The sequence below is a fragment of the Butyrivibrio sp. AE3009 genome, assembly GCF_000420845.1.
Taxonomy (GTDB): domain Bacteria; phylum Bacillota; class Clostridia; order Lachnospirales; family Lachnospiraceae; genus Butyrivibrio.
Genome location: NZ_ATVS01000003.1, coordinates 1 through 115,343 on the forward strand (window position 1 = coordinate 1; position 115,343 = coordinate 115,343).

Sequence of the window (115,343 nt, forward strand, 5' to 3'; positions counted from 1 at the left end):
CTCAATACATTAGTGGCTTACGTATACCTAAAATTGCATTCTATATACCATTCTAGATTTCTCAATGTTTAACGAATTAGTTAGCATGCTCAATATATTATCGGTTATGTATAACTATAACTGCATGCTAACTATTCGTTAAACATGTGTTTTGCGAATAGTTGGATTATACAGCACTATGAAACCAAAATACCTTAACCGCCTCGCTATCCTCATTTCTTTTAATAGCATGTACCGTTCCGGCAGGCGCTATCATTGCAAGCCCAGGATATACATCAAATTCCTTATCATCAAATCTGGCCTTTCCCATTCCTTCCAGCACAAGAAAACCTTCCTGATCCGCGTGAACACCACCTTTTCCATATTCTGTACTTTCATAAAAGGTAAATCCTGCCTTACAGCCGGCGACGCAGCCGTTTTCTGCAGTTAACACATCGCAGCTGTGTCTTTTATCTCTTTTCATCTCATCAATAATCTTATTAGAATCTGCGTAAAACTCCATGGAGTAAACATCCTTTCTCATATGCCAATAAAAACAGGGTGAAACCTTATCTTAGTCTCACCCTGAGTAATATTATATCACGTTCATTTAGCTTTTGATCCTACAATTGAATTTATCAGTGAATCCATCGACGTATCTGAGTAGCTATTTCCGTTTATATCTGCAAAGAAGTTAATCTTGCCATTATTATCTACCTTGATGCCAAAGTTTGCAATGTCATCAGTCTCGTCTGTGTTTTCACCGATTTTCTGACTCATATCGGAGATAGACTTCATAGCATCATCTATCTGCCCCATAAGCTTATCTTTGGCTTTCTTATCCTTTGGATCATCTGATGCAAGAAGCTTCATTTCATCCTCTGATAAGATAATACTGTACTCGAGATCACCACCAATCTGTGAAAGGTCATCATCCGGTCCTGCCACAAATACATCGGCATTATCATATTTCTTCTGAAGCATGTCTGCAACTTTTCCAAACATCTCAGCTTCAGGAGAAAACTCAAGCTTTGCGCTCTCTCCGAACAATTTATCGGTCGCGGAAGCTTTTTCCTTTGTCGTACTACTCTTTTGTGACTGGCTGCGTGATTTGGCACCGGAAACAGGGCCGTTTCTTGAATTGGCTTCAGACGGTCTGAACAACTGGTTGATGTTGCCACCTATGTTATTAGCCATAGCGTTCCTCCTTGAAAACTATAAGCAGAATCCTTTCTGCATAAACCGGTTAACTTGCAATGTGGGGCATAATGTAACAGACTACCCCTAATTAATCTAGTTTTAGTTGAGGCCATTGTAACATCGATAGGTCAAAAATATTATTAAATAAGAATTAAATAATATCCAAAATGAAAAAAACTTCCACACTATTAAAATAGAATTAGGAAGTTTTTTTCATAAGGCAATTATAAAATTATTTTTTTCTCAACTGTTCAAAATCTTCAATGTACTGAATTATGAACTTAACGGTACCTTCTACACCAAGAATGCTGGAATTGATAGATAAATCGTAGCTATCTGCTCTGCCCCATTTCTTGGAAGAATAATAGTTATAATAGCTCTGACGCTGTTTGTCTTTCTTGTTCATCATATCTCTGGCTTTATCATCGGAATTAATATCGTCAAAGCGCTCTTTTATTCTCTTTATCTTGAACTCTTCATCTGCGTGAATGAAAATGTTCAGCACATTATCATAATCACCAAGAGCATAATCAGCGCATCTACCAACTATTACGCAGGGACCTTCATCAGCAATCTTCTTGATAGTATCGAACTGAGCCAGGAAAACCTTATGGCTGATAGGCATATCAACGAAGCTCGATGAATTATATCCAAATGAATAAGTATCCATAACAAGATTATATAAAAAAGAATTAGTGGGCCTCTCATCGTGATTCTGGATCATTTCCTCACAGAATCCGCTCTCCTTGGCAGCTCGTGATAAGAGCTCTTTATCATAGCATTTAATACCAAAATGCTCGGCCACCATTTCCCCAATTTCTCTTCCGCCGGAACCAAATTGACGACCAATTGTTATAATAGTATTCATATTTGCAGTCCCCTTTACACAAATATTTTATAGTTTTATTTTATACTATTTCAAAATATCTAGCAAATGCGAAAAATACTGAGGTAACGGTGCATCCGTCTCAATGTACTCTCCGGTTGTCGGATGAATAAATCCAAGTGTCTTGGCATGAAGACACTGCCCTTCTAGCTTAAATTTGCTCTTTCTTCCGGATGCATATACATCATCTCCCAAAAGAGGATGCCCGATATGGGCCATATGAACGCGAATCTGATGAGTTCTGCCGGTTTTGAGCTTACATTCTATATATGTAAATCCATCCTCATAAAAGCGCTTTAGAACGCGATATCCGGTATAGGCTTCTTTCCCTCCGTTTTTTACTACTGCCATTTTCTTCCTGTCAGCAGGGCTTCTTCCTATAGGCTCATCCACGAAACCTTCGTCTTCCTCAATAATTCCATAGCATATAGCATGATATACTCTGTTAATACTATGCTCCTTGAGCTGATTGGCAATTATCTGATGAGCTTTGTCATTCTTACAAATAATAACAGAGCCTGTGGTGTCCTTATCAATTCTGTGAACAATTCCCGGTCTCATAACACCGTTTATACCGGACAGATTTTCCTTGCAATGATACATAATGGCATTTACCAGAGTATCACTGTAATGACCGGCTGCGGGATGAACTACCATGTTTTTGGGCTTATTTACCACAATAACATCATTATCTTCATATAGAATGTCCAGCGGAATATCCTGAGGCAGAATCTCCGGAATCTGCAAGGGCGGAATCTCCATTACAATATGGTCGGATTCGCTGACATTGAAGCTGGCCTTCACATTCTTATCGTTGCAAAAGACCTTCTTGTCATCAATAAGCTTTTTGATATAAGAACGCGAAAGAGAATCAATAAGCTCACTGATAAGCTTATCGATTCTCATACCTTCATATTCATCAGTCACATAAAAATCAAATACTTCTTTGTTATGATCCATTATTTGAATTCCCTGAATTTATTCTGTTGTCTGAAGCTCAAAAAACTGAAGTCGCTCTCTTTGTAATAAAAAAGGAAAAGGATTACAAAGAAAAAGGTTGAAACAGTAACGTAAATATCAGCTACATTGAAAATAGGAAAATTGATAAGGACAAAATAAATAAAATCAACTACATAATCCTGCTTTACCCTGTCGATCATATTTCCCGCTGCGCCGCTGGCTATCATGGCCAGCAGTATATGCAAAATATTGTACTTCTTGTCATCAGGAATCCTGAAAAGAACGTATCCGATAATAAGAAGTATCAGCGTTGCAACCAAAACGAAAAATACCTTCTGATTCTGAAGCATTCCAAATGCTGCGCCGCTGTTTTTTAAGAAATTCAGTTCCAACACACCGTTAATGATTTTGATCGGTGGCTTATCCTGCAGATGCATTACAGCCAGATGCTTGGTAAACTGATCAAGAAAAGTCAATAAAACTATAAGAAGAACATCCACAACAAGAAATATCTTCTTTTTCTTAGACATTGTATTCATAAAAAACCTCTGTAAATTATTTAATCATTTGTTTCAACATAGATGATCTCATTAAGAGCAGCTCTCATCTCTTCGTCCGTGACATCCATGGAAACCACTGCCTTACCTATTGCCTTTAGAAGAATAAATCTGACTTTATCGGAATCAGACTTTTTGTCAGACTTGGTAAGACGTATAACTTCTTCCGGGTCAATATCTTCAATGGAAATCGGAAGGTTAAACGGAACAAACATATCCCTTATCTCATAATACTCTTCCATAGAGATCATCTCTTTTTTCCAGGAGATATAAGCAGCTGCGATAGCTCCAAGAGCTACACATTCACCATGGAAAAGTGTAAAATTCTTGGCTTTTTCTATTGCATGCCCGAGAGTATGTCCAAAATTAAGGAGCATTCTCTCCCCTTTTTCTGTGGGATCCTTTTCAACTACCGCCTTCTTGACCAGGCAGCTTCTCTCAATCATTTCAAGAAGTGTGTCATCTTCCTTGTCATTGATCTCATAGATGTTATCAAGAAGCCATTCATAGAATTTCTGGTCTTTGATAAGACCATGTTTCATGACTTCGGCAAAACCTGAAGCATACTGCCTTCCATCAAGTGATTTAAGTGTTGAAATGTTAATGTAAACAAGGCTTGGCATATGAAAAGCTCCAACCATGTTCTTGTAGCCTTCATAATCAACTCCGGTCTTGCCTCCGATACTTGAATCAGTCTGGCTAAGAAGTGTTGTCGGAATCTGAACAAAGGCTATTCCGCGAAGATAAGTAGCTGCGGCAAATCCCGCCATATCTCCGACTACTCCTCCGCCCAGTGCAACAATCAGGTCATGTCTGTCAAAATGATTCTCTATAAGGATCTTGTAAATCTTGTTGATATTTTCAAGGTTCTTATTTTCTTCTCCGGCACTAATTGCATGAATGATAACTTTGTCACTGATCTTTGAAAGCTTAGCTGCGATATCATCTGCATATAACGGCTCGACATTAGTATCTGTTATGATTGCAATCTTGCGCCCTTTCTTACCAATCTGTTCAACTGCAGCTGCAAGACCATCAAAACTGTTGTCAATAATAATGTCATAGCAAGGCTTGTTCTCGTAATTAACTGTAAGTGTTCTGCTCATTATGTTCGTTTACTTCCTTGTCAAATATGATAATACAAAAAGGCTGTTGACTATCAATCTAATGTCAACAGCCTTAAAATATACTATTAGTCGATCTGCTGCGGACCATCTGATATTCCGCCGCCAAGGGCTCCCAGCATTGTCTGGAAATCACCTGAAATATCAACACTTGCAGGTGTGATAATAAATATATATCTTGAAATTTTCTGAAGATTACCGGATATAGCAAAGCATGAACCGGATGTGAAATCAATAATCCTCTGTGCTATATCTACATCTAAGCCTTCAAGATTAAGTACAACCGTCCTGTTAGCAAGAAGTGTCTCTGTGATCTCCCTTGCATCCTCAACAGATGTAGGTTTGATAACAACAACTTCCATACCGGCTGTGCTGACTTTCTTGGATCTTGCAGGCACAACCTTAGGCGCTGTCTTTTTCTTCTCTTCTGTTACTTCGATACTGGGATCATCTTTTCCGATAGGAGCCTGATTGTTGATAGCTTCTATTTTAGAACCTGGATCATAATAGTCGTCGTCGTAATATTCGCCGTCATCCCCATTAAGCTGAATTGCTTTTAAAAACTTATCCATTACGCTCATATCTATTTACTCCTCAATTAAATTTCCCAACAAAAACCCATATAATATTAACGTAGTTTTACACAATCTGTCAACTTTTAATCACTCAGAAGCTTCATTGGAAGATTCTGAATTGCCTTCTTCTGACGTTTCTGTGATTTCTTCCTCTGAAGATATTTCATCCGAGGCTTCAGAAGTGGCATCGCCGCTAACTGAATCAGCGTCGGTAACATCATCGTCATTCCCGGAACCACTATACCTGGATGTACCATTCTCATCAACTGCTGAAGCATCCAGAACTATATAGTCATATACGTTAAGGCCATACATGGTATTGGATCTTACAATAGAATACTCTTCGTTACTGTAAAGAATCCTTATCTGTCGGAAATCGGCATAGCCCTTATTTATATTGTACACGCCAACAAGAGTATCCGTTTTGCTTACCGTAAACCTGTCATTAGAATCAGTCTTGATCAGCCTGTCTCCTGATCTTAGCTGAGATGTGTCGACATAGTATTCCGTTTCAGTTTCATTATAAATAGTGAGATTCACAAATTCAGAGGTTTCATTGCCCTGCTCGTCATATTTACTGCGTAGAACTCCTGAAGTGTTATCGTTATTCTTGATAACATAATCTTTGGGCAAAAGATAGAAAGTCTTATTCACGATAGATGAATTAGGAATTTTTAGTCCCTTCTGATCCTCTGTTATAAGTTCAATGCTAAGATACCTGTCTCTGCAAAAAGTTATCATCGAATTGGTAAAAGTAAATGCTACGAAGGTATTGCCGTTTTCATCCGTATAGCTCGATACTTTCCCCCAGGATTCATCCTGATTCTTGATAAATCTGATCTTAACATATTCAAGATCAAGAAGTTCCTGAACCTTTTTCTCGTCATTTTCGTTAATGACTACCGACCACTCCTCGCTGGTACAGAGCTTGAAAACAGGGTCTCCCGGCTTAACCAGGGCGTTATTAATAAGCTGCTTCTTCTCATAACCTTCCTGATCAAAATCTTCTGCCTTGAGGTCATGAAGGCTCTTTTGTTCGTAGCCGTCAATAGAATAGATTACAATTCCGGTATCCGGTGAATATTTGTATCCTATGGAATTGAGTGCGGATCCCGTGTTATTGAGGGACTGGATATTCTGTAAAATATTGTTATTGGCAAGTTTCTGTACAGTTCCGTTGAGACTTATCTTGAAATCGTATACTGTATAAAAAGAATGCTCATCAAAAGTCGAATGGAAGCTTACTATCTGAGATCTTAGTTCAGACATGTCTGAATCAGACAGCGCAGCTTCTTCTGTTCCCTGAGACTTAAGATAATCAAGAAGTTTGCCGGATTCATCAACTGTATAAATCAGATTGCCGACCGCAACTCTTCCGCCCTCAGAGGCAAAATAGTTAACATTTCCGGCGCTGTCGCTTTCAATGATCTTCTCATTTCGAAGAGCTATCGCCTCGTAAATATTATTACTTGAAAGTGAGCCTTCCTTAACTTCGTAGCCGATTATATGATCCTTTCTCAAATAAGTCACAACACTTATGACCACATAGATGGCTATTACGGCAAAAAAGATCATACCGATGTTGAGATTATTTAAGTTGCCGGGATATTTGGTAATCTTGCGGCTTTTATTCTGTGCCATTCCCCAATCCTTTTTTCTTTCACAGGGCATGTGCCCCTTACTCCTCATAAGATAAGCCGCGGTAATTCCGCGGCTTATCAGAATAATCATATTAAAAATAACTTATCAAAGGGATACAACTACCTTTGATCTTACAGCCTCAGGAAGTTCTGATTCATCCATAGAAACGCTGAGCACGAAGTCAATCTTGAACTTCTCGCTAATCTTTTCAAGCTTTTCAATTGTTTCTGTCATGTCAGTATCTTCAAGACATGCAATCTTAAGGAAACTATCGAAATACATCTGCTGGAGATCATGGTCCTGAGAAATAATACCACTTACGAATCCGATGAACTCATCGGGTGTTGAAATCATAAAATCAGAAACTACTATAAGACGGATCTTGTTGTTTAACTCATACATGTGCTTAGTGTTCTTATCCAAGAAAGCAATACTGCCGAGTACGTTCTTAACCTCGGTATTAACCCTGTCCAATAAGCATTTGGTCTTTCCTTTTCCCTTTTTCCCAACTATTAACTGAACCATTGGCATACCCTCCATCAAGTAAAGATTTAATTGATGTATTAATTATAAGTTATGCAGGGTCAAAACACAACCTAAAATGAAGAATTATTAAATTAAAACAAACGTTATTAAATTTATGTAAAATGGCTCGAATTATCAGTATTCATGCTACTTTGTGATAACTGATAAGAGCTTGGTCATGTCAGAATAAAGGGTTCCGCTGTCACTATCCTTCATGATAACGGAAATATAAGGATTGCCACTGGTATCTCTTGCAAGGAGTATCAAACAATGGCCTGCAGCCTGAGTTGTACCGGTCTTTCCACCGATAACGGTAACGCCTGTAGGTGCGGAGCTCTTGCCGGCAAGATAAGCATTGGTAGTGCCGATGGATACCTCTTTGACTCCACCTGCCGAATCCAGATATGTGGTATTGTATTCAGTCATATTTATTATTTCACTGAAGGTATCATACTGCATGGCAGCATTGAACATCAGATACATGTCATAAGCAGTGACGTAATGCTCATCAGCGGTAAGACCATGCGGATTGGCAAAATGAGAATTGGTGGCACCAAGCTTCTTAGCCTCAGTATTCATTAGTTCCACAAATTCATCCACTGAACCTGAAATATTTGAAGCAATAAGATTAGCTACGTCATTTGCTGAATAGATAAGCAGGATCCTAAGAGCCTGATCAAGAGTCATTCTGTCTCCCTGCTTAAGGCCGATCTTCTGCGCTCCGCTCTCTGTTACTCCAACATCGCTGCCTGCAACAAGAACCTGATCCGGGCTTCCGTATTTGAGCGCGCAATAAGCCGTCATTACCTTGGTAAGACTGGCTGGCATCACTCTTTCATTTACATTAAGTGCATATAGGGTTTCTTTGTTTTTTAAGTCAAAAAGACCGGCACTGAGGCCCTCATCGATAGAAATTCCGGCTTCAGTAATATCAGAATTAACAACACAAATCTCTGAGGCATATGTAGGATAAAACATGTTTTGCCTATTGCCTGCCTCAGATGAATCAAGTGTGTATTTAGATGAATAAGAGAATCCGGCACAACCGGATACAGAAACGCTAACAGCAAGGCTCAGTATAACAGCTGTCAGCTTATTTATACATTTCACGCCACTCAAGGTCTCCTCTGTCAAGTGATTTAATAAGCAGTTCTGCGGACGCAAGATTGGTTGCTACAGGTATATTGTGCATATCACAAAGAGTCATGACATTATTGATATCCGGTTCATGAGATTTGACCGTAAGAGGATCTCTAAGAAAGATCACAAGGTCAATTTCATTATGTTCAATTGCTGCACCGAGCTGCTGTGAGCCGCCCAAATGTCCTGCGAGATATTTATGAATTGAAAGGTTGGTTACTTCCTCTATCAGTCTTCCGGTAGTTCCTGTAGCAAAAAGATCATTTTTACTAAGAATACCTCTGTACGCAATGCAGAAGTTTTGCATAAGTCTCTTTTTTGCGTCATGTGCTATAAGTGCGATGTTCATTAACTTACACCCTCCCCAGGTTATATTTGTTACTTTGGAGTCTTACATTTAAAACAAAGCCGATTCCCATGTAGACAGAAAGAAGCGATGTCAGACCATAACTTACAAACGGAAGCGGAATACCGGTGTTGGGAATAACTCCCGTTGCAACACCAATATTGATGAACCCCTGAAATCCGACCCAGGCTCCTACACCGGCAGCAATTACCTCACCGGCTCTGTCTTTGGCTTTTAGTGATATCAAAAAGCATTTAACTGAGATACAAAGAATCAGGAGAATAACAATAAAAGCTCCAATAAATCCCAATTCTTCGCCTATAACAGTAAAAATAAAGTCTGTCTGAGATTCTGAGATGAATCCTCCATTTAGAACGGAACTGATCTCATTGGTATTGTAACCTTTGCCGTAGAGCTGCCCGGAACCTATGGCCATCATTGAATTAATAGTCTGATAAGCCTCGGAATTGGCATAGTCCTCGGGATGAAGCCACGCAAGAATACGCCTCTGCTGATAAGGTTCAAGGATACTGCTCTCACCCTGTACAGCATTATAAATTACAAATAAAACTGTTGGTATGGATACAGTGAGTACCGCCGCAACTATCTTCCAATTGATTCCGGCAACAAACATGATGCAGCTAAAGATTGTCATTACCATGATACAGGTAGAAAGATCCGGCTGACTTGCAATCAGGCCCAATGGCACCGCCAAGAGAATAAGGCAGATTAAAACAAAACCCAAATGCTTAACTTTATCTTTATATTTCATAATAAACTGCGCAAAAAATAAAATCAATAAAATTTTGGCTGTCTCTGAAGGCTGGAAGGTGATTCCCAAAATATTAATCCATCTCTGGGCACCGTTTGTGGTACTTCCCAGCGGAGATTTAACCAATGCCAAAAGTGCCACATTTACAATATAAAAGGGAATATACAATTTAATCAAAAAAGAATAATCCAATAAGGAAATGAATACCATCAGGAATATTCCTGCGGCAAGTCCGGCTATCTGCTTGGTCACAAAGGAAGGCTGAGCCGAACTAATGGCAAACAACCCTATTATCGTGAGCGCTATGGACATCGCAGCCAGTGCGAAATCATAATTGATTATTTTGTACTTCTTTATCATAAAAAAATTTCCTTTTTAATCAGCATTAATAGCGCCATCCTGCAAGGTCTGTGCTGTTCCGGAAATGATCTCATCCTCATCCATAAGGTCAAAATAATAAACCAGCGCATCCTTGGTAATCTGAGCCGCATAAGCGGATGTATAACCATTAGCTATTCTGGTAGCAATGGCAATCTCAGGCTTTTCATAAGGAGCATAGCATACAAACAGGGAATGGTTAGGCCTGTTGGCTGATTCCTGGGCTGTACCGGTCTTACCTGCAACATTTACGCCAAGATTGGTGTAATAAGGCTTATCCTGAACCACCTGTCGCATTCCAAGATGAATCGCATTCCAGTAGGAATCAGGCATATCGATGGTGCTTCTTATCTCTGCAGAATTCTCTTCGAGAAGGTTACCGTTGGAATCCGTTGTCTTATCTACCAATGTGAGATTGTAGCAGGTTCCGCTGTTAGCTACAGTTGTAACATATCTTGCAAGACCTACTGTTGTATAGGCCTGATTACCCTGACCAATCGCTGTTCTTACAGAGTCCTGATTGGATATCTGAGGTTCTGATTCAGCTATCTCAATACCTGATTTTTCAGTAAGTCCGTAGAGGTCAACGTATTTCGCAATCTTTTCAAGACCGACATCTGATTTGTAGGAATCTCCCGAAATACCAAGTCTGTAACCAACTTCGTAGAAGAATACGTTACAGGAATTCCTGATTCCACCGGTCACATTAAGTCCTCCGTGGGCTCTGGGATAAACCCAGCATTTTGGCGGATGATCAAGCTTATCAAAAATACCGTTGCAGTATATGATTGAGTCGGTTGTTATAACTCCTTCGTTAAGGCCGGCTGTTGATGATATCATCTTGAAAGTAGAACCCGGAGCAGTCTTTTGCTGCGTAGCATAATTATACAGCGGATTGGACTTATCACTTCGAAGCTTAGCATAGTAGGCCGCATCAACACCGTTGGCCATCATGTTGTTGTCATATCCGGGATAAGAAACAAGCGCAAGCACATCACCGGTATTAACATCCGTAATAACCATGGATCCGGTACAAGGGTCCAAAGCCAGCTGCGCAGGAGTGATATCCAGCTTCTGAATTCTGTTGATCATAAAGCTGTATGCACTCTCACCGCTTCTTTGCCATAAAGAAAGCTCGTCTTCATCAAGAGTAACAGCTTCCTGTTCAAGAAGTACATCACATACCTGTGTTCCGCTAATATATCCGTCAAGAAGAAGGTATTTGTACATTCTTGTCTGGAAATCATAATCTGTTTCAAGAACCTTAGAGGTATACGTAACGATCTGATTAAAAATCTGTTCAGAATCCGCATACTGATTGTCAATTTCCAGTTTGGAAACATCGATCCAGTTCATCGCAATGGCATATTTCAGGTACTCTGCAAGTGAAATAGTCTCATCTGTAGTCCAGGCAATGTACATGGAATCTTCTCTATCCACCTTGGATGTGTCCAAAATACCATTGGAATAAAGCATGGCAGCAATATGACTCATATACCACTGGTATTCCTTGGATAACTGATCATAAGGAGTTTTCTTCTCATTGAGCTCAGTCTTTATCTGCTCAAGAACATTTTCATTTTTCTCAACAAAGGCTGCATATACTGCCTGCTCATTTTCCTTGGCATCCTTAGCGGATAGATGATTGATGTTAATTACATCATTGTCAAACATAGCAAAATAGACATCGTAAATCGGTATTACGATGTTACTGGAGCTGGAGGCTGAAGTATAAGTATAAGTTTTGACATTCTGTATCTTTGAAACAAGAATACCGGCAAGGGACTGCTCAATAATGTTATAGCAAGCCTCAGTAAGATCCTTATCAATTGTAAGGTATACATCATTACCGGCAACAGAATCCACATAGTTACTGGTCTCAATTACCTGACCTGTATTATCTACATATACGGTTTCTGAACCTTTTTTGCCCTGAAGAACACTCTCCATGGCCTGTTCGATACCGGACTTTCCAACAGTATCGTTAATTCCGTAAGAAGGGTTAGTCAAAACAAGCTCGGCAAGTTCATCTTCAGATACCTTGCCTGTATAACCCAGTACCTGTGAAAAATATACTGAGTCAACATACTTTCTTGCAGTGCTCTCATTGATTGAGACACCGGTAAGGCTCTCGGAATTCTCCATAACATCAGCCACTGTTTTGTCACTGACATCAGAAGCTACTATAGTATCAATGTATTTCTGATACGAATTTGCCGCCATGTTAAATCTGACATTCAGTATCTTAAGTGCCCTGTCAGGCGTATAGCCAAGTCTTGGGGTAAAAGTAGAGTTGTCATCTTCCACTTCGTTTGAACCTATTCCATAGGTCTTGCACAGATCATCAACAACCTCTGTTGCTGACTTTGTTTTTTCCTCGTATTTGAGGTCATTAACGGAAGCATGACCGTAAACATCCGCAAGAAAACGAAGAAGTGAATTGCCCTCAACTGTAAATTCGTAATTACCGCTATCGTTGATAATAATATTGAAATCCTGATCGACACTGTCGCCGTTCTTTTCAATTATTTCAATAAGCTTATCAAGCGTAGCGTTGATCTTCTTGTTCTTACCGGAGCCGGATTTATAAACATCTTCAATAGTGACAGAATTGGCCAGCTCGTTGTAAGCAAGAAGATTGCCGTTTCTGTCATAGATATTGCCTCTGGCTGCAGGAATGCTTTTTTCCTTCTTGATTCGCAGTTTAAATGAATCAAGATAATACTCACCATTAATTATCTGCAGCGAAAAAAGTCTATAGATCATGATCGATGCAAGAAGGATCAATACTCCACAGACCATCACAGCTCTGGACGTTATGAATTTAATCAGATTCTCTTTAAATTCATCAAACAAATTTCTTTGCTTCCTTTTCTTCCTTCTCATCTATATCGTTGTTTATCCGCAGAATCAAAGGATAGTATAATATCGCAACAATGGCCGTGTAGACCATTTCAGGAATAATCACATTCATCATATAGTAACCAAGATTGAACTTTGTTCTGAACAAAAACATGAGAACATAGCAGACAAATCCAAAAACAAAATCCGAGATTGTTATGATGACAATGGGAATCGCAATATTCTGAGTATAGAATATCTCATGGAATTTACCTACCACGAACCCTATATACATATAGATCAGAGCAAAGAAGCCTATATATGTGCCAAAAAACACATCAACCAAAAGGCCACAGAAAAAACCGCAGATCAGGCCTTGTCTGTCACCTTTGATAAAGGCTGTGGCTGACGTAAGGATCATCAAAAGATTAGGTGCTATATCACCGAAATCCAGAACTCTGAATACCGTTGTCTGCACTATAAATGAAAGAATTATTAAGATGAAGTTCGTTAATACTCTTCTGATATTCATCTGGTACCTTTACTGATTGGTGTCTTTCTTTTGTTCCAAAATAACAAGAACAACATTCATATGCTCAAAATCAACTGCAGGTGTCAGTGTTCCTGACTTGGTAAGATTGTTGGAGTCATCATCAAGCGTGGAAATATAACCTATAAGGATTCCGGGAAGATACTTATCACTGATATTGGAAGTAACAATCTTATCTCCCACTTTAACCTTATCTGCTTCGTCAACAAGCTTGGAAAAATTTATAAGTCCCTGGCTGTATAATTCCAGGTCACCGGATACAATCAGATTATCCGAGGAAGACAGAACCATACCTGAAACAGAAGAATTATCTGCGATTATAGACTGTACTTTGGCCCAATCAGGTCCTACATCCATTACTCTTCCCACAAGACCTGCGCCGGCAATAACATTCATATCAACGGCAATGCCATCGTCGCTTCCCTTATCAATCACAAAGGAGTAATACCAGTTACCGGCATCCTTGGCGATTATTCTGGCTCCGGTCTTCTTGTAGTTCTCATATTGAGCATCAAGAGCATAGAGTTCGCGAAGTTCAGTGAGCTCATACTTTTCCTGTTCAAGATTGGTATTGGCTATAGTTAGTTCATCAATCTGTTCCTTTAGCTGTTCATTCTCAGAAAGAAGCTGAGTAATTGATGAGAGCCTGTCTCCTGACTGTTTGAGAAATGTGCCAACGGTGGTTATACCCTTCTGAAAGGGCACAATAAAAATACCTGTAAACGAATTCAAAGGTCCGGTAAACAGGCTTGTATTAAAGGTTATGACAATCATTCCCGTACATACTATTGTTAAAATAAAGAGGAGATATTTACTTGGCAGAGTAAATTTGTCTCCTCTTCTCTTGATAATGGGACTCATTATTTATCCTCTTCAATTCCATATGCAAGAGCTTTGTACTGATCTTCTCTTATGATCTTGGCAAGTCCAAGGGCACCTGAGCCGATTGGATTCTCAGCGATATTAACATTAAGACCTACGCCGTTTGAAAGTCTCTGTGCAAGATGACATACCTGAGAAGCACCACCTGTAAGGTAAAGTCCGTGCTTGAAAATATCAGCAGCAAGCTCCGGAGGAGTCTTCTCAAGTGCAGCTTTGATGTTATCAAGGATAACATCGAAGTTCTCGATAAGTGCCTGATTAAGAAGATCTGTAGGAATCTTACGCTCAACAGGAAGACCTGTTACAATATCTCTTCCGTAAACAACAGCTTCCTTACCCTCTTTCTCAAGTTCCTTAAGAGAAATCTTAACATTTTCGGAGGTCTTCTCACCGATAAGAAGTCCAAATTCCTTACGAATCACGTTTCTGATGGACTCATCAAACTTCTTGCCACCGACCTTTATAAGCTTACTTACAACAATACCTCTAAGAGAAAGAATAGAGATCTCAGTTGTATCATAGCCTACATTAACAACAAGAACACCCTGTGAATTCATAACGTCAATATTCATTCCAAGGCCATCTGCAAGAGGCTTCTTAACCATCATGATCTTTTTGGCTTTGATTCCTGCATCATTGATAAGATCATGGAAAGCTCTTCTCTCTACCTCTGTTACGTCCTTGGGAACAGTGATATATACTTCGCAGGGCTTAACATTACCTTTCATCTGATCTGTAAGGAAAAGCTTAACCAGAGTCTCCATATGCTCAATATCAGCAATAACTCCGCTGTTAAGCGGATAAGAGATCTTGATCTTATCGGGAGCCTTCTCATACATCTCATATGCAGAATTGCCATAAGCAAAAACATTTGTCTTGTTCTCGATGGCGATCATATTCTTCTCAACTGTGAGGTTATCCTCATCTCTGTTGTAAATCTTAATATTACTTGTTCCAAGATCGATTCCGAAAATATTAGCCAAAACTTCCTCCTTAATTCCACATGAGCCCCTTCTCGGCTATGCTCGTGTAGGTATTATCTCCGATTATTATGTGATCGATCAGGTTAATATCCAGCATACTCCCTGATTCTCTGATTTTATTGGTTATTACTATATCCGCCCTGCTGGGGGTGGGATCGCCGCCGGGATGATTATGCAAAAGAAGCACGTTGGAAGCACTGCATTTGAGTGCCTTCAAAAACACCTCCCTGGGCGATAAAGCAGATGAATTGACAGTACCTATGGATAATACCGACTCATCAATAAGCCTCAATCTGTTGTTGAGACATAGAAGAATTACTTTCTCACTATCCTCATGTCTCATTTTCTCCATGTAAAAAGTCGCAACCTGTGAAGAAGAACTGCAATCCAGAGAATTTCTGGTTATACTGCAGGCCATGCGCTTGGAAAGCTCCGCAATACACTTAAGTTTAACAGCCTTAACCTCGCCAACTCCGTGTACCTTCTTGAGTTCATCAACTGACAGGGAAAAAAGACTGTTCAGTCCGCCTTCCCGTCCTGTACCCATATTCAAAATCTTTCCTGCAATATCAACAGGTGACGCATCCTTCGTTCCGGTTCTGATTATGATAGCGAGAAGCTCAACGTCTGTCAGACTCTCCGGACCGAATTTCAAAAATCTTTCATAAGGAAGCATATCTCTGTAGACACTTCCCTCTGCCAGCATCGTATTAAACGAATTAAGCATCTAAGTCCCTCTGTACGTTTCCGGACGATCACAAAAAGACTCATTAAATATATTATCACAAAATCAAAGGTATGGTATAAAAACCTTTATAAACTTATGCTTTTAAATCAGCAGGATTCACAAGCCCGGAATTTACAAGGCTCTGCAGCGTCTTGAGAATACCAAGTTTGGCGTGGGGCCAGGTAAGTCCTCCCTGGAAAAATACTGAATAAGGAGGCTTGATCGGACCGTCAGCCGAAAGCTCAATTGATGAACCGGAGACAAACGCGCCTGCAGCCATAATAACCTGAGCATCATATCCGGGCATATCCCAAGGCTCAGGAGCAACAAAGGAATCAACCGGCGCAGCTGCCTGTACACCCTCACAGAAGGCAATTACTCCTTCAGGTTTACCAAAGGTCACAGCCTGAATTATGTCAAAACGATCCTCGGTTGCATTAGGATGAACCGAAAATCCCAGCTTTTCATATATATTAGCAGCAAAAATAGCTCCTTTTAACGCGGAAGCTGTTACAGTCGGTGCTAAAAAGAATCCCTGATAGAACTGAGGAAGAATTCCAAGCGATGCACCAACCTCTTTGCCAAGTCCGGGTGAAGTAAGCCTGAATGCAGCATTCTCAACGCATTCCTTCTTGCCTGCAATATATCCGCCGATGGGAGCGAGTCCGCCGCCGGGGTTCTTGATAAGAGATCCCACAACCATGTCTGCTCCGAGATCGGTAGGTTCTATCGTCTCAACGAACTCTCCGTAGCAGTTGTCTACCATGCAGTAAACATCTTTCTTTACAGACTTGATAAATGAGATAAGTTCTCCGATTCTCTCAACGGAAAGTGTGGGTCTGGTCTGATATCCCTTTGAACGCTGAATTGTCACAAGCTTAATATTGTCATGTTCAAGCAGAGCTTTTTTAATATTATCAAAATCAAAACCGCCATCAGCTAAGAGGTCCACCTGACAATATTCAATTCCGTATTCCTTAAGAGAACCCTTGGAATCTCTGATTCCGATAACCTCTTCAAGGGTATCGTAGGGCTTACCTACAGGTGAAAAAAGCATATCACCCGGGCGAAGATTACTCATAAGCGCAAGAGCAAGTGCATGGGTTCCACAGGTAATCTGAGGTCTCACAAGAGCATCCTCTGTATGGAAAACCGATGCATATACAGCTTCCAGCTTCTCTCTTCCTATATCATTGTAGCCATAACCTGTAGTACCAAGAAGGCAGGCCTCAGATACCTTGTTATCCTGCATGGCCTTTAAGACCTTAAGCTGATTATACTCTGCGTTTTCATCGATTTTCTTAAAACGCGGAGCAAGTCCTTCCAAAATTTTCTCTCCAAATTCAAATACTTCCTTGGATATACCAAGTGCTTCATAAATATTACTGTTCATAAATCCTCAAAATCTCTTTCAAAACTTTATCGTCGTCTCTGTCAAACAAGGATTTGTCGATCCAGATGGAATCATCCCTGTTTCTATACCAGGTAAGCTGTCTCTTGGCAAAATGCCTGGTATTTCTCTTGATCAGATATATTGCCCTATCAAGATCATATTCTCCTTCAAGATATCCTATCATTTCCCTGTAGCCAAGGCCCTGCATGGAAGTTGCAGTCTTTGGAATATTCATCTCAAGGAGTTTTCTTACCTCTTCTTCAAGTCCCTCTTCTATCATCTGATCAACTCTTTTGTCTATGCGTGAGTATAACGTATTTCTATCATCTGTCAATACAAAGCATTTAAAGTCATAGGGAGAGGTTCTCTCATGCTGTTCGCTGTTATGCCGGGATATAGGTTTGCCCGTCTTCTTATAATACTCAAGGGCTCTTATCACTCGTTTGGAATTGTTCTCATGAATTGCTTCTGCAGATTCAGGATCAACAGCCCTTAGTTCTTCATGAAGAACATGAACTCCCTCAGTCCTTGCTCTTTCCTCCAGTTCTTTTCTGTAGGAATCATCTTCATCGGTCTCGGTAAAATCAATATCGTAGATAACCGCCTGGATATAGAATCCTGTTCCGCCAACGATTATCGGTATCTTCCCCCTTGAAGAAATATCTTCGATAGCTTCTTTGACCATTTTCTGGAAAAGAAAAACATTAAAATCCTCTTTTGGATCAAGAAAATCAATAAGATGATGGGGCACCCCAGCCATTTTCTCAGGTGTTATCTTATCGGTTCCGATGTTCATGTATTTATATACCTGCATAGAATCAGCGGAGATTATCTCTCCGCCAATTTCTTTTGCAAGATTTATTGATAATTTGGTCTTTCCCACCGCAGTGGGACCTGTGATAATGATAAGTTTCTGCATTATTCAACAACTCTCTTAAACTTCTTGTCAATCTCATACTTACTCATAGAAATAATGGTAGGTCTTCCATGAGGACAGTTATAGGGATTGTCAAGGGTCAACAGTTCATCAAGAAGTGCTTCCATCTCCTGCCTTGTCATTCTTGTGTTTCCTTTGACGGAAGCTTTGCAGGCCATGCTTGCAATCTTATAATTTATAACATCAGGAGTTCTGTCAAGTCCGGTCTCGTGAGACAGTTCATCCAGAATCTCAGTAAACATCACTTTTTCGCTCTCACAGCCAAAAAGATCGATGGGAATAGCTCTCATAGCATATTCATGGCCGCCGAAATTCTCAATGTTAAAGCCAAGTTTCTCAAAATACTGTCTGTAGGATAAAAACATCTCTTCCTCAGCTGAAGTCAGAGTAACGATAACCGGAGGATTAACCATCTGAGAAAGAATATCGCCTGACTTGTAGCGTTTTATAAGTCTCTCGTAATTAACCTTCTCGTGTGCAGCATGCTGATCCACAAGAAACATCTTATCTTTAAATCCGATTATCCAGTAAGTTCCGAATATCTGACCAAGAATCTCATATTCCTTGACGTTATCCTTGGTAAGAACCTTTTCATCAAAAAGATTGAGCTGCATTGGCTTTTCAACAACAATAGCCTCTTCCTGTTTGATGATTGGTGATGGATGCTCGCTTCTTTCTGCCTTTCTTCCGTCAGAATCTCCGAATATTCTGGTCCAAAGTGCAGATTTGGAAGGATCCTGTATTCTGATTGGCTCTTCCTTAACGCCTGTGGCATAAACAGGCTTTTCTTCCATTACACGATTTTCTTCAAAGCGAAGCTTTTCAAAAGGCTCCGGAGCACGTTGCGGTGCTTGTTCAGGTGAAGCCTTAGGCTTGTTTGGTGCCTCGCTGTCATCGAAGAAAACATCATCCTTCGGATCAACTTTTACAGGGGTTATGACAACCGCTGTGCTGTCATTGTCCTGCTTCTTCTCAGCCTGAGCTTCCTTTTGCTTTTGCGCTTTAGCTTCTTTAAGATCATCTCCAAGAAGTGCATCGGGGATCATTTCCTTTCTGCTAAGCACCTCTTCTACACTTGTCTTAATGAAATCATATAGCGCAGTCTGATTATTGAAGCGAACCTCAAGCTTGGCAGGATGAACGTTAACATCCACCATCTCAGGATCCATGCGAAGGTGAAGGACCGCAAAAGGGAACTTGTGCATCATAAGATACTGCTTGTACCCCTCTTCAAGTGCCTTTGAAATAATCTTATCCTTAACGTATCTGCCGTTCACAAAGAAGATCTCGAAGTTACGATTGGAACGGTTGATGGAGGGCTCTCCAAGATACCCTTCAAGAGTCATTCCGTTCTTCTCTGCTTTTATTGGCACAAGGCTTACGGAAATATCTCTTCCGTAGATCCTGTAAATAAGCTCCTTAAGGTCTCCATTACCTGAAGTAGAGAATTTATCCTCTCTGTTATTGATGTAATGGAAAGATACCGTAGGATTATCAAGAGCAAGATGCTCCATCACATCGCCGATATAGCTTCCTTCGGTCTGAGGCGTCTTAAGGAATTTCTTTCTTGCCGGTGTGTTATAAAAAAGATTCCTGATAATAAGGCTTGTACCGTCGGGAGCACCTATTTCCTCAAATCCCGCTTCTTCACCGCCATTGATGGAATATCTGGTACCTGTTATATCATCGGCAGTCTTGGTGATCATATCAACCTGAGCCACGGAAGAAATGCTGGAAAGAGCCTCTCCTCTAAAGCCAAGGGTATGAATATTAAAAAGATCATCTATATCCTTGAGCTTACTTGTGGCGTGTCTTTTGAAGGCCTTTCTTATCTGACTCTTCTCAATGCCGCAGCCGTTGTCGGTAACCCTTATCATGTCGATTCCGCCGCCCTTGATCTCAACGGTTATAGCGCTGGCGCCGGAATCTACAGCATTCTCCACAAGCTCTTTAACAACGCTTGCAGGTCTTTCCACTACTTCTCCGGCAGCAATCTGATCTATGGTATTTTTATCAAGCTCGTTTATAAAGGCCATTAGCTTTTCCACCTGTTTTTAAGATCGCTCTGAAGCTTATAGAGCGTGTTAAGTGCATCCATCGGTGTCAACGTGGTAATATCAATTTCCTTTAATCTCTTAAGAACATCCTCATCGGTAACTGTATCGAACAATGACATCTGGTCTATATCCACATCATCGTAATGAGTAACCTTGGTTTTCTTAAGATCCTTGCTATCCTTGGCAATACTCTGTACTTTCTCGGTAATATCATTGTCGGTGAGCTCTGACACGATTTCTTTTGCCCTATCAATAACCATATCGGGAACTCCGGCGAGTTTGGCTACCTGAATACCGTAGCTCTTGTCGGCGCCGCCCTTAATGATCTTACGTAAAAAGACGATGTCGTCTCCATTTTCCTTGACGGCAATACAGTAATTGTTGACGTTGTCCATTTTGCCTTCAAGTTCTGTAAGCTCATGGTAGTGAGTTGCAAAAAGTGTCTTAGCGCCAAGTATCTTCCTGTTACTGATATGTTCAGTTACAGCCCATGCTATTGCAAGTCCGTCGTAGGTCGAAGTGCCTCGTCCGATCTCATCGAGAATAAGAAGTGAGTTGGGAGTTGCATTCCTTAAGATATTAGCAACCTCATTCATCTCTACCATGAAAGTGGACTGTCCGCTTCCAAGATCATCCGAAGCTCCTACTCTGGTGAAAATCCTGTCTACTACACAGATATCGGCCTTTGAAGCAGGGACAAAGCTTCCTATCTGAGCCATCAGTACGATAAGCGCAACCTGTCTCATATAGGTGGACTTACCGGCCATGTTGGGACCTGTGATTATTGAAATACAATGCTTTTTATTATCAAGGAACGTATCATTGGAGATAAACATATCCGAGGTATCAAGCATCTTCTCTACTACAGGATGTCTGCCGCCTTTTATGTTAATTGCTCCCTTATCATTCATGGAAGGCTTAACATAATGGTTCTTCTCAGCCACGTGTGCAAGTGAAGAATATACATCAAGAAGAGCTATAGCCTTGGCTGTTGCCTGTATCCTATCGATCTCAAGAGCAATTGAATCTCTGATCTTGCAGAACATCTCGTATTCCAGGTTATTGAGCTTGTCCTGGGCATTGAGAATAGTGTCCTCCAGCTCCTTAAGAGCAGTTGTGGTATATCTCTCGCAGTTGGTAAGAGTCTGTTTTCTTATGAAGTAATCAGGCACCTGATCCTTGAAGGAATTGGTAACCTCGAAGGAATAGCCGAATACGTTACTGTATTTGATCCTTAGGTTCTTGATGCCAGTTTTTTCCTTCTCTTCATTCTCCATCTCAGCGAGCCAGGACTTGCCTTTGGTTCCGGCTTCTCTGAAATGATCGATATCTTTATCAAAGCCTTCCTTGATGATTCCGCTCTCCTTGATGGTAAGTGGCGGCTCCTCAACAATGGCCTGATCTATCAGCTGGTAAATGTCGGTCAAAGGATCAAGCTGATCCATAAGAGCATGAAGTTCCTTATCATCCTGTACATCCAAAAGAGAAGTTATAATTGCAGGAATCATTTTGATGGAATTCCTGAATGCAAGAAGGTCTCTGGGATTAGCTGTTTTGAAGATGATCTTGGACATAAGTCTCTCAAGATCATAGATTGGGCCCAGATACTCTCTGATCTCCTCCCTTGTAACTACGTTCTTAAAAAGAGCCTCAACCGCGCTCTGTCTCTGAACTATAAGCTCCTTATCAATAAGCGGCTGCTCTATGAAGGACCTTAAGGTTCTTGCGCCCATAGCGGTTTTGGTCTTATCAAGTACCCACAAAAGAGTTCCCCTCTTTTGCTTATCCCTCATGGTCTCTACAAGCTCAAGGTTTCTTCTGGTGGAAGAATCAAGAAGCATGTACTTGCTGGTAAGATACGGATAGACATGAGTTATATTGGAAATATCCGATTTCTGCATATCCGTAAGATACTGAAGAAGCGCACCGGCAGCGACAATGCCGTTAGGGAAATCGTCCACTCCAAGACCTATCAGAGAAGAAACCTTGAAATGCTTAAGCAAAAGCCTCTTACAGTTTTCTTCATCGAAATATCTGGCTTCCAAAGGATTGACAAAGATCTGCTGTCTCTCCTTGAGTTCGTTTATATCAATTCCGCTTAAGGTAAAAGCATCATTGCAAATGATCTCGCTGGGACAATACTTGCCAATCTCATCAGATACTGCTCTGAGATTGTCTACCTCTGTGAGATAGTAATCTCCGGTTGTCACGTCGGCAATTGAGATTCCGATCCTGTCTGATGCATAGAGGATACACATAAGATAATTATTCTTGGTCTCCTCCAGTGACTGCATATTCAGGTTGGTTCCGGGAGTTACTATCCTTGTTACTTCCCTTTTGACGATACCCTTGGCAAGCTTGGGATCCTCCGTCTGCTCGCAAATTGCAACCTTGTAGCCACGAGACACCAGCTTGGTAAGGTAAGAATCCACTGCATGATACGGAACACCGCACATCGGTGCTCTCTCTTCAAGTCCGCAGGCCTTACCTGTAAGCGTCAGCTCCAGCTCCTTGGATGCAACAACTGCGTCATCAAAAAACAACTCGTAAAAATCGCCCAATCTGTAAAACAGTATGCAGTCGCCGTTCTCCTGCTTAGTTCTAAGGTAGTGCTGCATCATCGGCGAAACTTTTTCTATATCAACATCCTTAAACGTAGTAAGATTTTCCACGTTTATATATCCCCTGTTCTCTAAACTTTTTTATACCATTTTGCCCATGTAATAGAAACCATGGCACTCATCCAGCGAAACCTTAACCAGGCTTCCGATAAGCTGTTCATCTCCCGGAAAATGTACAAGAGTGTTGTTAGACATTCTTCCTGTCAAAAGAGATGAATCGTGCTCGTTTACTCCCTCCACAAGCACCTCTTCTATTCTGCCCTGAAGCTTTTCTGCCTGCTTCCTGGCATTTTCCTGAACCACCAGAAGAAGTCTGTCAAAGTTCTCCTTAACCAGCTCTTCCGGAACCTGATCCGGGAATCCGGCAGCAGGTGTTCCTGTTCTCTTTGAATAAATAAAGGTAAAGGCATTGTCAAAATGTGCCTTGTTAACAACATCTATGGTGTCATCCACATCTTCTCTGGTCTCACCGGGGAAGCCAACAATAATGTCTGTGGTGATGGCAACCTCAGGAAGCTTTGTTCTTATCTTGTCAACAAGAGCAAGATAGCTGTCCTTGGTGTACTTCCTGTTCATTCTGCGAAGTATTTCGGTGTTACCGGACTGAAGTGGCAGATGTATATGTCTTGCAATCTTGGGATTGTTCTTAATAGTCTCAATAAGCTCGTCCGAGAAGTCCTTTGGATGAGGTGTCATGAATCTTACTCTCTCAAGTCCCTCTACCTTACAAACCTCCTCTATCAGCTGAGCAAAGGAAATCTTATCGGGATTGCCATCCTCAAAATCAAGTCCATAGGAATTGACATTCTGTCCAAGAAGCATTACTTCCTTAACGCCGTCAGCAGCAAGTTTCTCACATTCTCTGATAATATCCTTTGGAGATCTTGACCTCTCTCTGCCTCTTACGTAGGGTACGATACAGTAGGTGCAGAAATTATTACAGCCAAACATAATATTTACGCCTGATTTGAAAGGATACTTTCTGAATACGGGAAGATCCTCAACAATCTTGTCTGTATCCTTCCAGATATCAATTATCATTCTGTCGGATTCGAGGCAAGTACATAAGAGCTCTGCAAACTTGTAGATATTATGTGTTCCGAAAATAAGATCAACAAATCTATAGCTCTTTTTAATCTTATCTACAGCTGTCTGCTCCTGCATCATGCATCCGCAGAGCGCTATCTTCATATAAGGATTTTTTTTCTTGAAATTACTGCACTGCCCAAGACGTCCGTATACTCTCTGATCTGCATTATCTCTGACAGTACAGGTGTTATAGATTACAAACTCACTATCTTCTGAGTCAGACTCCTCATAGCCGACAAGTTTAAGAATTGCAAGGAGCTTCTCGGAATCCCTTGCATTCATCTGACAGCCAAAGGTTACTACGCAGGCTCTGGGTGTCCTCCCAAGCTCCTTCTTCATATCTTCTACATAGCCTTTAGCCTTTTCAATGAATTCAAGCTGTCTTAAGCTCTCAGCATCGGTTACTTCTTCTTTTGAACTGTTTAAAATGTTAATTTCTTTACTCATTACCTGATAAAACTCTTTCTAATCAAAAACTATAAATCAATATTTCTCACCATATGCTTCAACGATTCCAAGAAGGATATCAACGACCTTTTTCATCTCCTGAACTGAAGCATATTCGTATTTGCCGTGGTAGTTGTAGCCACCGGTGCATAGGTTGGGACAAGGAAGTCCTTTATAGGAAAGGGCTGCGCCGTCTGTACCACCTCTTATCGGAACATCAATAAATGCAATATCAAGCTCAGCCATAACTTTCCTGACATTGTCAATAAGGTGCTGATGGGGCTTGATCAGCTCAACCATGTTGTAATACTGGTCTCTTAAGCTGACATTAACTGTGCCTTCACCGTATTTCTTATTAAGGAAATCAGCTGCAGCCTTGAAGATCTCTTTTTTCTCTTCAAAAAGGGCTCTGTCGTGGTCGCGAATTATGTAAGATGCGGTTGCACTCTCAGTTCCACCATTAACTTCAGTCAGATGGAAGAAGCCTTCTCTCTTTTCGGTATACATAGGATTCTGGAATACAGGCAAAAGAGAATGGAACTCATAGCAAAGAAGCGCTGCGTTCACCATTTTGTTCTTGGCATCACCGGGATGAACGCTTCTGCCGTTAACGGTTATAACGCCTTCAGCGGCATTGAAGTTCTCATATTCGAATTCGCCCAGCTTGCCGCCGTCTACGGTATAAGCAAATTTAGCACCAAATCTGTCTATATCAAAGTGTGCTGTTCCTTCACCAATCTCCTCATCGGGAGTAAAGGCAATCTTGATATCCCCATGAAGAATATCAGGGTTCTGAATCAGAAACTCAGCCATTGTCATGATCTCGGAAACACCAGCCTTGTCATCTGCGCCAAGAAGAGTGGTTCCGTCTGTAACTATAAGATCCTCGCCGATATGGCTTAACATCTCCGGGAAATCCTTAGGAGAAAGGATGACTTTGCCATCATCGCTAAGTGTAATATCCTTACCGTCGTAGCTTTCTACGATACGAGGCTTAACATCTTTGCCACTGACCTCATCAGAAGTATCCATATGTGCAATGAAACCAATGGCAGGTCTGTCCTTACCGTCATTCATGTTTGAAGGAATAGATGCATAAACATAGCAATGCTCTTCATCATAAAATACATCGGAAGCTCCAATTGCTGTAAGCTCATCCTTAAGAAGCCTTGCAAGGTCATGCTGCTTCATTGTCGAAGGCGATGTACCGGTAGTAGCATCAGATTGTGTATCAATTTTTACATATCTTAAAAATTTTTCGATTACATCAATGTTGTTTTTTCTCATTTTTCTTTTTCTTAACTTCCTTTTTCTTTTTAAAATCAGGGTCATTTTCGCTTATGTAAATGCGAACGCTTCTCTCAGGCAATGTATCCTTCTCAACTTCTGAAGTATCGGTCTTAATCTTGCCTGCAGGAATACTCGTTTCCTGGTCACCTGCTGTATCCGATATTTTTTTCCACCTGAGTCCCTCAGGGAGCTTGGGAAGCGCAAAATCAGCCTTCATCCAGTGCATGTTATAGCAAATATAGATGAACGGCTTGTTCTTATCTGTCTCATCATAGAGGCCACAGTAGAGCATTCCCAAAATATGACTGTAGCCTGACAGATCCGGTCTCCATGCATCGTTACCATGGCATGAAAGATCAGGATAGCCGCAGGATAAATGATCCATGAGTCTGAAAGGAGTTTTGTTATGAAGCACTCTGTGAGAAAATCTCAGTTCTACAAGGAAACGAACATATTCTAAAATATCCCTGTTTTTCTCAAGAGCTCTCCAGTCAACCCATCCGGTCTCGTTATCCTGGCAGTAGGGGTTATTATTTCCTGCCTGAGAATTGCCAAATTCATCTCCACTGAAGATCATCGGCGTACCCTGTGCCATAAACAACATAGTCAGAATATTCTTAATCTGTTTCTTTCTAAGCTCTAGAATTGCGTGTTTTCTTGTTCTTCCTTCAATACCGCAGTTCCAGCTCAGGTTATTGTCAGTGCCATCTTTGTTATTCTCACCATTTTCCTCATTGTGCTTGTGTTCATAGGAGACAAGATCGAATAATCTGAAGCCCTCGTAATTGCAGATATAATTAATAACTCCATGTTCCTGAGAATTGGCAGTCATAGCCTTCAGGAAATCGGCAGCAGAATTATCATCGCTTTTTAAAAAACGTCTCGATGCATAAAGGAATCCATTATTATAGTCTGATAAAAGTCTGTATTTGGGTTTGGAGGATCCATAAATCTGTCCATAGTCAAACCACTCGTGCCAGATCTTAACATCATCAAACAATGGCTCACCGGTAATCAGCGAAAGTGGTAATCGGGCTCCCTTAAGATGGAAACCGTCAACATGATAATTGCATCTCCAGAATCTCAAGGCATCAAGAATCATGCTGTCGCTTTCGTTTTCTTCAAAAAAGAATTGCAGGACCACCTCAATATTATTATCATGCAAAGTTTTTACAAAATGCTTGAATTCATTTTCGGCATCGGAAGGATTCTCGCAGTAAGAAGCTCTGGGGGCAAAATAGTAACCCTTTTTATAACCCCAAAAGTTTATTTTGGGCTTAATAGTATCCTTGTCTACTATATGTCCATCCTTGGAATAAATACCGCTTGCAAGCTCTTTTAGCGAGTTTTCAATGCAGTTCATCTCATAAACGGGCATTAGCTCAAGAGTTGTAACTCCAAGAGATTTAAGATAAGGCAGTTTCTCCAGAATACCTGAAAATGTTCCTCTTTTTGATGACGGAACTCCACTGGAAGAACTCTGGGTAAAGCCTCTTACATTCATAAGATAAACAAAACTGTCTTCATAAGGTATCTGAGGGGACTTTTCACTGCCCCAGTCAAATTCATTTCGGGATGCACGGTCTTTGCTTTTATTATCGAGCTTGGCCCTGATATGACTGTTTTTCACATCCTTACCATAGACTTCAAGTCCAAGAACATGTCTGGCATAGGGATCACAAAAGATATTACTTCCATCAAAGAAATTGTAGGAATCATATTCATCTATGTTTTCGATTCCAAAAATCCTTGCGGAATATATTCTGCCTCGTTTTACATCCTTGTTAAGCGTTATTGACAGAACGTCTTTTTGGGACGCAGAATATAACGTAACACCACACTGCTTGCCTTCTTCAAAAACAGCCCGGACAACCAGTGACTTGTCGTAGTCTATATAACAGCCCAAAGGATAGGGCTTTTCCTTGATTATTGTAGTTTTCCCCAGCATTTCTTCTCCTGAATCCTTATAAATACATACGTCTTTTTATTCTATCACATAATTCCTTTATATGCTAACTTAAAAGAATATGGTATTATAAAGCTATCAAATAATCTTAACCCTGTATAGGAGGCGTATTTAATGGAATTTTCCAAGATTGCAACAGAAATGAACACCAGAATCGAAAACGACGAGCAGATGACCGTAGATGTCGAGCTTGATAATGGAGAAACCGTTACCTGCGCCATCATCATCGTTCTCACCGTTAATTCCAAGGATTATATAGTTCTTCTTCCTCTTGATAAGAACGGCCAGAACAATGATGGAAACGTATGGTTCTATGAGTTTATCTACCACGGCGAAGATGACGAGCCTGAGCTTGGTTATATAGCTGATGATAAGGAGTATGAGGAAGTAGCTGAAGCATTCAACCTCTACCTCGATGACGTAGAGTTCGATGAGATCATTGAGCTTCCCGAAGAGGGACTTGACGGAGAAGAATGATTCTCTTTTTTCTCCCAGAGATGCCTTATTGGCCTTAAGAATCTTGAGGGAAGCATTGGATTATCCTCTGTTCCCGCAATATATGACATTATGAGCGCTGATTTTGCCCTGGTCATTCCGACATAGAGCATTCGGCGCTCTTCTTCTATCTGCTGTTTTGTCTCTGCTCCTCTTGAAGGGATAATACCTTCGTTTAGGTCAGGAAGCCACACCACATCAAATTCAAGTCCCTTTGCGCCATGCATTGTAAGAAGTTTAACACAGTTCCCGTTATTAATATTTTTCTTTTGCTTTGCACTGTTATTTCTGGAATTCTCAAGTTCCAGTGCAAGGGCCTTTAGAAACTCTTCGCTGTATTCATAGCTTTTTGCCTTATCAAGGAGTTTGTCCAGCGCTTCCGAAGATGAAGGATACAGTTTTTCAACACCAATATCACGCCTTATGTATCTCACAGCCAGTGAAGGTCTCAGATGTGCAACCATATTTATCTGAACAAAAAGTCGCTTGATATCCTTCTGTTTAGCTGTATTCCCCATATAGTAATCAAGAATCTTTTTCTCACTGATGGTATCACTGTCACATGCATCCCTGGAAATAAACCTCATGGGCTTATTCATGATTTTTAGGAAATCGCTCCTCTTATGCCCGTTGCAGGCAAAAGAAATATAGGAAAGTACAAGCCCCACCGCCTCATCTTCTATATATGTCTTACATACAGAATCAAGGTTAGTCGCTATTCCATAATCCTTAAGATTCGCAGCCAGCAGCATTGCTTCCTGATTAGTTCTGTAAATGACGGCAACTCTTGACAGTTCAACTTCTCCGCTACCAAGATATGTCGCAATTGCCTTATATTGTGCAGCTTTGTCCTTGAACCTTCTTGTTATTACATACCCGTCCCCATTATCCGTTCCTGCGGTAATATCCTTCTTAAACCTGATGCTATTATCATTAATAAGGAGACATGCATTTTCTATAATCTTTCTGCCACAGCGATAATTCTGTTTGAGAATAATTCTCACCGGACTATATTCCCTGAAGCTTTCCTCAAAGGAAAGCATGATCCCGGGATCAGACCCTCTAAAGCCATAGATCGACTGGTCATCATCTCCCACAGCAAATACATTACCGCAAAGCTTTGATAAAAGCCTCAATATTTTAAATTGAATGGAATTTATATCCTGATACTCATCTACCAGATAAAAAGAGAATCTCTTCTGCCAATAATCCAGGACTTCCCTGTCACTTTGAAGGAGTTCCAGACATCTGCAGATCATATCGTCAAAATCAATTTTGCCAAATTCCAGAAGTCTCTTATTATACAGATCGAATATATCAGAAAATGCGTCTTTGCAGATATTAAGCGCATTGGCGTTTGCAGGGTCAATTCCTGTGTTCTTTACTCTGGAAATATCGGTAATAATGTCCTTTATATCTTCATCTGATATGTTTTTAATATCAATCTTGTTCCGGACAAGAATATCCTTTATGCCGGGTTCTCCCAGAATATCTCTGATTAGCCTGTTTTTAAAGTTCTCATCAGCAATACTGAATTTTTCTTTGTTGGATTTGTTTTGACGAATTATCTGATAAAAAACAGAATGAAACGTTCCGAAGTTTACTTCAGGATAAGAGCTATCCGTCAGTTTGTAGAATCTTTGCTGCATTTCAAGGGCAGCAGCCTTTGTGAAGGTAATGACGAGAATCTTGGCAGGGTCTTCTTTTTTTACCTCTATAAGATATTTAAGCCTCTGCACAATTACAAAGGTTTTGCCACTCCCGGGGCCCGCGATAACTATCGCAGGTCCCTTGTGATGCATGATAGCATCCATCTGAGCAGCATTACCCATTACGCCATTACGTGATGGGTTATTATTTTTCAAGCAATTCAATTCCTTTTTTGATTCTGTTTATTGTCTCTTCTTTGCCAAGAACCTCCATAGCCTCGGTTGCTCCGCAGGGAGTCATCTCCTTGCCGGTTACGGCGATTCTTACAGGCCAGAGTACATAGCCGTTCTTATAGCCCTTCTCCTTGATATATCCGGAAAGAAGCTCGTAAAGTGAATCGTTGGTGTAATCCTCATGGGCCTCAAGTATAGGAAGAACCTCCTTAAGAACCTCAAGGGAAGTCTCCTCGTTCGTCTTCATCTTCTTATGAGCATAGATAGCTGTGTCATAGGAAGGAAGCTCGTTGAAGAAATCTACCATTCCCTCAATATCAGGGAAAATCTCGATTCTGGTCTTAACCATAGCGGCGATCTTCTTAAGATCAAGATTCTTGTTGGTAACAGCCTTCTCAAGGTAAGGCTTAGCAAGCTCGAAGAACTTGTCCTCATCCATTGCCTTAAGATACTCACCGTTCATCCACTTAAGCTTGGTAAAATCAAATACCGCAGGGGACTTGCTGATACGATGGTAGTCAAACTTCCTGATAAGATCATCAAGGCTCATGATCTCGTTATTATCCTCAGGAGACCAGCCAAGAAGAGCTACAAAGTTAACTACTGCCTCTGTCAAAAAGCCCTGCTCGATAAGATCCTCGAAGGATGAATGTCCGCTTCTCTTAGAGAGCTTGTGGTGATCCTCATCTGTGATAAGAGGACAATGGATGTACTTAGGTACCTCCCAGCCGAATGCCTCATAGAGTCTGTTGTACTTAGGTGATGAAGAAATATACTCATTACCACGAACAACGTGTGTGATCTCCATAAGATGATCGTCAACTACATTGGCAAAATTGTATGTAGGGAAGCCGTCAGACTTGATAAGGATCATGTCATCAAGTTCCTTGTTCTCTACTGTAACATCTCCGTATAACTCATCGTGGAAGGTTGTTGTGCCCTCTGTGGGGTTGTTCTGTCTGATAACAAAAGGCTTGCCCTCTGCAAGGTTCTTCTCAACCTCTTCCTTAGACAGATGGAGACAGTGCTTGTCATAGAAGCTAATCTCCTTCTTGCCACCGTTACCGTCATCAACCTCCTGAACAAGAGTAGCAAGTCTCTCCTGATCGCAGAAACAGTAATATGCCTCACCCTTATCGATGAGCTTCTTGGCATATTCCATGTAGATTCCGGCCTTCTGTCTCTCACTCTGAACATAGGGGCCATAGCCCTTGTCCTTATCGGGACCTTCATCGTGAATAAGACCTGTTTTCTCAAGAGTTCTGTATATGATCTCAGTAGCACCCTCTACATAACGTTCCTGGTCTGTATCCTCGATTCTAAGAAGGAAGTCACCACCTTCGTGCTTGGCGATAAGGAACTCATAGAGTGCTGTTCTTAAATTTCCTACGTGCATACGGCCTGTTGGGCTCGGCGCATATCTGGTACGAATCTTAACCATAATTACTCCAATCTTAAATAAAACTATTTATTAAACCGAATTCTTATTCTAGCACAATAGATTATTTTTTCAATGTATTTATTAGTATAATTATTTGGTACCTGTAGAGCCGAAGCCGCCTCGGTCAGCGCCTTCGAGATGCTGGCATTCCTCAAAAATGATCTTGGGCTGATTCTCCATTATTCTGAACTGGCAGATGCGGTCATTGAAGCTAATATGTGTATCTCTCATTGCAATTACAGGTACAAACCACTGATCATTGTCGCCGCAATATGAGTGGTCGATAACTCCCATGTGATTAGCCTGAATAATGCCGAAGTTCTTGAATGTAGAGCTTCTTGGTACAACATGAGCTTCATAGCCTTCCGGAATCTCCATAGCTACTCCCAGAGGAATCAGTTTGAACTCTCCCTGCTTCAGATCAACGTCTACTGCACTCCTAAGGTCAATCCAGTCTGACTTACCGTCAATATAGGTAAGCTTCTCCAGTTTCTCGTCAAAATATTTGATCTTAATACTTTTTTCCATACCTTAATTCCCCTTACTGAATTCCTAGTACTTTATAATCTTTATCCTCCACAGCCTTGGTAAGAACTGTGTTATCAACATCTCCTGAAAGTGTAACAACCGCTGTACCTTTCTCATGGCTTACTACAGCTTCAGACACTCCCTCAAGAGCTTCAAGAGCCTTTTTAACGTTGGCCTCACAGTGTCCGCACATCATTCCTTCAATAGTGATTGTTTTAGTCATAGCAATATTTTTCCTTTCGTTAATTGTGATATCCGCTACCGGATCCTTGATTGCTTTATCCTTTGAATTGTCATGTATATCAAAAAGATTAAGTCTCAGGGCATTGGTTACTACAAAAAAGCTTGATAAACTCATCGCCGCTGCAGCGAACATTGGGCTCAGTGCCCAACCGAACAGGCTTATATAAGCTCCTGCCGCAAGTGGAATACCAATGACATTGTAAAAGAATGCCCAGAACAGATTCTCATGTATGTTCTTGAGAGTCTTTCTGGAAAGCCTTATTGCAGAAGCGACATCCATCAGGCTGTTCCTGACGAGCACGATATCTGCAGCATCAATGGCAACATCAGTTCCTGCTCCTATGGCAATTCCGGTATCTGCTCTTGTAAGAGCTGGGGCATCGTTGATTCCGTCTCCTACCATTGCTACTTTGCCATATTCCTGAAGAGATCTGATAACACTCTCTTTCTGCCCCGGAAGAATACCTGCAACAATATCATCTACACCTGCCTGTTCTCCGATTGCTCTTGCCGTTCCTTCGTTATCGCCGGTGAGCATTATCACACGTATTCCAAGACCCTTAAGCTCCTTAATGGCAGCAGCCGAATCTTCTTTAATTGTATCGGATACAGCTATTATTCCAAGAAGCCTCTTGTCTATTGCATAGAATACAGGAGTCTTGCCTGTGGAAGCAAGTCCTTCAGCCTTTTCTTTGAGTTCAGAATGAACATAAGCATGCTTTTCAATAAACTCAAGATTGCCTCCGTAAATCTTGTGGCCATTATAAACAGCTGTAAGTCCATTACCCGGAAGAGCCTCAAAATCAGTTATTTCCATAAGCTCATCTTCGTCATCCTCAAAGGGATGAAGTTCCTTGATATAGGAATTGATTGCCTTGGCAATAGGGTGTTCGCTTCTTGATTCAAGGATTCCGGCTATTTTGACAAGCTCATCCTCAAGATTGTTCAAAAGAGAATAACCACTGCTTGTCAGTGCTTCGGCAGGGAAAATATCTGTAACAATAGGCTCACCCTTAGTAATGGTTCCGGTCTTATCTATTGCGACTATCTTGGTCTTACCTGCATTTTCAAGTGCTGTAGCGGTCTTGAACATTATTCCGTTTCGGGCACCTTTACCATTTCCAACCATAATTGCAACGGGAGTTGCAAGTCCAAGTGCGCAAGGGCAGCTGATAACCAGAACCGCAATGGCTCTTGAGAGGGCAAAACCGAACTCTTTTCCCACCAGCAGCCAGATAAACAATGTAAAAAGCGCAACTATTATAACCGCAGGGACAAATACTGCAGAAACCTTATCCGCAACCTTTGCAATTGGAGCCTTAGTGGCCGCCGCATCACTGACCATCTGAATTATCTGTGAAAGAGTCGTATCCTTGCCAACTCTGGTGGCTCTACACTTGATATAGCCTGATTGATTGATGGTAGCGGCGGACACTTCATCGCCGAGAGCCTTGTCCACGGGAATGCTCTCACCGGTCAGGGCAGATTCATTGATCGCACTGTTACCCTCGATTACCCATCCATCAACCGGAACAGATTCTCCGGGTTTAACAACAAATATATCGCCCTGTTTAACCTCAGTTATTGGAACTTCCTTCTCTTCTCCTTCGCTGTCAACGATAGTCGCTGTCTGAGGTGCCAGCTTCATAAGACTCTTTATGGCGTCTGTTGTCCTTCCTTTACTGATCGCTTCCAGCATTTTGCCCACAGTGATCAGTGTCAGGATCATAGCTGCGCCTTCAAAATAGAACTCATTCATAAGTTCCATTGCTCCGCTCATATCGCCCTTTAACTGATATCCGGCCATTTTGATAAGAGCTGCGGTACTGTAAATAAAGGATGCTCCGCTACCAAGGGCTACCAGCGTATCCATATTTGGAGCTGCATGAATAGCGCCTTTAAAGCCGCTTATAAAGAACTTTCTGTTGATGAACATAACTATGAGGGCAAGAATCATTTGTATGATACCCATAGCCACATGATTTCCGTCCAAAAATGAAGGAAGCGGCAGTCCCAGCATCATATGCCCCATTGAAAAGTACATTAGAACCAGTAGAAATCCAACAGACAGAATGAGACGTCTTTTCAATACCGGAGTTTCCTTGTCTGCGAGAATATCTTCCTCGTCTGTAATACTACCTGCAAAAACAGATGCGCCGTAACCTGAATCTTCCACAGCCTTGATGATATCCTCTTTTTTGGCATTTCCTTCAACTCCCATGGAATTGGTAAGGAGACTTACACTGCAGGTTGTCACTCCGGGAACGGCGCTTACGGCCTTCTCTACCCTTGCCTGACATGCTGCACAACTCATCCCGGTGATACTATATTTTTCCATTAAGATTACCTCTATCATTTATTACACAAATAAATCGTATGCAACTTAAATATAATAATCCATCGTTAATTATTTTACAATACCAAATTAAAAAGAATTACTGTAGAATTAGAAAGAAGCCCTTTTTCTTATAATTATAACCTATGAGGTATACAAATGACTAAATTATTATTACATGACAACTGGAAATTCAGACGAACCGATGAGAGCAAATTCTATGATGCTACTGTTCCGGGCTCTGTTTTTCAGAATCTGATTGACAATGGACTCATGGAGGATCCTTATTATCGTGATAATGAGGATAAGGCCCGTGAGCTTATGAAGTATGATTACGAATACGTAACTGACTTTACTTCTGACATCTATGGAAGTTCAGAGAATTTTTCTCAGATTTTCCTTAGATTCGTGATGATTGATACCGTAGCAGATATCTATCTCAATGACGCCCTTCTCGGAAACGTCATGAACATGCACAGAACCTATGAGTTTCCTGTAAAGGAACTCTTAAAAGAAAAAAATACTCTCAAAGTAGTTTTCCATTCTCCCGTGAATTATATTAAAGAGCAGTTCAAAAAGGATCCCCTGCTTGGAACCGAGGACTGCACCAGAGGCTTTCCACATCTTCGAAAAGCACACTATATGTTTGGTTGGGACTGGGGTCCAAGGCTTGCTGACTGCGGCCTTCAGAGGGGTGTTTATCTTGACTGCGTGGAAAAAGCAAGACTATCCGACGTTTACATAAGACAATACCACTCAGCAGTGGATAACCCGCTTAATAATATCGTAACTCTGAAATTATCTGCCTGTGAAGAGATTTTCACCGGCAATACCGAAGAAAAAAGCACAATAAAATATACCGTCACAGCTCCTGATGGCACAATTCTTGTAAAGGACATTCCTTTGAGTGAATCTTATGACATTACATCTCCGCTTCTGTGGTGGCCCAACGGATATGGCGAGCAGCCCCTTTACACTGTGGAGGTTACCCTGTCTGATGATTCCACCGGAAAAGTGCTTGATTCAGTAACTAAGCGCATTGGTCTTCGTACAATGGAGATATCTACAGATAAGGATCAATACGGCAGTGAATTTGCCCACAAGGTAAATGGCGTCAAGATCTTTGCCATGGGAGCTGACTATATTCCTCAGGACAACATTTTATCCAGAGTCAACAAGGAGCGAACAAGAACTCTTCTTAAGCACTGCGCAGATTCACATTTTAACTGTATAAGAGTCTGGGGAGGCGGCTATTATCCCGAGGATGATTTCTTTGATATATGTGATGAGCTGGGCCTTGTGGTATGGCAGGACCTTATGTTTGCCTGCGCAGTATACAGACTTACTGAAGAATTTGAAAACAATATCACCGAAGAAATAATTCAGAACGTTAAAAGGATCCGAAATCACGCATCCTTAGGTCTATGGTGCGGCAATAACGAGATGGAGCTCTTTGTTGGACAGGAACACTGGGGAGCTAAAAATACGCTTAAATCCGATTATGTGAAGATGTATGAGTATCTTTTCCCGAAACTCTTGAAGGACCTTGATCCTGAGACCTTCTATTGGTGTGCATCTCCTTCTTCAGGCGGCGGCTTTGATGACCCCAATGATGAAAATCGTGGTGATGCCCATTACTGGGAGGTATGGCACGGCAATCAGCCTTTTACAGCCTACAGGCAGTTCCATTTCCGTTATCTTTCAGAATTTGGATTCCAGTCCTTCCCTTCACTTAAGACCATTGAGACTTTTACAAAGCCCAAGGACAGGAACATTTTCTCATATGTAATGGAGAAGCATCAGCGTAACAATGCGGCTAACGGCAAAATAATGAACTACATGAGTCAGACCTATCTCTATCCCGAAAGTATTGGCGATGTAGTATATTATTCGCAGCTCCTTCAGGCAGAAGCCATCAAATACGGCGTTGAGCACTTCAGAAGAAACAGGGGACGCTGCATGGGTACTGTCTATTGGCAGCTGAATGATTGCTGGCCTGTGGCTTCCTGGGCCTCCATTGACTACTATGGCAGATGGAAGGCGCTTCAGTACTACGCAAAGAGATTTTTTGCCCCTCTTCTTATTTCCTGTGAGGAAAGAGGCTTCCTTGATCAGTGCGTAAGCGTTAACGATGAGATAGATGAGCTTGTTAAGTCGATTAAACTCTACGTAAGTAATGAGACAATGGAGGATCGTGACGTTATAGCTATCTGGCAGCTTAGGGACAATACTTCCAAGATTATCCGAAATGAAAGCGCACTCCTTACAGTTGAGGCTCTGAAGTCAGAATTTGTCTGTGAGAAAAACTTCGAAGACATCGATATTCACAAGAATTATGTAAGCTATGCACTTATGGATAACGATACAGAGGAAATCCTTTCTGAGGGAACCGTCCTCTTCTGTCCTCCTAAACACTTTGAATTTGTTGACCCGGAGCTTACCTTTGAAGTAAACGGTGATGAGATAACTGTTAATTCGGCATCCTATGCTAAGAGCGTCGAGATCATGAATGACAATGATGACCTGCTACTCTCCGATAACTATTTTGACCTTAACGGCGAATCCAAAACCGTTAAGATCCTTGGAGGCAAGGCTGAAAACATCAAAGTTCGCAGCGTTTATCGCAAATTTTGACTGATTTTGGATAATATGTGATAAGCACAATACAAGTCATAATACTATTATGTTAAAAGGGTAAGATGAATTCTTACCCTTTTATTTTTGGGAAATAACTTGGAGGTATAGTAATTATGAAAAAGAAAATACTCATGGGGGTAATGATAATGGCAACATTAATGACAGGTTGTTCAAGCTCTTCGCCTGCTGCGCTAGTTGATAACGAAGGAGCATCCACCACAACACAGGAAGTAGTAGATACAAGTTCCGAGGCTGTTTCAGAAGCTATAGCAGAGGCGAGTGAAGAAACAGTTCCAGACGGGATCCAAGAGGCAATCAACCAGGAGACCTCATATACGGAAGAAGCCACAGAGGCCGCATCTACAGACGCATCTGTTGATGGCACTACAGAAGAAAGAGAAGCCACTGCTGAAATCGGAGAAATGGTTCATCCCAAATACACTGCCCTTCGTACAGATGAAGGCGGCGTTATCGAACGAATCACCTATCCTGCACACGATTATGCCGGAGATGGACACGAGATCACCAAAGAAGCCAATGTTTACCTTCCTTACGGTTACAGCGAAGACAAAAAATACAACGTTCTCTATCTCATGCATGGTATAGGAGGCAATGAGGATGAATGGGGAATGAACAAGAACACCTCAAGGGTCAAAGCTATCATGGATAATCTTGCTTACTACGGCGATATCGAAGGCTTCATTATAGTTACTCCCAACGGAAGAGCCTGCGATCTTGAGAGCACTGAAGGTAACGGCGTTGATGCCTTCTACCTGTTTGGCCAGGAGCTTCGTAACGATCTGATTCCCTATATTGAATCACATTACAGCACTTACGCGGATTATGATGAGAATGGCTATGACATGACTGCCAGCAGGGAACATCGCGCAATGGCCGGCTTATCCATGGGTGGTATGCAGACCATCAATATCGGTATCGGAGAATGTATAGATCTCTTTGCATATTTTGGTGCTTTCTCCGCTGCTCCCACAAGTAATCCCGCTTCAAAGACCGCCGGAATTCTCAAGGATAATCAGTATCCGATCAAATACTTCTACAATATCTGCGGACTTCAGGACAGAATTGCTTACCAGGCAGCTTCAGCTGCTGCAAAGACTCTCCCCGCTGTCTGTGATCAATTTGTTGATGGCGAGAATTATATGTGGCAGGAATTGGCAGGTCAGCATGATTTCAGGATCTGGTACCTTGGATTCTACAATTTCGCTCAGCTTGCATTTAAATAAGCAAAGAACAGCTTGCAGCCATAATTTAGACTGCAAGCTGTTTTTTTGGATTATTTTTCCATAAGTATTTTTTCTATTTCATCCCAGTCCAGATTCTTAAGAAGCTTTTCAAGCTTTTCAAAGAATTCATTATCTTCATCCGGAAGCTTATAGAGCCTAATATCCTCAAGAATCATCTCAACCGCATCATAATCCATTTTGGGAGCAAAATCTTTTAAGGCTTCATAGGCTCCTTCCAGTTCTTCCCGGGATATCAGCGGCTTCTTCTCGACTTTTTTCTTCTCAGGAACTGTCTTAAGCTTTTCTTTGTATTCCCTATACATCTCAAGAAGCTCAGCTATATGATCGTCAAAGAACTGAATATCATCTCCTCTGCCTGCCTTCTCCAGCTGTTCCGCAAGATAAGACAAATGAGTTGCGCCGATAATCCTCGCTGTACTCTTTAGCGCATGAACCTTTATGGTACAGAACTCATAATCGCCATTTTTATAAGAATTTTCAATCTCCGCAGCTTTATCATCTATTCCAAGTTCGAAGGAATGGAGGAATTTAAGGTAAGCATCCAGGTTGCCGCAATATTTTATGCCATCATTAAGCTTGATTCCATCAATGTTTCGAAGAGCCTCAACAACTTCCTTGTTTTCCTCATCATCCTGCTGATCAAAAGCCTCTTCTCCGGGATGTTCATAGTCATCAAAATTCTTGAGTAGTCCCACCGGCAGATATTTGAGGATAGTTTCCTCAAGAGTTTTTCCTTCTACAGGTTTGGATAAATAGTCATCGAAACCAGCTTCTTTGTAGAAAGAAGCTCCTCCGTTCATTACGTTGGCTGTAAGGGCTATTACAGGAATCTTGATATTTTTTTCCCGTATCTTCTTAAGTGTCTCGATTCCGTCCATTCCGGGCATCATATGATCCAGAATAATCAAGTTATAGGCACTGTTCTCCAGCTTGCAGAGGCATTCTTTACCGCTCTGGACCAGGGTGAGCTTAAGTCCCGTCTTTTTAAGAAGTCCTTCAATAACTTTCAGGTTCATATCGTTGTCATCTACAACCAGAACTCTTCCTTCAGGCGCAAAGAATGCAGGATAATACTCTTCCCTTTCCTTGTTGACACAGTCCTTTATTGTTCCTATTGGAGTATTGTCAACTATCGCCTGTTCAAGAACGAAGTAAAATCTTGATCCTTCTCCGATCTCACTTTCAACTAAGAGCTCACCACCAAGCAGGTGACAGAACTGATGTGAAATGTGAAGACCAAGGCCTGTGCCCTGAATGGATGAATTTCGGTCTTCATCAAGCCTCTCAAAGGCTTCAAATATCTTATCAAGCTTATCTTTTTCTATTCCGACTCCGGTATCTTCTACGGAATAATATACCTTACATTTATTCTCTCCCCTGTCGACAAGAGATACAGTCAGTTTGATTTTGCCGGAGTTGGTGTATTTTATGGCATTTGATAGCAGATTGATCAGCACATGCTTTATCTTACTGCCATCACCTTTGAGCTCTGAAGGAATCTGTGGATCAATGTCCGTTTCAAATAACAGATCCTTTTCCTTGGTTCTTACACCAAACATCTTGATTATTGATAAGAGGAAGTCACGGGTATCGTAGTTCTCCTCCAGCAGTGTCATCTTACCTGATTCTATCTTGGACACATCAAGTACATCATTTATAAGGCCAAGCAGATGCAAGGATGCATTTTTGATATCATGGGCATATCCGATAACAGACTCGGAATATTTGACAGGAACACCTTCTGTATCTTCTCTGAGAATCATTTCATCCATTCCGAGGATCGTATTAATAGGCGTTCTGATTTCATGGGACATGTTTGCAAGGAATCTGGATTTGGCAGTATTAGCTCTGTCAGCTTCTTCCTTGGCTGCCACAACCATTTCATAATGCTTGTCGATGATTCTGTGATATCCTGAAGCCATCCACAGACCATAAGCTATAGCCAGTATCAAAAAGCTTGAAGAGATCAAACTGATCCTTAATAAGAATTCTCTGGAATACTCAAGAATTCCAAGCATACTGATATCCACTCCGGCATAAGCTACACAGTTGCCATGGTAGTCATAAACAGGCTCATAGGCCGTAAGAACATAGCTGTCCTTGTTCTCAATAACACTAACACTTTCACCTCTGACCAGCTGATCCATTTTATCCTTCAGAACATCATCCACAGGCAAATACTCACCTGTCTTGCCGGCAGACATGAAAGAAGGATCCGTATCAAATACAATATAGCACCCATCTTCCTCAATACGATAAACAAAAACATATACGGCATTTGGGGTATTATCCATTATCGCCTGCATTGTATCAAAGGCGTCTTTGTAATCTCGAGGTGCACTGCTAAGATCAAAGTTGCCGTTTATATAGCGATCTACCTCTTCGGCCGGAACCGCCCTGGCTACAAGTTTAGCAGCACCAATGGCTACATTTTTAATATTCTCCCTTGATCTGATGGTATATAAGGACACACTTATCCATGATATTGCGACTGTAAGCACAAGAGCTATAAGGGCAAGAAGCCATAAGAGCCTTGATCTTACTTTTTTCCTGCTGGACATATCCCAAATGTCAGTTTCCAGATCAAGTCCCATATGATTACGCCAGATCTCGTTAGACAGATTCTTGGGAATAAGTTTGAAAATCAGAACCGCGATCATAAGAGAAAAGAATTTGTCGATAAAGCTGAAGATATTACTGGCAATCAGAAATGGTACAAGCCCTTCCATTCCAATAATCTTAGAGAAATAGTCTGTCATAGATTCAACAGTTGGATGAACAGGATAACCTGTAAGTGCCCATTCAATAAACACCCCAACTGTTCCCGTGGTAACCGACAATACGAGATAATAATGTAGTTTACCTACTTTTGCCTTATCCCTTCGTCTGTAATAGAACATAGAGGTGATAATAGCAACAAGAACATTGACTATTGCAAAATATAGTGAATAATCATCGAAAGCACCGGTTACCAGATTGGAGATCAGCGCCGTAAGAATACTATAGAACAATCCGCATTCGCGAGCAACGACAATGGTACCTATGGTATTTAAATAAAGCGGAAGATTGTAGCTGTAGTTAAGCTCCATGCCGGCGACATTAATAAACACACCCATCAGAGCTATCAAAAGACATTCAACCGTAATCTTATTTAATTTGAATTTCTTCTCTCCCCTATCCCCCATAAAAGCTTCCTTGTCATCACGTTATTAAGTATATCTTTTTTTAGTATAACACAAATGGCGGGAACTGTGTTAATGTTCCCGCCACACTGCTTGCAGTTAATCATGACTGATTCTGTTTCTCTACAATCTTTTCTCCGCAATATATCTCACGAAGCTTGGGCTTATCGATCTTACCTGTTGCATTCCTTATTACATTTGCAAAAATGATCTTCTTGGGTCTCTTGTATCTTGGTAGGTCAACGCAGAAGTGCTCAACTTCCTCTTCTGTAAGCGTCATGCCCTCTTTAACCTGTATAATGGCTGCTGCTATTTCTCCAAGACGCGCATCCTGAAGTCCGATAACAGCGGCATCGTGAATCTTGTCATTCTTGGCAAGGAAACTCTCAATCTGAACAGGATACAGATTCTCACCGCCTGAAATGATAACATCCTTTTTACGGTCAACAAGGAAAATGAAGCCTTCCTCATCCTGTCTTGCCATATCACCGGTAAAGAGCCATCCATCCTTAAGGATCTCTGCTGTTGCCTCAGGGTTCTTGTAATATTCAACCATGACGCCCGGTCCCTTGACACAGAGCTCTCCGATCTCACCCTGCTTAACGATATTACCATCTTCATCAACGATTTTGGTCTTCCAACCATATCCCGGAACGCCGATAGCACCGACTTTGCGTACATTCTCCATTCCGAGGTGAACACAACCGGGGCCTGTGGATTCTGACAAACCGTAGTTGGTGTCATATTTGTGATGAGGGAAGTACTCAAGCCATCTTCTTATAAGGCTCGGCGGAATAGGCTGAGCTCCGATGTGCATAAGGCGCCACTGGCTTAAATGATAATCCTCAAGCTTAAGCTTGCCACTATCCAAAGCAGCAAGTATGTCCTGTGCCCACGGAACCAGGAGCCATACTATAGTGCACTCTTCCTCAGAAACGGCTCTGAATATGGACTCGGGTGAATTGCCCTTAAGAAGGACTGCTCTGCTACCTGTGTACAGTGAACCGAACCAGTGCATCTTGGCTCCGGTGTGATACAGCGGCGGTATGCAGAGGAAATTGTCCTCATGTGTTGTCTCATGGTGCATAGCCTCCATCTTGGCTGACTGCATAAGAGCTGTATGAATGTGTAAAATAGCCTTAGGGAAGCCTGTTGTTCCTGATGAGAAATAAATAGCGGCTTCATCCTTGTCCTCAATAAGAACTCTTGGAGCTACAGATGAGCTGTTGGAAACCTGTCTGTAATAGTCATCTGCGTAAGAAGGACACTGATCTCCAACAAAGAAAATAAGAGTTTCCTTCTTGATCTTCTCAGCTATATCCTCGATTCGACCAATGAACTCAGGTCCGTAGAATAAAACGTCGGAATCGGAAGCCTTAAGACAATAATCAATTTCCTCAGCCGTAAATCTGAAGTTAAGCGGAACTGCAATGGCTCCGGACTTAAGAATTCCGAAATAGATAGGAAGCCATTCAAGGCAATTCATAAGAAGGATCGCACATTTCTGTCCCTTCTTGATTCCTCTTTCAATAAGCATATTGGCTACTCGATTGGCCTTCTCATCGAAAACCGACCAGGTAATCTGTCTTCTGTAATAAGCTGTGGAAGTTGGCTGTATCAGCTCATATTCCTTCCAGGTAACCCTCTGCTCTTCACGGATTTCAGGATTGATCTCCACAAGAGCAACTTCATCCCCATACAATTTGCTATTACGCTCAAGTAAGTCTGTAATTGGCATTTGTTGTTAACCTCCTTTAGCACACAAAAGTGCTAAAGTAAAGTATACTAGCTTTTGTAAAAAAGGTCAAACGGTCAATTGTAAAAGCACTTGATTTTATGCACTTTTTACATTATTCTAAATAGTAGCCGCTTTATCGCTTTAAATCATCATAAAGCTGATCCCTACGGCTATATATATTGGTAGGAGGTTATTGATGGAAAACAATTCAAACAAGCAGCTCATGCTTGGAAACAAGGCTGTTGCCCGCGGTCTCTACGAAGCCGGTGTATGCTTTATTTCCAGTTATCCCGGAACCCCAAGTACAGAAGTTACCGAAGAAGCTGCCAAATATGATGAAATCTACTGTGAATGGGCACCTAATGAAAAGGTTGCCATGGAATCTGCTTTTGGTGCATCTCTTGCTGGCAGAAGAGCTTTTTGCGCACAGAAACACGTTGGTCTCAACGTTGCCGCAGATCCTCTTTACACAATGTCTTATACAGGAGTTAACGCAGGACTTGTAATCGTTGTCGCTGATGATGCCGGCATGCATTCTTCACAGAATGAGCAGGATTCCCGTCACCACGCAATCGCTGCCAAGGTTCCTATGCTTGAGCCTTCAGATTCCGCAGAAGCTCTTGAATTTGCCAAGCTCGCCTATGAAATATCCGAGCAGTTTGACACTCCCGTACTTCTTAAAATGTGCACCAGAGTAGCACATTCCCAGTCTCTCGTATCTTGCGGAGATCGCACCGTTCCCGACAAGCCCTACGAGAAGAATATTGCCAAATATGTTATGATGCCCGGCAATGCCAAGAAGCGTCATCCTATCGTTGAGCAGAGAACTCTTGATCTTATAGCTTATGCAGAGACCTCTCCCGTCAACCGTGTAGAAATGGGAGACACTAAGCTCGGTATCATCACTTCTTCTACTTCATATCAGTATGTTAAGGAAGTATTCGGAGACACTGTTTCCGTTCTTAAGCTGGGTATGGTCAATCCTCTTCCCGAGAAGCTTATTAAGGATTTTGCATCCAAGGTTGATGATCTTGTAGTTGTTGAAGAGCTTGATCCAATTATCGAGAATCACGTTAAGGCTCTTGGCCTTAAGGTATCCGGCAAGGACAAACTGCCCCTTGTTGATGAGTTCTCTCAGTCTCTTCTTGCCAAGGCTTTTGACAAAGAAGTGCCTGACTGCTTTGCTATTGATGAGCAGATTCCCGGACGTCCTCCAGTAATGTGCGCAGGCTGCCCTCACAGAGGACTGTTCTATACTCTCAAGAAAAATAACTGCACTGTACTTGGAGATATCGGATGTTATACACTTGGCGCCGTTCCTCCCCTTGGTGCAATTGAAATGACTCTCTGCATGGGTGCATCCATCGGAGCACTTCACGGTTTCAACAAAGTACGCGGAGCTGAGAGTGAGAAAAAGACCGTTGCTGTCATCGGGGATTCAACCTTCATGCACTCAGGTATGACAGGTCTTGCCAACATAGCCTATAACCAGTCCAATTCAACTGTAGTTATAGTTGATAATTCAATCACCGGCATGACAGGTCATCAGCAGAATCCTACCACCGGCTACAATATCAAGGGCGACCCTGCCGGCAAGATCGATCTGGAGGCTCTTTGCAAAGCTATGGGCTTTGAAAGAGTTCGAGTTGTTGATCCTTATAATCTCAAGCAGTGTGATGAAGTTCTTAAAGAAGAACTTGCCGTTGAGGCACCTTCAGTTATCATCTCAAGACGCCCCTGCGCACTTCTTAAATACGTCAAGCACAATCCGCCTCTCAAGGTCAATACAGATAAATGTGTTGGCTGCAAGAGCTGTATGAGAATCGGTTGTCCCGCTATTTCCATGAAAAATGGCAAAGCAACCATCGACACAACTCTTTGCGTTGGCTGCAACGTCTGCTCACAGATGTGCGGCGTAGGTGCCTTTGAAGCACCCGGAAAGGAGGCCTGAAGATGGAGACTAAGAATATTATGATCGTAGGTGTCGGCGGACAGGGTTCACTTCTTGCAAGTAAGCTTCTCGGACACCTTCTCATGTCCCAGGGCTATGACGTAAAAGTCTCAGAGGTCCACGGAATGTCCCAGAGAGGTGGCAGCGTTGTTACCTATGTAAGATACGGCGACAAGGTGTACTCCCCTGTTATAGACAAGGGCGAAGCCGATTACATTGTTTCCTTCGAGATTCTCGAAGCTGCAAGATGGCTTCCATTCCTTAAAAAGGATGGACAGATTGTTACAAATACTCAGCAGATTGATCCTATGTCTGTCATTACCGGCGCCGCTGAGTATCCCGAGGACCTTGTATCCAAATTAAAAGCAACAGGCGCAAAGGTTGATGCTCTTGACTGCCTCTCACTGGCAGAAGAAGCCGGCTCAGCCAAGGCTGTTAATATCGTCCTTCTCGGAAGACTCTCTCACTACTTCGATCTTCCCGAGGAAGAATGGATGAAGTCACTTGAAGCCAATGTTCCTACCAAATTCCTTGAGATGAACAAGAAGGCTTTTGAACTCGGCAAACAGGCTAAAGGCTGATTATAAGGTCAACGCCAGGAGGATTAGCGGTAATGGAAAAGTATTTTCAAAAAGAAATAGAATGTGCCCCACTTGAAGAAATAAGGAAAATCCAGAATGAGAAGCTCATCAAGCAGGTTAATCATGTATGGAACGACGTTCCTTATTATCGCAAAAAAATGGAAGAAAAAGGCGTCACACCCGATGACATCAAGTCAATTGATGACCTTCATAAGCTTCCGTTTTTGTCAAAAAAAGATTTACGAGATGCTTATCCCTATGGACTTATGGGTGTACCCAAAAAGGATTGCGTAAGAATCCATTCTACTTCCGGTACAACCGGAAAGCGAGTTATAGCGTTTTATAACCAGCATGATATCGACCTCTGGGATGAATGCTGTGCCCGTGCCATCGTGGCAGCAGGTGGCTCAGAAGATGATGTATGCCAGATTGCCTACGGCTTTGGACTCTTTACAGGTGGTGCAGGCCTTAACGGTGGTTCCCACAAGGTAGGCTGTCTTACAGTTCCGATCAGCTCAGGTAATACCGACAGACAGATCATGTTCATCAATGATCTGCAGGCTACAATCCTTTGCTGTACTCCCAGCTATGCCGCTTATCTTTCCGAAAGATACAAAGAGGAAGGCTACGGTCCCGATGATATACCACTTAAGGCCGGCATATTCGGTGCAGAAGCCTGGAGTGAAGAAATGCGTTCTGAAATAGAGTCCACGCTTGGAATCAAGGCCTATGACATCTACGGGCTTACAGAACTCTCCGGCCCCGGCGTTGCTTTCGAATGCTCAGCGCAGCAGGGAATGCATATTAACGAGGATCACTTTATAGCAGAGATCATCGATCCCGAAACCGAGGAAGTACTTCCTGAAGGCTCAACCGGTGAGCTTGTCTTCACAGCTATTGACAAAGAAGCATTTCCTATGATTCGCTATCGCACAAGAGATATCTGCAGACTTAGCAGAGAAAAATGCTCCTGCGGCCGTACTCATATCAGAATGGCCAAGCCCATGGGCAGATCCGATGATATGCTTATTGTCAGAGGTGTTAATGTATTCCCAAGCCAGATTGAAACGGTTCTTCTTAACAACGGTTATCCTGCCAACTACCAGATTGTTGTTGACAGAGAGAACAACACCGATTCCCTGGATGTTCAGGTCGAGATGACTCCTGAGATGTTCACCGACAACCTTGGTGAAGTTGAGGAGCGCCAGAAGAAACTTGTTGAGGACATGAAGTCCATGCTCGGAATCAAGGTCAAGATCTCTCTTATGGCTCCCAAATCCATCGCAAGAAGCGAAGGCAAGGCTGTCAGAGTTATTGATAAGAGAAAGATCTGACGTGTATAATATTATTGACAGTTAATCCAACATATAATCGGAGGTAGCTATGAGCATAAAACAGATCTCTGTATTTCTTGAAAACAAACCAGGAACACTTAAGAAGCTTACCAGCGTTATGGCCCAGAACAATATCGACATGCGTGCCACCTCTCTTGCTGAAACCAAGGATTTCGGAATTGCCCGTATCATTGTAGATGATGCTCTTGATGTGGTTAATGTCTTAAAGGACAATGATTTTGTTGCAAGCCTCACTCCTGTCCTTGCGGTAGAAATTCCCGATGAAGCAGGTGGACTGGACAAGCTCCTTGATGTATTTGCCCAGGCAGAAGTTAATATCGAGTATATGTATGCTTTCCCCAGCAGAGGAGCTGCAGGCAATGCTTACATGATCTTCCGTGTTGCTGATACCAAGGCCGCTGAAGCCAAGCTTACCGGCAAAGGCCTTAAGATTCTTACACAGGAAGACATCGCAAATATCTAATATAAAACAAAACACCGCATTCTGATGAATTCACATCAAAATGCGGTGTATTTATTTAGAATCCCATAGCAGCCAATTCTCCGGCCACATTAAGATAAAAATCTGTTATATCAGCTACTCCTTCACCCTGCTTGCGGGTAAATCTCATACGCCTCATATCTACTTCATCACAATGGGAAATACCTCGACGGGAGTTACTCTTAACCTCGCCTTTATAGTTCCCCCACTTTACAGAATCCGGAGTAAGAAGTCCATCATTTGGTCCCTCGAGTAGCCATACCACAAGGCTTGGGAACCATAAAAACATATCTCCAAAAGGTGATTTCATGACAAATGCATAACTTTGATAATAGGTATTCGGATCATCAGGATTGGCTTCGTTGAATTTTTCCGCTTCTTCTGTGGTAAACAGCTTAAAGACACTATAAGAATCAGGCTTATTATCGCCTAATATTTTGAATACAATGTCAGTGCATTTTCCTGCAAACTTTACAAGAAAAGCCGGTAGTCTTAGAAGTTTATCAACTGTGGCAGAACCGTGATGTGGTGAATTAATAGTTGTTACAGATGCGATTTTGTCGCCCAGATTATATTGAGATATCGCGCACCTGATATCGAGACCTCCCTTGGAATGAGCAATTACATTGAGCTTCTCTGCTCCGGTCTCTTCTAATATCTTTTGGACCCTATAAGAAAGGTATTCTGCATTGGTTTCAACTGATGCATTGCTATCCTGGTTGCCATAAAACACTTTACAACCGGCTTTTTCAAGCATTCCCGGAATTCTTCCCCAATAATTAAGATATTTGCGATCTCTGAATCCCATACCATGGACCATAAGAATCGGATACTTCAGATTAATCTCATCCATACTCATACCTCCGATAAAACTCGTCTTATAGTCCATAGTATAACTTTTCGAAGCTGATCTTACATTCATCACATAAGTGAATTAGCATAGGAAAATCAGTATTTTTCTACAAAATATAGAGTAATCGTCCTGTTATAGGTTCAACAATGCGGCTGCATTTTCTCCGAGAATCTTATTCCTATCCGCTTCGGAAAGAGGCAGTTTCTTGATAAATTCTGAGCTCTCCTTTTGTGAGGTCCACGGACTGTCAGAACCAAAAAGGACTCTTTCTGTTCCAATAGCTTCTACAATCCTCATTACGCGCTCTGTACCAAGCATAGACAGATTCTTACCATCCCAGTGGCCATCGTTAAGAGGCTTTATCTTCTCTGTAGAAAACGAAGTATCGATATAAATTCCCGAGCCTCCAAAGTACTCCGGTACTTCTTCCCAGTTCTCCCAGCCGCCCATATGAGCCAGCACAAACTTAAATGGACCTATCTCATCCCATACATGTCTGCACATCTTTGGTGAGCAATGAACTACTCCCGGAAATCCTACATCAAGCCCTGCATGAGTTAAAACGATCAGTTCATTCTCAGCAGCACATTCAATTATCCTAAGATACCTTATATCATCAATATCCATTTTATGATATACAGGATGAATCTTAATCCCCTTTATTCCCATTTCCTTAAGTCTTCTAAACTCCTGCTTGTAATCCGCAAAATCAGGATGAATTCCGCCGAAGGAAATAAGAGACCTCTCTTCTTCGTTAACTCTTGCAGCTCTGTCGTTTATTTTGACAACCTGAGAACCACTGGTAGCAACGGGCATGATAACAGAAATATCGACTCCGGCTTCTTCCATTGACTTCTTTAATCCGGCATTGGTGCCATCGGTATTTGCCAGTATATGTGCCTCTTTGCTAAGGCTCTCTATTGCCTTCGCAGCTATTTTCTCAGGAAAAGTATGTGTGTGAATATCAATTATCATAACATCCTCTTGCATAAAAAATGGTGGCTGCATCTGACCTGTCAGACACGCAAACCACCACTTTAATATTCTATCTCAAATTACTCTGTATCATCCTGAAGTGATGTACTCTGGTGAACCATAACTTCCTTATCATAGCATGCGAATGCACCGTCTACAAGAGCCTTGTCAGGCTTCGTGGTGAACAATGATACCACCGGAACTATTACAAGTCCGGCAATCATACAGAAAGCACCGGCATTGATCGGAGACTGAAGAAGTTTCGGGAAGCTGGATCTTACAATCATGTTAGCAAGCATAACAACTGTTGAGAATACGAAGCTGCACCATACACCTGCCTTGCTTGTTCCTTTCCAGTACAGACCATAGAGGAAAGGTGCCAGGAATGCCCCTGCGAGAGCTCCCCATGAAACACCCATGAGCTGAGCAATGAAGGTAACATTCTGCTTGTACTGAATAATGGCGATAACAACAGAAATTGCTACAAATACCACGATAAGAATTCTCATGATAAGCACCTGCTTCTTCTCATCCATCTTCTTAACTATGTGGCCCTTGATCAGATCAAGAGTAAGTGTAGATGAACTTGTAAGAACCAGAGATGAAAGAGTTGACATGGAAGCTGACAATACAAGTACAACAACTATTGCTATAAGGAAATCAGGGAGTCCTGAAAGCATTGTAGGAACAATTGAATCATATCCGTCAGCTGCAATATCGATTTTATCGGAGAAAAGTCTTCCGAAACCGCCAAGGAAATAGCATCCACCGGCAACGATAAATGCAAAGAATGTAGATACGATAGTTCCCTTGGCAATAGCTCTCTCACTCTTAATAGCATAGAATTTCTGAACCATCTGAGGAAGTCCCCAGGTTCCAAGGGATGTAAGAATTACAACACCAAGAAGGTTAAGCGGATCCGGTCCGAAGAAGGATGCAAAAATACCCGGTGTTGATGCTACGCTCTCATCTGAAATCCTGGCAAGACCGTCAAGAGCTGCCATAAATCCGCCCTGGCTGTTAAGTACTGCACCGATAACAGCGCAGATACCGATCAGCATGATGATACCCTGTATGAAATCATTGATGGCTGTAGCCATGTAACCGCCTGCGATTACATAGATTCCGGTAAGAACGGCCATAACAATAACGCAGACTGAATAGTCAATGTTAAATGCCATTCCGAATAGTCTGGAAAGACCATTATACAAAGAAGCTGTATAAGGAATCAGGAAGATAAAGGTTATAACAGATGCAGCGATCTTAAGAGATCTTCCGCCGAATCTTGCTGCAAAGAACTGCGGCATTGTTGCTGAATCAAGATGCTGAGTCATGATCCTGGTTCTTCTTCCGAGGATTACCCACGCAAGAAGTGAGCCAATCAGCGCATTACCGATTCCGACCCAGGTTGATGCTATTCCATATTTCCAACCGAACTGTCCTGCATATCCTACGAAGATAACCGCGGAGAAATAGGAAGTTCCGTAAGCAAAGGCCGTAACCCATGGGCCTACGCTTCGACCGCCAAGGACAAAGCCGTTTACGTCGGTGGAATTCTTGCGACAGATGAAACCGATGGTGAGCATCATAGCAAAAAATACTACAAGTAAAAGAATTTTGATGAACATAACTACCCCCTTACCAACATTATTCTTTTACTACTTTAACGCTTTTAATCGCTAAAGTCAACTATAAATCTAGTATTTATGCGGTCTTTTGTAAAATACTCACCATCTCATCAGTATTAATAACACTTTATGTCGTAGCTTGTGATAAACTCCTCTCCCATTTCAAGTGAAGTGCCGTATTCACGTTCTTCAATCTTTTTGGAGAACCCAACCTTATCGCAGCGGCCATACCAGGGCTCGATGCAGACAAAAGGAGCATGCTTACCTGCAGGGGACCATACTCCGAAAAGAGGTGCGTCGAAGGAAACAGATAATACTTTTCTCTCATGTTCATCCATAAGGGTCACGCAGTCACTTTGAAGGTCTTCAAAAATAAGTGCGTCCTCATCAAACATCTCTTCGCTAAGGCATAAAATTCCGTTATCAAGTTTAAGCGTTTTCTGTCTTGAAGAAAGGCAACCGCTTCCGTCTGACTCAATAATTCCGGATGTGAGGCTGTTCTTTACGGGCTTACCTTCTTTTTCAAATAATAGCTTATCCTTGTTTAAATCGCAGTTGAAAGCAGGATGACCACCGATTGAGAAATACATGGTCTTAATATCGGTATTCTTCACAGCCCAGCCAACCTTAACCGTATCGCCTTCAAGCTCGTAGGATATTGTAAGATAGAAAGAAAACGGATATTTTTCCTTGGTCATCTCATTATCGCGCACAAGAAATTTAAGCATATTATCAGTCTTAGCCACGAGATGGAAGTCCATATCCCTTGCAAAACCATGCTGTGACATAGTGTAAGTCTTACCTGCATATACTGATTCTTTTTCGTAGTAGTTACCTACAAGAGGGAAAAGTACCGGTGACGTTCTTCCCCAGAATGCAGAATCTGCCTGCCACATCAGTTCCTTATTATCTCTTTTTCTTATGATTGATCTGATCTCTGCACCGTGCTCAGACACTGTAAGTGATAATTTATCATTGGAAATAGTATGTTCAGCCATTTAAGTTCCTCCCTTTCTTATCAACATTCTTATTCTCCATCAAAAGAAGTCCTTTTTCAAGCTTATTTATATTTACGTAATTGTAACGATTTTTCTACTATGTTACGATATATTAGAGGGATAATTTATGAACGGTAAATCGAATACGCCAAAACATCTTATAGACGACAACGGTGTTCATCACAATATGAAACACACCCATGCAACAATATTTATTCTGTTTTGCAGATTAGTTACTCTGTTTCTTATCGGAATCGGACTTGTTGCACTGATAGTAGGTAATATCTAGGATATGACTAACAGAAAAAAGAGAATCTATGAAGTAATAGAAGTATCGAATATAGGAGATGATTCCAGCAGAGCCTATGACGTAATGATCACTGTTGCGGTTATTGTAGGTCTTCTTCCCATGACGCTTAAGTCTGAGAGCATCTACACTCGTATCATCGAGTTCTCCACAAGCCTGCTCTTCTTTGTTGATTACTGTGTAAGGGTATATACAGCAGATTATAAAATGGGTTATAAAAGTGTAGAGGCTTATATTGCCTATATTTTCACGCCCCTTGCCATCTTTGATCTTTTATCTATAGTTCCGGTTATTTCACTGTTTCTTCCGGTATCCGGTTTGATAAGGCTGCTTAAGCTATTCAGGACCTTCCGAGTTCTTAAACTTGTGAGATATTCCAAAACGATGCGAATAATCGCAAATGTTATCCGTAAAGTTAAATCTCAGCTCCTTGCGGTTCTGATACTTATCGTGATATATATCTTTGTTTCAGCGATGATGATATACCAGCTAGAGCCTGATCTTTTTAATAATTTCTTTGACGCACTCTACTGGGCTACCATCTCCATAACCACTATCGGTTACGGCGACATCTCTCCTGTCACGACCTTGGGACGAATGATCACCATGCTATCTGCTCTGGTGGGCATGGCAGTTATTGCTCTTCCAACAGGTATCATAACAGCAGCATATATGAATGAGATCAACAAGAAAAAATCTAAATATGAGTTATAATCTATTCTTCTGTTCAGTTTCTTTGCACAGAAAATCATTAGCTTTGTTAATAACCATATTTACATCTTTCGTTCCGTATATGCAGTAAACAGCGCCGCAGGAAATCTCAATATTACTGCCCTTCATCATCTTTTTGAACCGTTCTATGTCATTCTGGAAAAAAGCTTCCTCAGTCTCAAAACCAAATGCAGCAAATTTATCTCACTGAATATAGACGGATGTGGTCTTTCTGAAGGCTGTGATAATGCGCATAAATGCGGAATACATTAGTCCTATTCCATAAACGATTCCAACTGTTTCTTCATGTTTAAAAAAAACTATGCAGCATACAGCAATTATTATATCCACAATGCCATGAGATAGTTTCAGCTTCCAGTTTTTGGCGCTGTACTTTTTGGACTCCATGGATCTTAATACCTCCACCAGACCTGAAAACGCATGAAGAATAGCCAGGTAAAGCAGAATATAGATATTCGGCACATTTATAAGCGTCCCCGAAAAAAGTCCAAAATCAAGAATGATCAGGCCTTTGATCAGAATATATCTACCGTTTACCATAAACTGAGCCATTGAAAAATAATATACCAGCGTACTTATCCCTGAAAAGGTCAGAACAAAAGACAATATAATTAGCACAACTTCGCTTGTTCCCTCAGGGAAAGCCACAAGTGTAAAGCCGAAAATAATCCCTATTATTCCAAATATAAAACTTTGTATCCGCTGAAATTTAGTCATATGTCTACTCTTGTTCCTTAAATGTAAATATTTCTTTCGAAAAACCCGCAAGAATATTCTTGGATTTATAGATTTCATTGGTGACCATGCCTTTGTGAACAATGGCCCCCTGAATAAACTTCCCGAGAAATGTGTTATCCTTCATATCCTGAGAAGCATTTTTGTATTCTTCCGAATACCTGCCCAGGTCAAAATCATCGATTTCCGTTCCCGACAGACTCTCGCCAAATTTTTTCCAGTCCTCACTGGCATTCAGCTGCCTTTTATGAATTATCTCTTTTATTATGTCCTCATGCTGTTGCACTTCTTCAAAGGCATAGGTATCAAGCACAAATTCAGCCGCTTCTCCCCTTAGAAATCTCATGGCATATACCATCTGGCAAAAAGCCTTAAAATAATCCGATGGATTGTCCTTTTCTATCACCTTGTATTCTCCCCAGGCGGGAACATACTTATATCTTGCAAAGCTGTAATCCGGCAGATGACCTGCTCTGCCATGCCCCAGATTCATTATTGAATTCTCGGTACTCTGTGAAAGGCTGTTGGTATAAATACTGTTATCCAGATCATCCGGAGCCGAAGCGCTATGACGGAATTTTATTATCCTTTCTGAATAGTCGTCTTCGCTTTCAAAAATCTCATAGAAATCATAATCGGTATTGTTTATTACAAGTGAAGGAGTGCCGGCAAAATAAGAATGAGCCCAGGTATCTGCAAGTACATGCATTGCAATACCCACAGATTGAAGATGCTTATCTTTGGCAAGCTCAATGGTTTTCCTTACCAGTTCTCCGTTCGGGCCGCATATAAGGCGGTATTTGTTCAGATAACGCCTCGTCCTTCTTTGCTTTATGGCATATAGATCCTTTGGTAAAAAATGGAACGAAGCCCATATCCTTGTTATATCCTGAAGTCCGATAATATCCGTCCTGGCATCCATCAGTTCCAGCTGAAGCTGCGTTGTTGCCGCATCCAAAGGAGCTCCGATCGTTGACAAAAAGGTTCTTGAACACAGGTCTACAAATTGGGCACTGTACGCAATATCAAGGCTCTCCTCATGGGAATATCCCGCCAGGAATGCTGCGCAATAGGTTGCATAATAATGAAAATCTTCCTGCATATCATTCCCCCTCTTTTGCAATAATCTGTTTTTGTAGCCTTCCTACCCTTATAGTTGAAACTATAATATCCAGAAGCAGAAAAGAAAGCATAATATCAAGTATAAGAGAAATCGACAGCGTATCCAGATCATCGATGTTATCTTTAAGCGCAGCAATTGAGAGCATACTTGATAGCAACGTGATAATACAGATAAATCCTGTTGGTATCAAAAAGAAACGCTTCTTTGAATCTTTTTTCCCAACTCTCATTGCCCTGCTTCCGATGTAATAATGCACAAAAAAGATAATAATTATGCCCAAAACAAGAAAAATATACGTAAATATCTTTACCAGCATCAGATTGTCTTCATCGATTTCTGCGTTAGCGTAATCAAATATGTTCCCACCTCCGATTACGCTCATCACAAGCTTAAGAACAGACCAGCCTCCCAGCATTATAACCCCAAGGCCGTCGTTATATAGTGTATGCTTTAGTTTTCGTAGCTTCTGCTTTGTTTCCATATAAAACCCCATAAAAAAATCATGGCAAAATATCGTAATACTAACAATATTTTACCATGATTAAGTATCATATTATGTAATTATCTTAATAAGTAGTTATCTGCAGATAATTATTCACCGAAAACAGCGAGATAATCCTTCTGGAACTTCTCGATACCAGCATCTGTTAAAGGATGATGTGTCATCTGCTCGATTACCTTGTAAGGAACAGTTGCGATATCAGCACCTGCAAGAGCGCAGTCTGTTACGTGCATAGGATGACGGATGCTTGCAGCGATGATCTCTGTCTCAATGTTGTGGATGTTGAAGATCTCAGCAACCTCAGAGATAAGATCTGTTCCGCGAACGCTTATGTCATCAAGTCTTCCAAGGAATGGGCTAACGAAAGCAGCGCCTGCTCTTGCGCAAAGAAGAGCCTGGTTAGCTGTGAAGATAAGAGTCATGTTAACCTTGATGCCTTCCTGTGAAAGAACCTTACAAGCCTTAAGACCTTCTACTGTCATAGGGATCTTAACTACCATGTTGGGATGAAGCTTAGCGATCTCGCGACCCTCTGCGATCATTCCCTCAGCGTCTGTTGTAGTAGCCTTAACCTCGCCTGAGATAGGTCCGTCTACGATAGAAGCGATCTCTTTAACTACTTCGTAAACATCGCGGCCTTCCTTAGCGATAAGTGAAGGGTTGGTTGTAACACCACAAATAACACCCATGTCATTTGCTTTTTTGATTTCTTCGATATTGGCTGTGTCGACAAAAAGTTTCATAATTATTCACCTCATAAATATTTTGAATTAAAACACCAGTAACTATACTAACACCATTTCGTTTCCAAAAATAGACATAAATTGCTCTTTTTTGTTCATTTTATGCTTATCGTTTCCTCATGCAGACAAGATGCCAATCTCCTATTTTAGTCAGCTTTTGGGAAGTAAAACTGTTTTTGTCATAGATATCAGTTCTATCAGTTATAAGAGTAGATATCTTACCATTGTCTTTTCCCTTAACATATACTTTCATGTTTAATCCATTCACCTAAGGTAAGTGGAGTATAATCTGATTTCATGCAAAAACAATTTATCATATTGCAGGGAATGGTGCTCTCATGTTCGCTGCCAATAGGATAATAAGGTGTTTCCCTGATCATCCCTATGATTTTCTGCATAAGGACTTCATCCCTTGTCTCATGCACATGTCCATACATCATGTAAACCTTAGGTTCTCCATTATGTCTTTTTCTGTATTGGCCCTCATAAAACGGTATCGGATAGTGACAACATACCACCTTTTTCTGAGAATCTGTTATCTCGCGGTAGCTGTCTATCCACTCAAATCTTGAAGCATCAAAATCCGGAGAATTAACGAACTTGTCATGATTGCCGGTTATAAGGCAAAGCTTTCCTTTAAGTCTGCTCAATACTTCGTTGGTCTCAGGTGCTCTACCAACTGACAGATCTCCCAGGATTACCACCGTATCAGCTCTTGTAACCTTATCATTCCATTTGGTTATCATGTATTCATTCATCTCTTCTGCATTCGCAAAGCCCCTGCAGTCCATCTTGGTGTTAAGGGCTTCATGGAAGAAATGGCAATCAGCAATATAATAAATCATAAATACATCTTTCTAAAATCACTTAAGGTCGCCGCCGTCATCATGAAGAAGTGTGGCAGGATTACCATCGGCAGCAGCTGTTGCCAGTTGGTCGCATCTTTCGTTTTCCGGATGGCCTGCATGGCCTTTTACCCAGTTCCATTTAATCTTATGAGGCTCTGCGGCTGCAAGAAGTCTCTTCCAGAGCTCCACATTTTTAACAGGCTTCTTACCCGCTGTTTTCCAGCCGTTCATGATCCACTTAGGAATCCAGCCTTCATTAAAAGCGCTGATAACATACTTGGAATCTGAGTACATTTCAACTTCGCATGGTCTGTTTAGCGCCTCCAGACCTTTGATGGCTCCCATAAGTTCCATGCGGTTATTGGTGGTCTTATCGTAGCCGGCACTTATCTCTTTTTCATGGGCTACGCCTTTGGAATCCACATACCTAAGGACTACTCCATAGCCTCCGGGTCCATCCGGGTTTCCTCTGGCTGAGCCGTCTGAATAAATCTCTACTTTCATATATTCTCCGTAAATTAGTTCTTATTAAGTCCACTGCCCCGTTGCAAGGAATTTCTCTGCAAGGCTCTGAGCATTATCGACGATATTCTCATCATAACCAAGTACATTCAACAGTTTAATGGCATTTCTGGTAGTGGCGGGCCCTTCTTTGATAAGATAATCAAAATGAACATCATTGTCGGTAATCTCGCCTTCGAAATGGTATATCCCAAAGTAATCCTTCAAAAGAGTGGTTAGCTCTATATCGTGAGTAGCTGCCAGACACATAATGTTTCTCTTTGCAAAGTTCTTAAGAATCTCAGTGGAAGCTGCGATTCGCTCAACAGTATTGGTTCCTCGAAGAACCTCATCCACAAAACAAAGAACCGGGTTACCTTCAGCGTTTGCTGCATCCAGGATTCTCTTGATGGACTTGATTTCAACAATGTAGTAGCTGTCTCCCTCAAAGATGTCGTCCTTAAGCGCCATTGAGGAATAAATCCTGTAAAGAGGGGCCTTGTAATCTTTAGCCAGAACCGTATGTATAGACTGGGCAAGAAGTGCATTAAGAGCGCAGGTCTTAAGGAATGTGCTCTTACCTGATGCATTTGAACCTGTAATAAGCACTCCTCTGTCAGCTGCGATATCGTTAGGCACTGCATTTTCTATAAGCGGATGGTACAATCCCCTGGCCTCATAATCTCTACCTGTAAAATGAGGAATGCAATAGTTGTCCTTGACGGATTGCCTATAGCAGGCAATGGAAATATAGGCTTCCAACTTACCCGTGATGGTAAGAATTGTATCAAGATCATCCTTGTGTTCCATAAGCTCAGAATACATCTGATTGAACTTGATGATATCCAGATGGGTTGCCATTCTGAGATAGTCAAGAAGAACCTCCGCAGGATTGCCTGAATTCATTCTTGAAGAGGACATCAGTATGGATGAACCTCTCAAAAAGGATTTGAAGTGGGAAGCAGAAGTCTTAAGCGCATCTATATCATCTGCGATATCCGGATCACTTAATTTAGCGAAATCATCAACACTCTGGATCACAGACATTATGTATCTGTAACTGGTAAGATACTGCTCAACATCGTCCTTAACCCTGAAATACATAAAAATGTTAGCAACCATCAGAGCCACAAATATGCTAAAGCCCACAGTAAAATTTAATATGCATGACAATAATGCCAGTCCCATAAGTCCTAACATCAGATAATGCTTGCTGTTACTTACATTCTTGACATTATCCAGATAATCGATGTATTCGTAAATGGAGTACCTTATTCTTCTTCCAATGTGTGCATAGAGAATCTGAAAAGCCCTTCTCTTATCACCGTTTTCCCTGAAGAATTCAACTTTCTGCTCCATTTCATCGAAATCATCACTCTGCATGGGAGTCCTAAGAAGATAATACAGATACTCTTCTCCCGATGCACTGTAGCAGTAATTCATCCTGGCGAAAACGCCGTCCATATTAAGGTCGTTCCAGGTTGCATCGTCAATCTGAAACTCATCTCTGTGTTTAAGATAAAAGCCCTGAAGATGGTCAAGATCGTCAGCTTTGTATTCTCTTTTGGGTGCTTCGCCAAAGTCTGCTTTGAGCCTATTATCCAAAAGCCTGTCGAGACGTTTCTGATCCCTAAGCCCAAGCAGATATGCCAAAAAGCAGATTCCTGTGAGTGTTCCTAAAAAAATCAATACTTCCATGTAAGTTTTTCCTATTCTGTAATTATTTTATGCGTAAAGTCTTGCCGAGATTTCCTTTGCCTTTTCATAGATATCCGAAGGCTCGGCTCCTATATTGAACTTACCTCTGTTATAACGTATTATTCCGCCAATCATGGTCATAAGAACATTGGCTTTACTTCCGCTGTACACGATATTTTTGACTATATTGTTAATAGGCTGCATATTGGGCTGAGTCAGATCAAGCATAATAATATCAGCCAACTTACCCTCAGCAAGTACATCAGCGTCATTAAGTCCCATTGCAAGAGCGCCATTAACGGTTGCCATTCTAAGGACTTCTGCAGCATCCATACTGGAGGCATCCATATTACGAAGTTTCTGAAGTCCTGTGACAAGAAACATCTCCCTGAACATATCAAGACAGTTATTGCTGGCAGGGCCATCGGTTCCTATAGCAACGGGAATTCCCCTCTCGACATAATCTGTAATCGGAGCAATTCCGCTGGCCAGCTTGGTGTTGGATCCGGGGTTGGTAACAACATAGAGACCTCTGTTTTTGAGGATCTCACGATCCTTCTCATCGGTCCATACAACATGATATCCGCCTCCGCCGTAATTAAACAGTCCAAGGCTGTCAAAGAATTCTATGGGTGACATACCGTAGCGCTGTCTGCATTCATTAACTTCGCTTTCTGTCTCGGAAATATGTGCCCAGAAAGGAGCCTTATACTTATGAACCAGCTCACTTGTCTTTTCCAGGAGCTCTTTTGAGCAGGTATATTCAGCATGAATGCCTAATATAAAGGAATTGTATTCGTCACTTCCATTGATATCGGTATAATACTTCTCAAGAAGCTCCACAGACTGACTGAAATTGTTGACACAGCTGGTCTGTACGCATCTAAAGCCGCAGTCTCTGAAGGCATCTGCCACGGAAAAAGGTGTCAGATACATTTCAAAGGCAGCAGTCATACCGCTTGTCAGATATTCCATTATTGATATTTTGGAAAGATGATAGATATCCTCGGGAGTCATTTTCGCCTCAATGGGGAAAATCTGCTTGTTAAGCCAATCAGAAAGAGGCATGTCATCAGCCTTGGATCTCATAAGAGCCATAGCCGAATGAGTATGTGCATTCTTAAAGCCCGGCATAAGGAGATTTTTTTGACAATCAATCTCCTCATCCCAGACTAAGATCGTATTCTTGTGATGGTCACAGTAATGTCTTCCTTCTTCCTCAGTCCCCACGAAGACAATTCTGTCCCCTATTACCCAGAGCTCGCCTTCGAAAACCTCTCTTCCGGGCTCCATGGTAAGAATTCTTGCGTTATAAAAACGTGTTCTCATAAACTCCACCCAACTTTTTAATATCAGATTTGAAATTTCTTGATTGACTCTGTTACCAGCTTGGTAAACAAAGGTGCTGCTTTATCTGCAGCTTCCTGAACCTCTTCATGGGAAAGAGGATTCTCGGAAAGACCTGCTGCAAGATTGGAAATGCAGGATACACCGCACACTCTCATGCCCATATGGTTGGCGGCTATTGCCTCATTGACGGTACTCATACCAACTGCAGAAACTCCAAGATTGCCAAGAAGTCTGATCTCAGCGGGAGATTCAAAGGAAGGACCTGTAAGCTGAGCATATACACCTTCCTGAAGCTTGATACCGCTCTCTTTAGCTACGCTTCTGATAACTTCCTGAAGATCCTTTTTGTAAACTTCGGACATATCAGGGAAACGTGCTCCCAGCTCATCGATATTGGGGCCGATAAGAGGATTGGGTGCAAACATTGAAATATGGTCTGTTATAAGCATAAGATCGCCTGCAGCGAATCCTTGACCAAGTCCGCCTGCAGCGTTGGTAAGGAACAGAATCTTAGCTCCAAGCATCTTCATAACTCTTGCGGGAAGTACAACATCGCTTACGTTGTAGCCCTCATAGAAATGGATTCTTCCCTTCATGCATACAACCTTAACATCTCCAACGTATCCGAAGATGAATTTGCCGGCATGTCCGGGAACTGTTGAAACGGGAAATCCGGGGATATCGTTATAAGAAATCTCCGCCTCAATCTTTATATTCTCTGCGTAGTTGCCAAGTCCTGATCCCAGAACAAGAGCAACATCAGGCTCAAAAGAAGTCTTCTCTCTTATAGCCTCGACGCATTTTGTGATCTTCTCATAAATCGCATTACTCATAATCTACCCTCTCCAAATTTAAAATAATTACTATATTTCTTTTACAAAACAACAATTAGTATATCATACAAAGCCCATAAAAAAGCCCCAAAAGCCTATTTTTAACACATAATTCATAAGTTTGAGCCTGTTTCTTTAACCGTATCTTCTATAGTCTTGGATGTTCCGACAATCTCGATGGTTTCACCGGCCACTTCCTGGGTTACGAAGGTATCATCAGCAAAATTCTCAAGTGCCTCATAGTCTACATACTCAGGGACAGTTAGTTTACCATGGATCACAGGTTGCAAAGTATTCTTTACCGCATGACCAAATGCTTCTTTTACCCCGCCCTTGTAAAACTTGTTGATGAGCATGCCCTGCATTCCGCCCAGGTTATCTGTGCCCATGCTCTTCATGGCTTCCATAAGCATATCTGTTCCTGGTGTTTCAAGGAATCTAACCTCGATGCCCGAAGGTACTGCGGGATGAATAAACGTCCCCTTTCTGTCAGGTCTGTCGGAAGCATCATCCTCGAAGCAGATATTCAAAGTCCTCTTGCAGGCTTCTTCAAGGAAGCTTATCTCGTTCCTTATAACAAGCCTGTTATATTCATCAGTTTTGCAGAAGGACGCCAGAGATACCTTATACATCTCGCCATGCATGTTGACGTCGCTTACATATCTTTTACCGCCAAAGCCGCACCTTAGCTTATATATAGCACTACCTTCATACAGATCTATCCAGAAAGAATTATTGGGGCCAATCCTGAATCCGATTCTGTGAATTCCATCAGTAAAATTATTATGTACTATCTGCATCATCAGAGGAAAAACGCCTACAGCGGACACATCCAGATCATATGTCTTGCCGTCGAGCTTTTTAAACCAGGTTCTGATAAGACTGTTCTCATTCCTGACATTATAGGAATTGACCTGCATTTTAAAACCGGCTCTTCTTGTCTCAAAGCTTGCAACCTTCTTCCTGGGTCTTCCCGTTGTCATAGTGACGTTTCGCTGTTTCCAGCCTCCTGCGCTTATTACGGGATGAGCAGCTGTTCTTCCGCTGACAGACTTGGCAATTGCCTTAAGATCAGATAAGGCGGCAAAGTCCTCCGGAAGAGGTTTATCGTGTACAACTATTTCATACTGCATTGCCTTTCTAATCATGACAGCCATTGGACTAGTCTGGAATATATCACTGTTTCCGGCATTGGTCACAATTACCATATCAATATCGGGATAGACAAAAACGTTCTGTCCCAGCATACCATTATAGGCATAGGAACCGGGCCTGTCATCGTTTATCCAAAGCTGATATCCGTAAAAGCCACTGTCTTCTCGTCCGGTTTCAACATGCTTTTTAATCGACTCTTCAACCCACTGCCTGGGAACAATCTGCTGACCTTCCCACATACCGTAGTTAAGATATAATTGTCCCAGCTTGGCCATGTCCTCAGCGCGGATAAACAGTCCCCATCCGCCTTTTGTGATACTCTGGGGACAGCTCTCCCAAAAGACTCTTTTGATTCCCAACGGGTTAAAGATTCTCTCCCTGCAAAAATCAAAAGCAGACTGCCCTGTTATCTCAGTGATAATAGCGGATAACATGTAAGTATTCATGCTGTTATATTCAAATTGTGTACCGGGATCAAATTTAAAAGAGCTCTCCAGATAACTCTTTCTCCAGTCATTTCCCGAAATTGCTCCTGCCTCACTGAAATCAACGCCGCTGGTCATATTGAGAAGATTGTGAACTGTTACGTTTTTCCTCAGGAATCCGAAGGGACTCATTCTTGAACTGAATATATCGCTGAGCTTATCATTTGTTGAGAGCTTTTCCTCCCCCACAAGGATTCCGATAGCCATTCCGATAACGCTCTTGCACATCGAATAGGAAACATGCCACATATCCATATCAAAGGGTTCAAAAGCGCATTCCGCTATGACAACTCCATGTCTCAAGGCCATAAACTTATGCATATTGCACCTTTTATCCTCTGAAAGGCGCCTTATCAGTTCAGTAAAAAAAGCAGAACTGACGCCCTGGGATTCCGGCGAACTTCTCTCAAGATGCGTCTCCCCCACAGGGGTAAACTCCATAAAGGCAGGTTTCTGAGGTGTGTAATCAACCTTACTTATCTCACCTGTCTCTTTGGCAACCAGCTTTAAAAGAAGTTCTCCAACGTCAAGTCCTGCTCTAGCCATTTATTTTATTCCCTCCATAAGTCAGTCAGCCTTAAGCGCTCTCATGGAATTAAGTATAGCAATTACCGCAACTCCCACGTCACCGAATACCGCAAGCCACATAGTAGTAAGACCCAGGGCACCAAGTACAAGAATTATCAGTTTCACCGCCAAGGCAAAAACGATGTTCTCTTTGACGATCCTAAGAGTCTTTCTTGCTATTTTAACGACTGATGAGATCTTTTTGATATCATCGTCCATAATCACTATATCTGCAGCCTCAATAGCAGCATCGCTGCCAAGAGAGCCCATTGCTATACCAACATCTGCCCTCATAAGAACCGGGGCATCATTGATGCCGTCTCCAACGAACGCAAGCTTATTATTACTATTATCCGATGAAGAAAGTAAATTTTCAACCCTGCTGACCTTGTCCGCAGGAAGTAGCTCAGCATGAACCTCATCAATACCGATCTCTTTGGCAACATATTCTGCGGCAGCTCTTCTGTCACCGGTAAGCATAACAGCCTTTTTGACACCGGCCTTCTTCATTAAACTGACAGCCTCTTTGGTTCCCTCTTTTATAACATCGGAGATAATAATAGCTCCGAGGTATTTTGAATCAAGAGCCACATATACTATGGTTCCAATCTGTTCTACGACATCGTATGCGATGTTATTATCTTCCAGAAGTCTTGTATTACCTACAAGAAGCTCCTTGCCGTTATAAACGGTTCTGATGCCGCGGCCTGCAATTTCCCTTGTCTCTGATTCATTAAGTCCGTCAAAAGCAGTTCCTTCGCCTGCCTTCTCATAGAATGCAGCAAGTACAGACTTGGCTATGGGATGATTGGACATGCTCTCACCTGCAGCAGCAATCCTTAGAAGCTCATTTTGATCAAAATTTCCGTCCTTGGCAGGTATAATCTCAGTAACCTTGAATTCGCCCTTGGTAAGAGTTCCGGTCTTGTCAAATACGATGGTCTTAACTGCGGCAGCAGCCTCAAGGAAATTGCTTCCCTTGACCAATACTCCTATCTTGGAAGAAGCGCCGATTCCGCCAAAGAACCCAAGCGGAACCGAAATAACAAGTGCACAGGGACAGGAAACTATAAGAAAAATACATGCTCTCTTGATGCTGTCCGCAAACGCCATATTTCCAACAATTGGAGGAATTATCGCAAGAAGCACTGCGCCTATAGTAACAACCGGAGTATAGTATCTTGCGAATCTTGTTATGAAATTCTCCATTCTGGATTTCTTGTTGCTGGCATTTTCAACCAGTTCAAGGATTCTGGCAACTGTTGAATCCTCATAAGCCTTCTCGGCTCTTATCTTAAGTATTCCCTCGCCGTTTATACAGCCGCTTATGACATAGTCTCCAACCGCTGCGCGCCTCGGAACAGATTCACCGGTAAGTGCAGCAGTATCAAGGAAGGATTCTCCCTCAACAACAGTTCCGTCAACAGGAATCTTTTCACCTGCTCTGATCAGGAGAATATCACCGATTGATACCTCCTCAGGATCAACTTCATTTACAGTTCCATCGCCTGATACCACATTGGCAAATTCAGGAGCAATGCTCATCATATCACTTATGGATTGTCTTGACTTACCTACAGCTACGCTCTGGAACAGCTCTCCTACCTGGTAAAAAAGCATTACCGCAAGAGCTTCTGAGTACTCACCTATACCGAAGGCGCCAAATGTAGCGATCATCATCAGGAAGTTCTCATCAAAAATCTGTCCATGACAAATATTGATAGCAGCCTTCTTAACAACATCATAGCCTATGATCACATAAGGAACTGCGTATATCGGAAGTTGAACAAACCATGGAATATTATCAAAATATCCAAGCTTATCTAAAGTCAAAAGAATCACAAACATCACAAGCGTGATTATTATTCTGTTTCTTACTTTTTTCTGTTTCTTAGTCATAAGTAATCTCCTGCTGTATACCTTAGTTTATAGAAAAGTCTGTGGTGAACATTCTCACCACAGACCATATTCATTCAAATATCAGATCTCAATCTCACAATCCGGCTCAACCTTCTTGCAAGCCTTAACTGCCTTATCAAGAACTTCATCAAAAATATCATCTGCAGCCTCAAGTGAAAGCTTCTGAGTCATGAAATTAACTCTGGCATTTACAACTCCCTCGATCTTCTTGATGGCATCCTCCATCTTGGCTGCACAGTTAGCGCAATCAACCTCACACTTATAAGTCTTCTTCATTACAATTCCCTCTCTTTCCTTCTATTATTCATTTATATGGTCCATTCCCTGTGCGATGATCATTCTCACATGTTCATCTGCAAGGAAATATATAATTGACTTGCCATCTCTCTTATTACCAACGAGCTTGCTCTGCTTCAGTATTCTAAGTTGGTGTGATATTGCGGACTGTGTCATATTGAGTGATTCAGCAATATCGCATACACACATCTCTGATGCAAAAAGAGCTACAAGTATTCTGATCCTGGTTGAATCCCCGAATACCTTAAACAGCTCTGCAAGATCATACAGCTTGTCATCATCGGGCATAAGATTATGAATCTCTTCTACAACGTCACTGTGTACACAAAACTCATCACAGCACTCTACATCATTTATCGCCATTGGGTTATTCCTTTCATTGTTTTATGATACATATGAATGACTGTTCATATGTTTAATATATCCTCTGTTCTAAAATATGTCAATACTTTTTTCACAATAACTGCCTTAATAATATTATTTTGCAAAAAGCGCACATCCCCGGTCTATCCCGGACATGTGCGCTTAATAGATCATTATTATTCAGTTACAGAATTATTAAAACTCTGCTGTAACCTTCTTGTAAGACTTCTTGCCCTTGCGGACCATTACGCCTTCGCCGAATACGTCCTTGGTGTAAGTTGTCTTAACATCAGAAACCTTCTCTTCATTGAAGGTAACACCGCCCTGCTCAACAGCTCTTCTTGCTTCACTTCTGGTTGCGCAAAGGCCTGCTGATACAAGAACCTGAAGGATATCAACAACACCGTCTCTGAAATCCTCAGCCTTAAGAGATACAGAAGGAACATTGGACATGTCTCCGCCGCCTGCAAAAAGTGCTCTTGCTGCGTCCTGAGCCTTCTGTGCTTCTTCCTTGCCATGAACAAGAGCTGTAAGCTCAAATGCAAGGATTTCTTTCTTCTCGTTGATTCTTGATCCGTCCCATTTCTCCATCTCAAGAATCTCTTCGATAGGAATAAATGTAAGCATCTTGATGCACTTATCTACATCTGCATCTCCTACATTTCTCCAGTACTGATAGAAATCGAAAGGTGATGTCTTGTTGGGATCAAGCCATACAGCATTACCTGCTGTCTTACCCATCTTCTTGCCCTGTGAATCGGTAAGAAGTGTGATTGTCATAGCGTGAGCATCCTTGCAAAGCTTACGTCTGATAAGCTCTGTGCCGCCCAGCATGTTACTCCACTGATCATCGCCGCCGAACTCAAGATTACAGTTGTATTTCTGGAACATGTAATAGAAGTCGTAGGACTGCATGATCATGTAGTTAAACTCAAGGAAGCTAAGTCCCTTCTCCATACGCTGCTTGTAGCACTCAGCTCTTAACATGTTATTAACCGAGAAGCATGCACCGACCTCACGAAGAAGTTCGATGTAGTTAAGGTTCATAAGCCAGTCAGCGTTATTAACCATCATAGCCTTGCCTTCACCGAAGTCGATGAACTTCTCCATCTGCTTCTTGAAGCATTCTGCATTGTGATCGATGTCTTCTCTTGTAAGCATCTTTCTCATATCGGTTCTTCCTGAAGGATCACCGATCATGGTTGTACCACCACCAATAAGAGCAATTGGCTTGTTTCCGGCCATCTGAAGTCTCTTCATAAGTGTAAGAGCCATGAAATGTCCTGCTGTAAGTGAATCTGCTGTACAGTCAAAGCCGATGTAGAATGTGGCCTTACCTGCGTTAACAAGTTCTCTTATCTGTTCCTCGTCTGTAACCTGGGCAATAAGTCCTCTTGCCTTAAGTTCCTCAAAAATCTGCATATCTGCACCTCCTAAAAATGTTGATTGGAAGGAAATCTTAATCAATAAAAAACGTCCTTCGCAATCAGTTATTGATCACGAAGGACGATATAATCGTGTTACCACCTTCATTCGCGCATAGCTCACACCATACGCCTCATAGGGTACTCCTGTCGTTCATACACTGTCAAAGCCTATAAACTAAGTTCATACTCTTCCGATATAACGCATCGGTCTCGTCACAGCTTACTAGATAAAGCTACCATTCTTCTGTGCAGCTCACGGAGGTATTCGAATCTATCCTTAACCAGCGCCTCTCACCAACCGGCAACTCTCTGTGGTCAGACTACAGGTCCTACTTATTCCGATCAAAGCCTTTTCTTTATTTAAACACGTTTTATTTTATTAACAAACCTTCTATATGTCAATATACTTCCGGTATAGACCTCATCATCCAAACAAAAACTTAATAAGATCAAGCTTTTTGTTTACTATTTTGAACTCTGCAGTCTTGCCGCCTACCGCATTCTTGCAGTCGCCGGTTATAAGAATGGTGGCTTTTCCAGGATTGATATTATTGACATAAGTTACTGTGTAATACTCAGGACTTACCTTGATCCAGGAGTTTCCGCTCTTTACAAGAACTCTGATCCTTGGCTGAATTTCCTGACCTGTGTACTGCTGATTACCAACAGCTACATCCTTTTTGCCCTTCTTAGCCTTAGCGACAATCTTTGCTTTGCTAAGATCTATGTTGTTTAAGGCTTTTACTACTTTATAGGTCTTACTTACAGATCCTGTGTAATTTCCTGTGCCTTGTATGGTGACCTTAATTTCCTTAGAGTTAACTTCATCAAGTTTCACCTTATTCTTTGCTGTAACAAGACTGCCATTAACATAGTATTTTACAGTATAGTCCTTTGTAGAAAGGGCTTTTCCGTTAAGTGAAACAACAGGTTTGGACATGTAAGTACCGGGCTTGGAATATACCATATCCGAAACCACAACATCTGCCTTACTGATGCTTGCTCTATTGATACTGAACTTCACGTCTTTTTTGGGCGCGTGTCCCTTGTAATTACCGATGAAGGTAACTGTATACTTAGCCTTGGACTTAGCGGTTGTAATCTTCTTATTTCCTGTGAAGGACAGCTTGAAATCCTTTCCTTCAACAAGAACCTCGGATTCACCGGTGGTCTTGGTGACAACAACTTCCGGCTTAGCTCCGTCAGGTGAATAGTATACAGTTCCCTTAATGCTTGTACTAATATCGCTGACTCTGTCAGGAAGGATCTTGAAAGTCTTGGTATCAGAGCCAATATATTCGCCGCGAGCCTTAACTGTAACTGTCGCTGTGCCTGCATTTACATTATTTCTGTAGATAACAGCATAGTCAGTTCCCTCAGTAAGCGCAGTTGTGGAAGCGCCGGCTGTAACAATGAGTTCTGCCTTCTGTTCCTTGCCGTTATAAACATGCTCGCCGGGCTTAACCTGAGCCTTGATCGTAAGCTGCTTAATCTCCTGTGCTGTCAGAACCGCTACGGGCACATCCTTGAGCACACCGGTAAAATTGCCCTTTCCGACAATATCTACAGTAGTATCTGCTTTTATCGCAGAAGTCTTGCTCAAGGTCATATCAGATGCCTTAAGTGCATAGGATCCGTTATAGTAAATTGAAGGAGCTGCCTTTTTGCCTGACTGAACCTTGATCACCTTAGGAACTTCCAGAGTCTTGTAGGTGTTCATGGCCTTTTCAAGATCAGCAGGTAAAATAGTTACTTTCAGAACTTTTTTACCGGAATAATTACCCTTACCGGTTACAGTTATTGTAGCTGTCTTATTCTTGGCACTTACATTTACATTTCCCGCATACTTCACAGTATAATCTACGCCTTCTTTAAGAACTCCGTTAAGACCCGAAACAACAATCTCAGGTTTGATCTCGCTTCCTGTGTATACTGTCTCAAATCTGTTCTTTTCAGAATTATATGTAAGGCCCATGTATGGATCTGAAACAATATCCTTGAACTTAACGTTAAATGCGCCTGCAGTCAGGTCATCATCCTCTTCTCCAACTCTTACCCAGGTAGTGTTGTTCATCTCATAGAATTCAGGTGCATCACCTGTTACTGTGGCGGTAAGAGTCTGCGTGATTCCTTCCTCATAGGGCTCATAGAAAGTGCTTGATTCTCCTGCCTTGATAAGAGCTTTCTCCTCAAGGAACTTCTTACCCTTTTCATCGGTAACAGTGAGCTTCATGTTGGAATCACATACACCGTTGTTCAGGACTGTAACGATCACGTAAGGTGTATCACCGTTGTAATCATAAGATGCTCTGACCTCAAGGTCAGCTTTCTTGAGTGAAATTGTCCGGCTGTTATTTGCTTCATTGCTGTCATTTTCAGCGGATACTGAAATCACGAAATCTCCGCCCTTACTAAGATCCTTTGGAATGTCAAAAGAGAAATCGTAGGGCTTAACATCACCCGGCATAATATCTACAGAAAGAGTTGATGAAGCCAGTTCTTCTCCATTGTAGCTTGCTGTAGCAGTAACTTTCCTGAGTCTTGAGGTTCCGTTGTTCTTGATATAGAGGCTAAGAGGTATCTTAGCGCCGGCATATGCATCTGATATTGCATAATCAGCTGTTTCGAGTTCTACATCGCTGTATCCTGTTGACTTAAGAACCTTAATTGAACTTGTTACGTTCCAAACGCCCTTATTTCCGCTCTTAGCTTCACTGTAGAGATATGCGACTTTTCCATCTATAAGGCTGAAGGAATCAACATATGCGCTCTCATATGTTAAAAGAGCTGTTCCCCAATTACCACTGTCATAGTTGGAAACTGCAATGTTTCTGCTCTCTGAACTGCTAAGAAGATAATATACATTATTTCCGTTTACTACGAACTTGGTGTCATTGTTCATAGTTCCATCAGGAAGAACATTTGTCAAAGTACTGCCGTTTACGTAGTAAAGACCACCGTTAACGTTGGCCGCAAGGAAATTGCCTGATTTACCCGGAATCTTGGTATAGGAAAGTGCTGATATGTTTCCTTCATAGATCTTAGTTTTGCTTCCATTTGTGTTCCAGATATAAAGCTCCTGATCGGAAGTTGTAAGATCATTGTCCATGTCTGCCGCAAAAGCTACAGAAACACCATTTGAATCAGACTTACCAAAAGCCAGTGAAGTAACTGCCTTGTAGCCTGCTTCTTCGCCGGCAACAGACCAGTTTCCATTTGCGTACTCAGCGCGATAAACAACATTTCCATCTGAGCTTCCGAATATTGCGTCATCCTTATTTACAACGTATGCAAGTGAGAGCTTGGAACCATCCATATAGAGCTTAGGAAGATATGTGTAATGATCCTCAGTCTGAGGGGATCCAAGATCTACAAACTCACCTGTTCCTGCATCGAATCTTGCTACATGTGTACGGAAGGTCTTCATGTAGTCAACAAGTTCTGCATCCTTTGAACCAAATGTTTTGGAAGAATCAAGCCATACAACGTAGATGTATTTGCCATCTGTGTATACTTCAGGCTCATAGTCAGCAGTGTTGTCATCAAGAACTGCCTTGGCATCACTAAATGAATCAGTGTTGGCATCATATATGCTGTATACCAGCTTAGTCTGGTCAAGCGCTCCTCTCTGTGCATCATCTGTTACATAGAGAAGCATTGTTGTTCCATTTGCAGAAACAAACAGCGGTTTTGCAGCGTTATACACATCAGAAACGAGCGTTCCATCAGCTGCAGCCACAGATGACTGTAATGAAGGCATTGCACTCAGTGTTTCAATTATAAGTTCGTCTTCAATGGGAGTCTCTTCCAAAAATCCGTTTTCATCTACGGAGAGCTTCTGGAATCCACCCTTTGATCTGTCATAGATCACATAGTCTCCGGAAATGAGAGCGATGCTGGCAGACTTTTTCGCAAAATATCCTTTAACACCCATTTCGCCGGCAATTGACCACTTATCAAGACCCAGCGGTTTGTTTGTCATTGTCTTGGCAATGATGTTAAATTCAGTCTTTGCCTTACCGTATACACCTGCGGAAACCCACTGACCAAATCCTACACCTGCATAGGGCTCGATTCCGAATCCAAAGGCAAGATTGATATCTCCATACCACTTAGCATCTTCGAAGTTATAACCTACAGTTGTGGAAATGCTGCCTTCAGCAGTAAATTCGCAGTTAACTGTAACAGGAATAACCCAGACAACAAGCTGTTTCTGAAGTGTTGCTGAGCCTTCGATCGTAACAATAACGCAGCCTTCAATGGAAGTTACGCTGTTGCTCCAGGCACCCTCAAGGTAACCAACGCAGTTGATATCTACAGAAGACTCAACACCCGGCATATTTGCCTTAAGGAACTTCTCATCCTGAACATTCTTAAGCCAGTCCTTATCCTTACGCATAAGGTTAGCTTTATAGGCGTCTGCTTTAAACTCCTCAAACTGTTCCTTAATGGACTTCTTTTCACCTGTGGTGGTTGTTGTTACACCTTCAGTTGAGTTATATGAATAAAGCTCATCCTTGTCTATATTGATACCGATTTTGATCTTGTTTTCTTCCAGAACGCAGTTTACAGGAAGCGCAGCAGGAAGAGAAATACTGTATTCCTGACCTCCGAGGATTGGAATATCATCGCTTACCTTAAATCCTGAGGCAGATCCGCCAAGATCAAGTTTGCTGATGACAGGAACAGCATTTGTAACAGTTACGGTGCTTGTTCCCTTGAAGCCGCCATCTGAAGTTGTACAGGTAATTACAGCTGTTCCTGTTGCTACAGCCTTGAGCTTACCTGTTTTGGATACAGTAACCACCTTCTCATTGCTACTTCTCCAGGATACAGACTTGTTGGCTGCAGTCTTGGGGAATACCTGAGCTTTGAGATTAGTACTGTCGTTAACATTCATCGTAACGTTAGCGGGAGTTACAGTTACTCCTGTAACCTTGGATGCATCCTTGTCTTCATCATCGGGAGCAGAAACCTTGTAATTCTTCTTGGCGCTAAGTAAAGGCTTATTATTTGCGCCAATACTTATCTTCTTCAACTCAGCCTCTGTTCCGGAGTAGTTGACTTCCTTGAGATTCTTACAGCCTGCAAATGCACCTGCACCAATCTCGATCACAGTCTTATCAATATATACCTTTGTAACGTTTGTAAGTCCGTCAAAGGAGTTGGTACCAATGTAGGTGATTCCTTTCCCAACAACGACCTGTTCAATTGTCTCAGTATATGTATTCCAGGCAGGAATATCAGAACCGGTATAGTTCTTCATTCTGCCTGTACCGTTTGCCTTATTTACAAGAGAGATAACAAGTTTATTTCCTTCGGAATCATATTTCCACTTGGCGTTCTCACCGCAGTTGCCGGTTCTACCTACGCCGCCTGAGATCTCGACAAAGCGGTTGATAAGTGCATCGATATCATCAGCTTCAAAATAATTGTCTTCATCACCTGCGACGTTGATTAGGAGCTGTCTGTTGGAATCGCTGGGAGCAAGACCAACGCTGTAGGTGTAATAACCCTTATCTCTGAATGCTTCAGAGCTTGATACAATGGTATTTCTGTTGTCGCTGGGCTCACCGTCACTGAATACGATGAGAGTCTTGATTCCTGCCTTTGACTCAGCCATCATTGACTGAGCGGCATCAAAGCCTTTGAGATAGTAAGTTCCGCCGTTGGCGCTCAATCTGTTGGTACTTGCCTTGATTCTTCCTACATCTGTAGTAAAGCCCAGAACTTTTTTGGCATCACTTGCATATGAAACAATACCGATTCTGGTGTTGGAAACACGTCCGCCAACCTTATCAGCAAAAGCACATACCGCTGTCTTTAAGTTCTTTATTCTGTTGCCGGACATACTTCCGGATACGTCAAGAACAAGGATAACATCTCTCTGAGGGAGTGTATTATCCCACTGTTTCCATTCAAAGGATTTGTATAGGTTGCCGGCATCCTTATAACTTGTATTTGTCTTTGGATAGTAGGCTGTAATCTTTTTGGTTGTAACTGAAGGAAGCGCTGAATCCTCCATCTGAGGAAGGCTTCCTGTGAAAATAATGGTATCCATTGAGGAGCAGCCGTCAAAAGCCTTCTCCTCTACCTTTTCAAGATTCTTGGAAAACTCTACTCTCTCGAGGCTGTCACAGCTGTCAAAAGCACTGTTTCCAACCTCAGTGATATTGTCTCCCATGACAACGCCCATAAGCTGATCCATGTCTTTAAAGCTGTTGTCATCGATTACTGTAATATTCTCATCAAATTCAACGAACTGAATGGTGTCCTCAAATGCACCAAAGATATTAGCACCAGCTCCTGACACCTCTCCGGAACCGGTAATTACTGCGGTAGCAGACTCCTGATCAAGCTCCCAGGTAGCATTGCTTCCGCAGTTACCATATACTGTACAGCCTGCAAAAGCATTGCTTCCAATAGATGTTACACTTGAGGGAACATTAATTCTAAGAAGCTTGTCTCCATAGAAAGCCTCACTTTCGATGGTTGTTACACTATCGGGAATAATAACATTCTCAAGATTTGTACATCCGTAGAAAGCTCTTTTTCCAATAGTTGTAACACTTGAAGGAATAGCTATTTCCTTAAGACTTGTAGCACCGTCGCAAGCAGAAGCAGGAATAACCTCCATTCCGTCCGCAAAGATAACGGAAGAAGCAGAATTATAGAAAATACTTCTTCCCATAGTTGTTACAGTTGATGGAATAAGAACTGTTCCAAGATTCTTACAATTATAAAATGCACTCTGGTCGATTTTTGTAAGTCCCTCAGGAAGTACTATCTGTGAAAGTGCTTCACATCCATAGAATGCACTGCTTCCGATAGTTGTAATTCCTTTAGAAACTTTAATCTCTGCCAGATTGTTACATCCATAGAATGCACTGCTAGGAACTGTTTCAAGAGAAGAAGGCAGCACTATCTGTGTCAGCTTTTTACAATAAGCAAAAGCATAGGTGCCCATTGAACTCAGACCTGTAGGTATATTAACCTCTTCAAGCTGTGAACAGTTATAGAAAGCATTAGACTCTATCTTAGTTACGCTTTCAGGAATTACAACCTTCACGAGCTTAGAACAGTAATTAAATGCATGATTGCCAATCTCGGTAACTGTATTTGGAAAAATAATTTTTTCAAGTACTGTAGCGTTAGAGCAAGCATAGGAAGGGATTCTAACAGTACCTTCTTCAAATGTAATTTCCTTTACTGAACCTCTGAATGCATAGTTTCCTACAGTTTCTACATTAGAAGGAATGCTCAAGGTTACAAGAGCTGTTGCGCCATCAAATGCATAGTTTCCAATCTTGTTCAGAGAATCAGGAAGCTCTACATCTGCAAGAGCTTTACAATTCTGGAAAGAGTAAGTTCCGATAGAAACTACCCCTTCCGGAATATTTACACTCTTTATAGTCGCATTTGATTTAAATGCGTTATTTCCAATTGCTGTAACAGTATACTGATCGTCAATTACAGCAGGTATATCAACTTTTTCGTCAGATCCTGTATATGCGGTAATTGTGGCATTGGTTCCGGAAACTGTGTAGGTGAAGTCACCGGAAGTCATCTCAGCTTCAAACTCAGCTTCTTCCTCAACCTCATATTCCCAGTACTCTTCATCTGGATTCTCCGGGGTCTCAGGTTCAACAATGAGAAGATCTAAAGGATACAGATCCTCATGCCATGAATAATCCTCACCGGTATCATATTCAGGCTCTTCAATATCATACGAGTATTCTACATACCCGGGCGCATTTTCTTCGATCTGCGCATCTTCAGTCTCAATCATAGCTGCATCATCGTAAGATTCAGATGCCACAGCCTGAAGCGGCAAAGCGGAAAATGCTGTCATGAATGCAAGGCCCAACCCCAGCACTCTTTTCAATACATTTCCTTTCATTACTGAAAGCTCCTCCTTGGTAATTTAGTGAAAACCGGTCAATATTATAGCATAACTTAACTCCATATTCACTAATTAAAATCGTAGATAAAAAACATATTTGAGGGCAAAAAAAGGCACTCACAATCTCTGTGAGCGCCTGTAAATTATGCCGAGTAATGATTAAGCGAATGGATTCTCTGTAGGATAAGGAAGTGATGCAGGCTGGTTGTAGCCGATTACTTCTGCTCCTGCGTACTTGAATACCTCATAAAGAGCCTTGCCGAAGTGTCCGAAAGCAACTGCTCCGTGGTGAGGGAAGTTGTGCTGGATGAGAATGTGTCTGTAGAATCTTCCCATCTCAGGAATAGCGAATACACCGATACCACCGAAGGACTGTGTAGCTACAGGAAGAACCTCACCCTGTGCAACATATGCCTTAAGATGATTGTCAGATGTGCTCTGAAGTCTGAAGAATGTGATATCGCCGGGGATGATGTCACCCTCAAGTGTTCCCTGTGTTACTTCCTCAGGAAGGTTTCTAGCCATGATTCTCTGGAACTTCATCTCGCAGCTTGAAAGCTTGCTTGTGCAGGTATTTCCGCAGTGGAAGCCCATGAATGTATCTGTGTGCTTGTAGTCGAACTTGCCCTTGATGGACTGCTCATACATATCTGCAGGTACAGAGTTGTTGATATCAAGAAGTGTAACAGCGTCATCAGATACGCAAGTTCCGATGAACTCTGAAATAGCACCGTAAATATCTACCTCGCAGGATACAGGAATTCCTCTTCCTGTAAGTCTTGAGTTAACGTAGCAAGGAACGAAACCAAACTGTGTCTGGAATGCAGGCCAGCACTTACCGGCGATTGCAACATACTTCTTGCCGCCTCTGTGTCCCTCGATCCAATCAAGAAGTGTAAGCTCATACTGAGCAAGCTTCTCAAGGATTTCAGGCTTCTTGTTGCCTGCGCCAAGATCCTTCTCCATATCAGCCTTGATCTCAGCGATTCTGGGATCACCTGCGTGCTTGTTGAAGGACTCGAAAAGATCAAGCTCTGAGTTCTCTTCAATCTCTGCACCGAGGTTGTAGATCTGCTGGATAGGTGCGTTACAAGCAAGGAAGTTCATAGGACGAGGACCGAAAGAAATAACCTTAAGGTTAGCAAGTCCATCAAGTGCTCTTGCGATCGGAACGAACTCGTTGATCATCTTAGCGCACTCCTCTGCTGTTCCAACAGGATACTCAGGAATATAAGCCTTTACGCCGCGAAGGTGAAGGTTGTAGCTAGCATTGAGCATTCCGCAGTAAGCATCACCTCTGCCGTCGATAAGGTCACCCTGTGACTCCTCTGCAGCTGCGCAGAACATTACAGGTCCATCGAATTTCTGAGCAAGCAGTGTCTCTGAAATTTCAGGTCCGAAGTTGCCAAGATATACGCAAAGTGCATTACATCCTGCCTTCTTAACATCCTCAAGAGCCTCAAGTGTCTGAGTCTCGCTCTCGATGATGCAAACAGGACACTCATAAACGTCCTTATCGTTAAAGTTCTTCTTGTATGCCTCTACAAGTGCCTTTCTTCTGTTTACTGCAAGTGAAGCTGGGAAGCAGTCACGGCTTACAGCAACAAGTCCAATTTTTACCTCTGGAATGTTAATCATAAAAAATCCCCTTTCTAAACCCTTAAAAACTATATTTGTAGGCTTTCGCCCGGTTAACTAAATTATTTATGTCAATAACAAGTAAATATCATTATAACTGTGCAAGCTCTTTATAATCATCCTTAAGATCTGTATAGAGTTTCTGATAAAGCTTGTGATACTTAGCATACTTCTCAGCGTTCTCTGCTACAGGTGCTGTTTCAGCTGACTTGGTAATGATCTTGTCGCAGGCAGCCTGAACACTCTCAAATATTCCACTTCCTACACCGGCGAGAATAGCAACGCCAAGTGCGGGACCCTCTTCCTGTTTGATAGTAGCTACGTTGCAGCCATAGAGATCAGAAAGCATCTGTCTCCAGATCTTGCTCTTACCACCGCCGCCGCAAGCCATCATATCATTAACCTTAACACCCATTTCGTTAAGAATCTCATTGCAATCACAAAGTGAATAGGAAACACCTTCCATAACTGCTCTCAAGAGGTGCTTTTGTGAATGGAAGCCTGAAAGTCCGAAGAATACGCCTCTTGCCTCTGCATCGAGATGAGGTGTTCTCTCACCGTTAAGATAAGGCAGATATACAAGTCTGTCACTTCCTACAGGAACGCTCTCAATATCCTCGTTGATAAGATCATAAGGATCTACGCCAAGCTCCTGTGCTTTGGTAATATAGCTCTGGCAGAAGTTATCTCTGAACCACTTAAGTGAGAAACCTGCAGCCTGTGTAACCCCCATGATATGCCATGCACCGGGAACAGCGCAGCAGCAGGTATGTACACGTCCCTTAGGATCGATGCTTACTTTATCTGTGTGAGCAAATACAACTCCGGAAGTACCGATTGTAGTAAATGCTGTACCTTCCTTAACGACACCGGTTCCGACAGCAGCTGCTGCATTATCGCCGGCACCACCAACTACTACAGTCTCAGTTGAAAGACCAAGATCTGCGGCAACGTCAGCCTTAACTTTGCCTGTAACTTCGCAGGACTCATACATCTTGCCAAGAAGTGCTCTGTCAATCTCAAGCTTATCAAGAACTTCCTGTGACCAGTCTCTCTTGGCTACATCCATGAGCTGCATACCTGAAGCATCTGAAACCTCAGTAGCAAACTCGCCTGTAAGAATATATCTGATATAATCCTTAGGAAGAAGGATGTGTTTACATCTCTTGTAATTCTCGGGCTCATTCTTTCTAACCCAGAGAATCTTGGCAGCGGTCCAACCTGTAAGAGGTGGATTGGCTGTGATCTCAATCCATTTCTCTCTTGGCATGATCTTAAGCATATCTTCTACTTCTGCGCCAGTTCTCTGATCACACCAGATAATTGAAGGTCTGATAACCTCACCATTCTCATCCAGCATTACGAGACCGTGCATCTGTCCTGAAATACCGATACCTTTGATCTCATCGGGCTGTGCGCCAACCTTTTTAACCACCTCTTTAACAGTGTATAAAACTGCATCTCTCCAGTCCTCAGGTCTCTGCTCTGCCCAACCGTTATGAGGTGTAAGAAGATCGTACTCCTTGGATACGGAACCAAGTGCTACTCCGTTCTCATCAAAAAGTACAGTCTTAGTAGCCGATGTTCCAACATCAATTCCTAATAAGTATCTCATACCTTTTCTCCAATCTTGTATTTACCCTTAAAACCTGATGTGTGTACGTTAACACATCACTTAAAATATTAAAAAGGAACCCAGTGTTTGTCAAGAGAACAGCCCCCATAAAAATAACCAAAAATCAGGGGCAAAAACTGATAATAATTCCTTTTTTCCAAATTTAAATATTCTGTTCAATATGTATGCTAAGCTCGGTGTAATTAATCTTATTTGGCTGTATGCCATAGGCAAGATAGTTAAATAACAGCTCCAGCGGCAATTCTCCCTGTTTCTCCGGTTCCTGACAGATCGTAGCGCTTATGATACCGTCTCTGAACATATCATATTGGATAGGAACAAGGTCATTGGTGATTATCTTGATCTTATTTTTCTTATCCTCGGCGGCGATTATCCTGCATATGCTGTAATCCATAGGATTGATCACATATACAACATTTGTCTCGGGAGCTTTTTTGAGCATCTGCCTTACAGCTCTCTTATTCTGAGCCTTATCGGAGGTAATATCCCATTTCCCCAAAATCTTCATCTCGGGATAACGCATATCTGCTTCATTCAAAAAGCCGTGTATTCTCTCATCGGCACTTTCACGAATGCTTCCGAACTCCGAAAAGAAACATACTCTCGAATCTGCCCCGCCTGTCATAGCGGCAAGTCCGGCTGCCAATCTTCCTGAAGACACATAGTCGCAGCCCACATAAGCTATGGAATCAATACCCTCAATCTTACTGTTATAGAATACTATCGGAAATGGTCTCTTCCTTGCTTCATCAGCAATAAGCTTATTGATAGATGAATCCTTGCCAAGAATGCAGGCACCGTCATAGTGGCCTATAGTCTCTGATAATTCCTTAAGAAGCTTCTCTTCATCAGCAGTCTTTTCAGGATAATCAAAAACATCAGTCTCTACTCCGTAGGCCTTGAGTTCCTGAATTTTCTTCTCAGCGCTCTGTCTTACCGGGATAAAAAAGGGATTGTGCAGAGTCTTGGGCATCATATAGAGAAACTTGAGTTTCTTCTTCATAACCGCAAGGCCCTGCGCCACCCTGTTAGGCTCATAATTAAGTTGTTCCATGGCCTTCTCAACCTTGGTTCTGGTCTCAGCCTTCACATAACCTCTGTTGTGAAGGACTCTGTCGACAGTACCTATTGAAACACCGGCCATCTTAGCAATTTCAATTATTGTCGCCATCTATATCAATATTTTCTCCGAACAGACCCTCATATGCTCCGTCCTTGATCTCGGAAGCATCCTTGTGGGCCAGAAGCCATTTATTGGTTGCGAAAAGAGTTCTGTCATCCAGGTTCTTACCTGCTGTCTTGGCATTGCCAACATTGGTTCCCTTGGGAAGTGCAACAAGTACCTTGAAGCCCTTAGCCTTATCTGCATGGCAAGGTGCATAGTGAAGAGTTGTTGCATAAACCTCTACAAGTACTCCCTTAGGCACGAAGAATGCCTTAACCTTGGATGTATCAAGCTTGCCGTCCTCAAGATCTGAAAGTCTTGCAAGAAGAAGGACAAAGTCCTCAGTACCCAGGTTGAACTCGCTGTCTCTGTGATACTCAAGGCAGTTGAGCTTGGTGTTGTGACCGTTGCAATAACCGAACTGGAAAGGCATGCCACCAAAGAGGCTTGTTCCAAGTTCCTCAGTCTGAGCAAGCTTATGGAGTTCTTCCTCTTCAGGCTTGTAAACAACATCATCAGGAAGGGGTGAGCACTCGTCAAGAGTCTTAAGGATCTGATCTACCTCGTAGCCCTCAACTACTCTTCCATAGGTCTTGAACTCAGGATCTGTAACATTAATAAACTTCATAACTCCTCCAATCTGTATGAATCTATATAGTTTTTGTAGCCCGATTTTTATCATACATTTTTAATAATTATCATTCTACTGTGTTTTGCACAAAAAAATCTTCCAATATTTTGCTATTATCACAACAAATATTGCCTAATCATCTTGCAAACCATAAGCAAATAAAGTATTATTTACACGATAAATAACTATTATGAATGCAGAGTAGACCTTGAAGCGTCAAGTGCCGAGTGAACAGGGAGTTGTCATTCGGACGAAGGAAATGATTATTCCGCGGTTTTTTGGTCGCATCCCGCTGCTACATCAAAAGGCTTATACTGTGTCCTCCGATGTGGTTAAAGGAAAAACTGCAAAGGAGGTAATTTTATGTCAGAAAGTACAAAAACAGTATCAATCAAACACTCTTCACTGAGCAGACTCAAAGAAACCAAAGTCCTCACCTTTTGCGGTATGATGGGCGCACTTGCCATTGTTCTTGGCTATGTGGCAACTATTAAATTCGGACAATATGTCAGAATTGGTTTTTCAGGACTTCCCAATCAGGTTATCGATTACCTTTTCGGCCCCTGGGTCGGCGCAATATTCGGGGGTGTAATGGATATAGTTAAGTGGTTTATAAGCGGTGACGGCGATTTCTTCATCGGTTTTACCTTTACAGCAATGGCAGGCGCTATTATCTATGGCCTCTTCATCTTCAGGAAGCCTGTTACAGTATGGAGAGTCGTATTATCTCAGCTTTGCGTTAAGATTTTCTGCAACATCTTTCTTAACACTCTTTGGCTTAACCTTCTGTACGGCAAGGCTATTGAAGCAATATTGCCCGCAAGATGCATATCAAACGCAGTAATGCTTCCTATCGATTCATTTATCATGTATATCATGCTTCAATTTGTGAAAAATGTTATCAAACCTCATTTTGATAACTAATGAAGGCAAATATTAAGCCGGAGCTATGAACAGCTCCGGCTTTGTTTTTGTACATTATGTAATTTAAGATTATTACCAGTCAAGAAGACTGCTCTCAGCTTTTTTGTCACGCATCATCAGTTCGTTAAGAACTTCTTCGGGCGACTTGCCGTTAAACAATATGTCATTGACGCCCTTAACTATAGGCATCTCAACATCATATTTCTCAGCGAGCTTAAGCGCTGCCTTGGCACTGTAGACACCTTCCACAACCATGTGAACCTCGTCCATGGCTTCCTGCATTGACTTGCCCTGTCCGATCAGTATTCCGGCTCTTCTGTTTCTTGAATGCATTGAGGCGCAGGTAACAATCAGATCACCTATTCCCGAGAGTCCGCTGAAAGTCTCAAACTTACCTCCCATAGCCATTCCAAGCCTGCCAATCTCAGCAATTCCTCTTGTTATCAGCGCAGCCTTGGCATTATCTCCACAGCCGTAGCCATCGGCCATTCCGGCAGCCAACGCGATTACGTTCTTAAGGGCAGCTCCAATCTCAATACCAAGCATATCCGGACTGATATACACTCTGAAAACATTGCTCATGAATGCATTCTGAATATATCTGGCTATTTCCTTATCAAAGGCACCTACGACAATTGTAGTCGGTAATCCCTTGCCAACTTCCTCAGCGTGTGAAGGACCGGACAGAACACAAACATTGCATCCGGGAATCTCATCCAGGATAACATCCGACATCACCATCAGGGTGCTCTCTTCTATTCCCTTGGTGCAATTAACAATGATCTGCTTATGTTCCTCGTTATCAAGATCAATGTAAGGTGCAATTTTCTGTACTGTTTCCCTCATATGCGCTGAAGGAACAACCAGCACAATTATGTCCTTATCCTTTACAACTTCTTCAATATTACAAGTAAACTTCACGCTGTCCGGCAAAATAACTCCGGGAAGCTTGTCCTCATTTCCATGATAAGCAGTAAGCTTATCAACCGTTTCCTGTGTTCTGCTCCAAATGATGCAGTCGTGTCCGTTATTGGAAAGAAGGTATGCCAATGCTATCCCCCAGCTTCCGGCTCCGACTATTCCTACCTGTTTGCCCAAATTTTCCCTCCAGAAATTATTATGTTATCAGTCAACCTTGTTCTTCTTAAATACGTAGGTTTTTCTCTCCTGACCAGCAAGGAGCTTTTTGATATTTCCTCTGTGCTGATAAAAAGCAAGTGCTGCAAGAAGAGCAAGTATAATGTAGACCTCAATAAGCTCTCCCTGAGGAATTGCGCCAAAAAGACCCATCTGTCCATAAATAATGGTCATTACCAGCAGCGCAGTATAATAGAAAAGGCTGCATACAGACACGATATGGAAAAGATTGAAGGGAACAAAGAAAGAAAGAACTCCCATCAATATGAAGAGCCAGTTAAACTGGATTCCAAGGTAAATTGTATATCCTGCGGTACATGCAATTCCTTTTCCGCCCTTAAAATGAAGGTTAACGGGAAAATCATGTCCCAAAATGGTTCCAAGTGCGGTATATGTCATGTATAGAATGATGTAATCCGGATTGTTCCTGCCAAACATAAGGTATGTGGCTAAAATAGCAGCCATACACTTAAGAATATCGCCAAGAAGAACAATGCCTCCAGCCTTAGGTCCCAGAACTCTCAAGGTGTTGGTGGTTCCGGCATTTCCGCTTCCGACCTTTCTGATATCAACACCCTTTATTTTGCCATAAAGGATCGCTGTCTGAAAAAGGCCGAAAACATATCCCACAATAATACAAAAAAATCTCTCTCCCAACAAATTCATATCACTTATCCTCTTTCCTCTCCCTGATTATAAATCTAAGCGGTGTTCCCTTGAATCCAAAGGCTTCCCTTATCTGATTCTCGATATATCTTGTGTAACTAAAGTGCATCAGCTTCTTGTCATTAACAAAGATAACAAAGGTCGGAGGCTTAACTGCAGCCTGAGTGATATAGTAGAGCTTGAGCATCTTGCCCTTGTCACTTGGTGGCTGCTGCATTACTACAGCTTGTGTCATGATCTCGTTAAGGACACCGGTTGCCACTCTCATAGCGTGATTTTCACTGACCATGTCAATCATGTCATAGAGTTTAACAAGTCTCTGCCCTGTCTCAGCGGAAATGAAAATTATCTCCGCATAATTCATAAAGGAAAGGGTATTTCTGATATCCTTGGTAAATTCCTTGACGGAATGATTGTCTTTTTCAATAAGATCCCATTTATTAACAGCAATGATAACTGCCTTACCACTCTCATGTGCAATTCCGGCAATCTTGGCATCCTGCTCGGTAACACCTTCCTCAGCATTGATAACAAGGATGGCGATATCCGCTCTCTCAACTGCGCCAACAGTTCTTACGATCATGTAGTGCTCGAGCTCATCCTTAACCTTATTCTTCCTGCGAAGTCCGGCGGTATCGATAAAGGTATATTTCTTACCGTTGTATTTAACTTCAGTATCAATGGCATCTCTGGTGGTTCCGGCAACATCAGATACAATAAGTCTGTTCTCTCCGATAAGCTTATTGATAATAGAGGATTTGCCAACATTTGGTTTACCAATGATAGCGATCTTGGTATTCTCATCTTCTTCCTCGCTGGTTGAATCCTTGGAAAAATGGCTTACAACTTCCTCAAGGAGATCACCGATACCCTGCTTATTTATTGCTGATATTGGAAATGGCTCGCCAATACCTAGATTGTAGAACTCGTATACATCAAGATTGTCTCTGTTGTAATTATCTACCTTGTTAACACACAGAACCACAGGCTTGCCGGAGCGTCTGAGCATATCGGCAACCTTGTCATCTGCATCGGTAAGTCCCTGCTTAACATCCACCATAAAAAGAATGACATCCGCGGTATCAATAGCAATCTGTGCCTGCTCTCTCATCTGAGAAAGGATGATGTCCTTGGAATCAGGCTCAATACCACCGGTATCTATCAGGGTAAAGCTGTGATTAAGCCATTCCACGTCCTGATAAATTCTGTCTCTTGTTACGCCGGGTGTGTCCTGCACAATGGCAATTCTGCTACCTGCAAGAGCATTAAATAGTGTTGATTTTCCGACATTTGGTCTTCCGACTACAGCTACAATATTTTTTCTACTCATAAAAATTCCCTTACTTAATAAAACAATTATTCAGGCTCTACTCCAAACAGAGCACAAGCCAGATAGTATCCGTCACATTTTGATATGCCCACATCCACGGACAAAGCCTTGGAAATATCTCCGATGGTCACATCATCGAGAAGGTAATCCTCCCCGCTTCTAAGAAGGTTCTCAGGAAGATACAACCGTTCTCCCAGTTCTTTGCCGGTCAGCTGTTTAATTATATCCTGACCTGTCAACAGTCCCGATACTGTTATCCTCTCGCCAAAAAACTCATTTATTATCTCATAAACATGTATCTTTATGCCAGGGGAAATTTCTGTAACTTTTTCCGCCAGCTCTTTAATACAAGGATAAACAAGTCTTCCGGTAGCCAGTGATATCTCTTGGCTAAAGCTCTTAACTTCATCACCATAGCGCTCTATTATGCGTTCTACAGCATCATCAAACTCATTTATCAGAAGTCTCATCATTCCAACGCCGTTCTCAAGCTGTATATAGCCGTCATAGCGCTCTTCCTCCGGGAAATCCCTTCCTGCCAGGAAATACCACTCGTCACTGGCATGGATGAAATGAATGCCGTGCTCGTCATAGACCTTTTTCTGCCAGCTCTCAATCTCATCGATGACCTTAGCTGCATCTTCGCTGTTAAAGGGTTCCAGAGGATAGAGCCCATCGCGGTATTTAGAAAGTCCCACAGGAACAACCGATACACTCTGAAGATTAGGAATATACTTGGTAAGATCCGAAATGGATCTTGTGAGTTCCTCTCCATCATTGACACCTTTGCAAAGAACTATCTGGCCGTTTATTTCGATTCCTGTGCCTGGAGCACAGAGTCTGTCAACCTTCTTAAGAGCGTCCCCTGCGAATCTGTTCCCCAGCATCTTGCAGCGCAGTTCCGGGTTGGTGGTCTGGAATGAAACGTTTATCGGAGACAGATGATACTTAAGGATTCTGTCTATATCCTTGTCGGACATATTGGTAAGTGTAACGTAATTACCCTGCAAAAAAGACAATCTTGAATCATCATCCTTGAAATACAAGGTCTCTCTCATGCCCTTGGGCATCTGATCAATAAAGCAAAAGATACATTTGTTGCTGCAGGATCTGTAATCATCCATAAGTCCATTTTCAAACTCTATTCCCAGATCCTCGTCAAAATCCTTGTCAATATCAAGAAGCCACTCTTCTCCGTCTTTCTTTCTTATAAGAATATCCAGGTGGTCTTCCTGAACCATATATTGGAAGTCGAAGATATCCTCTATGATCTCATCATTGATCTTCAGAAGAACATCTCCCGGTTCAATGTTCATTTCTTCGGCAATACTGCCTGGCATTACCATGCTTATGACATGGCCTGTATATTTTTTCAATAGCCTATTCCTCTTTTTAAACGCCTAAAATAAGGGTGCATACTGTACCAGCACAAAGCACCCCAATTCACCCGCTATTTCTTCCATTATACATGAAATTCCTTGACGTGTCAGTAGCTGTAATGATAAAACAGTATATGGTAAAGATTTGAATTTTCAAATATAAAGGGGACAACTATGCCGGATTTTCACTCTCTTGAGGGCACTATTCCCGTAGCGCCGCTCAATCTTATCGTAATGGAGTCAGCCAAGGAACTTGGAGAAAGTGTTAACAAATACATTTCCCAGTTCAGACATGAACTCTACAAAATGCCGGAGAACGACCCGGCTTTCCACGGTTACGTTAAGGACAATTATAAAATAAGCTACAATCTTGACCGTTTCGGAAGCGGTGAAGCTAAGGCTACCATCAAGGAGTCGGTTCGTGGAAATGATGTTTACATTCTTACAGATGTCTGCAACTACAGTATCACCTACAAAATGTATAACTACCTCAACCACAAATCTCCGGACGATCATTATCAGGATTTAAAAAGAGTTATCGGTGCCATAACCGGTAAGGCCAAGAGAATAAATGTTATCATGCCCTTCCTCTATGAAGGAAGACAGCACAAGAGAAACGGAATGGAATCTCTGGATGCAGCCCAGATGTTCAAGGAGCTCCACGACATGGGTATTGCCAATTTCATCACCTTTGATGCCCATGATCCCAGAATCTCCAATGCCAAGCCTCTTGGAGGTTTCGATAACTTCCTGGCTTCCTATCAGTTCATGAAGGCTCTTCTGTCACATATTGATGATCTTATTGTAGATAAGGATCATCTTACCGTTATCTCTCCCGATGAGGGAGCTCTCGACAGAGCTGTATATTTCGCCAACGTAATCGGCGCAGATACAGGTATGTTCTACAAGAGACGTGACTATGCACACGTGGTTAACGGAACCAACCCCATCGTAGCACATGAATTCCTTGGTTCTGATATCTCAGGCCGCGATGTAATTATCATCGACGACATGATCTCATCAGGATCTTCCATGATCGATACTGCCAAGCAACTTAAGAACATGGGTGCCAAGAGAGTATTTATCTGCACTACCTTCGGTCTGTTCACCGATGGAATGAGCAAGTTTGATGAAGGCTATGAGAAACACTATTTCGATGCCGTTATCACCACCAATCTTACTTATATGAACGAGGATGTTAAGTCCAGAGAATATCTGTACATTGCAGATATGGGCAAATTCCTTGCAACCATCATTGATTTCCTTAATCATGATGCATCAATGTCAACGGTTAACATGCCCACAGACAAGATTCACGAGATTGTCGGCAAATACAACTCCGGTTGTAAGACTCCCGAAGAACTCTTTGACTGATCCTTACATTTTCAAACATTATCAAAGCCAGAGCACTGCTGCTCTGGCTTTTGTTTTGCATTTCGTTATTTATCGCATTACTTGTTGGTCTTAGTCACATGATATATTCTGACGTAACATTTACCTGAGAAATATTTGGCATGGTCTCCGGTATAAGATACTCTCTGATTATTCTTCCAGATAATACCTTTGCCGTTTCTCTCATATCCATCGGTTATCGTTATTCCATTTTTGTCATAACCCATAAGTATCATGTAATGGGTAATATTATACTTCTTGGTGCTTACAGGATCATGGCACCAGATAATATCGCCGGGCTGTGCATTGTTAGCCTTAAGAAATTCATATATCTGAGATTTTCCAAGCTTTTTCTTGGAATCTATTATCTTATAATTGCCGGGAGTTGAGTATCTTCCGATGCCAAGTGCGTTTTCCCATATCTGGTCTGTAAAGGCACAGCACTGTATTGATTTGACTTTGCCCTTATATTTATAGGTCGGCTTGAATCTGCCCTTAAGAGAATTCACATAGGAATTGATGGCATTGACTATAGGATTGGATTCCCTGAAATCATCAATTTCCAAGTTCCTCTCATTTTCATAAAAATACTCATCGACCGCCCATGTAGCGTACAAGGTCACATCTTCAGTGATCTCAAAGGTGTATCCTGCTGAATAAACGCAGGAAGAATCTCCGGTAAAGCTCCAGCCCCAGAAAGAATAACCCTCTCTTATGGGTTCAAGGTAGGAAATCATTACGATATCGCCTTTTTTATAGGTATTATCGTCCATTGGAATGTCAGTAACATCATTCTCTTCACAGACATATCTTACCGTAAAATACTCTTCCGGATCACTCTCTTTATTGCTCTTATTACCTGCTGATCTGCCGGTATTATTATCTTCCTGAGGCTGACTGTTTTCTTCCTCGCGGCAATCGGAATCATCGTAATCTATAATATAGTCCGTATCATCAGTTGCCGGTTCCTCATACTCATCGTCAGGGGTCACATCCTCCTGTTCATCAGGATAGGTATCCCCGGAATAATCTTCGGATTCAGGTTCAGATTCCTCGATAATATCTATCATTTCCTCATCCGCAGCACCGTAATCGTCATATGAAAGCTCATCGGAAATCTCCAATTCCTCTTCAAAGGATGCTGTCTCCAGCTCTGTCTCAGAAGCATTGGCAAATATTCCGAAAGCATTAAAAGCTAATATGGTTGAAAGAAGAACCCCGGCTCTTCTGTAGATGAATCCATTCATCATTTTTCCTCCGTATAAATAGATTTGGCGGCGAAATCCTTTTCTGTGCCAGATGTAAGCATATACTTAGTTTGATTATAAAGCAAACAAAAGCGGCCGGTCAATTAATATTGTATAAAATCAATTTTGTTCCTGAGCCTCAGCCGCATCAAAGAAAAGCATAACCGTAAACATATCCCCGTCCAGCCTTATTTCAAACTTTCCGCCCTGGGCTGTGGTAAGGTTCTTGGCAATTGACAGGCCAAGACCGCTCCCTTCCGTTGTCCTTGACACATCACCTCTTATGAATCTCTCTGTAAGCTCAAGCTCGTCAACATTAAGTTCTGAGGCTGAAATGTTTTTTACAGAATAAACAACCTGTTTCTTGCCGGTATTTTCATCGTTTCGATAGGTCAGAGCCATGTGAACTCTGGTACCTGCCAACGAGTATTTGCAAATATTGTTGATCAGATTCTCTATTACTCGCCACAAGTGCCTGGGATCAGCCATTACCTCCATGTTTGGTTCCTGATAGCGAAATACGGCATGAAGTTCGCTTTTTTCAAGCTTCTCATGGAATTCTCCCAGGGTCTGGTTAATGAGTTCCACGAAATTTATTCTCGTCAAGGAAATGTTTATATTTCCTGATGTAATCTTGGATACTTCCACCAGGTCTTCCGTAAGTTGTTTCAGCTTGTTTGACTTGACGTCAAGAACCTCAATGTACTCTCTAACACGCCTATTATCAATGTTTTCTCTTTTCATCAGATCTACATAGTTAATGATCGATGTAAGCGGAGTCTTGATGTCATGAGAAACATTGGTTATAAGATCCGCCTTTAATTTTTCGTCTTTCATACTGGTATTGACTGCTTTTTTAATTCCATCGCCTATAGAATTAACGGCTATTGCAAGAGGTATATTATCAGCATGAAGCATATTTAAATTAACCTTGTCATCTATATCGCCGTTCTGAATATTCTCTATAACCTGAATTATCCCTGCTCTGTGAAGATTCTGCCTGTAATTATATATCCCCACAAGAGCGTCCATAACACAGGCCAAAATAATACCGGTTATCCCAAGGTTCACCAGCAGTATATTCAGCACTACAAAAGTAAGATATGGTATCCAGGTGCGAGCTATGACATTGCCATTATCGGTTGTCCGCATAATAATATCTCCGGCAGCATTGCCGATCAAGCTTAGAATGCTATCCTTCCACAATCTGCCACCCTTAAGCTTGGCAATAAGAGAACATTCGATAAACAGCAATCCGGCATCCATAATCATTGACATCACAGCCACAGCATACGGGAACATGGGAGTTTGCATTATTCTTCCAATACCGATTCCGCTAACATAACTAAAGGTAAAAAGCGCGATCACAGGAACTGCCATCACAACGCTTCCCATAAAAACAATAACTTCAGTAAACATCCTATGACCGGTGTCACCATCCCGCTCAGGCTGTATAGTCCGTAAATTTGAATATAATACAAAGAGATATAATACTGCAGCAATCGCAATAAGTATAAAAAACTGCCTTCTCGATAATATAATTCCATCACCTGCAGCAATAATAGTGATCAAAAAAGCTATAGCGGCTGCCAGCACATGCTGCGAAACTCTCAGTGCTCTGACATTCTTCCCCAAAAAAACAATCATCGCACTTCATCCTCAATTTTATATCCTACGCCCCACACCACCTTAAGATACTTGGGTTCCTTGGGATTTATTTCTATTTTTTCCCTTATATGTCTGATATGCACTGCAATTGTATTGTCTCCGCGACCGTTAATATCATCCCAGATATTCTCGTATATCTGTTCAATTGAATAAACCTTTCCCTTGTTCCTTATAAGGAAAGAAAGAATATTATATTCAATCGGAGTCAGTCTTATCATTTCACCAAATACCGTTACTTCCTTGGAATTGTCATCCACCATAAGACCGCCTACGCTGTACACGTTCTGCTTCTGCTCATAGCTGCCAAGATCTTTGTACCTTCGAAGGCTGGACTTAACCCTTGCCACAAGCTCAAGAGGATTGAAAGGCTTGCATATATAATCATCAGCTCCTACATTAAGACCAAGAATTTTGTCCGCATCCTCTGATTTGGCGGACAAAAATATGATCGGTATCTTGCTGAACTGTCTAAGCTCCTTAACAAGCCGTATTCCATCCATTCTGGGCATCATTACATCAACAATGGCAAGCTGTACTCTGACACCCTTAAGTACTTCCAGAGCCTCAACCCCATCATAGGCTCGCAAAGTCATGTATCCTTCCTGCTCAAGATAAATCTCAATAGCATCGACGATCTCCTTATCATCGTCAACAATCAGAATATTGTCCATTACACTACTACACTCCCTAAACTTTATAGATCAATTTACTCTCTTATAGATAAAAAGGCACATAAATTGCCTCTTTCGTCATGATGCACCCTATGGGAAAACAGAAAATCGGGATTACATCTTGTACAGACATCAGTAACACTGATATTTTCTTCCTTAACTCCTGCTTTCTTAAGACACAGCTTGATAGCATTCCATAGGTACAATCTGTATTTATTATTTGGATATGGCACAAGAATGGAATTATCCATAAGTTCCTTCTCTGTATATGCCTCGGAAAATTCTGTAGCAACGTCCTCACCAATTTCATAGCAAGGTCCGCAGATTGACGGTCCAATGGCGCAAATACAGTCAGAAGGCTCAGTCCCATAGTTTTCCTTCATCTTTGCAAGAGTTGCTGCTGCAATATTTCCTTTTGTCCCCTTCCATCCGGAGTGGGACAGCCCTATTGCCCTGTGAACAGGATCCACAAAATAGATCGGTGGACAGTCCGCATGAAATGTTCCGAGAATAATTCTGGGAACATTGGTCACAAGGCCGTCTATATCGGTATAATCGCGGGCAATGGCAGGACCTTTTCCTCTATCTTTCTCCGTAACAACCATCACATTGGTTGTATGAGTCTGGAAAGTCAGTACAAAGTCATCAAGAGTCCGACCATGACCGAGAACATCCGCTATTCTTCTGTAATTCTCATCAACAGCATCCTTCTCATCGCCTCTTGTATAGCTGAGATTCATCTCACTGTAGCAGCCCTTACTGACACCGCCCAGTCTGGTGCTGAAAAGATGATCGATAAAATCAATTTCCTGAAGTCTTGGGAAGGTAAGATAAGTCACTCCTTTAACCGTCTGAACGATCATTTTGCCCTTGCCTTCACACCTTTTTACCTGAATATCCATATTTGCCCCCATACATTTATTCCATATAATCAAAAGCATTCTTAAGCCACCTTAAGGTAACTGCGCTCTGCTCTCCGCTAATAGCTATTACATCGTATCTAATGGGAATATCTTCGGATTTAAGAAAAGAATATAGAAAATATCTCGAAACTCTGGAAATCTGTCTTTGTTTGCGAAAATCCACGGCTGTCTCCGGTTCTCCGCATTTATCATCCTTGCGATACTTAACTTCTATAAAGCAATAGTAGTCGCCATCCCTTGCTATTATGTCAATCTCACCGCTTCTGATTCTGTAATTCCGCTTAATAATACGGGCACCCATCTGTTTGATATAATCAGCGGCTATGTCCTCATACCAGGTGCCTTCAGTTCTTTTATTCATAATATTATCAACCAATCTAACATAATTTTGTGTTCATTCTGTGTAAAATCTGCTATTTTTTCTCTTTTGCCTTAATTTTGTCCATAGCATCTACAAAAACAAGGATTTCAGCCACAACTTCATAGAGCTCAGGAGGTATCATCTCACCGATTTCGAGTCTGGAAAGAGTATCTGCTAGCTTATCGTCTTCATGGACAGGGATGTTGTTATCTCTTGCCTGCTCTATGATTTTTTCTGCCAGCGCGCCTTTGCCGGAGGCAATTACTTTGGGAGCTCCGTCTTCATTGGGATCATAGCCCAGCGCAATGGCGGTTTTGATCTTTTGTTTCTGATTATCAGGCATAATTCACCTCATTCATTTATGCCCTGGCGTCAAAAGAAGCCGTTGAAATAATAGGCATTTTGTTTACCTCAAACATCTCATCCACAGCAGAATCCTCTCCGTCCATTTCATCCTGAAGATGCATCCTGACTGTCACTGAATATCCTCTTTTCTCAAGTCTTTCATTAAGGATATGGATGTTATCGTTGATCAGATCAATAACACTGTCATCGGCCACATAGAAATTGGTATTCACCTTATTGTCTGTCATTTTTACATATACATCTACAGGTCCCAGATTTTCCATGTCAAGATGAAGAATCGCACTGACAGAGCCATCTTCGCTCATCCGCTTATTCTTATTTCTGTATACATACAGATCGCCGTGGGCATTTTGTTGAGTCATCTGAAGCGGCAGCTGTACATATTGAAACATCTGATTGATCTGATTCATAAAGTCGAGATTGTTGCTTAAATTATTGGCAGACTGAGCAAGTTTTGAGCCATCTCCAAGTGTATTGTTTATTGTCTCAGCAAGGGCTTTGGCCTGGTTTCCAAGCCGCTGGTACAAATTGTCTATATTTTCCTTTTTAAGCACATCTCCAGGCTTAAGAAGCCATTGAGATTCTATAGAATTCTTAAGGATCTTATTGTAATTATCATTAGAAAACAGATTTTTCCAGGATGCAGCCTCTGCCGGATTGGACATATCGGCTTCGTCAAAAAGAGTACTGAGTTCCTTAAGGACAGCACTCTGTTCATCAAGAGATATTCCTTCCTTGCGGGCTGCTGTCATCAGATTACTTATTGTTTTCTCTGATACTCCTATATTTCTTAATGCATCATCAAAGCCCTTTAAATCACCTTTAAGGTATGATGAATTATCCGGGATATCCTTCGGAGTAACCTGTGACGGGTTTTCTTTATCACTAACCTGTCCCGGGATCTTAGCAGCTTCATTTCCTTCTTCGGGGATGAATTGCAGGGCCTGATTTTTAACGTCTGCTACTTCTTGCTGCATAGGAACAGATTTTTCTTCAGCGGAGATTTCTGCATTTTCTGTTTCTGCAGCGTTCTCGCTTACCTGCGCCAAGGTGGCTGTATCTGCAGAAGCAGGTTCCTGTACATCAGAAAAAAGCTTAAGAACGGATCCGTACAGATCCATGGCACCTTTAACATTGCCACTGTCCAGCAGTTCACTGAAGGCTGTAGGAAGCTCATCCATGATGCTTTCCATTTCATTAAGAACCTGGTGCTCATAGTTTTTGTAATTGGTAAACTGCTCTATATTGTTCTCCGTAATAGGTATATTAAGGCTCTTCATCTCAACAAGAGTCGTTACGGATGCATTTGGAAAAGTCGACAGATTTCTGTTCATCTCCAGAAGAGAATTCTTATCAATGGGAAGGGATGCACTCATCATATCCCTGACCATCTGAACAGTGTCGTTATTGATTTCTATGCCGGCAGCGGTTAGAGCCTTGAGAGTGCTCTGATCCACTGACATATTTTCATACAAAGGTGTTATTGATACCATTCCGTTTCCGGAACTCTTAACAGTAAAATTAAGGGTCTGTCCCTCCCTAAGGTTCATATCCTCCGACAGTTTGGCGGAGAGCACGTTGTCGCCAACGTTAATATTTATAAGCTTACCCTCTTCACTGTCTGTAACAGACACAACTGTTCCCTGAATGGTAGAACCGTTTCTTAGCTGCAGGGGCTGACTAGTCACCTGCTCCTGCTGATTACTGCCATTCACGTATATGGGAGCATTTGATTGTGTTACACCGGAGATATTACTCATACAAAATTACCTATAAAGGATCTTCTGTGAATAGGACATGGTCCGTATTTCTTCAGCGCCGCAATGTGGTCTGCACTTCCATACCCCTTGTTGGAATCAAATCCGTACTGAGGGTATTTAAGGGCATATTCCTTCATAAGCCTGTCTCTTGTAACCTTAGCAACTATACTTGCAGCTGCTATTGAAACGCTCTTGGCATCGCCTTTGATTATAGAGACCTGCTTGTACTGTTCAAGCTGAGGAATATGCACAGCATCAATCAAAAGAGCATCCGGCTTAGGGTTCAGACTGTTAACAGCCTTGGTCATGGCTTCATAGGTAGCCTGAAGGATATTGATCTCATCTATCCTCTCAGCTTCATTACTGCCGATTCCGACAGCAACGGCCTTCTCCATGATAACGTCATATAACTCTTCTCTCTTTTTTTCGGATAATTTCTTGGAATCATTTAGATATAAGATGTCGCAGTCCTTGGGCAGAATAACTGCAGCGGCGTAAACAGGGCCTGCCAGAGGTCCTCTTCCGACTTCATCAATGCCGCACAAAAGACCATAATCAGCATATTGCCTCTCATATTCGCTCATCTTATAGATTCGTTCTATTTCTTTGGAAAGATTATCAAGCTTTTTACGGGCGGTTTCAACCAGTTTAATAACACCCGCACGCTCATCACCTGAAAAAGTATCGATAAAACACTGCAGATCACTACCAGTGACTGAGTTCTGCAGACAGGCCTTTATTTCTGATATTGATGTCATTTTCTAAGCGCTCCGAAGTTGTCAAAAGGATAAATTCTAATAAAGGCCTTGCCTAATATATCAGCCTTTTTGATGCTCCCAACAGACACATCTCTGCTGTCCATACTATGATTTCTGTTATCTCCCATAACAAAGAATTCATCGCTGCCAAGAGTTACCTCCTCAACAGCTCTTCCGGGATCAAGAATAACCTCTGCACCATAGTTCTCATTGAGTATCACGTCATTGATGTAAATATTTCCGTCATAATCAATTCTGACCGTCTCACCGGGAAGACCTATTATCCTTTTGATGAAAAATTCATCATTTCCGTATCTATATGGAAAAATGATAACATCAAAACGCTCCGGTGCCTTGAATCTGTAGGATATCTTATCAACCAACAGTGAATCTTTGTCATGAAGCGTAGGCTCCATGGACTGCCCACTTACATCTGTCCTTTGCATAACAAAGGTAATAAACAAAAATGTAAGAAGAAATACAATCGCAAGATAAAGTACCGTATTCAGAATTTCCTTAATAGCCTTACTCATAAAGTCACACCTAATTTCCGCGCCTAAGCGCTTTTTTTATGGTCGTTCCAGAGAAATCCTGCCCAACCTTCCGTTTCTGAAATCGTCAAGAAGAAGGGCTGCTGCTCTGTCCATATCGGGTTCTGCTCCCTGCTTATAGCATTTCCTGTTTATGGCTATAGCTGAAAGGACAGCGCTAAGGGGTGTTGAATACTCTTTTTCCATCTGCTCATCAACCTGCTCCTTAGTTATATTATACTTCTCATAAACAGCGTTTGGATAGCTTTCTTTGAGAATATTTATAAGCTCGCAGGCAAGCTCTACACTGTCTAGGTTTTCATCGTTCATAGAACCTATAAGAGCAAGGTGAAGTCCAACCGTCTGATCTTCAAATTTAGGCCATAGAATACCGGGAGTATCAAGAAGCTGCATGTTCTTGCTAAGAGTAATCCACTGCTTGCCCTTGGTGACACCGGGCTTATTACCTGTCTTGGCTGAAGCCTTACCGGCAAGTTTATTGATAAAGGTGGATTTTCCTACATTGGGGATTCCTGCAACCATGCATCTTATGGGTCTTCCGACTATTCCCCGCTTTTTGTCTCTTTCTATTTTCTCAGCACAGGCTGAAGTGATCAGCTCTTTAACCTTGCCGGCTTCATTTCCAGTCTTGGAGTTCATCTCCATAACAAAGTTGCCCTGTGTCTGATAGAATTCACGCCATTTCTTTGTCACGGCAGGATCAGCCAGATCCGCCTTATTTAATACAATTAGTCTATATTTGTTCTTACCAAGCTCATCAATATCCGGATTTCTGCCGGAGGCAGGAATTCTGGCATCTGTAAGCTCAATAATAATATCTATCAGTTTGATGTTCTCCTGCATCATTCTGATCGCTTTGGTCATATGCCCGGGATACCACTGATAATTCATCTGTTCACCTCATATTTCATAAAACTGATCATCAGTTAAGGATAAAACCGCCGCTGCCTTGTTGTCCGCCCAGCTTGAACCAGGCCTTTCCCACCATCATTTTGGTAGTCACAACACCAATGTTGGCACTGCGGGAATCCTCGCTGCTATTCCTGTTGTCCCCCAATAGGAAGTATTCTCCGCTCCCAAGCTTAAGCTCAGAAGCAGCAATCCCTGCATCTTCCATTTTATCATATTCGTCCTTCTCAGATTCAGTTTGCTGGCCATTTACATATAAACTACCATCAATAATCTGAACCTTATCACCGGGACACGCAACAACCCTCTTTACATAGTAATGAGAATTGGTGTTGCCGTTAGGTAAAAAGATTACCACATCCCCTTCTTTGGGCCCAAACAGCTTAAAAACAAGGCGATTGACCAATACTCCCTGTCCATTACCAATCGTAGGTTCCATGGAATCGCCGATGACCTTAACCTGCATTCCAAAAGCAGTAACAATTACAAATGCCATGAACACAGCCAGAACAGAGACCATGATCCAGGAAAAAATCTCTTGAATAAACTTAGGTGTTATTATTTTTTTCTTCTGATGAAATGTGAATGTGTTCTTCTTTTTTCTAAACATTATCCCCGAAAGTCCCCATTAACGAGAAAGAGGCAATTACTATAAAGTAACTGCCTCTCAAATAACAAATTATCTGGTAACAAGCTCCTTAACCTTAGCCTTCTTACCTGTAAGTCCCTTAAGGTAGTTCAGCTTAGCTCTTCTTACCTTACCTCTTCTAACAACCTCAACCTTCTCAACGATAGGTGAGTGAAGGGGCCATGTCTTCTCAACGCCAACACCGTAAGACTCTTTTCTTACTGTGAATGTTGTACGGTTGCTGCCGCCCTGGATCTTCTTAACAGTTCCCTCGAAAACCTGTACTCTTTCGCGGTTACCTTCCTTGATCTTAGCGTGTACTCTTACAGTATCGCCAGTGTGAAACTCAGGTGCATTAGCGTTCAGCTGCTCTTTCTCGAGCTCTTCGATAATTGTACTCATAATTCTTTCTCCTATTCCATGGACGTTCTTAATACATAGGTTCTGTAACAGAGGACCGTCTGATTGTCACAACGTACTATACTATACCATAACCCCATGGAATAAGTCAAGGCAAATATATTTGAAGATTGAATACTATTATTTGTCAGTCTAAGAGGTCTTTTGGCCCAAATCTGAAGGGCAGATTCTCCACAAGAGTCTCTGTTCTGTATTCGTCCACCGATTTGGCGGTGATGATCAAAAAATCATCCTTACAGAATTCGCTCATTACCTGTCTGCACACTCCGCAGGGAGCACAGTAATCAAGCTCTGTTGCTCCGTCCGGGCCGCCCACAATAGCGATGGCTGTGAACTCTTTAACCCCTTCACTGACAGCCTTGAAAAAAGCTGTTCTTTCAGCACAGTTGGTAGGCGTAAATGATGCATTTTCAATATTGCAACCGGTGTAGATCCTACCGTCGGCAGCAAGAAGTGCTGCCCCTACATTGAAATGTGAATAAGGGGTATAGGAGAAATTTCTCATCTCCATTGCTTTGCCAATTAACTCTTTAATCTTACTTTCTTCCATAAAAATTACCTTGATCCTTTATCGTAAGGAATTCCCTCTGCCTTAGGAGCTCTTGAATTAGCTGAAGTAAATGCCAGCACAACAAGAGAAATAATATAAGGCATCATATTATAAACTGATCCCGGAATATTCAGAGCTGCCAGGAAATCGAATCCTGAATAAACGTTGGACAGAGCTCTGAAGAATCCGAATAACAAAGCTGCAAGCCCGATGTTTAAAGGCTTCCACTGTCCGAAGATCATAACTGCCAGTGACAGGAAACCAAATCCTGCAACACCAACCTCGAACTTCCACTCACTAACACCTGCGGTAATATATACAATACCACCGATACCTGCAAGCATTCCGGAAATAAGAACGCCGGCCCAGCGCATTTTGTATACATTGATACCTACGGAGTCAGCAGCCTGAGGATGCTCACCGCAGGCCATAAGTCTTAAGCCAAATTTGGTCTTATAAAGTATAACGTATGCACAGATGAGCAGAATAAGTGCCACCAGCATAAACCAGTTGAACTGGAAGCTTCCGATAGACACTACAAGAGCCTTTTTAGTCTGAACATACTGCACTGTTGAGGATACATTGTCAGGGTTCTCAGCGATATTGATTGACTTAACAATAACAGTTGCGGCAGCTGCAGCAAGCATATTGAGCGCTGTACCTACCAGGGTCTGGTCTGCCTTAAGGTTAATACATGCAACTGCAAGAAGCGTCGAATAGACAACTCCGCAGATAATCGATGCAAAAAGAACCGCCAGAACGATCACAAGAGCAGGAGTATTGGGAGAAATATATTTAAGTGTCAAAGCACCTCCCAGCGCTCCCATAACCATAATTCCCTCAAGTCCCAGGTTAATAACACCTGAGTGCTCAGAAAAGCATCCACCGAGGGCTACAAGGATAAGAACAGACGCAAATAAAAGTGTATATTGAAGAAGCAGTACCATTACTTGTTACCTCCTTCCTCTTTATTTGTTGAAGCCACTGTCTTGTTTTTGTCCCTCTCCTGCCTTCTACTCAGATAACTGTTAAGATAAAGCTTGAAGAAAAGAACAAAACCACAAAGGTAGATAATGATTGCGGAGATGAAATCCGAAATCTGTGATGGATAAATATTCTTATCGAGATAAGAACCACCACTTGTAATATGCTGTATAAAGTAGGAGGCAAAAATTGTTCCGATAGGATCAAGTCCTCCAAGGAAGGTTGCGGCAATTCCGTTAAAGCCCATACCGGGAACAGATGACTGGGTTACAGACCACTGCTCATATCCTGTCAGGAAAAGGAATGCAGCGCCGAGGCCTGCAAGAGCGCCGCCTATGAAAAGAGTGAGAATAATATTCTTCTTCTCCTTCATTCCGCTGTATTTGGCAGCATCCTTGGCAATACCTGTCGCTTTGATCTCATATCCAAAAACGGTCATGCTAAGTACAATCTTAAGAACAATTGCAATGATAACAGCCAATGGAATAGCTATTGTCACATACTTATTGTTGGTAAAAAGTTTCTCCATTCCAAGTGAAGGAAGAAGTGCGCTCTTATTAACGCTGGCAATCTGCACAGTATAAGGGCTGGCGGTTTCCTTTACGCCTGAAAGAAGCATATTAACAGTGTAAAGTCCGATCCAGTTAAGCATAATTCCGGAAATAACCTCATTAACATTGAGATATGACTTGAGAATGCCAACGATTATTCCGAAAACGCCACCTGCAATAAGCGCTGCCAGAAGACATACAGGCCATGCCAGCTTAAGCTGAAGTGCACAGAAAAGAGCTGCGCCTGCGCCTGCTACATACTGACCCGCAGCACCGATGTTGAAAAGACCTGCCTGGTAGCAGAACTGAATGGAAAGAGCACACATAAGAAGTGGTGCTGCCTTAACAAGGGTGTTTCCAAGGTATTTCATAGCAGCCTGCTTTGAAGGGTAGGTAAAGTAATTCTTTAAAATAGTGATGATAGCGTTTGTTGCGCCGCCGGGGTTGATAATAAGTAATGCGATATAACCTACGAGAAGTCCGATCACAATGCATAAAAGTGCTGCAAGAATAGATTGCACTGCAGGATTTGAAAGGAGTCCTCCGGATTTTTTGTTTTTTTCCTGACCAGTCATTATGCTCCAATCTCCTTTCTCTTCGCACCTGCCATGTAAAGGCCGAGTTCTTCAGGTGTTGTCTTTTTGGGATCAAACTCTCCCACCAGTTCGCCTTCATACATAACAAGGATTCTGTCGGAAATACTCATAACCTCTTCAAGCTCAAGAGATACCAGAAGTACAGCATGTCCTGCATCTCTCTGAGCTATAAGCTGCTTGTGAATATACTCTATTGCACCGACATCGAGACCTCTTGTTGGCTGAACTGCGATAAGAAGATCGGGATTTTTGTCAATCTCTCTGGCAATAATAGCCTTCTGCTGATTACCACCGGACATTGAACGGGCAATTGTGGGTGCACCCTGACCGGATCTGATATCGTACTGCTTAATCAGCTTGTCGGCATATTTATTGATCTCTGACTTTTTCAAAAAGCCTGCCTTATTGCTGAACTCAGGCTCAAAATATCTCTGAAGTACCAGGTTATAGGCAAGTGAATAATCCATAACAAGTCCGTGTTTATGTCTGTCCTCGGGAATATGGCTCATTCCACTGGTTGAACGCTCTCTAATGGAGGCATGAGTGATATCCTTACCGGAAAGTGTAATCTTACCGGTAGTGCAGTTCTCAAGTCCTGAAAGGCCATAAACAAGTTCTGTCTGACCATTTCCGTCAATACCTGCAATACAAACGATCTCACCGGATCTTACATCAAAGGATACGTTCTTGACAGCGTTGTTATGATGAAGCTTGGAGGGTACTGTCATGTTCTCAACATGAAGAATAACATCGCCGGGAACCTTGTCCTCTTTGGTTGCAACAAGCTGAACATCACGGCCTACCATCATTCGGCTCAGTTCGTCCTGATTGGTATCTGCGATATTAACCGTACCTATATATTTTCCTCTTCTGAGAACCGAGCATCTGTCGGCAACTGCCATAATCTCGGCAAGCTTATGGGAAATAAACAGGATTGACTTACCTTCCTTGGCAAGATTTCTCATAATATCCATAAGCTCATCTATCTCAGAGGGAGTAAGAACAGCTGTAGGCTCGTCAAAAATAAGGATCTCATTATCCCTATACAGCATCTTGAGAATCTCAGTTCTCTGCTGCATACCTACAGTGATATCCTCAATCTTGGCATCAGGATCTACCTTAAGGCCATACTTATCTGAGAGTTCAAGAACCTTCTTTCTTGCCTCTTCCTTCTGCAATAATCCATATTTAGTTGTCTCTACACCAAGGATAATATTGTCCAGTACCGTAAAGCACTGAACCAGTTTGAAGTGCTGATGAACCATTCCGATACCGAGATCATTGGCATCGTTGGGGTTGTTGATCTTGACCTCTCTGCCATCCTTCTTGATGACACCTTCCTCTGCCTGATAAAGGCCAAAGAGGACACTCATAAGAGTGGATTTTCCTGCTCCGTTCTCCCCAAGCAAAGCATGAATCTCACCCTTTTTCAGCTGAATAGTAACGTTATCGTTGGCAATAATGCCGGGAAAGCGCTTGGTAATATTCAGCATTTCAATAGCATACGTACTGTTATCTGCCATTGATTAACCCTCCATACTTTTTTTTCTTAAACTCAAAATAAATACATGGCCTTGCAACTTCGCATGCCCATATATTTGGAAAAAAGGCCGGTAGACTATGAATCCGCCGGCCCTTGCAAGCGCAGATATGCGCGTATTAACAACTTAAATTACTTAATGTTGCCCTGGAAGTTGATCTTAGCTGTTGTAGCAGAAGGCTGCTCAGCTGAAGAATCATTTGATACAGAAACCTTGCCGTTAACCATATCAGCAACAAGTGCCTTATAATCATCAGCAGAGAATGTATCTGTCCAAACTGTAGTAGCCTCAGGAAGTCCAACATAGTTAAGGCTCATATCATCAGCTGATACAAGGCCAAGGTTCTGGATCTGTCCTGCATAAGAATCCCACTGACCATCTCTGATGGCTGAAAGAAGTGTCTGAACTGTAGCCTGAAGGCCCTTCATAGCAGATGTGATTGTCATGCCTGCGCCGAACTGACCATCGATTGTAGCAGCCTGGTCAACGTCAACACCGATAACCTTACCATCAACCTTAGCAGCAGCCTCAGCAGCAGATGTGAAGATACCGCCACCGCAAGCAAATACTACTTCTGTGCCACCCTGATACCATGTATCCATAGCAGCTGTGATATCAGCATCACCATAGAACTGGTTACCGTAAGCATAGTTGATTTCTACATCAGCACCAAGCTCTGCAGCTGCAGCGTCAGCACCCTGTACGAAACCATATCCATAACGGATAACAGCAGGAACTGCCATACCGCCAAGGAAACCAAGCTTAGTGTAACCCATCTTTACTGCTGCGTAACCAGCCATGTATCCGGGAAGCTCTTCCTGGTATACAGCTGAGAATACGTTAGCGTATGTCTGGTTGTTGAAGTCTGAATCATCACCCTCAAGGTCATACTCAGAAACATCAAGAGCAACGAACTTAACATCAGGATAAATCTCTGCTGTCTCTTTGATAGCGCCTGCAAATGCATAACCGGGCATAACGATTACATTGTATCCGTCAGCAACTGCCTTGTCGATCATGGCAACACGCTCTGCATCAGAATCGCCTTCTGGCTTGTAGTATGTGAAGTCAACGCCGTTAGCCTCACCAAATGCCTTACAAGCTTCGTAAGTAGACTGGTTGAAAGACTGGTCTGTGATATCGCCGTAGTCTGTAACCATTGCTACCTTCATGTCTGAAGCAGCTGCTGTATCAGCAGGAGCTGCTGTTGCGTCTGCAGAATCTGCAGGTGTCTCGGCTGCGGGAGCCTCTTCTGCGGCAGGTGCCTCAGTTGCAGTTTCCTCAGTAGCAGGTGCGGTATTGTCAGATGATCCGCATGCTACGAGAGAAGAAACCATTGTTGCAGCCATAAGAACTGCTAAAATTTTCTTTTTCATAATTTCCCTCCATTTGTTTGGTTTGTCAGATTGACTTGTATAATAAAACCTTTTCAGGCTTTATCCATGGCTATCAGACGTCTTACTGCGTCTATTGTGGTCTTGTAGACCATATCCATCTCATGGACCTGAGGATTGGGAAGTCCTTTCTTGGCCCTCTCCTGATTGGCAACAACAAGCATTACCGCTCCGGTTCTGCATCTGAGATAATTACCGACAATAAAAAGTGTAGATGATTCCATCTCAGAGCAAAGAGCTCCACACTTGATCCATGCATCCCATTTCCACAAAAGCTCGTGTCCCACAGGCTTGGTCTCAGGCTCGTGCTGTCCAAAGAATGAGTCCTTACACTGTACAACGCCTACATGATAGTTGGCACCGGCTGTCTGAGCTCCCTGAACCAGCGCATTAACAACCTCAAAGGATGCTACTGCAGGATACTCGATAGGTGCATACTCCTTGGAGGTTCCTTCCGCACGGATAGCACCTGAGGCGATAACAATATCACCACCTACAATATCATCCTGCATTCCTCCGGAAGTTCCCATCCTGATAAAAGTGTCCGCACCGCATTTATGCAGCTCTTCAACAGCAATTGCAGTTGAAGCACCGCCAATACCATGAGACATAACGGTAACAAGCTCTCCGTCAAGAGTTCCTGTATATGTATTGTACTCTCTGTTATATGCTACAAATCTGGGATTATCAAACAGATGTGAAATAGACTCACATCTTCCGGGATCGCCGGTTAGAATGACATAACGTCCAATATCCCCCTTCTTGACATGAGTATGGTACTGATATCCAGCCCCTTCTGTGTAATCAACCATATCTAAACTCCGTAATAATTATAATTATTTGCCGATATTTTCAAATAACTCGCAACAATAATTATAATTCATTTAACAATAAATGTCATTAATTCTTAAAGTATTATTATTACTACGAAATAATATTAAATTACATCAAGCCTTCCATCACATGAATCACAATCTTGCCCTCATCGGGAGATACCTCCCTGATGCAATCCTTAATGGCAGGAATATATACCTTCTCAGAGTTATCATCCCTTGTCATCTCATACACATCATTGGCGCCTGTCTGAAGAATATCTGTGATATTACCAAGTACCTTCCCCTCTTCATCCACAACATCAAGGCCGATAAGATCAGCGCAGTAATATTCACCGGGTTCAAGTTTAAGAGCGTCCTTGCGATCGATTGTAAGTTCGCAGCTCTTGAACTTTTCAACTTCATTGATATCGTTGAACTGTTTGAACTTTACAATAACAAACTTTTTAAAAAACCTGGCACTCTCCACATCAAGCTCTATGTTTTCACCTCTTTGTGTAGTAAGAGTCACCTTTTTGAGCTTCTTAAATCTTTCGGAATCCTCTGTTGTGGGAAATACATTAACTTCTCCCTTAAGTCCGTGCGTTGATGCAATTACTCCAACCTGAAATCTCTCTGTCATTTCTTTTCCTCATTATTCTCTGACTCACAAGCTTCTGCCGCAATACCGCCGGCTTCTGTCTGCGAATTTATATCTGCATTATCTGTAGTCTCAGCCGCAGCTGACTTCTTGCGCCTTTTCCTCTTAGGTTTCTCGGGCTTTGGCGGGTTCTCCGCAAGCCATTTTTCATATAGATCAGGACGTCTTTCTTTTGTTCTAATAATCGACTGCTCAAGTCGCCATTCATCTACCTTCTTGTGATCGCCGGACAGAAGAATTGCAGGCACTTTTTTGCCCATCCATTCCTCCGGTCTTGAATACTGTGGATATTCCAGAAGGTTGTTATTAAAGCTCTCTGTCATGGCGGATTCGTCATTATTAAGAACTCCGGGAACAAGTCTGGAAATAGCATCTATCATTACCATTGCAGGAAGTTCCCCTCCCGTCAGTACATAATCACCAATGGAAATGTAGTCCGTTACAATTTCCTCCAGTACTCTCTCATCAACGCCTTCATAATGTCCGCAGAGAAAGATAAGATTCTCTTCCCGGGCAAGCTCCTGAGCCATGCTCTGGTTAAAAACACTGCCCTGGGGAGTTACATATATAACCCTGGGCGCTGTATCGGAGTTTTTTTTAATTTCTTCATTTATTGCCTGAAAACAATCATAAATAGGCTGTGCCTGCATAAGCATACCGGCACCGCCTCCATATGTATAATCATCCACCTTATGGTGTTTATAGTCTGCTGAATAATCCCTTATATTGATCGCATTAAAGGATATATATCCTTTATCCTTGGCTCTTCCGGTAATACTGTTGGAAAGCCCCTGTTCTATCATCTCGGGAAAAAGTGTCATAACATGAAAATTCATAAATAATCTCTTATGTGATAAGAGCCGAATAAAGCTGTTGCCCTATTCGACTCTGAAAATCTTATTTAGACAATCTCAACGTCAACCTTTAAGTTTTCTCTTGTTGAAGCTGCCTTTACAACTGCACGTATAGCTTTTGCGATACGGCCCTGTTTGCCAATTACCTTGCCCATGTCTGAAGGTGCAACATGAAGCTCGATCAAAATATTGCGCCCATCAGTCTTCTCAGTAACTATTACTTCTGAAGGATTGTCAACAAGCGCCTTAGCGATTACTTCGACTAATTCTTTCATTGCTCATCCTCCGACAAATTATTAGTGAAAAAAGAATAATACTTATTCAGAATAAGTATTTATCACTTCTGAATGCCGGCCTGCTTGAAAAGCTTAGCAACAGACTCTGTAGGCTGAGCACCGTTTGAAAGCCACTTCTTAGCGAGCTCCTCGTCAACCTTTACAGTGCTGGGATCTGTGTTAGGATCATAAGTTCCGATCTCCTCGATGAACTTACCCTGTACAGGGAACTTTGAATCAGAAACGATGATTCTGTAGAAAGGAACCTTCTTCTTACCAATTCTCTTTAATCTGATCTTTACTGCCATTTTAAATTTCCTCCATTAAATAAATATAAGATAGATAATAGTTTTTATATGTATGAAACAGCGATTAAGCTGCGAACATATCGTTATGAATATATATGGGATTTAGAAAAATCTTCCGCCTCCCGGGAACTTACCAAGACCGCCAAGTCTTCCAAGGCCACCCTTTTTGCCCATAAGTCCGGGCATCTGCTTCATCATCTTCTGCATCTGCTCAAACTGCTTGATAAAACGGTTAACATCAGCGATATCATTACCTGAGCCTTTAGCAATACGATGTTTGCGCTGAGGTGACATTAGCTTGGGATTCTGTCTCTCCTGTGGTGTCATGGAAAGAACGATTGCTTCCATTCTTGCAAGCTGCTTCTCATCAGGAAGCTGGTCATCACTTATCTTGCCCATTCCGGGGAGCATTCCCATTATTGATGAAAGGCCGCCCATATTGCGCATAGCCTTCATACTCTCAAGGTACATCTCAAAGTCGATCTTGCCCTTTTTCATCTTCTGGGCCATCTCGCGGTCTTTTTCGATGTCGCGTTCTGCATTGGCTTCAACAGCCTTGTCAATTAGGCTCAGCACATCTCCCATTCCCAGGATACGACTGGCCATTCTGTCGGGATAGAACTGCTCAAGATCTGAAAGTTTCTCTCCCATACCCACAAATACAATGGGCTTGCCGGTAACTGCCTTGGTTGAAAGAGCAGCACCGCCTCTGGTATCACCATCCATCTTGGAAAGGATGATCTCATTGATGCCGACCTTCTCATTAAACTCCTCAGCGACGTTGACTGCGTCCTGACCGGTCATAGCATCCACAACAAGTATTGTATGATGAACCGCAATGGCATCCTTGATATCGCGAAGCTCCTTCATCATGGCTTCGTCAATCTGCAGACGGCCGGCGGTATCTAAAATCACAATATTTAAGCCTTTTTCCTTGGCATAATCCATAGCGGAAGTTGCAATCTTAACAGGGTTCACATCCGTGCCCATTGAGAAGAACTCTACTTCCTGTTTCTTGGCGTTAATTTCGAGCTGATCGATAGCGGCAGGTCTGTATATATCACAGGCAACAAGAAGAGGTTTTCTGCCCTTCTGTTTAAACTTGCCGGCAAGCTTGGCTGCTGTGGTAGTTTTACCGGCACCCTGAAGACCGCACATCATGATAACAGTGATATATTTACTGTCCTGAAGAGTGATCTCTGTGGTCTCGGATCCCATGAGCTTGACCATCTCTTCATTAACTATCTTGATAACCATCTGTGCAGGATTGAGTCCGTTAAGCACATCTTCGCCTATTGCTCTCTCCTGAACGGCTGAAATAAACTGTTTAACAACCTTGAAACTTACGTCAGCTTCCAAAAGAGCCATCTTGACTTCCTTGAGGGCAAGCTTAACATCATCTTCAGTAAGCCTTCCCTTGCTCTTAAGGTTCTTAAACGCATTTTGTAATTTATCTGTAAGACTTTCAAAAGCCATCTGTTATGTAAGCTCCTCTATAATAACGCCCGAAATGTTCTTAAGTCTGTTCCTGAATTCCGTGTCGGAAATATTCCGGTCATCGGCAAGTGCGGATAACTCCTGTGCCTTTAGCCTGATTGCCTCAAAGCGTCTGATCATGTGAAGTCTGTCCTCATAGCCCTGCAAGGTATTTGTACATCTCTTGATAAGATCATGTACTCCCTGCTTGCTGATACCGTTCTCATCAGCAATCTCAGTAAGAGACATATCCTCATATACGGCGGCTTCATATATCTTTTTCTGATGTTCTGTCAGCAGCTCGCCATAAAAATCATACAGCAGGCCCTGCTCTACGATCTGTTTCATATAGTTGCATGCCTCAAACTAAAAATCATTCATTCCGCAAATAACACAAATGATATATTACATAAAACAAAAACAAGTGTCAAGTATTTTTTCTTGACACTTGCAAATTGCAGTATTTACTGGATTTTCTTATATTTTCACTTCAGAAGGAAGAACTCCGAGTTGGTTCTTGAAAGCCCTGCTGAAGGTGGAATAATCCCTAAAGCCACAGTCCACACAAGCATTTGTTGCCGGAGTTCCGGACATTATAAGGTTTCTGGCCTTCAGAATCCTCTTTTCCGAAATATATTGATGAATGGAATATCCCGTTTCATTCTTGAATATTCGCATCATGTGATACTTGCTCATATAAAAATGATCTGCAAGAAAATCTATCGAAAGGTCATTTCCGAGGTTATCCATAATAAATTCGATAATCTCTATAACCTTCCTGTTATATCTTGCCTCCGGTTTGAACCCAAAATCCTCCTGGATACATGCACGGTTAAAACATATAAGTGCCTTGAGAACATCAAGTCTTGTCATTAACCTGCCTGCATAAGAACTATCCTCAACCGCTATATCTTCCTCAATCTTGGAAAAGAGTTCAAGCACTTCCGTACTGATAGCTGCGGGAAATCTTACCACATAGCTGCCAAGCTCCCTGGTTTTCTTGAAAGCATCGGTAAGCTCATACTTACTAAGGAAATCATGATTCAGATAAAGAATTATCCTGTCATATTCGTCATCGGAGCTCTCTACCACAGGTTTATGGATCAGATTTCTGTTAACCAGCACAAAATCGAAGGGCAAGAGCTCATACTCTCGCCCTTCGATAAGATACTTAACTTTGCCGCCCAGTACCAGAATAAGTTTGTCAAAATCATGATAGTGGTACGGTATATCCAGTTTTTCACGATTCTTTATATGAAAGAACCTAAAGTCCTGATTCAGATATCCCTTCTGCTCATAGTCCTCAAAGCTTAAGGATGAATCAAATTCCCTGTTTTTGCTCATAATATTCTAAGTAGTATTGTTATCAATAGTCAGTCACACAAATATTAAGGTCAACATTTCCGTCAATTCCATCAATCTGTCCGGTTGATGAGTATTGCCAGATATCAAAGTGATAGGGATAATACAGCGGTGTTCCGTAATATGCTATCCATATTCCGTATTCATCCACATCGGCAGCGTCCATCAACAAGGTAAACGATTTGACATTGCCGTATATCATTGGCTCATATCCTGCCTGTCTTACGGTGTCGCAAAATGTCTTTGCAACCAGTTCGTACTGATCGCTGGTCATATCAACAGTCCTTGCAGAATCAGAATCAGCCGATTCTATATCGATAACTACAGGGAATGTAACCTTATAGGGCTCAATAAGATCAAGAACCATCTGAACCTCTTCTTTTGCTTCTTCCGCATTGACTGCCTGTGAGTAGAAGTAAACTCCTACTTCTATGCCATTCTCGGTAGCATTCTTGATATTATATTCGAAATAATCATCTACAAGGAGCTTACCTTCAGTTGTTCCGCGAAGTCCAGCCCTGATAATAGCAAAGTCAACTCCGGCGTTTTTAACCTTTTCCCAGTCAATCTCGCCCTGGAACCTGGATACGTCAATGCCACTTTTGAAAGAAAAAGAAGTATCACTCCCCTTGTATTCCAGAAGGCCTCTATCATTGATCTCGAAATCATCAGCAGAAAAGCCGTGTTTTTCAATAGAATCAAGAATTGGGAAAAAGTAGTATCTTCCGGAGCTTGCCACAACCATCTGATCAGGGAAAAGAGATCTTATGGCAGATGTGGTGCCATCCCCGTTTTCAAGTTTCTCCTGAATACTCTTTCTTATGGTCCTGGCTTCCTCTTCAGCGCCCAGATTCTTAGCCTCTTCAACCATTTTCTCAGTCTCAGCGGTGGTATAATGGCCCTCCGCAGTGATGGCTTCAAGTTCACTTTTTACAGCGTCCTCTTCTCTTTGGATCGTAGCATTCCTGATAAGAAGGACAACACTGAAGGACAGCGCCAAAAGCGCCACCAGGCTAAGAAAGATTATGGAAATAATATTGTGTGTATTTCTAACGCCTCTGCGTTCTCTTGATTCCAGTGAAACATTACTCATAGTTTACATTCTCTCGTCAAAATAACTCTTGTAGCCTTCACCAAATATTTCGCTTGCACTGGAGACTATCATAAATGCGTTTGGATCCTCATCTCTGACGATATCCTCAGCCATGGGTGAAAGTCTCTTTTTGATTGCACACATGATTACTTTTTTGTCTTCACCGCTGTAAGCGCCCTTGCCGATTACATGGGTGACGCCGGCATCAAGTTCCTCCAGCAGTCTTGCGGTGATAATATCGGGTTTGTCTGAAATGATGTAGATGAGCTTGGCTCCGTCTCTGCCGTATAATACAAAATCAACCACAACAGACGTTACCAGCACAGACATAAATGAATAAAGCGCAGCTGCAATATCATCAAATACAATGGCCGCTATGATAAGAACCACCATATCAGTAAGCACATACAGCGCTCCGGTCTTGATATGCGGATATCTGAGCCTCAGGAGCTTAATAATGATATCTGTACCGCCGCTGGTGGCATGACACTTAAAAATAAGGCCAATGGCCACTGCGGTAGCAGCGCTCCCAAAGATCACTGCAAGAATCTTGTCGTAAATTACATAATCCGAAAAGAACTTCGTGCAAAAATCCGTGGCCACTGAGATCATTGAAGTAGCATAAATAGTGGAAAGAGTAAATCTAATGCCAAACTTCCAGATTGCAATGATAAGAAGTGGTATATTCATAATCAGAAACCACATACCTGTTCCAATGTTAAAAAGCCTGTTCAGACAGATAGCAAGACCTGTCATGCCTCCCGGCGCCAGATTGTTGGGATCAATCAGCAAACTGGTCCCAAAGCCGTAGAGGATTGCTGCAAAGGTTATGATAACGTACTCTCGTACTCTTTTCCGTGCGCTTATTCTATTGTTATTCATAAAAAAATTAAATATTTGTCCTTACAATTTTTGGTTTAAAGCCGTTGACCTCGAGAGTCTCAAGAATCTGATTCTTGTGCTCTGTACCAAAGGCTTCCAGTGTAATCCTGAGCTCAACTGCTGCGCTTCTGTTAATTGAAACGAACTGGTTGTGCTCAAGCTTGATGACATTTCCGTTCACCTTGGCGATAATACCGGAAACTCTTGAGAGTTCTCCCGGCTTGTCGGGAAGAAGTACGGAAACAGTAAAGATTCTGTCTCTCATGATAAGTCCCTGCTGAACTACGGAAGACATGGTGATAATATCCATGTTGCCGCCGGAAAGGACGCAGGCGATCTTCTTATCCTTGCAATTAAGCTGTTTGAGAGCTGCAACAGACAGAAGTCCTGAATTCTCAACTACCATCTTGTGATTCTCAACCATATCCAGGAAAGAAACCACGAGATCTTCATCGGGTACTGTAATTATATCATCAATATACTTGGATATATAGGGGAATATCTTCTCACCCGGTGTCTTAACAGCTGTACCGTCTGCAATTGTATTAACTCCGGGAAGTGTCACAACATGACCTGCCTTTAACGACTCCTGCATGCAGTTAGCACCGGCAGGCTCAACACCGATAACCTTGATCTTGGGATTAAGGAGCTTGGCCAGTGTGGAAACGCCTGTAGCAAGTCCGCCTCCTCCGATGGGAACAAGAATATAATCAACGGTGGGAAGTTCCTTGATTATCTCCATTGCGATGGTTCCCTGACCAGTGGCAACATCAAGATCATCAAAAGGATGAACCAGAGTATAGCCATGCTCTTTGGCCAGTTCAAGAGCCTTCTCATAAGCCTCGTCGTAAACATTGCCGTGAAGAACCACCTCTGCTCCAAGAGCCTTGGTCCTGTTAACCTTGATAAGAGGTGTTGAAGTAGGCATAACAATAGTAGCCTTAACGCCGTAGCACTTAGCAGCATACGCAACGCCCTGGGCGTGATTCCCGGCAGAAGCGGTAATAAGGCCTTTGCTCCTCTCTTCATCGGAAAGAGTCGTTATCTTGTAATAAGCGCCTCTAACCTTGTAAGCACCTGTTCTCTGGAGATTTTCAGGCTTAAGATATACCTTATTACCGGTCATATTTGACCAGTAATCACTGAAAATCAGCTTGGTCTCAAGAGTTACTTTTTTCACATCTTCGTATGCTTCTTCAAATTTTTCCAAAGTCATTTTATCCTGCGACATCTTCTACTCCCCATTTCCTATTTGTAATTTGTTCCACTATATCAATTCCATTTTTCAGGAAAAAAGTGCGTCTACAAACTGCTCGGAATCAAAGCGCTCCAGATCGTCTATAGCCTCTCCGACTCCAATGTACTTAACGGGTATATTAAGCTCTGACACTATTGCAACAGCAATTCCGCCCTTGGCCGTTCCATCCAGCTTGGTAAGAATAATTCCCGTAAGGCTCGCAGCCTCACCAAATTCTCTTGCCTGCATAATGGCGTTCTGACCGGTGGTGCCGTCAAGAACTATGAAGTTCTCTCTGCAGATACCCGGAAGTTCTTTATCAATAATCCTGTTCATCTTGGCAAGTTCTTCCATAAGATTCTTCTTGTTATGGAGTCTTCCTGCCGTATCAACGATCAAAATGTCACAATCTCTTGCCTTGAAGGCACCAACAGCATCATAAATAACACTGGCAGGATCTCCGCCCTCTTTGCCGGTGATGATTGGCGCTCCGGCTCTGTCAGCCCACTCACGAAGCTGCTCTGTTGCTGCCGCTCTGTAAGTATCAGCGGCAGCTATAAGAACCTTTTTACCTTTGTTCTTAAAAATAGCTGCAAGCTTGCCTACAGAAGTGGTCTTGCCTACTCCGTTTACACCAATTACAAATATAATGCTCTTTTTATCTTCGAAATCGTAAGCATCCTCAGCGGTTTTCATCTGCTCACGGATATTTTTAATAAGCAGTTCCTTGCAGGAAGCGGGATCCTTAACATGCTCCTCCTTGACCTGCTCGCGAAGCCTGTCCATGATCTTGCTGGTGGCATTGATTCCGATATCTCCCATTATGAGAGTCTCTTCCAGCTCCTCATAAAAATCATCATCAATAGAGGAAAATCCGCTGAATACATTGTCAATTCCCTTAGCTATATTGTCACGGGTCTTGGAAAGTCCCTGCTGGAGTTTTGCAAAAAAATTACCTGCCATTAGTTTGTCAGCTCCTTGTCTATAAGATTAACACTAACCAGAGTTGATACGCCCTTTTCCTGCATGGTAATACCATACAGTCTGTCAGCACTCTCCATTGTACCACGACGATGTGTAATTACAATGAACTGCGTACTGGAAAGTTTGTGAAGATACTTAGCGAAACGAACGACGTTGTTTTCGTCAAGGGCCGCCTCGATCTCATCCAAAAGACAGAAGGGCGAAGGCTTAAGGTTCTGAATCGCAAAAAGAAGCGCTATTGCCGTAAGAGCCTTCTCTCCACCGGACATCTGCATCATGTTAACAAGCTTCTTTCCCGGCGGCTGAGCATTGATTCTGATGCCCGCTTCAAGAATATCCTCCTCTTCGTTGAGTTCAAGAGTACCCTTACCGCCTCCGAACATCTCCTTGAATACCTTGTCGAATTCCACATTTATCCTGTCAAACTGTTCCCTGAACTGTTTCCTCATGGATTCATCAAGATCCTGAATAATACCTTTAAGCTGCTCCTCAGCCGCAATGAGATCGTCATGCTGAGTCTTCATGAAGGTATATCTCTCCATAAGGTTCTTGTAGTCCTCAATCGCATTGACATTGACGTCTCCCAGCTTTTTGATGGATTCCTTAAGAGATCCGATCTCCCTCTTCATAGCGGGAACATCATCCATCTCTTCATCCCTCATCTCAGCAGCGTCGGACAGTGTGATCTCATACTGACTCCACATGTAATTGATCTGACCATCGATGTTTTCCTGGCATTTTTCTTTCTTGGAGGTAAGTCTTGTAACCTCTCTGTCCAGTGATGACATCTGCTCGTTAAGTTTCTGGGTCTTGTCAAAAAATTCTTTCTGGGCCTCGGAGAGTTTCTGCTTCTCCTCCTTCAATGTATCCAGTTCCTTGTTGGCAGCGGATGAAGCATCTACGGAAGCCTCTATGGTAAGTCTTATCTGCTCGATATCCTTCTTGCTCTGATTAAGGCTTTCTTCATTGCTCTTTAAGGAATCTATGATTTCCTGAAGTGCCTTGGTCTCATTGGCAATCTCTTCCTTAACACGATCAATATTCTGCTGCTGGAAGCCCTGATTCTGAGCAACCTTCTCATATTGGATATCCCATTTGGAAACCTTGGCGTTCTCCTGTTCTTCAATAACATGAAGTCCCTCAAGTTCCTTCTGGAATTTTTCTACCTTCTCGGCACAGCTCTTCTCAAGCTCTTCGGACTCTGATAATGAAGCAAGCGCCTCTTCTCTGTCCTTGTTTATCTCCTGAATCTTGCCTTCAATCTCATCACTCTCAGCCTTAAGATCAGTGTAGTTACCCTTCTGTTCTTCCTGTCTTGCCTCTTCGTTAGCAACATTTAAACGGGCTGTGTTCTGAGCGATGAATTTGCCCTGAAGCTCAGATCTTAATTCTTCCGAAAGAGTTCTGAGCGAATTTCTCTTCTCCTTGAGGTCAGCTATTTCCTTCTGAAGAGATTCTATTTTGTCTCTGGCCTCTTTAACCTGCTTCTCAAGCTCTTCCAGTTCACGTCTTCTGCTGAGAAGATTGCTGGTGTTCTTGAAGGCACCGCCGCTGATGGCACCGCCGGGAACAAGAAGTTCACCTTCAAGAGTTACCATTCTGACGGTATATTTGTATTTCCTTGCGATCTTAACCGCATTGTCAATGTTATCTACTGCTACGATTCGTCCCAGCATAGCCTTGGCAACAGCCTTGTACT

Annotated in this window: 98 protein-coding genes, 1 riboswitch and 1 other annotated feature (1 of these 100 running past the window's edge); of the genes, 11 read left to right on the forward strand and 87 right to left on the reverse strand. The window is 42.1% G+C overall.

The window, feature by feature from the left end; all coding sequences use genetic code 11:
• Positions 1–166 precede the first annotated feature (166 nt).
• From G588_RS0102215 to G588_RS0102330, 24 genes are all read right to left on the reverse strand, one after another.
• Entirely contained in the window at positions 167–523 is a 357-nt protein-coding gene (locus tag G588_RS0102215; RefSeq protein WP_022777126.1) for a cupin domain-containing protein, read from the reverse strand.
• 62 nt (positions 524–585) lie between these two features.
• The gene (locus tag G588_RS0102220) at positions 586–1,176 is read right to left on the reverse strand and encodes a DUF6033 family protein (protein ID WP_022777127.1); all 591 of its coding nucleotides are present in this window, start codon (positions 1,174–1,176) and stop codon (positions 586–588) included.
• Between the two features lie 235 nt (positions 1,177–1,411).
• Entirely contained in the window at positions 1,412–2,047 is a 636-nt protein-coding gene (locus G588_RS0102225; protein ID WP_022777128.1) for a cytidylate kinase-like family protein, read from the reverse strand.
• Positions 2,048–2,092: 45 nt separating this feature from the next.
• Complete coding sequence (locus G588_RS0102230) at positions 2,093–3,025, reverse strand: RluA family pseudouridine synthase (RefSeq protein WP_022777129.1); 933 nt, start codon at positions 3,023–3,025, stop codon at positions 2,093–2,095.
• Positions 3,025–3,564, reverse strand: coding sequence for a signal peptidase II (lspA, locus tag G588_RS0102235; RefSeq protein ID WP_022777130.1), 540 nt, complete (start codon positions 3,562–3,564; stop codon positions 3,025–3,027). Before lspA ends, G588_RS0102230 begins: the two co-directional genes overlap by 1 nt.
• Before the next feature lie 20 nt (positions 3,565–3,584).
• Complete coding sequence (gene aroB / locus G588_RS0102240) at positions 3,585–4,688, reverse strand: 3-dehydroquinate synthase (protein ID WP_022777131.1); 1,104 nt, start codon at positions 4,686–4,688, stop codon at positions 3,585–3,587.
• A gap of 86 nt (positions 4,689–4,774) precedes the next feature.
• Positions 4,775–5,287 carry a cell division protein SepF gene (locus G588_RS0102245; protein WP_022777132.1) on the reverse strand — a complete coding sequence of 171 codons (513 nt, stop codon included), beginning with the start codon at positions 5,285–5,287 and terminating at the stop codon, positions 4,775–4,777.
• A gap of 81 nt (positions 5,288–5,368) precedes the next feature.
• Positions 5,369–6,922, reverse strand: coding sequence for an HlyD family efflux transporter periplasmic adaptor subunit (locus G588_RS18860; protein ID WP_196804930.1), 1,554 nt, complete (start codon positions 6,920–6,922; stop codon positions 5,369–5,371).
• Positions 6,923–7,027: 105 nt separating this feature from the next.
• Complete coding sequence (locus G588_RS0102255; protein WP_022777134.1) at positions 7,028–7,447, reverse strand: hypothetical protein; 420 nt, start codon at positions 7,445–7,447, stop codon at positions 7,028–7,030.
• Positions 7,448–7,594: 147 nt separating this feature from the next.
• A complete protein-coding gene (locus G588_RS0102260; RefSeq protein ID WP_022777135.1) occupies positions 7,595–8,557 on the reverse strand; it encodes a D-alanyl-D-alanine carboxypeptidase family protein in 963 nt (320 codons plus the stop codon).
• Positions 8,541–8,936 carry a methylglyoxal synthase gene (mgsA, locus tag G588_RS0102265; RefSeq protein ID WP_022777136.1) on the reverse strand — a complete coding sequence of 132 codons (396 nt, stop codon included), beginning with the start codon at positions 8,934–8,936 and terminating at the stop codon, positions 8,541–8,543. The genes G588_RS0102260 and mgsA overlap by 17 nt, the downstream gene beginning before the upstream one ends.
• A 4-nt stretch (positions 8,937–8,940) precedes the next feature.
• A complete protein-coding gene (locus G588_RS0102270) occupies positions 8,941–10,065 on the reverse strand; it encodes an FtsW/RodA/SpoVE family cell cycle protein (RefSeq protein ID WP_022777137.1) in 1,125 nt (374 codons plus the stop codon).
• A 15-nt stretch (positions 10,066–10,080) separates the two neighbouring features.
• Complete coding sequence (locus G588_RS0102275) at positions 10,081–12,939, reverse strand: penicillin-binding transpeptidase domain-containing protein (protein WP_022777138.1); 2,859 nt, start codon at positions 12,937–12,939, stop codon at positions 10,081–10,083.
• Positions 12,932–13,456, reverse strand: coding sequence for a rod shape-determining protein MreD (mreD, locus tag G588_RS0102280; protein WP_022777139.1), 525 nt, complete (start codon positions 13,454–13,456; stop codon positions 12,932–12,934). The genes G588_RS0102275 and mreD overlap by 8 nt, the downstream gene beginning before the upstream one ends.
• A 9-nt stretch (positions 13,457–13,465) precedes the next feature.
• Positions 13,466–14,335: a rod shape-determining protein MreC gene (gene mreC / locus G588_RS0102285; protein ID WP_022777140.1), complete on the reverse strand. Its 870-nt coding sequence runs from the start codon at positions 14,333–14,335 to the stop codon at positions 13,466–13,468.
• Positions 14,335–15,339 (reverse strand): rod shape-determining protein, encoded by a 1,005-nt coding sequence (gene mreB, locus G588_RS0102290; RefSeq protein ID WP_022777141.1) that lies wholly within the window; start codon positions 15,337–15,339, stop codon positions 14,335–14,337. The genes mreC and mreB overlap by 1 nt, the downstream gene beginning before the upstream one ends.
• A 10-nt stretch (positions 15,340–15,349) precedes the next feature.
• Positions 15,350–16,066 (reverse strand): RadC family protein, encoded by a 717-nt coding sequence (radC, locus tag G588_RS0102295; protein WP_022777142.1) that lies wholly within the window; start codon positions 16,064–16,066, stop codon positions 15,350–15,352.
• A 94-nt stretch (positions 16,067–16,160) separates the two neighbouring features.
• The gene (locus tag G588_RS0102300; protein ID WP_022777143.1) at positions 16,161–17,459 is read right to left on the reverse strand and encodes a methionine gamma-lyase family protein; all 1,299 of its coding nucleotides are present in this window, start codon (positions 17,457–17,459) and stop codon (positions 16,161–16,163) included.
• On the reverse strand, positions 17,449–18,378 hold the full coding sequence (gene miaA / locus G588_RS0102305; protein WP_022777144.1) for a tRNA (adenosine(37)-N6)-dimethylallyltransferase MiaA: 930 nt from the start codon (positions 18,376–18,378) through the stop codon (positions 17,449–17,451). Before miaA ends, G588_RS0102300 begins: the two co-directional genes overlap by 11 nt.
• Positions 18,378–20,432 (reverse strand): DNA mismatch repair endonuclease MutL, encoded by a 2,055-nt coding sequence (gene mutL, locus G588_RS0102310; RefSeq protein ID WP_022777145.1) that lies wholly within the window; start codon positions 20,430–20,432, stop codon positions 18,378–18,380. The genes miaA and mutL overlap by 1 nt, the downstream gene beginning before the upstream one ends.
• Positions 20,432–23,074 (reverse strand): DNA mismatch repair protein MutS, encoded by a 2,643-nt coding sequence (mutS, locus tag G588_RS0102315; protein ID WP_035787746.1) that lies wholly within the window; start codon positions 23,072–23,074, stop codon positions 20,432–20,434. Before mutS ends, mutL begins: the two co-directional genes overlap by 1 nt.
• Positions 23,075–23,155: 81 nt before the next feature.
• Positions 23,156–24,610 (reverse strand): tRNA (N6-isopentenyl adenosine(37)-C2)-methylthiotransferase MiaB, encoded by a 1,455-nt coding sequence (gene miaB / locus G588_RS0102320; protein ID WP_022777147.1) that lies wholly within the window; start codon positions 24,608–24,610, stop codon positions 23,156–23,158.
• 36 nt (positions 24,611–24,646) lie between these two features.
• Positions 24,647–25,897, reverse strand: coding sequence for a peptidase T (gene pepT, locus G588_RS0102325; protein ID WP_022777148.1), 1,251 nt, complete (start codon positions 25,895–25,897; stop codon positions 24,647–24,649).
• A complete protein-coding gene (locus tag G588_RS0102330) occupies positions 25,878–27,848 on the reverse strand; it encodes an alpha-amylase family glycosyl hydrolase (protein WP_022777149.1) in 1,971 nt (656 codons plus the stop codon). Before G588_RS0102330 ends, pepT begins: the two co-directional genes overlap by 20 nt.
• A gap of 132 nt (positions 27,849–27,980) precedes the next feature.
• On the opposite strand from G588_RS0102330, the gene G588_RS0102335 reads away from it, so the two are divergent.
• Entirely contained in the window at positions 27,981–28,343 is a 363-nt protein-coding gene (locus G588_RS0102335) for a DUF1292 domain-containing protein (RefSeq protein ID WP_022777150.1), read from the forward strand.
• On the opposite strand, the gene G588_RS0102340 is transcribed toward G588_RS0102335, so the two are convergent.
• The 4 genes from G588_RS0102340 to G588_RS0102355 form a co-directional block, all read right to left on the reverse strand.
• Positions 28,274–30,226: an ATP-dependent helicase gene (locus G588_RS0102340; protein ID WP_026668540.1), complete on the reverse strand. Its 1,953-nt coding sequence runs from the start codon at positions 30,224–30,226 to the stop codon at positions 28,274–28,276. The two genes, G588_RS0102335 and G588_RS0102340, sit on opposite strands and share 70 nt — an antisense overlap.
• On the reverse strand, positions 30,216–31,685 hold the full coding sequence (gene gltX, locus G588_RS0102345; protein WP_022777152.1) for a glutamate--tRNA ligase: 1,470 nt from the start codon (positions 31,683–31,685) through the stop codon (positions 30,216–30,218). Before gltX ends, G588_RS0102340 begins: the two co-directional genes overlap by 11 nt.
• Before the next feature lie 90 nt (positions 31,686–31,775).
• The gene (locus tag G588_RS0102350; protein WP_022777153.1) at positions 31,776–32,213 is read right to left on the reverse strand and encodes a dUTP diphosphatase; all 438 of its coding nucleotides are present in this window, start codon (positions 32,211–32,213) and stop codon (positions 31,776–31,778) included.
• Between the two features lie 13 nt (positions 32,214–32,226).
• Positions 32,227–34,794, reverse strand: coding sequence for a heavy metal translocating P-type ATPase (locus G588_RS0102355; RefSeq protein WP_022777154.1), 2,568 nt, complete (start codon positions 34,792–34,794; stop codon positions 32,227–32,229).
• A gap of 156 nt (positions 34,795–34,950) precedes the next feature.
• On the opposite strand from G588_RS0102355, the gene G588_RS0102360 reads away from it, so the two are divergent.
• Together G588_RS0102360 and G588_RS0102365 are read left to right on the forward strand one after the other, a co-directional pair.
• Positions 34,951–37,425: a beta-mannosidase gene (locus tag G588_RS0102360; protein ID WP_022777155.1), complete on the forward strand. Its 2,475-nt coding sequence runs from the start codon at positions 34,951–34,953 to the stop codon at positions 37,423–37,425.
• Between the two features lie 116 nt (positions 37,426–37,541).
• Positions 37,542–38,672, forward strand: a complete 1,131-nt coding sequence (locus G588_RS0102365) for an alpha/beta hydrolase (RefSeq protein WP_022777156.1) — start codon at positions 37,542–37,544, stop codon at positions 38,670–38,672.
• A gap of 50 nt (positions 38,673–38,722) precedes the next feature.
• Here the strand turns inward: G588_RS0102365 and G588_RS21175 are convergent, their stop codons facing one another.
• Together G588_RS21175 and G588_RS0102375 are read right to left on the reverse strand one after the other, a co-directional pair.
• Entirely contained in the window at positions 38,723–41,878 is a 3,156-nt protein-coding gene (locus G588_RS21175) for a response regulator (RefSeq protein WP_022777157.1), read from the reverse strand.
• 100 nt (positions 41,879–41,978) lie between these two features.
• Positions 41,979–43,613 (reverse strand): class I adenylate-forming enzyme family protein, encoded by a 1,635-nt coding sequence (locus tag G588_RS0102375; RefSeq protein ID WP_022777158.1) that lies wholly within the window; start codon positions 43,611–43,613, stop codon positions 41,979–41,981.
• Positions 43,614–43,809: 196 nt separating this feature from the next.
• Between G588_RS0102375 and iorA the strand changes: the two genes are divergently transcribed.
• From iorA to G588_RS0102395, 4 genes are read left to right on the forward strand one after another with little or no spacing between them, the layout of a single operon-like run.
• A complete protein-coding gene (iorA, locus tag G588_RS0102380) occupies positions 43,810–45,564 on the forward strand; it encodes an indolepyruvate ferredoxin oxidoreductase subunit alpha (RefSeq protein WP_022777159.1) in 1,755 nt (584 codons plus the stop codon).
• A 2-nt stretch (positions 45,565–45,566) separates the two neighbouring features.
• Positions 45,567–46,145: an indolepyruvate oxidoreductase subunit beta gene (locus tag G588_RS0102385; protein ID WP_022777160.1), complete on the forward strand. Its 579-nt coding sequence runs from the start codon at positions 45,567–45,569 to the stop codon at positions 46,143–46,145.
• Between the two features lie 32 nt (positions 46,146–46,177).
• Positions 46,178–47,479 (forward strand): phenylacetate--CoA ligase family protein, encoded by a 1,302-nt coding sequence (locus tag G588_RS0102390; RefSeq protein ID WP_022777161.1) that lies wholly within the window; start codon positions 46,178–46,180, stop codon positions 47,477–47,479.
• Positions 47,480–47,528: 49 nt separating this feature from the next.
• Positions 47,529–47,963: an ACT domain-containing protein gene (locus tag G588_RS0102395; protein WP_022777162.1), complete on the forward strand. Its 435-nt coding sequence runs from the start codon at positions 47,529–47,531 to the stop codon at positions 47,961–47,963.
• Positions 47,964–48,018: 55 nt separating this feature from the next.
• Here G588_RS0102395 and G588_RS18870 read toward each other — a convergent pair whose 3' ends face one another.
• From G588_RS18870 to G588_RS0102415, 4 genes are all read right to left on the reverse strand, one after another.
• Positions 48,019–48,834, reverse strand: a complete 816-nt coding sequence (locus G588_RS18870; RefSeq protein WP_022777163.1) for an esterase/lipase family protein — start codon at positions 48,832–48,834, stop codon at positions 48,019–48,021.
• Between the two features lie 132 nt (positions 48,835–48,966).
• On the reverse strand, positions 48,967–49,809 hold the full coding sequence (locus G588_RS0102405; protein ID WP_022777164.1) for an amidohydrolase family protein: 843 nt from the start codon (positions 49,807–49,809) through the stop codon (positions 48,967–48,969).
• A gap of 80 nt (positions 49,810–49,889) precedes the next feature.
• Positions 49,890–51,437 carry a sodium:solute symporter family protein gene (locus G588_RS0102410; protein ID WP_022777165.1) on the reverse strand — a complete coding sequence of 516 codons (1,548 nt, stop codon included), beginning with the start codon at positions 51,435–51,437 and terminating at the stop codon, positions 49,890–49,892.
• Between the two features lie 116 nt (positions 51,438–51,553).
• Positions 51,554–52,435, reverse strand: a complete 882-nt coding sequence (locus G588_RS0102415) for an aldose 1-epimerase family protein (protein ID WP_022777166.1) — start codon at positions 52,433–52,435, stop codon at positions 51,554–51,556.
• Between the two features lie 127 nt (positions 52,436–52,562).
• On the opposite strand from G588_RS0102415, the gene G588_RS22360 reads away from it, so the two are divergent.
• Both G588_RS22360 and G588_RS0102425 read left to right on the forward strand, forming a co-directional pair.
• Positions 52,563–52,724, forward strand: coding sequence for a hypothetical protein (locus G588_RS22360; RefSeq protein ID WP_022777167.1), 162 nt, complete (start codon positions 52,563–52,565; stop codon positions 52,722–52,724).
• Positions 52,725–52,727: 3 nt separating this feature from the next.
• Positions 52,728–53,456, forward strand: a complete 729-nt coding sequence (locus G588_RS0102425) for an ion transporter (protein WP_022777168.1) — start codon at positions 52,728–52,730, stop codon at positions 53,454–53,456.
• 201 nt (positions 53,457–53,657) lie between these two features.
• On the opposite strand, the gene G588_RS0102435 is transcribed toward G588_RS0102425, so the two are convergent.
• From G588_RS0102435 to G588_RS0102530, 19 genes are all read right to left on the reverse strand, one after another.
• Positions 53,658–54,191 carry a DUF308 domain-containing protein gene (locus G588_RS0102435; protein ID WP_022777170.1) on the reverse strand — a complete coding sequence of 178 codons (534 nt, stop codon included), beginning with the start codon at positions 54,189–54,191 and terminating at the stop codon, positions 53,658–53,660.
• A 4-nt stretch (positions 54,192–54,195) separates the two neighbouring features.
• Positions 54,196–55,311 (reverse strand): DUF6765 family protein, encoded by a 1,116-nt coding sequence (locus G588_RS0102440; protein ID WP_022777171.1) that lies wholly within the window; start codon positions 55,309–55,311, stop codon positions 54,196–54,198.
• Between the two features lies 1 nt (position 55,312).
• Positions 55,313–55,813, reverse strand: a complete 501-nt coding sequence (locus tag G588_RS0102445; RefSeq protein WP_022777172.1) for a hypothetical protein — start codon at positions 55,811–55,813, stop codon at positions 55,313–55,315.
• A 110-nt stretch (positions 55,814–55,923) separates the two neighbouring features.
• Positions 55,924–56,577, reverse strand: coding sequence for a fructose-6-phosphate aldolase (fsa, locus tag G588_RS0102450; protein WP_022777173.1), 654 nt, complete (start codon positions 56,575–56,577; stop codon positions 55,924–55,926).
• Between the two features lie 236 nt (positions 56,578–56,813).
• A complete protein-coding gene (locus G588_RS0102460; protein WP_022777175.1) occupies positions 56,814–57,422 on the reverse strand; it encodes a metallophosphoesterase family protein in 609 nt (202 codons plus the stop codon).
• Positions 57,423–57,440: 18 nt separating this feature from the next.
• Complete coding sequence (gene rnhA, locus G588_RS0102465) at positions 57,441–57,929, reverse strand: ribonuclease HI (RefSeq protein ID WP_022777176.1); 489 nt, start codon at positions 57,927–57,929, stop codon at positions 57,441–57,443.
• Between the two features lie 24 nt (positions 57,930–57,953).
• Positions 57,954–59,624, reverse strand: a complete 1,671-nt coding sequence (locus tag G588_RS0102470; protein WP_022777177.1) for a MutS-related protein — start codon at positions 59,622–59,624, stop codon at positions 57,954–57,956.
• Between the two features lie 27 nt (positions 59,625–59,651).
• Positions 59,652–60,953, reverse strand: coding sequence for an amidohydrolase family protein (locus G588_RS0102475; protein ID WP_022777178.1), 1,302 nt, complete (start codon positions 60,951–60,953; stop codon positions 59,652–59,654).
• A gap of 23 nt (positions 60,954–60,976) precedes the next feature.
• Positions 60,977–61,807 (reverse strand): purine-nucleoside phosphorylase, encoded by an 831-nt coding sequence (locus tag G588_RS0102480; protein WP_022777179.1) that lies wholly within the window; start codon positions 61,805–61,807, stop codon positions 60,977–60,979.
• Between the two features lie 113 nt (positions 61,808–61,920).
• On the reverse strand, positions 61,921–63,993 hold the full coding sequence (locus G588_RS18875; protein ID WP_022777180.1) for a serine hydrolase domain-containing protein: 2,073 nt from the start codon (positions 63,991–63,993) through the stop codon (positions 61,921–61,923).
• A 21-nt stretch (positions 63,994–64,014) separates the two neighbouring features.
• Positions 64,015–65,913, reverse strand: coding sequence for a heavy metal translocating P-type ATPase (locus G588_RS0102490; RefSeq protein WP_022777181.1), 1,899 nt, complete (start codon positions 65,911–65,913; stop codon positions 64,015–64,017).
• Positions 65,914–65,994: 81 nt separating this feature from the next.
• Positions 65,995–66,210, reverse strand: a complete 216-nt coding sequence (locus tag G588_RS0102495) for a cation transporter (protein ID WP_022777182.1) — start codon at positions 66,208–66,210, stop codon at positions 65,995–65,997.
• 24 nt (positions 66,211–66,234) lie between these two features.
• Entirely contained in the window at positions 66,235–66,594 is a 360-nt protein-coding gene (locus G588_RS0102500; protein ID WP_022777183.1) for an ArsR/SmtB family transcription factor, read from the reverse strand.
• Positions 66,595–66,789: 195 nt separating this feature from the next.
• The gene (gene tyrS / locus G588_RS0102505; RefSeq protein WP_022777184.1) at positions 66,790–68,016 is read right to left on the reverse strand and encodes a tyrosine--tRNA ligase; all 1,227 of its coding nucleotides are present in this window, start codon (positions 68,014–68,016) and stop codon (positions 66,790–66,792) included.
• Between the two features lie 77 nt (positions 68,017–68,093).
• Positions 68,094–68,376 (reverse strand) — a binding site (T-box leader).
• A 69-nt stretch (positions 68,377–68,445) separates the two neighbouring features.
• Positions 68,446–75,921, reverse strand: coding sequence for a leucine-rich repeat protein (locus G588_RS21180; protein ID WP_022777185.1), 7,476 nt, complete (start codon positions 75,919–75,921; stop codon positions 68,446–68,448).
• 162 nt (positions 75,922–76,083) lie between these two features.
• Complete coding sequence (locus tag G588_RS0102515; RefSeq protein ID WP_022777186.1) at positions 76,084–77,562, reverse strand: L-fucose/L-arabinose isomerase family protein; 1,479 nt, start codon at positions 77,560–77,562, stop codon at positions 76,084–76,086.
• A 91-nt stretch (positions 77,563–77,653) separates the two neighbouring features.
• Positions 77,654–79,177: a xylulokinase gene (gene xylB, locus G588_RS0102520; protein ID WP_022777187.1), complete on the reverse strand. Its 1,524-nt coding sequence runs from the start codon at positions 79,175–79,177 to the stop codon at positions 77,654–77,656.
• 163 nt (positions 79,178–79,340) lie between these two features.
• A complete protein-coding gene (locus G588_RS0102525; protein WP_022777188.1) occupies positions 79,341–80,369 on the reverse strand; it encodes a LacI family DNA-binding transcriptional regulator in 1,029 nt (342 codons plus the stop codon).
• Positions 80,353–80,991, reverse strand: coding sequence for a DUF4867 family protein (locus tag G588_RS0102530; protein ID WP_022777189.1), 639 nt, complete (start codon positions 80,989–80,991; stop codon positions 80,353–80,355). Before G588_RS0102530 ends, G588_RS0102525 begins: the two co-directional genes overlap by 17 nt.
• 198 nt (positions 80,992–81,189) lie before the next feature.
• Positions 81,190–81,291, forward strand: a riboswitch (THF riboswitch).
• A 66-nt stretch (positions 81,292–81,357) separates the two neighbouring features.
• On the opposite strand from G588_RS0102530, the gene G588_RS0102535 reads away from it, so the two are divergent.
• Entirely contained in the window at positions 81,358–81,918 is a 561-nt protein-coding gene (locus tag G588_RS0102535; RefSeq protein ID WP_022777190.1) for a folate family ECF transporter S component, read from the forward strand.
• Positions 81,919–81,990: 72 nt separating this feature from the next.
• Here the strand turns inward: G588_RS0102535 and G588_RS0102540 are convergent, their stop codons facing one another.
• From G588_RS0102540 to G588_RS0102555, 4 genes are read right to left on the reverse strand one after another with little or no spacing between them, the layout of a single operon-like run.
• Positions 81,991–83,016 (reverse strand): NAD(P)H-dependent glycerol-3-phosphate dehydrogenase, encoded by a 1,026-nt coding sequence (locus tag G588_RS0102540; protein WP_022777191.1) that lies wholly within the window; start codon positions 83,014–83,016, stop codon positions 81,991–81,993.
• A gap of 27 nt (positions 83,017–83,043) precedes the next feature.
• Positions 83,044–83,721 (reverse strand): glycerol-3-phosphate acyltransferase, encoded by a 678-nt coding sequence (locus G588_RS0102545; RefSeq protein ID WP_022777192.1) that lies wholly within the window; start codon positions 83,719–83,721, stop codon positions 83,044–83,046.
• A gap of 1 nt (position 83,722) precedes the next feature.
• On the reverse strand, positions 83,723–85,051 hold the full coding sequence (gene der / locus G588_RS0102550) for a ribosome biogenesis GTPase Der (protein ID WP_022777193.1): 1,329 nt from the start codon (positions 85,049–85,051) through the stop codon (positions 83,723–83,725).
• A 26-nt stretch (positions 85,052–85,077) separates the two neighbouring features.
• Positions 85,078–86,427: a DUF512 domain-containing protein gene (locus tag G588_RS0102555; RefSeq protein WP_022777194.1), complete on the reverse strand. Its 1,350-nt coding sequence runs from the start codon at positions 86,425–86,427 to the stop codon at positions 85,078–85,080.
• A gap of 177 nt (positions 86,428–86,604) precedes the next feature.
• Here G588_RS0102555 and G588_RS0102560 point away from each other — a divergent pair, with 177 nt between their 5' ends.
• Positions 86,605–87,804: a ribose-phosphate pyrophosphokinase gene (locus G588_RS0102560; protein WP_022777195.1), complete on the forward strand. Its 1,200-nt coding sequence runs from the start codon at positions 86,605–86,607 to the stop codon at positions 87,802–87,804.
• Between the two features lie 77 nt (positions 87,805–87,881).
• On the opposite strand, the gene G588_RS0102565 is transcribed toward G588_RS0102560, so the two are convergent.
• The 30 genes from G588_RS0102565 to smc form a co-directional block, all read right to left on the reverse strand.
• Positions 87,882–89,072 carry an InlB B-repeat-containing protein gene (locus tag G588_RS0102565; protein WP_081644230.1) on the reverse strand — a complete coding sequence of 397 codons (1,191 nt, stop codon included), beginning with the start codon at positions 89,070–89,072 and terminating at the stop codon, positions 87,882–87,884.
• Positions 89,073–89,189: 117 nt separating this feature from the next.
• Positions 89,190–90,488 (reverse strand): sensor histidine kinase, encoded by a 1,299-nt coding sequence (locus tag G588_RS18885; protein WP_196804931.1) that lies wholly within the window; start codon positions 90,486–90,488, stop codon positions 89,190–89,192.
• A gap of 224 nt (positions 90,489–90,712) precedes the next feature.
• The gene (locus tag G588_RS0102575) at positions 90,713–91,408 is read right to left on the reverse strand and encodes a response regulator transcription factor (RefSeq protein ID WP_022777198.1); all 696 of its coding nucleotides are present in this window, start codon (positions 91,406–91,408) and stop codon (positions 90,713–90,715) included.
• A 35-nt stretch (positions 91,409–91,443) separates the two neighbouring features.
• A complete protein-coding gene (pgeF, locus tag G588_RS0102580; protein WP_022777199.1) occupies positions 91,444–92,310 on the reverse strand; it encodes a peptidoglycan editing factor PgeF in 867 nt (288 codons plus the stop codon).
• A 16-nt stretch (positions 92,311–92,326) separates the two neighbouring features.
• Positions 92,327–92,692: a YraN family protein gene (locus G588_RS0102585; protein ID WP_026668543.1), complete on the reverse strand. Its 366-nt coding sequence runs from the start codon at positions 92,690–92,692 to the stop codon at positions 92,327–92,329.
• Positions 92,693–92,744: 52 nt separating this feature from the next.
• Entirely contained in the window at positions 92,745–93,035 is a 291-nt protein-coding gene (locus G588_RS0102590; protein WP_022777201.1) for an EscU/YscU/HrcU family type III secretion system export apparatus switch protein, read from the reverse strand.
• Positions 93,036–93,051: 16 nt separating this feature from the next.
• A complete protein-coding gene (gene fliK / locus G588_RS0102595; RefSeq protein WP_022777202.1) occupies positions 93,052–94,818 on the reverse strand; it encodes a flagellar hook-length control protein FliK in 1,767 nt (588 codons plus the stop codon).
• Entirely contained in the window at positions 94,815–95,576 is a 762-nt protein-coding gene (locus G588_RS0102600; protein ID WP_022777203.1) for a ribonuclease HII, read from the reverse strand. Before G588_RS0102600 ends, fliK begins: the two co-directional genes overlap by 4 nt.
• A complete protein-coding gene (gene lepB, locus G588_RS0102605; protein WP_022777204.1) occupies positions 95,573–96,109 on the reverse strand; it encodes a signal peptidase I in 537 nt (178 codons plus the stop codon). Before lepB (G588_RS0102605) ends, G588_RS0102600 begins: the two co-directional genes overlap by 4 nt.
• A gap of 36 nt (positions 96,110–96,145) precedes the next feature.
• Positions 96,146–97,018, reverse strand: a complete 873-nt coding sequence (gene ylqF / locus G588_RS0102610) for a ribosome biogenesis GTPase YlqF (protein WP_022777205.1) — start codon at positions 97,016–97,018, stop codon at positions 96,146–96,148.
• A 31-nt stretch (positions 97,019–97,049) separates the two neighbouring features.
• A complete protein-coding gene (gene lepB / locus G588_RS0102615) occupies positions 97,050–97,646 on the reverse strand; it encodes a signal peptidase I (protein ID WP_022777206.1) in 597 nt (198 codons plus the stop codon).
• A 69-nt stretch (positions 97,647–97,715) separates the two neighbouring features.
• Positions 97,716–98,066, reverse strand: coding sequence for a 50S ribosomal protein L19 (rplS, locus tag G588_RS0102620; RefSeq protein ID WP_022777207.1), 351 nt, complete (start codon positions 98,064–98,066; stop codon positions 97,716–97,718).
• A gap of 145 nt (positions 98,067–98,211) precedes the next feature.
• The gene (locus G588_RS0102625; RefSeq protein ID WP_022777208.1) at positions 98,212–98,634 is read right to left on the reverse strand and encodes a cytidine deaminase; all 423 of its coding nucleotides are present in this window, start codon (positions 98,632–98,634) and stop codon (positions 98,212–98,214) included.
• Positions 98,635–98,639: 5 nt separating this feature from the next.
• The gene (locus tag G588_RS0102630) at positions 98,640–99,581 is read right to left on the reverse strand and encodes an ABC transporter permease (RefSeq protein ID WP_022777209.1); all 942 of its coding nucleotides are present in this window, start codon (positions 99,579–99,581) and stop codon (positions 98,640–98,642) included.
• The gene (locus G588_RS0102635) at positions 99,581–100,744 is read right to left on the reverse strand and encodes an ABC transporter permease (RefSeq protein ID WP_022777210.1); all 1,164 of its coding nucleotides are present in this window, start codon (positions 100,742–100,744) and stop codon (positions 99,581–99,583) included. The genes G588_RS0102630 and G588_RS0102635 overlap by 1 nt, the downstream gene beginning before the upstream one ends.
• Entirely contained in the window at positions 100,744–102,288 is a 1,545-nt protein-coding gene (locus G588_RS0102640) for an ABC transporter ATP-binding protein (RefSeq protein WP_022777211.1), read from the reverse strand. Before G588_RS0102640 ends, G588_RS0102635 begins: the two co-directional genes overlap by 1 nt.
• 149 nt (positions 102,289–102,437) lie before the next feature.
• Positions 102,438–103,682 carry a BMP family lipoprotein gene (locus tag G588_RS0102645; RefSeq protein ID WP_022777212.1) on the reverse strand — a complete coding sequence of 415 codons (1,245 nt, stop codon included), beginning with the start codon at positions 103,680–103,682 and terminating at the stop codon, positions 102,438–102,440.
• 53 nt (positions 103,683–103,735) lie between these two features.
• Positions 103,736–104,512 (reverse strand): uridine phosphorylase, encoded by a 777-nt coding sequence (gene udp, locus G588_RS0102650; protein WP_022777213.1) that lies wholly within the window; start codon positions 104,510–104,512, stop codon positions 103,736–103,738.
• A gap of 130 nt (positions 104,513–104,642) precedes the next feature.
• Positions 104,643–105,155, reverse strand: coding sequence for a ribosome maturation factor RimM (gene rimM, locus G588_RS0102655; protein ID WP_022777214.1), 513 nt, complete (start codon positions 105,153–105,155; stop codon positions 104,643–104,645).
• A complete protein-coding gene (gene trmD, locus G588_RS18890; RefSeq protein ID WP_022777215.1) occupies positions 105,152–106,009 on the reverse strand; it encodes a tRNA (guanosine(37)-N1)-methyltransferase TrmD in 858 nt (285 codons plus the stop codon). Before trmD ends, rimM begins: the two co-directional genes overlap by 4 nt.
• Before the next feature lie 65 nt (positions 106,010–106,074).
• Entirely contained in the window at positions 106,075–106,302 is a 228-nt protein-coding gene (locus G588_RS0102665; protein WP_022777216.1) for a KH domain-containing protein, read from the reverse strand.
• Between the two features lie 62 nt (positions 106,303–106,364).
• Positions 106,365–106,610: a 30S ribosomal protein S16 gene (rpsP, locus tag G588_RS0102670; RefSeq protein WP_022777217.1), complete on the reverse strand. Its 246-nt coding sequence runs from the start codon at positions 106,608–106,610 to the stop codon at positions 106,365–106,367.
• Positions 106,611–106,712: 102 nt separating this feature from the next.
• Positions 106,713–108,086, reverse strand: coding sequence for a signal recognition particle protein (gene ffh, locus G588_RS0102675; protein ID WP_022777218.1), 1,374 nt, complete (start codon positions 108,084–108,086; stop codon positions 106,713–106,715).
• Positions 108,087–108,089: 3 nt separating this feature from the next.
• Entirely contained in the window at positions 108,090–108,434 is a 345-nt protein-coding gene (gene ylxM, locus G588_RS0102680; RefSeq protein WP_022777219.1) for a YlxM family DNA-binding protein, read from the reverse strand.
• A 129-nt stretch (positions 108,435–108,563) separates the two neighbouring features.
• Positions 108,564–109,430 (reverse strand): AraC family transcriptional regulator, encoded by an 867-nt coding sequence (locus tag G588_RS0102685; RefSeq protein ID WP_022777220.1) that lies wholly within the window; start codon positions 109,428–109,430, stop codon positions 108,564–108,566.
• Positions 109,431–109,452: 22 nt separating this feature from the next.
• Entirely contained in the window at positions 109,453–110,541 is a 1,089-nt protein-coding gene (locus tag G588_RS18895; protein ID WP_022777221.1) for a glycoside hydrolase family 25 protein, read from the reverse strand.
• Positions 110,542–110,544: 3 nt separating this feature from the next.
• On the reverse strand, positions 110,545–111,423 hold the full coding sequence (locus G588_RS0102695; RefSeq protein ID WP_022777222.1) for a YitT family protein: 879 nt from the start codon (positions 111,421–111,423) through the stop codon (positions 110,545–110,547).
• 7 nt (positions 111,424–111,430) lie between these two features.
• Positions 111,431–112,654, reverse strand: a complete 1,224-nt coding sequence (gene ilvA / locus G588_RS0102700) for a threonine ammonia-lyase (protein WP_022777223.1) — start codon at positions 112,652–112,654, stop codon at positions 111,431–111,433.
• 54 nt (positions 112,655–112,708) lie between these two features.
• On the reverse strand, positions 112,709–113,623 hold the full coding sequence (ftsY, locus tag G588_RS0102705) for a signal recognition particle-docking protein FtsY (protein WP_022777224.1): 915 nt from the start codon (positions 113,621–113,623) through the stop codon (positions 112,709–112,711).
• A protein-coding gene (smc, locus tag G588_RS0102710) for a chromosome segregation protein SMC (protein ID WP_022777225.1) crosses the window boundary here: on the reverse strand, positions 113,623–115,343 show its end. Its footprint extends 1,837 nt past the window's final position; only the last 1,721 of its 3,558 coding nucleotides appear in the window; its start codon lies off the right edge, out of view — the gene reads right to left on this strand; the stop codon is at positions 113,623–113,625. The genes ftsY and smc overlap by 1 nt, the downstream gene beginning before the upstream one ends.

Coding starts and splice junctions, on each gene's coding strand:
- G588_RS0102215 (WP_022777126.1), bottom strand. CDS start 523: ATGAGAAAGGATGTTTACTCCATGGAGTTTTACGCAGATTCTAATAAG.
- G588_RS0102220 (WP_022777127.1), bottom strand. CDS start 1,176: ATGGCTAATAACATAGGTGGCAACATCAACCAGTTGTTCAGACCGTCT.
- G588_RS0102225 (WP_022777128.1), bottom strand. CDS start 2,047: ATGAATACTATTATAACAATTGGTCGTCAATTTGGTTCCGGCGGAAGA.
- G588_RS0102230 (WP_022777129.1), bottom strand. CDS start 3,025: ATGGATCATAACAAAGAAGTATTTGATTTTTATGTGACTGATGAATAT.
- lspA (WP_022777130.1), bottom strand. CDS start 3,564: ATGAATACAATGTCTAAGAAAAAGAAGATATTTCTTGTTGTGGATGTT.
- aroB (WP_022777131.1), bottom strand. CDS start 4,688: ATGAGCAGAACACTTACAGTTAATTACGAGAACAAGCCTTGCTATGAC.
- G588_RS0102245 (WP_022777132.1), bottom strand. CDS start 5,287: ATGAGCGTAATGGATAAGTTTTTAAAAGCAATTCAGCTTAATGGGGAT.
- G588_RS18860 (WP_196804930.1), bottom strand. CDS start 6,922: ATGGCACAGAATAAAAGCCGCAAGATTACCAAATATCCCGGCAACTTA.
- G588_RS0102255 (WP_022777134.1), bottom strand. CDS start 7,447: ATGGTTCAGTTAATAGTTGGGAAAAAGGGAAAAGGAAAGACCAAATGC.
- mgsA (WP_022777136.1), bottom strand. CDS start 8,936: ATGAACATCGCACTTATAGCACATGACGCAAAAAAGAGACTTATGCAA.
- G588_RS0102270 (WP_022777137.1), bottom strand. CDS start 10,065: ATGATAAAGAAGTACAAAATAATCAATTATGATTTCGCACTGGCTGCG.
- mreD (WP_022777139.1), bottom strand. CDS start 13,456: ATGAATATCAGAAGAGTATTAACGAACTTCATCTTAATAATTCTTTCA.
- mreC (WP_022777140.1), bottom strand. CDS start 14,335: ATGAGTCCCATTATCAAGAGAAGAGGAGACAAATTTACTCTGCCAAGT.
- radC (WP_022777142.1), bottom strand. CDS start 16,066: ATGCTTAATTCGTTTAATACGATGCTGGCAGAGGGAAGTGTCTACAGA.
- G588_RS0102300 (WP_022777143.1), bottom strand. CDS start 17,459: ATGAACAGTAATATTTATGAAGCACTTGGTATATCCAAGGAAGTATTT.
- miaA (WP_022777144.1), bottom strand. CDS start 18,378: ATGCAGAAACTTATCATTATCACAGGTCCCACTGCGGTGGGAAAGACC.
- mutL (WP_022777145.1), bottom strand. CDS start 20,432: ATGGCCTTTATAAACGAGCTTGATAAAAATACCATAGATCAGATTGCT.
- mutS (WP_035787746.1), bottom strand. CDS start 23,074: ATGATGCAGCACTACCTTAGAACTAAGCAGGAGAACGGCGACTGCATA.
- miaB (WP_022777147.1), bottom strand. CDS start 24,610: ATGAGTAAAGAAATTAACATTTTAAACAGTTCAAAAGAAGAAGTAACC.
- pepT (WP_022777148.1), bottom strand. CDS start 25,897: ATGAGAAAAAACAACATTGATGTAATCGAAAAATTTTTAAGATATGTA.
- G588_RS0102330 (WP_022777149.1), bottom strand. CDS start 27,848: ATGCTGGGGAAAACTACAATAATCAAGGAAAAGCCCTATCCTTTGGGC.
- G588_RS0102335 (WP_022777150.1), top strand. CDS start 27,981: ATGGAATTTTCCAAGATTGCAACAGAAATGAACACCAGAATCGAAAAC.
- gltX (WP_022777152.1), bottom strand. CDS start 31,685: ATGGTTAAGATTCGTACCAGATATGCGCCGAGCCCAACAGGCCGTATG.
- G588_RS0102350 (WP_022777153.1), bottom strand. CDS start 32,213: ATGGAAAAAAGTATTAAGATCAAATATTTTGACGAGAAACTGGAGAAG.
- G588_RS0102355 (WP_022777154.1), bottom strand. CDS start 34,794: ATGGAAAAATATAGTATCACCGGGATGAGTTGTGCAGCATGTCAGGCA.
- G588_RS0102360 (WP_022777155.1), top strand. CDS start 34,951: ATGACTAAATTATTATTACATGACAACTGGAAATTCAGACGAACCGAT.
- G588_RS0102365 (WP_022777156.1), top strand. CDS start 37,542: ATGAAAAAGAAAATACTCATGGGGGTAATGATAATGGCAACATTAATG.
- G588_RS21175 (WP_022777157.1), bottom strand. CDS start 41,878: ATGGGGGATAGGGGAGAGAAGAAATTCAAATTAAATAAGATTACGGTT.
- G588_RS0102375 (WP_022777158.1), bottom strand. CDS start 43,613: ATGCCAATTACAGACTTACTTGAGCGTAATAGCAAATTGTATGGGGAT.
- iorA (WP_022777159.1), top strand. CDS start 43,810: ATGGAAAACAATTCAAACAAGCAGCTCATGCTTGGAAACAAGGCTGTT.
- G588_RS0102385 (WP_022777160.1), top strand. CDS start 45,567: ATGGAGACTAAGAATATTATGATCGTAGGTGTCGGCGGACAGGGTTCA.
- G588_RS0102390 (WP_022777161.1), top strand. CDS start 46,178: ATGGAAAAGTATTTTCAAAAAGAAATAGAATGTGCCCCACTTGAAGAA.
- G588_RS0102395 (WP_022777162.1), top strand. CDS start 47,529: ATGAGCATAAAACAGATCTCTGTATTTCTTGAAAACAAACCAGGAACA.
- G588_RS18870 (WP_022777163.1), bottom strand. CDS start 48,834: ATGGATGAGATTAATCTGAAGTATCCGATTCTTATGGTCCATGGTATG.
- G588_RS0102405 (WP_022777164.1), bottom strand. CDS start 49,809: ATGATAATTGATATTCACACACATACTTTTCCTGAGAAAATAGCTGCG.
- G588_RS0102410 (WP_022777165.1), bottom strand. CDS start 51,437: ATGTTCATCAAAATTCTTTTACTTGTAGTATTTTTTGCTATGATGCTC.
- G588_RS0102415 (WP_022777166.1), bottom strand. CDS start 52,435: ATGGCTGAACATACTATTTCCAATGATAAATTATCACTTACAGTGTCT.
- G588_RS22360 (WP_022777167.1), top strand. CDS start 52,563: ATGAACGGTAAATCGAATACGCCAAAACATCTTATAGACGACAACGGT.
- G588_RS0102425 (WP_022777168.1), top strand. CDS start 52,728: ATGACTAACAGAAAAAAGAGAATCTATGAAGTAATAGAAGTATCGAAT.
- G588_RS0102435 (WP_022777170.1), bottom strand. CDS start 54,191: ATGACTAAATTTCAGCGGATACAAAGTTTTATATTTGGAATAATAGGG.
- G588_RS0102440 (WP_022777171.1), bottom strand. CDS start 55,311: ATGCAGGAAGATTTTCATTATTATGCAACCTATTGCGCAGCATTCCTG.
- G588_RS0102445 (WP_022777172.1), bottom strand. CDS start 55,813: ATGGAAACAAAGCAGAAGCTACGAAAACTAAAGCATACACTATATAAC.
- fsa (WP_022777173.1), bottom strand. CDS start 56,577: ATGAAACTTTTTGTCGACACAGCCAATATCGAAGAAATCAAAAAAGCA.
- G588_RS0102460 (WP_022777175.1), bottom strand. CDS start 57,422: ATGATTTATTATATTGCTGATTGCCATTTCTTCCATGAAGCCCTTAAC.
- rnhA (WP_022777176.1), bottom strand. CDS start 57,929: ATGAAAGTAGAGATTTATTCAGACGGCTCAGCCAGAGGAAACCCGGAT.
- G588_RS0102470 (WP_022777177.1), bottom strand. CDS start 59,624: ATGGAAGTATTGATTTTTTTAGGAACACTCACAGGAATCTGCTTTTTG.
- G588_RS0102475 (WP_022777178.1), bottom strand. CDS start 60,953: ATGAGAACACGTTTTTATAACGCAAGAATTCTTACCATGGAGCCCGGA.
- G588_RS0102480 (WP_022777179.1), bottom strand. CDS start 61,807: ATGAGTAATGCGATTTATGAGAAGATCACAAAATGCGTCGAGGCTATA.
- G588_RS18875 (WP_022777180.1), bottom strand. CDS start 63,993: ATGGCTAGAGCAGGACTTGACGTTGGAGAACTTCTTTTAAAGCTGGTT.
- G588_RS0102490 (WP_022777181.1), bottom strand. CDS start 65,913: ATGACTAAGAAACAGAAAAAAGTAAGAAACAGAATAATAATCACGCTT.
- G588_RS0102495 (WP_022777182.1), bottom strand. CDS start 66,210: ATGAAGAAGACTTATAAGTGTGAGGTTGATTGCGCTAACTGTGCAGCC.
- G588_RS0102500 (WP_022777183.1), bottom strand. CDS start 66,594: ATGGCGATAAATGATGTAGAGTGCTGTGATGAGTTTTGTGTACACAGT.
- tyrS (WP_022777184.1), bottom strand. CDS start 68,016: ATGCAGATTTTTGAGGAACTTAAGGCAAGAGGACTTATTGCCCAGGTT.
- G588_RS21180 (WP_022777185.1), bottom strand. CDS start 75,921: ATGAAAGGAAATGTATTGAAAAGAGTGCTGGGGTTGGGCCTTGCATTC.
- G588_RS0102515 (WP_022777186.1), bottom strand. CDS start 77,562: ATGATTAACATTCCAGAGGTAAAAATTGGACTTGTTGCTGTAAGCCGT.
- xylB (WP_022777187.1), bottom strand. CDS start 79,177: ATGAGATACTTATTAGGAATTGATGTTGGAACATCGGCTACTAAGACT.
- G588_RS0102525 (WP_022777188.1), bottom strand. CDS start 80,369: ATGGCGACAATAATTGAAATTGCTAAGATGGCCGGTGTTTCAATAGGT.
- G588_RS0102530 (WP_022777189.1), bottom strand. CDS start 80,991: ATGAAGTTTATTAATGTTACAGATCCTGAGTTCAAGACCTATGGAAGA.
- G588_RS0102535 (WP_022777190.1), top strand. CDS start 81,358: ATGTCAGAAAGTACAAAAACAGTATCAATCAAACACTCTTCACTGAGC.
- G588_RS0102545 (WP_022777192.1), bottom strand. CDS start 83,721: ATGAATTTGTTGGGAGAGAGATTTTTTTGTATTATTGTGGGATATGTT.
- der (WP_022777193.1), bottom strand. CDS start 85,051: ATGAGTAGAAAAAATATTGTAGCTGTAGTCGGAAGACCAAATGTCGGA.
- G588_RS0102560 (WP_022777195.1), top strand. CDS start 86,605: ATGCCGGATTTTCACTCTCTTGAGGGCACTATTCCCGTAGCGCCGCTC.
- G588_RS0102565 (WP_081644230.1), bottom strand. CDS start 89,072: ATGATGAATGGATTCATCTACAGAAGAGCCGGGGTTCTTCTTTCAACC.
- G588_RS18885 (WP_196804931.1), bottom strand. CDS start 90,488: ATGTTTACTGAAGTTATTGTTTTTATGGGAAGCGTTGTGATGGCAGTT.
- G588_RS0102575 (WP_022777198.1), bottom strand. CDS start 91,408: ATGGACAATATTCTGATTGTTGACGATGATAAGGAGATCGTCGATGCT.
- pgeF (WP_022777199.1), bottom strand. CDS start 92,310: ATGGATATTCAGGTAAAAAGGTGTGAAGGCAAGGGCAAAATGATCGTT.
- G588_RS0102585 (WP_026668543.1), bottom strand. CDS start 92,692: ATGAATAAAAGAACTGAAGGCACCTGGTATGAGGACATAGCCGCTGAT.
- G588_RS0102590 (WP_022777201.1), bottom strand. CDS start 93,035: ATGCCTGATAATCAGAAACAAAAGATCAAAACCGCCATTGCGCTGGGC.
- fliK (WP_022777202.1), bottom strand. CDS start 94,818: ATGAGTAATATCTCCGGTGTAACACAATCAAATGCTCCCATATACGTG.
- G588_RS0102600 (WP_022777203.1), bottom strand. CDS start 95,576: ATGACATCAATATCAGAAATAAAGGCCTGTCTGCAGAACTCAGTCACT.
- lepB (WP_022777204.1), bottom strand. CDS start 96,109: ATGAGTAAGGCTATTAAGGAAATTCTGAATACGGTACTTTATCTTGCG.
- ylqF (WP_022777205.1), bottom strand. CDS start 97,018: ATGAATTATCAGTGGTATCCCGGGCATATGACCAAAGCGATCAGAATG.
- lepB (WP_022777206.1), bottom strand. CDS start 97,646: ATGTTTAGAAAAAAGAAGAACACATTCACATTTCATCAGAAGAAAAAA.
- rplS (WP_022777207.1), bottom strand. CDS start 98,066: ATGAGTACAATTATCGAAGAGCTCGAGAAAGAGCAGCTGAACGCTAAT.
- G588_RS0102625 (WP_022777208.1), bottom strand. CDS start 98,634: ATGGAAGAAAGTAAGATTAAAGAGTTAATTGGCAAAGCAATGGAGATG.
- G588_RS0102630 (WP_022777209.1), bottom strand. CDS start 99,581: ATGGTACTGCTTCTTCAATATACACTTTTATTTGCGTCTGTTCTTATC.
- G588_RS0102635 (WP_022777210.1), bottom strand. CDS start 100,744: ATGACTGGTCAGGAAAAAAACAAAAAATCCGGAGGACTCCTTTCAAAT.
- G588_RS0102640 (WP_022777211.1), bottom strand. CDS start 102,288: ATGGCAGATAACAGTACGTATGCTATTGAAATGCTGAATATTACCAAG.
- G588_RS0102645 (WP_022777212.1), bottom strand. CDS start 103,682: ATGAAAAAGAAAATTTTAGCAGTTCTTATGGCTGCAACAATGGTTTCT.
- udp (WP_022777213.1), bottom strand. CDS start 104,512: ATGGTTGATTACACAGAAGGGGCTGGATATCAGTACCATACTCATGTC.
- rimM (WP_022777214.1), bottom strand. CDS start 105,155: ATGACAGAGAGATTTCAGGTTGGAGTAATTGCATCAACGCACGGACTT.
- trmD (WP_022777215.1), bottom strand. CDS start 106,009: ATGAATTTTCATGTTATGACACTTTTTCCCGAGATGATAGAACAGGGG.
- G588_RS0102665 (WP_022777216.1), bottom strand. CDS start 106,302: ATGAAAGAATTAGTCGAAGTAATCGCTAAGGCGCTTGTTGACAATCCT.
- rpsP (WP_022777217.1), bottom strand. CDS start 106,610: ATGGCAGTAAAGATCAGATTAAAGAGAATTGGTAAGAAGAAGGTTCCT.
- ffh (WP_022777218.1), bottom strand. CDS start 108,086: ATGGCTTTTGAAAGTCTTACAGATAAATTACAAAATGCGTTTAAGAAC.
- ylxM (WP_022777219.1), bottom strand. CDS start 108,434: ATGAAACAGATCGTAGAGCAGGGCCTGCTGTATGATTTTTATGGCGAG.
- G588_RS0102685 (WP_022777220.1), bottom strand. CDS start 109,430: ATGAGCAAAAACAGGGAATTTGATTCATCCTTAAGCTTTGAGGACTAT.
- G588_RS18895 (WP_022777221.1), bottom strand. CDS start 110,541: ATGAGTAATGTTTCACTGGAATCAAGAGAACGCAGAGGCGTTAGAAAT.
- G588_RS0102695 (WP_022777222.1), bottom strand. CDS start 111,423: ATGAATAACAATAGAATAAGCGCACGGAAAAGAGTACGAGAGTACGTT.
- ilvA (WP_022777223.1), bottom strand. CDS start 112,654: ATGTCGCAGGATAAAATGACTTTGGAAAAATTTGAAGAAGCATACGAA.
- ftsY (WP_022777224.1), bottom strand. CDS start 113,623: ATGGCAGGTAATTTTTTTGCAAAACTCCAGCAGGGACTTTCCAAGACC.